Raw genomic sequence first — 115343 nt, 5'->3', positions numbered from 1 at the left:
ATGATACCAATCTAAAAGTAACGATTGATGGCGCACGTCAAGAAGGCGCGTTGTTCTACCATATGGGTGACGTCACTATTGATCCAGATCTGCTAAAACAAGCAGAAGTCGCTGTTGGTAATAACTCGGTGACGCTAGGTAATGATGCTCTTGGCGGTGCGGTTGCTTTTGAGACAGTCGACGCGGCAGATTTGCTTAAACCTAACCAAAAAATCGGTGCTAAAGTCAATGTGGGTTATGGTAGTAATAATGACGAACTATTGACTTCAGCTACAGTATTCGCTGCCCCAACTGATAATATTGATCTACTTGCTTACTATGGTAAGCGTGATACTAGTTCGGGTGAAGATGGTAAAGGTCGTGAGCTTTTCGAAGATAGCGAAAGCGAAAATATTCTATTGAAAGCAGGTGCTAATATTGCTGATGCTCATCGCATTGGCGCAAGCTTTAGTCGTACTGAAAAAGATGGTATTTTTCCATTCCGCCCAGACTTTCCTAGCCTGTCCGATGAGCGAATACCGCAAAACATAAGCAGAGATACTTATACACTCGATCATACTTATAATCCTGTAAATCAGCTGATAGATGTTGATACCACCATCTATCAAACAGAGACACAAATATTACGTGATTCTGACAATGTGGGTAATTTTGACTTTGATGCTCAAGTAAAGACTACAGGCGGTAAAGTACAAAACACTAGTATCATCGATAGCAGTATCATCAATGGTGTACCAGGGGTTCATAAGTTAATCGCTGGTGTGGAACATTATAAGAAAGAATCAGAAATGATTCGTGACGGCGCTGCGGCAAACAGTGATGAGGCAACTAATACTTCAGTGTATCTAGAAGACCAATGGCAAATGGGTAAGCTTAGCTTAACGCCAGGCGTCCGTTATGACCGTTATGAGTCTCCAGAGTTTGTCTCTGGTGGAAAAACGTATGACAATGTCGTAGGTGCACTAGCTGCTAGTTATGAGATCGCACCGCGCACCCAAATATTCGCGAGCTATACTCAGTTATTTAACGGTCCAGACTTAAGCCAAACTGTTTTTAATGATGATGGAGCAGGGACTTATATTAATAATGATCTAAAAGCAGAAGAAGGTTCTAATGCTGAAATTGGTATTGCGACGACATTGCGTGGTTTAACGCTTGCTGATGATGCTCTGCAATTGAGTGGTAAGTATTTCGTAACTGATATTGAAAACTATCAGCAATTTATTAGAACAGGGAATCGAGAAGGTCGATATGGTCTAAACTGTACTACTGGTGAACGTGGCTCTGAAGGTAACCTACAAGACTGCCAAGGTACAATTAACAGCGATGAAGACTACGAAATCAAAGGGGTCGAACTAGCAGCCAATTATACGACTCGTGACTTTGGTATGGGGCTAAGTTATTCGCGTGCTCGTAGCGAAGGTGATAAGACAGGCGATAGTATTCCATCAGTCAGCGGCGGTAGTGCGGACTCGGGTGATCGTTACATGGTAAACTTAAATTATGCACCAACTGATATCGTTGATCTAGGTTGGCGCAGTACTTATGTGTCATCAATTACAGATAATAATCAAGATACTAAGCCAAGCTACGATGTTCACGATATTTTTATGACTTATACGCCAACTCAGATCGAAGGTATTAAAGCGACTTTAGGTGTATACAATATCTTTGATGAAACTTATGCTAACCACTCATCTCGATTAAGCTCAACCAGTGATGCTGCTACTGATTTCGACATGGGACGTAATATCAAAACGTCTTTGACTTATCAGTTCTAATCTAGCTTATCGAACTTAAGTCTAATCGTACTTATAAAGTCAGCTGTCTTACATGGTAGCTGGCTTTTTATTGCCTATTAGCTTTTACATTGGCTACAACAGCAATGATGTACTAGCTGATAAGTACCTACCAAAACAACATATGACAAAGAACCAACACTAATGATTTCACTCAATCCTCGTCAAGCCTGTCTTTGGATTCACCGTTATACTGGGCTTGCCATGGCAGCTTTTTTAATTATCACTGGTATTACTGGCACATTATTGGCATTTCATGACGAGCTAGACGATATCTTCAACCATAAACTGGCTCAAGTTGAGAAGCAAAACGCATCACATCTGCCTATTGCAGAGCTTCATGACAAGGTCATCAGTGCGTATCCTCAATATGCTTTTTCCAGCATGCCAACTTCGATAACAGCAGAGAGATCGGCTGTATTTTCGGTAGATAGAGCGCGAGGAAAAGCAGCCCAAAACCAACCAAAAGCACCGTTTCAACAAGTTTATGTCCATCCTTATACTGGCAATATCATTGGTACTCGTGATAGAGATGAGTGGGCATGGCACAACACCATGTGGAAAGTGTTTTGGTTACATCGCGATTTATTACTGGGTGATATTGGAAAATTGCTACTAGGGATTGTCGCGCTCGTGTGGACGATTAATTGCTTTATTGGCTTTTACTTAACATTTCCCAGAGCGCTCAAGAAAAAAGCACAGAATCAAACCTCGCCTAAAAAACGTGCCTCCTTTTTTAAACGTTGGTTACCAGCGTGGAAAATCCGTACCAAAAGTAATATGTTCAAATTGAATTATGATTTACACCATGCCTTTGGGCTATGGTTATGGATCATGCTGTTTGTCATCGCGTGGTCGAGTGTTGGTTTTAATTTAAGAGAGGTCTATCAACCTGTGATGCATGCTGTCGTAGGGCTTGAAGGCAGAGAGGAAAGACAGGAGAACTCAAGAAAACCATCAGAAAAAGCTGAGCAGGCGTCTGGTACAGAAACAGCGGCTAGAGTTGAGGTTGTAAACAATGAAGCTGTCGATGTCGAAGCTGTTGATGTGGTCAACAAAGCCAATAGCATTGCTTATTTAAGTGAGCAGGCAAACATCGCTGCTCAAAGCAAGGGTATGCTAGTACGGGAGTTTTTAGGCATACGTTGGATTGAGGATGAGGGTCAATGGCAGCTGCGCTTTAAAACAGATAAGGACATTGGTAAAAAAGGCGGTGCATCATCCATCACGGTCAATGCAAAAACAGGTAGCGTTGAACAGATGAACTTTGGCTACCAAAACTCATCATTTGGCAGTAAAACCAACAATTGGTTGATGACTTTACATATGGGTCATATTAGCCATGGCATCGGCCACTTACTGTATCAAATATTTTTAGCACTGGTAGGTTTGGCTGTGACAGTGTTGTCCATTACGGGCGTCTATCTGTGGTGGAAAGGTCGACAGCAACGACTTAAAGCATCGCAAAAAGGTAGGTAATATAGTGATATTTCTAGGGTATATTCTTATTTAGATAGCTATCTGTTGAATCAAAGGTATGCCCTAGTTATAAATTTAATTGCAAGAATATTGTGTATGCTATCGAGACAGTAAAAATGAAGAAAGCAAACGTTTCACCTATCATGACCCATCTATGCCAACTATTATTTTCATCATAGTTCTTTGTGTAATCTACTGAAGAGATATCTTGAGTAAAATCCATAGGAATAACCACTAATCTTAGACCATATAAGGTCATTCCTAACCAAAAAAAGGTATTTGATATCTCCTTATTTAGAGCATAATAAATAAACAGGCAAAGGCTAATCGCTAAAATTAATAGAGATAGGTTCTTGTAGTTTATCCATCGATTATTTAATAGCGCTCTATGCATCTATAACTTCTTTTATTATTTGCGAAGTTCTTTATTTAAACCGTATCAACAATCACTGGACGACCCTGATGACTTAGGACAGTGACATCGACGTTGTATAAATCTTTCATCGTCTCTTTAGTAATAACATTAGCAGGGCGCCCTACAGCGGTCACTTGTCCTGCTTTCATCGTAACCACTGTATCCGCAAACTGTGCCGCTTGGTTGATATCATGCAGGACGATTACCACAGTTTTTTGCTGACCGTGACTAAGCTGACGTAGCTCACGCATCAGCCGACCAGCATGATACATATCTAGGTTGTTTAGTGGCTCATCGAGCAATAGATAGGGTGTATCTTGGCAGACAATCATAGCGATCAGCACGCGTTGACGCTGTCCACCTGATAGCGTTGACAAGAAACGCTCGGCAAGTGGCTCAAGCTCAAAGCGTTCGAGGATTTCCTGTACTTTTTGTTGGTCGTCAGCGGTTGGTTGTCCTTGATGATAAGGGTAACGACCAAACATCAGTAGCTCATGTACGCGTAGGCGTCCTTGCACATGATTGTCTTGCCCAAGCATCGCAACCGTCTTGGCCAGTGTCCGCGCCTGACAGCTGACAATATCACGTTCCTCATTATCTACAGCGAAGCTCACCTGCCCAGATTGTAGCGGCTGCAAGCGAGCCATGACAGAAAACAACGTAGACTTCCCAGCACCATTAGGCCCAATCAAAGCAATCACCTGCGCCGCTGGTAGGGACAACGTAATGTCATGCAAGATTTGTTGTTTGCCAATATGGTGAGAGATATTATTCAGTTTAATCATAGTCAGTCTTATTTAAAAAAGTCTTAGGTTTTTCTTGATGAACAGCATCGGTTAAATAAACAATATCAGCTAAGTAATCATACTGAACGGCGCTGGGACATAAATATCAATGCTAAGAACATTAAGCCGCCTGCTAGCTCTATCACCACTGACAATACGCCTGCCATATCTAGTACTTGCTCAAAGATAGTCTGACCCAGCACCAAGCAAATCATAGCGACCAAGCTGACCAATATCAGCCGCTCGGTGTGATACATATGTCGAGCGATACGATTGGTCAATGCGCAAACCAATAGACCAAAGAAAGTCACTGGACCGACCAGAGCGGTAGCCGTGGCAACCAGTACAGCGATGACAGTTAATAGACCAAATGCCAGACGTTGATAGTTGATACCAAGGTTGAGGGCTTGTGCTTGTCCGAGCATCAACACATCGCACTGATAACGCCAGCGCCATACAAATATCGCAGTGATGACACAGATAAATAAGCTGATACCCAGCAGCTGAGGGTTGACCGTATTGAACTGCGCGTAGCTGGCAGACTGTACGACCACAAAATCATCAGGGTTAATCAGCCGTGCAATGAGTGCTGATAAACTGCGAAATAACACGCCAAAGATAACGCCCACCAATATTAGCCGTGTCAGATCCTGACTGCTTTTAGAAAATAATAACTTAAACAATAATAAAGATGCCCCAAACATCAGGACAATCTCTAGCGTGAACTTGGCAATAGGATCGAGACTGGTAAAGCTAATCGCACCTAAAAAGAAAACCAGTAAGCTCTGCAACAGAACATAGAGTGAGTCAAACCCAAGTAGGGAGGGCGTTAGAATTGGATTGTGAGTCAACGTCTGAAACAGTAGCGTCGACACGCCAATCGCATAGCCAACCACCATCAGTGCCAACAGTTTTTTGCCGCGTAATGGTAGTGCAAAGTCCCAATAGCCATTGACATTGAGCGTCATAAACAAGGTCATCGAGATAAGTAGAATAATAGCTGCTATGGATTTTGGATGGGCAGCTATCCATGCCCAAAGCTTTGCCAAATGACCTTGTGCAGCGGCTGAATACTGACCATCTGCTGAAGATGAATTATTTACCGCTGTGCTGGTTCTGGTAGCATCAGTCTTGGTGGAAGTAAGCTTAGTTGATGAGAACATACAAAAATCCTATGGTGCCAAGCTTATCTAATAAGGCAAAAAATGAACGACAATAAGTGAGCACAGTTAGTAAACATGGTGCTACTGCTCAGCTGGTGCACGTAATAACAGCCATAAAAATAGCACTGTACCAACCACACCAAAAATAGTGGCGACCGGCACTTCAAATGGATAGCGAATAGAGCGCCCGATAATATCGCATAGCAACACCGCTGAAGCACCAAGTAAGGCCACTGCTGGCAAGCTGCGACGCAACTTATCTCCCATTAGACGGCTCACAATGTTTGGCACGACCAGCCCAATAAAAGGAATCATGCCCACAGTCATAACCACGACAGCGCTCATCATGGCTACCATACCCACGCCAATCCAAGTGACCTGACGCTTACTAATACCTAAGTTCAAGGCGATATTGTCACCTAATCCGACGATGGTCAGCTTGTCAGCAATGATATAGGCCAATACGCACAGCGCACCCGTCAGCCACAACAGCTCATATCGTCCTGCCAATACGCCCGAGAAATCCCCAAACTGCCAAACACTTAGCATCTGTAGTGATTCGGTTCGATAGGCGATAAAGGTAGTGACTGCTTCGATAATGCCACCGAAGACAATGCCAATCAGTGGAATCATCAAAAAATCAGTAGGCGGAATGCGGTGAATGAGCAGCATAAATAGCATCATGCCAAAAACGGCAGCGATAGTTGCCACGCCCATTTTGACAATGAGCGCACTTGCAGGAAACAGTAAACTGACCACCAGCAAACCAAGTGCAGCGCTCTGAGTCGCACCAACCATAGATGGCTCTACAAAGCGGTTTTTGAGCACTACTTGGATAATCATCCCAGCCACAGCCATTGCAATGCCAGTCAAAATAATGGCGATGGTACGCGGTATACGGCTAACCAATAGCAATGAGCTATCAGAATTAGCACTCTGCGTCAGAAGACTCTGCAAGATACCTGACCACGAAAAGTCAGCCACCCCAATAGATAAGCTCAATAACACCAAAAGCCCCATAAGAATGAGGCTTGCTGTATTGATGAACCACGGTGGTATGACAGTACGTCGATGTAACGCATTGCCAGTACCACTCTGCCAACTTGATGCTGATGGAGCAGTACTGGATTTGAGCCTAGCATGAGTACGGTGTGAAAATAACGACATAATCTCTACTGGCTTAAAAATGAGCAGGGTTAACGGTAATAATTGTCTATTTGAGCAACAGTCGTTTGTCTAGAAAACGACGTTATTTAGCGTTAGTAAAAGCATCTTTAATTGTCGTTAGATCCTGCATCCACTGGTAGTAGCCGCCAAATGCTAAGTAAGAATCTGGGCTCAAATAAACCACTTGCTGCTTGCTCCATGCATTGCTCTGGGCAACCAATGGATTGTCTAATACGGCCTTGGCACCAATACCGTCTTCACCAATTGCAGCACTACGGTCGATGACAAATAACCAATCTGGATTGGCTTTTTGGATATATTCAAACGATATCGGCTGACCATGAGGCGCATCGGCAATTTTGTCATCTGCCATTGGTACGCCCAGCACAGTATGGATAAAACCATAGCGAGACTTATCACCATAGGCTGACATTTTGTTGCCATTGACCATGACGACTAGACCAGTGCCTTTATTTTCTTTTGTTAGACTTTTGGTCTCAGTGATGAGTCCATCGATATTCTGTTGTAGCTTAGCGGCTTGATCGCTTTTACCGAACAATGCACCTAGGTCATGTAGGCGCTGCTTGCTTGATGCGTAAATGTTAGCTGTATCAATACTCATGTCTAACGTTGGGGCGATACTTGATAGCTCGTCGTATTTTTCTGCCATGCGTGAACCAACCAAAATAGCTTGCGGCTGCATTGCATTCAACGCTTCAAGATCCGGCTCAAATACAGTACCTACCGATTTTGGATCAGGCTGTGTTTCTGAGTGTAGATTCTTTAGTAGTAGACCACCAGGCATACCATCGACTGCTACATCTAGCGCCGCCAAATCTTGCATCAACGTCATGTCATAAACGACAAGTGGCGATGGGTTCATAGCCAGCTCAACATCACCTTTTACGGTATTGACCATGATTTTCTCAGCAGATACAGCGTCATTACTGGCGACGTTCTGTGATTCATCAGCCGTTGGGTTTTCAGTTTTGGCGTCTGCTGGCTCAGAGTCATTTGATTCAGGCGAGCTACATCCTGCCACTACCGTAGCCAACAACGCTGTCATGGCAGCAGTCAGTAATGGACGTTTGAAAAAAGAGACGGTAGATCTGCTAGATAATAAGGGTGTCGGCATAATGAACTCGGTCTATCAAAAAATGTTTAAGCAATTGTCTAAAATAATTGCAAATGAATGACTCTAAAAATATTAAGTCTAAAAGATGCTTGAGATAAAAAGCATAAAATAAATAGTCTACTCAGTACCAATTACTCACTTTTTATACGAATAATTTTTATAAAAATAGTTTGGGTAGACAACACAGCCGTTATAATAAAGTAGTTGAGACTCATTATCAATATAAATGATAATGGTTTTTATTAACAGTACTTATTATATTAAACGCAACGTATCATTTGATGAAAAGATAAGGTTCATAGTAGTGAGGTATAAAGGTAGGTAACGTTCATGAAAATGAGCGTTCTGATAGGTAAAACCACTAAGCAATGCCATGTGTCAGAGATGTATTAAATAGCGAAAATATTGTAAATTATTATTGATAATAATTATCGTTTGCATTATTATCTACGCCATTCTACTCTGAGTAATAAACATTAGGCTGTTATGAGTTCAACGGATTTAGACGCGCCACCACTTAAGTCGTTATTGCTAGCTATTGTTGCAGTCGTAGGACTCCATGTGCTTGCCGCAATTGCACTAGTGGCAATAAAAACGCCTGAACTCGAACCTGAGCCAAAAAAAGAGATATCACCGCTTGAGATAAAGTTTGTTTCATTACCGGCAAAAACGGTCTCAACTGAAGTAGAAAAACAAACAGTCACAGCCAAAAAAGAAGTACAGCCTGAGGTACAAGTTCAGCCAGCACCGCAACCTGAACCAAGGCCTAAAGAGCCGGTGAAACAACCAGCAAAGATCCCAGTAAAACCAAAAGAGCCTGTTGTAAAAAATGTAGAGCCGAAAGTGACGCCTGTGATAGCGTCAGAAAAGCCTCGTCCTGATACCAGTCAAAAAGTAGCCCCAAAAGAGCCGCTACCGAAACCAAAGGTTGATAACTCAGCAGCTGAAGCACAGCGCAAAGCAGCTGCCCAAGCTGAATCAGAGCGACAAGCCAGAAAAGCTGAGCAAGAGGCGCAAGCTAGGGCAGAGCAAGAAGCCAAAAGAGTCGCTGATGCCAAAGCTGCCGCTCAAGCGAAGGCTGCCGCAGAGGCCGCCGCTGCACAAGCAAGAGCTGAGGCGGAAGCAGCAGCTGCTTTAGCACAGAGTAATGAGCCTGTGAGCTTTACTGCTAGCTCAGCCAACTGGGCATCTGAGCCAAACTTTAGTTTCCCTGAGCGCGCCGCACGTAGGGCCCGTTCTGGTGATACGCTCAACGTTGTATTGGCATTACGAGTCAATAAGCAAGGCGGCATCGACAACGTGCGAGTTGCTCAATCATCAGGTAATCCGCTAGTAGACAAAGAAGCCCGACGTCAAGTGCGATCTGGCAAGTTCAAACCCTTTACTAAGAATGGCGTACCCGTGGTAGGTGATGTGACCCTACCGATCAGTTACGCGGTTCCTTGATAGTTCATACTTTATAACAACGTATTTATTGATCATTTTTCATTATAAAACTAAACATGATATTTACCTCAGTATCATGTAATGGCATTACACATTAAGGAGTCTGACATGGACTTTATGCAATACTGGCAGATCAGCGACATGGTGACGAAAACGTTGTTCTTTTTGTTGCTTGCGTTATCTATTCTCTCTTGGGTGACAGGTATCGTCCGCGTATTGCAAAGCCGCAAACTGGCGACCAATGTAGCAGATGATTTGAGTCAGCAATTGCAAGCTAGACAGTCTGATTTGGTTGGTACTGATGCTGCCACACGCCGTTTGGTGACTGAGCAAACTTTACTCAAGCACATCGGTCGCTATCGTTTTGCTAGTGAGCGCGGTCTGCCAATTCTTGGCACGACGGCAGCGATTGCACCGTTCATTGGCTTGTTTGGTACGGTATGGGGTATTTTCCATGCCTTGCACAACATCGGTATGAGTGGTCAGGCAGGATTGGGGCAGGTTGCAGGACCAGTCGGTGAAGCATTGATTATGACAGGTCTTGGTATTGCAGTAGCGATTCCAGCCGTGGTGTTTTACAACCTTGCAGTACGTATCAATCGACGCATAATGTATCAAGCCAACGACAGAGCGCATGATTTATTGGCGCAATCAACGGGTCTTGTGGATACTACCAAGGTAACTGCGAGCCATGCTACTAGCGTCTCTCAAGTGCATGCTGCACCAAGCAGTCGTTCAACGACGAGTGAGACGCAGCATACCAATAACTACAGTAATTCTGTGCCAAAGCAGCTATAGATAGTACTAGTTCTACAGATACTGATTTTGTAAACGTTAGGTCCGTAAACATTAAGGCTGCAAGCGCTAGGTCTGTAAAGGCTCAAACGACAAGTCGAAAAACCGTCAAAAAACGGCTTGGCTGTGTGAAAATAACTAAAAGCATTGAGAGTAACTATGGCATTTCAATTGGGTGATGATGACGTACGAAGCATGGATGAGATGAACCTCATTCCGCTGATCGATATCATGCTGGTATTGATGATTATATTTTTATTGACAGCGACCGTGCTGAATCCGACGGTGCCTTTAGATTTGCCAGAGACTAGTGCCGCGCTCAATGAAACGCCGCCAGAAGCGATTCAAGTCAGTATTGATAAAGATGCAGGAATATTCTGGGATAGTGATCCAATCAGTATGGAAGAGTTGGAGACACGCTTACAGCAGCAAGGCGCGACTGGTAAGAATCCAGCGGTACAGTTACGTGCAGATAAAGAAGGCAAGTACGATACAGTCGCTCAAGTCTTGGCAGCGGCAAGTAATGCTGGATTGACTAAAATCGCATTTGTGAATGAGTAGCTTAGTAGCTAGATATTGAATAACTTAAGCACTGTGAGTCAGTGCTAGTAGGTTTAGCCCTATAGTAGAAAACTGGCTAGATAAACCAATAGCCCAACCAGCAAGACAACCAGCACCGCTATAATAAAAACAATTAAAATAATAAAATTTTCTCCAACCTCATTAACTACTTAAACCTCAAATTAAGTCGTTAGTGAGGTTTTCTTTTTTTACCAGCCATAGCCAAATGGCCGATAGCCATAACCGAAGCCTGCATGTCTGTAGCCAAATGGGTAAGGTGAGCGTAAGTAGTCGAGATCGCGCTGACGGATATAGTAGTAGCGCCCTTGGGAGTAGGCTTCTTCTAACTTCTCAATACCTTCTAACGGACAGACAGGTTGCCAGTCATAGCCTTCGCGACCGAGCTTATAAGCGTTAAGTTCGGTACAGTAGTTTTTGAGACCTTGTTGACGGCCTTGTTCCCATTGGATACGGTTAGGACTAGCTCCGCCAACACTGGCGCAGCTATTGGCATAGTGACCGAAGTAAGCACCTGAACGACCTTGTGAGCCATCAGCATAGCCAACTTCTTGCCAGTTACTGCTTTGACATTGCTGCGGGGTTAGGCTCTGAGTCGTGGCACAGCCTGATAATGTTAGTATGACCGCGCCAAGTAGCGATAGGCTCATGCCTGTTTTGCTCATGACTTTATTCATCAGCTTGCGAGCGTGATAAGCGCCTGATGAGTTTGACTCAATAAGATAATTCATAATAAACCTGCGCGCGTTTAAAATTATGGTTTATCATAGCACTTTTTTGCGCTGACCACTTTTCGTATCTGGTTTTTATAGTGTACTGTACTCGGTAAGTTTGTATACGCTAAATAGCTGATTTAATAGCGTAACTTGCTAAATTGTCATATGTTTCAAAAGCACCTGTTGCACCGCGATTGGATGACAACGCTTGATTTTTAATGGTTCGTGCTCATTATAAGCCCTTATATATCGTTGTTTGTTATCGTACTAACCGCAAATCTGTACGTACTATTTTATAAGCATCGGTTTATTAGCGATATTTACCTCTATATCTTTTAGTATCTTTTTCATTTAGTCAAAAGGCCAGACCATCATGGGAACATTGATTGGCGTTATCATTGTACTATTCGTATTAGGGAGTATGATGGCGCTCAAACCGAACGGTATCGATCAGCGTTTGGATAAGCTGCGTATGACCGCACGTCGTTTACAGCTCAATCCAAAACTCGTTTCGTGCCCTGATTGGATCAAAGGCCGTGACAATGAGTATGGCCGAGGTATGCTTGGACAATACTGCCTGATATTTGAAGACACTAAACTGCCGCATACCCGTTATCAAGTGATTGATGGGCAGTGGCGACCAGACAGCAGTTTTGTCGATACCAGTACAGATGATAAGACGCTTACTATTCCCAGTGCGATTCGATCTAGTCAAATCAGCAATAATCCAGTAGTCAAAAAGACTGATTTTAGCTTGGATCAAGTGCCGTTAGATTTGCCAGTAAGTATCGAGCCGTTTGTTAAAGGTCTATTGACCAAGGCCAATAGCATTATTATTTATTGGGAAGATATTGCTTATGTACGTCCAGCATCTAATCCTACGTACCATCAAAAACGGATCGAAGCGGACTTATTAGTGCTCAAAGAAAACCTTGAGAAGTGGGCGCTACAGATGCAAAAAAAAGCATAAACCTAGTAAAGCGTTTTTTCGTCTCCATTAAAGGGCAATATGCAAGCGGTTTGTCATATTCAAATTATTTAAAGTTGACAGTTTAACGCTTAGCAGTGTAACGTCTTTATAACTATATCTTTATTTTATGGTTATTATTTGTTTTATAACCTTTTTTATCAGCAGCGATTATTACTATAAATAGCTGAGCCATGGCCAAACCATGAGTATCCGCTTCCATAAATTGCCGTGCTGTTGAATTTAACCTTACTTTTAATTTACTTATATTATGGTGTCGTCAAACATGGCAAAAACCACAACCAAAAAAAGTCCAGCACCAGCTGCTGACAGCCCAAAGGGTAAGTCTTTGGTGATCGTAGAATCACCAGCCAAGGCAAAAACGATTAATAAATACCTTGGTGATGACTTTATCGTACGCTCAAGTATCGGTCACGTCCGTGATTTGCCGGTCAGTGCGAGCAAAAGCGCAAAGAAAGCAACGACCGCTAAAAAAGATGACAGTCTGACCAAAGAAGAGAAAGCGCAACAAGCACTGGTACGCCGCATGGGTGTAGATCCAGAGCATGATTGGGCGGCAGTCTATGAAGTACTACCAAACAAAACCAAAGTCATCAAAGAGCTTAAAGCATTGGCCAAAGACGCTGACAAAATCTATCTAGCAACGGATATGGATAGAGAAGGGGAAGCGATTGCTTGGCACCTAAAAGAAGTCATCGGTGGCCCTGATAGCAAGTATCAACGTGTGGTCTTTAACGAGATTACCAAGTCAGCTATCCAGAGTGCGTTTAAACAGCCTTCAAAATTAGACATTGACCGCGTGAACGCACAGCAAGCGCGTCGCTTCTTGGACCGTGTTGTTGGTTTTATGGTATCGCCACTATTATGGCAAAAGATTGCTCGCGGGCTATCTGCAGGCCGTGTACAGTCAGTTGCCATGCGCTTGGTCGTCGAACGTGAGCATGAAATTCGAGCGTTCATTCCAGAAGAGTACTGGCAGATTCATGCTGATACGCATATCGCTGATGGCAAAGCCAAAAAAACCTCAGACGCTGAGCAAATCGGTATCCGCTTAGAGGCGACCAAACAAGGTGGCAAAACCCTAAAGCTTGGTAATAAAGAGCAGACCGATAAAGTCTTAGAAATACTCAAAGCAAGCGATTTTATCGTCAAAGAGCGTGAAGAGAAACCAACGCAATCACGTCCTAGTGCGCCATTTATTACTTCGACCTTGCAACAGGCTGCTAGCACACGCTTAGGATTTTCTGTTAAGAAAACAATGATTTTAGCGCAGCGTCTATACGAAGCGGGTCATATTACTTATATGCGTACCGACTCGACGTTCTTGTCTGGTGACGCGCTTGCTGCTGTCCGTGGTCATATCGAAGACAGCTATGGCGCAAAATACGTACCAGAAAAACCAAATTTCTATGGTAACAAGCAAGGCGCACAAGAAGCGCATGAAGCGATTCGTCCTTCTAATGTCAATATGAAATCAACACAGCTCAAAGGTGTTGAGCGTGATGCGATACGTCTATACGAGCTAATCTGGCGTCAGTTTGTGGCGTGTCAGATGTTACCTGCCAAATATCTATCAGTGAACCTGTTTGTAGGTGCAGATGATATCGAGCTAAAAGCCCGTGGTCGTACCATGATATTTGATGGCTACACAAGAGTCATGCCACCAGCCAAGACTGACGACACTTTACTGCCTGATGTCAAAAAAGGCGATAAGCTAAATCTAGATAAGCTCGATCCGAGTCAGCACTTCACTAAGCCTGCGCCTCGCTATACTGAAGCCAGTCTAGTAAAAGAGCTTGAGAAAAAAGGCATTGGTCGTCCATCGACGTATGCCTCAATTATCTCAACCATTCAAGATCGCGGCTATGTGAAGTTAGAGAACAAGCGTTTATTTGCTGAAAAAATGGGTGATATCGTCACTGATAGATTGACAGCTAGCTTCCCAGACTTAATGGATTATACCTTTACCGCCGCGTTAGAGGACAAGCTCGATCACGTGGCAGAAGGTGAGCAAGACTGGAAAGATGTGCTTGATAGTTTCTATGGCGAGTTCAAAACCACTCTAGAGCGTGCCAAAGAAAAAGATGGTATGCGTCCAAACGATCCAACTGACGTGCCAGATGTCCATTGTGATATCTGTGATCGTCCGATGCAATTGCGTACAGGGTCAACAGGTGTATTCTTAGGCTGTACTGGCTACAATTTACCGCCAAAAGAGCGTTGTAAAGGCACCAAAAATCTAATGCCAGTTGAAGCATTCGCTAATCTAGATGATGCGGAAGGTGATGACGAAGCGGCAGAAGTTAAAGATTTGATGGAGAAAAAACGCTGTCCGAAATGTGGCACGGCGATGAATGGTTACATCGTGGACGGTGGCCTCAAACTACACATTTGCGGTAACAACCCTGATTGCGATGGTTATATCCTAGAAGAAGGCAAGTTTGAAGTTCCTGGCTCAGATGCACCAACTATTGACTGTAACAAGTGCGATGGGCAGATGGAGCTTAAAACAGGACGCTTTGGTCCGTACTTTGCTTGTCAGAACTGTGATAATACGCGCAAGGTACTAAAAACAGGCGAAGCAGCTCCGCCACGTATGGATCCAATCCATCTGCCAGAGCTAAAGTCGACCAAGCATGATGATTACTTCATCTTGCGTGAAGGCGCAGCTGGTATGTTCTTAGCAGCGTCTAAGTTCCCGAAAGTGCGTGAGACACGTCCGCCAAAGCTGGCTGAGCTACGAGAAATTAAAGACAAAATGGAAGATAAGTTCCAGTATCTGTTTGCAGGGCCAGATGAAGATCCTGAAGGTAACCCAACCATCTTGCGCTGGTCACGTAAGAAGAAAGAGCAGTATATCGGCTCTGAGAAAAACGGCAAGGCCACACGTTGGGGTGTTTACTGGCGTAAAGGTGAATGGGTAGAGGAGTAAATATTGTTACAGCCAATATAGTGCTTTTATAGCGTCAGACTCATTTAATGTACTACAGGTACAATTTGCATTGGTCTTTCTTGTATTAGCTTTATATTGGCTTCAACGAACCTAATAGTTAGTTCCAATAAAAAACCCTCTTAAATTATAAGAGGGTTTTTTATTGGAACTATAATATTTCTTTTAAGCCATTTCTACGTTTGCAGACTTAGCCTAAGTCCATAGGTTTGGACAGTATTAGCTTTTTACGATGATACCGCAACCAATACGATCGCCTGCATTACCTGAAGGCTGACTGGTATAGTCGTCAACGCCAGCATGTACGATAAAGGCCAAACGATTTACGCTGTATTTACCTGCTTCAGTCGCTGCGATTTTCTTGTTCACATAGTTAATAGTAGCAACACCGTCTTCATTAGCAGTTAAGTTTGGCAAGTCACCAGCATGACCATTCATATCATCTGGATTAGAGTGTGGCTTGTTGTCTGGGTTGAAGTGACCGCCTGCTGCTTTACCCATAACGTCACAGCTGCCTGTTTCGTGGATATGTAATGAGACAGTTCTACCTGGCTGTAGGTTAGTAAGTTTACCGTAAACTTGTACGCCGCCATCGACTGGACGTAAGAAAACTTGACCAACTTCTTTCTTCTCGCCATCTACTGTCTGTATGGTTGATTTTAGCGTCGGTTGTGCTAAAGGATTGCCTGTTTGCATTTGACTTTCTACGGTTTGGCAACCAGTCATTGCTAACGCTGAACCACATAATAGAGTACTTGCAAGTAATGTCTTATTCATTATTATCTCCAATTGTTTGAGTTGTTATTTTTAATCTTTATGAAAGCCACGAATATCTATCGTTATTGTTCTATGTAAATCGGTGTCAATATTCGTTAACATCGGAGTCAGTATAGCCAAGCTAACTCTATAGTTATTCATCAAATGCGCAACAATCAGTTAATAAATGTAAGTAACGTATGGGTTTGAAAAACGAGACAATATAAATAGCCCTTGAAATTAAATGGCTTTAAATGCGTGAGAAACCTACTAAGAAGGCTATGAACTGCAAGCAAATGAATAACAAACAGGTATAAAAAAGCCGCCCATCATTGTGATAAGCGGCTTCTTAATCTATAGGACGAGTTTAATAAAGGTTCAATTAATTGTGCAGTGCTTTGCCAGAGGTTTTATCAACCGTAACTTTTGCAGGTTTGATTGGTGTTGGCATACTCACCAAAGCAACCTTTAAGATTTCCTCAATCGTGGCAACTGGCTGAATGGTTAAGCCTTCTTTCACGTTATCAGGGATATCAGCCAGATCACGCTCATTGGTCGCTGGGATCAAGACGTGCTTGATACCACCGCGATGTGCCGCAAGCAACTTCTCTTTGAGACCGCCGATACGTAATATCTTACCGCGTAAGGTAATCTCACCTGTCATCGCAATATCTGGACGGATAGCGATACCTGTCAACGCAGAGACTAGCGCTGTCGTCAGTGCACCACCAGCAGATGGGCCATCTTTTGGCGTGGCACCTTCTGGCATATGTACATGGACGTCTGTTGTTTTAAACGTCTCGTAGTCGATACCTAAGCTGTCACCGCGAGCACGAACCACGCTCATGGCTGCGCGAATCGACTCTTTCATCACATCGCCTAGTGAACCGGTAAAGCTAAGCTCGCCTTTACCTTTCATGCCGACCGCTTCGATGGTCAATAGCTCACCGCCGACCTGAGTCCATGCAAGACCAGTAATACGACCAATCTCAGGCTCTTCTTCAGCCAGACCGTAGTCATACTGATGCACACCTAGATAGTCATCGATATTTTTGTCATCGACTGTCACTAGCTGACGCTCTGCTTTTTTCGGAGCACGCGCGCCATGAGTTTCAACCGAACCGCGAACCACTTTGCGGCAGATTTTGTTCACTTCACGCTCAAGGTTACGCACACCTGCTTCACGCGTATAGCTACGCACGATGCTGTGCAATGCGGCTTCAACAATCTCAATTTCACCTTCTTTAAGACCGTTTTGCTTAATCGCTTTTGGCACTAGGTATTTCTGTGCGATATTAACTTTTTCTTCTTCGGTATAACCAGGTAAGCGAATAACTTCCATGCGGTCAAGCAGTGCAGGTGGAATATCCATACTGTTGGCAGTACAGATAAACATCACTTGCGACAAATCTAAGTCCATATCTAAATAATGGTCGTTAAATGTATCGTTCTGTGATGGGTCCAATACTTCAAGCAACGCTGATGCTGGATCACCGCGGAAGTCTTGCGCCATCTTATCAATTTCATCTAATAAGAATAGCGGGTTTTTGACTTCTACTTTTGCAAGTGACTGAACAATTTTACCCGGCATCGCACCGATATAAGTACGGCGATGACCACGAATCTCTGCTTCATCACGTACGCCACCAAGCGCCATACGCACAAACTTACGACCCGTGGCACGGGCAATTGATTCACCCAATGAGGTTTTACCCACACCTGGAGGACCGACGAGACATAGAATCGGGCCACGAAGCTTTTTCACGCGTGATTGTACGGCGAGATATTCTAAAATGCGGTCTTTTACATCTTGTAGACCGTAATGGTCTTCGTCTAATACCGTCTTAGCTTTGTCTAGATTGATAGATACTTTGGTCGTCGCATTCCACGGCGTGTCCAAAATCCATTCAATATAGTTGCGTACGACTGATGATTCACTTGATGCAGGTGGCATCATTTTGAGCTTTTTGAATTCTTGCTCAGCTTTTTTGCGCACATCTTCTGGCAGGTCAGCATCTTCTAAACGCTGCTCTAGCTCAGCCACATCATCTTCACCATCGAACGCGCCGTCATTCATATCTGACAGCTCATTTTTGATGGCTTTCATCTTCTCGTTCAAGAAGTATTCGCGCTGATTGTCTTCCATTTGCTGACGGACAGCATCTTGAATATCTTGCTCGATATTTTGCTCAGCACTTTGCTTGACCAAATATTCAGTCAAGGTATTGATATGCGTTTTGATATCGTCTTCTTCTAGGAAAGACTGTTTGATATCAAGGTCCATCGACACACGAGTTGAGATGAAATAAACCAACTCAAGCAAGTCGTCAATACGTTTGGCCACACGAGTCAGCTCACGTGCATTGCGAAGTCGCGCATCTGCATAGCTTTCAAATAATGTAGTTAATGCTTGAATCGTATTTTTCTGTTGACTCTCATCCATGCTGACATCAAGGTCGGCACGCTCAAATCTCGCCATCAATAAATCGTCATGGCCTTCTATGTTATCGACACGAGCACGGTATTGACCTTCGATCAATACTTTAATGCAGTTCTCATCGCTATCGTGTGGCATAGTGCTGACGATGCGGCACACCGTACCGTACTGATACAAGTTGTCTTGATCAATATCTTCGGTCAGTGAGTCTTTTTGCGCGACTACCAATACTTTATTGCCATACTCAGCCTGTGCCAGCTCAACCGCTTTCACCGATGGCGCACGTCCCACAAACAATGCAATCTGCATATGTGGATAGACGACGACGTCACGTAACGCCAACAGTGGCAGATAGCTTTCATCTTCATTGTCTTTGACAGTGTTGGATGAGGCATTTAACGCATCCGTAGATGAGCTTTCTGTCTCATTATTCGCGTCAGCACTGATGTTAGCGTCAGTGTCAGTATTTGCATCAGACGTCGTGTCAGTGTTCAGGGCAGATGATACATCGATGTCGATGTTGTCTTTATCAATATTATGTTCACTCATATGTTTTTCCTCGTTCCCCAGACTTGTAAAGTCAAGTTCGTGGTTCATGTTTAGATAAATGGTGCTCAGGAAAAAAATTGCAAGGCTGAATGGTGAAGTCGTCTGCTTATCTTTGTTAAATAGTTGTCTGAGCGTCCAGTTATTAATGCAATTAATGTGGGTAATGATGTGTTGTCATTAGTGTGACTAGTCTATGAATGATAAAGACAGTTAGAAATTATAGAAGAGGGTTTAGATGTATAGGTGATATTTAGCTACCTATGTTGATGCCTAATCGGTTCTATGCGTAGGCTTTATACCCAAAATAAGGTAAACTGGCGCGCGTCTAAAACAGGCTCTCACATTGAGACGTTTTAGACAACAGGGCGATATTCATTAGTTTCAATATTCATAGGTCTCAATAAGACCAAAGTATAAAGAACAAGGGGCAACACATGGCCATCAATGCAGTATTGCTAGCAGTTATTATCATGCTAGGACTGTCACTTTCGCGAGTGCACGTGGTGCTCAGTTTATTAATCGGGGCGCTGGCAGGTGGACTGCTAGCAGGGCTTGGTATTACTGATACGCTCAATGCTTTTCAAGAAGGCATCCGTAATGGCGCAGAGATTGCGCTGTCGTATGCACTGCTGGGGGCGTTTGCGGTAGCGATTGCTCATTCAGGCTTGCCGCAATCGTTGGCAAGTGCGGTCATCAAGCGTATTGATGCGGCTGGTACGAGTGGCATGATTAAGTACATGCTGTTTGCCGGCCTCATTACCATGAGCTGCTTTAGCCAAAATTTAATCCCTATTCATATTGCCTTTATTCCATTACTGGTACCGCCACTATTATTAGCATTCAATCGTATGCAGATTGATAGACGCCTGATTGCTTGTCTGATTACGTTTGGACTGGTCACCACCTATATGTTTATTCCTTATGGCTTTGGTGATATCTACCTCAATCAGATTATGCTAAAAAACGTGGGTGAAGCGGGTATTGATGTTGCCAATATTTCTGTAGTGCAAGCCATGGCGATTCCTGCGTTGGGCATGCTGATTGGTTTGCTGGTTGCCGTATTTATCAGCTACCGTAAGCCACGTGTGTATCAGCAGATTGCGATAGATCAGCAAGCGCATGATGCCGTCGTAGAAGGTGATGCCTTAAGTAAAACTGCCGCTGGTGCACAGTCGCAAAGTAAGTTAAAAACGCTGGTTGCATTGGCTGCTATCGTGACTGCTTTTGTGGTGCAGCTATATACTGACTCGCTACTTCTCGGCTCGATGTTTGGCTTCGGTGTATTTATGGCGACTGGCGTAGTGAAGTGGCGTGATGCTGATGGCGTCTTTAATGATGGTATCAAACTGATGGCGATGATTGGCTTTATTATGATTACCGCGCAAGGCTTTGCTGAAGTAATGAAAGCCACTGAGCAGATTCAACCATTGGTCGATGGCGCAGCGTCACTGTTCGCTGGTAACAAAGCGATGGCTGCCTTTATTATGCTATTGATTGGTTTGATTGTGACTATGGGTATCGGTTCTTCATTTTCGACCATTCCTATTTTGGCCGCGATTTATGTGCCGCTATGCATTTCTTTAGGGTTTTCGCCATTGGCTACTGTAGCGATTATCGGTACGGCTGGCGCGCTGGGTGATGCGGGTTCGCCTGCGTCAGATTCGACATTGGGGCCAACCTCTGGTCTAAACATCGATGGCCAGCATGATCATATCAAAGACAGTGTGATACCGACATTCTTACATTACAACATTCCGCTACTGGCCTTTGGTTGGATTGCAGCGATGGTGCTGTAGTAAGTGATTTGAATGATTGGGTTTGATATAAAGGGCGAGTATAGCTATAAGCTATAAGCTATGCTCGCCTTTTTCATTTTTCTTTATTACTTAATCCATATGCTTTTTAATACTCATCATCAAAATCTTTTATCTCACCGCTTAAACTACTCAAAAACGCATCGCTTTGCACCAGCAGTTTATTTAGACGCTCTTCATTGACTAGCCTTGTCATCTCCTCAGCGCTAAAAGGTTGCTCTTGACTGTAGTAACGTATCTCTCTAGCGTCCTCATTGCCTAATGTCTGCAAATACTCATCCACATTGTCTGCACTGGAATCAGCAGCGCTAGAGTCTTTTTCAGACGTTTTATTATCTTTCATTAAAACCACCTTATGCCGCTTGGCGTAATTAAGCCATCTAATGGCACATCCCACGGTTGACGCGCTAATTGCTCAACCACTTGAAAATCATAGCACCAGCCAATTTTTAACGGCCTTGAAGCACCTGATCGATAGCTGTTACCAAGCGTCGTATCATAGAACCCGCCACCCATACCCATACGGTTACCGTTTAGGTCTACCGCCACAAGTGGACAAATAATCACGTCTAGTTCTGACGCCCATAGCAGAGCGCGGCTGTGATTTTGCTTCATGCCCAATTGATGAATGCGAGTGGGGACATTGACCAGTTTTGAATGATAGACAGGTACGAAGCGCAGGCGTTTATCATCATTACCATTGCTAGTACGACCAAGTGAACCGACAACAGGTAAATAAGGTAAATAGCCTAAGCGTTGACACCAGTCTAATATTGGCTGAGTGGGTAGTTCACCAAAGCCATCGTAATATAGTCCAATACGCGCACGCTTTGGCAAACATTGCTGTAGCTTAGATAGATGAAAGCTTGCAGACTGAGCATATTGTCTGCGCGCACCAGCACTCAACTGGCGACGCTGGCGAGTAAAGTGCCGTCTGGGTGGGTTGCTAATTACAGGTTCGGATGATTCAGCGTTTTTTGAGTCCAAATTATTTGGATCAAGGTTGTTTGAATCAAAGTTATTTGGCTCAGGTCGTATTGGTTTGGGGTGCATAGTTTCAGAGTGCATAGTTTTAGAGTGCATAGGTATCTTATCCAATGAAGTATCAGATTGGTGATGACAGGCGTTTTTAGACATTCATTTTTAGGCATCGCTCAAGGCTATTTGTGAATATTCAACACGCCTTAGTCATGCTATCATAACGCCACTTTACATCGTATTTCCGTTTATGTGCAGCAGCTGTTGCACTTTTTATCGTTCAGTTATTTAACAACAAACCAGTAAAGAGGGTAGTTATGTCGACACAGAATCAGGCAACTCGTACCGAAAAAGACACCATGGGCAACGTAGAAGTCCCAGCTGATGCTTATTGGGGTGCGCAAACTCAGCGTAGCCGCGAAAACTTCAAAATCGGTGGCGAGACTTTGCCGCGTCCAATGATTGAAGCGATGGCACTGGTCAAAAAAGCCGCTGCGATTACCAATGCAAGCCTAGAGCGTATCGAAGGCGACAAGCGTGATCTCATCGTACAAGCCGCTGACGAAATCATCAATGGCGGTCTGGTCGATCAGTTCCCATTGGTCGTATGGCAGACAGGTTCTGGCACTCAGTCAAACATGAACATGAACGAAGTATTGGCCAACCGTGCCAACGAAATCGCTGGTTCTGAGCGTGGCAGCTATACGCCAATTCACCCAAATGACCATGTGAACCATGCACAGTCTACCAACGATAGCTTCCCAACGGCGATTCGTGTGGCTGCTGCTCGTCAAATCAACAGCTTACTGATTCCAGCGGTAAAAGCACTACGCGATACGCTAGCGGCAAAAGCCAAAGAATTCGATAGCATCGTAAAAATCGGTCGTACCCATTTACAAGACGCGACGCCTTTGACTTTAGGCCAAGAGTTCAGCGGCTATGTCAGCCAACTTGACCATTCATTGACTCGTATCGACAACGCGCTACAAGGCTTATATGAATTGCCACTAGGCGGTACTGCGGTTGGTACTGGTCTAAATGCCCATCCTGACTATGCAGTAAAATCAGCTGAGCAACTAGCGACTTTGACTGGCTTGCCATTCGTCACATCACCAAACAAATTTGAAGCACTAGCCGCTCGTGATGCAGAAGTATTCGCTTCAGGCGCACTAAAAACACTAGCAGGTAGCCTAAACAAAATCGCTAACGACGTACGTTGGTTGGCATCTGGCCCTCGTTGTGGTCTTGGCGAGTTGACGATTCCTGAAAATGAGCCAGGCTCTTCTATTATGCCAGGCAAAGTAAACCCAACTCAGTCAGAAGCAATGACTATGGTTGTCGCTCAGGTCATGGGTAACGACACAACCATCAGCATGGCTGGCGCATCAGGTAACTTTGAGCTAAACGTGTATAAGCCAGTTATCGCGTTTAACTTGTTACAGTCTATCAAACTGCTTGGCGATGCTTGCAACAGCTTCAACGAAAACTGTGCCGTTGGTATTGAGCCAGTAAAAGACAAAATTGATGATTTCTTGCACAACTCATTGATGCTAGTAACGTCATTGAACCGTCATGTTGGTTATGAAAATGCAGCAAAAATCGCTAAGACAGCTTATAAAGAAAACAAAACTTTGAAGCAAGTGGCAGTTGAGCTAGAGCTATTAACTGAAGCTCAGTTTGATGAGTGGGTAATTCCTGCTGATATGGTACATCCTAAGTAAGCAGTAGACCAAATAATGACCTGCTACGGCGTCAGATTCGCTTAATGTACGATAAGTACTATTTGCACTCGTCTTTCTGGTAGCAGCATCATATTTGTGCCACTGAGAAGTTAGAAATAAAAAGACCTTGTCACGTTATGTGGCAAGGTCTTTTTTTGTTCACATTTCAGTAGCTAGTTCTAGCTTTGCACTTTTATCCATTAATATATATGAGACGATAGTTATATCGTACAACCCGATTAATGTTTATAAGTGTATGATATAAATGCTAGTATCCTAGAGAGACTGATTATTACACCAATAAGGAGTTAAGATGACTAAAACTGATCATATAGAAATACAATGTCCTCAATGTGGGCATAATGAGTTTGAGCATCCAGAGAATTTACAAGACAATGATTTTGTTAAGTGCAATAGTTGCCATTTTGAAATCATGTTAGCTGATTTAAAAGAGGTAGGTTTCGAGCAGGCGAAAGGTGTAGCCATAACTGAAGCGAAGGCAGAAGCAGAGAAAATATTCAAAAATTTATTTAAGGGCTTCAAATGAGCAAATTTGAAGTTTTAAGTCTGACAATTTCTATTATCGCAGCAATAATTTCAACCATCTCCTTAGTTCGTACAAGAGAGCTAGCTAAGGAACAATTAGAGCTTGAAAAAGTAACAGCAGAGTTATCTCGGCTTCAAATAGAAAGTATCACTGAGCAAAAAACAGATAAGACTAAGCCTAAATTTAATGTGAGCCTGACTAAACTAGGGAAGGCGTATAATTTTTATATTACTAACACAGGACAAGGTAGTGCATACAATGTTAATTTTGAGTTGATTGACTGTGAAGATAGTCCTCTATTTGATTCTGAATTATCAGAAATATTCCCCTATCAAGAAATGAAACCAAGTTCAAGAATTAAGCTCTTAGCATCTTTGCATATGGATAGTCCTAGCAAATATCAATCTAGAATAATTTGGGAAGACGAAAGTGGCAATAAACATGAAGAGATATTTTGGACTACACTTTAGTATTTATAGTTTTTCTTGCTTTAGGAATTTTATGTAATTCTTAGCTTTACTCAAAATACTACGTCTTTTTCGATCAATATTAATATGGAAATAAATTATGACTGAGTTCCCTAGACCCAAAAATTATCTTTATAAGGAAGTATTTTATTTTGATGGCGAAATCGCATTGATTAAAGGTAAGTACAAAGACTCAGAAAACTATTCTATTGGAATGAGGTGGATGGTTGGTGAAAGCGATCTTGGCTATCCATCAACTTTTGGGAACCCAATGTGGATGGTAGTTCCAACGAAATTAGCAAGTTTTATATTAGAAGGTATATTTAACGACTTAGAGGTTTTGCGTAAAAATATTTTAAACTTTCAAGAGTTTATGGATGCTCTTGAGATTGTTAGGGCTCGTTCTATCGCTATATAGTTAAATATTTTTATTAGTATAGAATTCTGCTAGTGGTTTAAATACACTTTGTAATCGACAATATAAATTAGTGATTTTATGAACAAGGAAAAGGCTGTGTATTTCCCTAGCCTTTTCATATCAAACATCTAATCTCAATTAAAACTTATAAAGCAAACCAAGCGTAGTTGCCGCTTCAGTACGTGAATCGACCATTGGGCTATCATATTGCTCATTGGGTACATAGCTCACGCTTTGATTGGCAAATCCTGCCCAGCGCTCATTAAAGTCATAGTTAGCACTGATGTTGATATACGGATTCAAGCTTGAGTTAGATTTATACTCATCAACACCCGTCTTAGCGGCCTCTTTTTCACTGACACCATAGTAGTATTCATTGTAGTCAGCATCATGATATTCAAAGCCAATACTTGGATAAACTGTTAGCTTGCCTTTAGTGATTCTAGAAAGGTAGGTCAAGCGAGCCGTGTTACCACCACTACGATCTAATACATCAGCACCTATCTGCGCGCGGATGCCACCGATAGCGGTACGACGCTGGTAGCTTAGACCTGCTTCTGCTGATGATTTACGCTCATCCAAGCCTTGAAGTGCGCCATTGGCATCATCAGGCTCAAACTCAGAACCCGCAAGCTTGGCATAGGCAGACAGCTGATTGACACCATCGTTGATCAGATATGCACCAGCTTGTGCACCGCGTACATAGACTTTGTTATTGTCATAAAATGCACCTGGTAACACGCGCACTTCAGTACTGTCTTCGAGATCATAGGCTGATTTGACCGCCATGACATTGACCCCAACGCTAAGCTCAGCATCTTTGTCAGTCGGCAAGTTGTCATTAAAAAGTGCGGCGTTAGACAGGCTAGCCACACTAAATAGTGCAGTAGCGGTGAACGCGCTAAACATAGTACGTGTAGAGATATTAGGTAGCGCTACAAGTTTTAACATAATTGGATCTCGTAAGTGAGTATAAATAGCTGAGTGATGCGATTAGGCAAAACGTGTTCAAAAGAGTAAGCAATAAAACGAATCAGTAATGTTGGTCAGTATGCTGTTTTTGGAGTCTATATAGCAATGATAGATAAGTATGAGCATTTACTCAATGGCTTTTAGTACTTGTAGTAATTGCTGGTGAATATCTTGCCACCACCAGACAAAACCAATACTGATAAGTAACATCGCAAGCCATGGTAAGAGCTGCCAAATAATGGAGGGTTTTTTAAGTGCTTCGGGTTCAATACTATTATGAACAGTGCCATTGTTTAACGGTGAATTGATAGTATTAATGCTATCGGCATATATATCTGCTGTATTCATTTCATTGTTGGCAAACGCAGTATCTTGCTCAGTAGAATCAGAATTAAGATGAGGCGATTGGCCGATAGTAATAGCATCATAATAATTTTGATTATCGTGTTGTTCACGATATTGGCCACTATACTGACTGTTATATGATGAGTTGTCGTGAACGCTGTATGAGTAGTTGGTTTGATAAGCGTTGAACGTGCGCTGTTGTTGAATCGCTGCGTTTTGAAGCGCGACTGCTAGACGCTGATGGTAGCCAATGGCAAAAGCTAATGCAATCACTAGTCCTGTGATTGCGCCACCGATATGACCAGCATTATCAATACCCGGTACAGCAAACCCATAGACGAGATTGATGCCCATAATAAATATCAGGCTTTTAAGATTGAGCACCATGCCATTGACCGATATTTTAAACAGTGCCGCGATTAATAATGCCGCGCCAATACCCATGATACCGCCTGACGCGCCAGCTGATAGTCCGGGCTGTCCCGTACCATACAAGATACTTTGCCATGTCACATAGCTGTTGAGTAAGTTACCGCCAATTGCCGCCAATAAAAATAATGCCAAAAACTTGGCTGAGCCAAACATCGGCTCGGCAATCTGCCCGAAGAAATACATGGCGAACCCATTAAACAATAAATGCATTAGACCAATGTGCAAAAATGCACTGCTGACCAGTCGCCAAGGATCATCACCCATAGTAAAAGGTAATGCATTGGCACCCCATTTGAGCAGTGCCTCAGTTGAAGGGTTATTGGCATCGACGCCCGTTAGTATCTGCATAATAAATAGCCCGATAAAGCTGGCTAGAAGCAAGGTGGTGACGGGCGCTGTTTTTAATAGTTGTTGAATGGTCATAAAAGCGAGATATCATCAAAATGTTGTATATATAGTATAAAGGGTATGGCCAGATAATGTTATTTATCCGCAGGTCATCATGGTACAAGTTTTCATAGTCTTGTTGGCTGATAGCTTTCAAAAATAGATAGTTCTTAGAAGTCCAAAATTCTTAAAAACGGATAGTACTAAAAAATGAATAGCTCTAAAAGTGACCAACTTTAAGATTCTCATAAGTACCTTTTACCAAGATGTCATCCGTGACTTTATTGATATCGGTATGACCGCAGAATGCCATTGAGATATCACATTCTTTATAGATGATTTCGAGCGCACGGCGTACACCATCTTCACCATAAGCGCCCAATCCATAGAGGAAAGCGCGACCAATCATTGTACCCTTTGCACCTAGTGATATCGCTTTCAGCACATCTTGACCAGAGCGAATGCCACTGTCTAACCATACCTCGATATCACTATCTTCAGCATGGACAGCTTGTACGATGTCAGAAAGCGCAGAAATAGAAGACAGTGCACCATCTAATTGACGGCCTCCATGGTTTGAGACGACCAGTGCATCAGCACCGCTACGGGCCGCCATGATGGCATCTTCAGGTTCCATGATACCTTTGATAATGAGCTTGCCACCCCACATTTCTTTGATACGCGCCACATCATCCCAGCTCAAACGTGGATCAAACTGCTCTTCTGTCCATGAGCTCAATGATGACAAGTCTTCAACGCCTTTGGCATGACCGACGATATTGCCAAAGCTACGACGTTTGGTTCCTAGCATATTCATACACCATTGCGGCTTAGTCATTAGGTTGATGATGTTGGTAAGTGTCGGTTTAGGCGGTGCAGACAAGCCGTTTTTAATATCTTTATGGCGTTGACCCATGACCTGCAAGTCGGCAGTTAATATTAGGGCTGAACAATTGGCATCTTTGGCTCGTTGAATCAGATTGGCCATATAGTCTTGATCGCGCATGACATACAACTGAAACCAAAACGGCTTGCTGGTATGAGTGGCGATATCTTCGATAGAGCAGATGCTCATGGTCGAGAGCGAGAAGGGCACGCCAAATTTTTCAGCGGCACGCGCGGCATGAATTTCGCCATCTGCCCACATCATGCCAGTGAATCCAGTTGGAGCGATAGCGACGGGCATATTGACGGACTCACCAATCATTTGTGTCGCTAGGCTGCGATTGTCCATATCGACCAATACTCGCTGGCGCAGTTTGATACGGTCAAAGTCCGTTTCATTACTACGATACGTGGTCTCAGTCCATGAGCCTGAATCGACATAGTCATAAAACATACGCGGCACTTTGCGCTCAGCGACACGGCGCAAGTCTTCAATCTCTGTTACTTTCTTTAAGACAGGTTTTAAATCTTTCATGATTTCTCACCACTTTATCATCGTAATAGGACGTCTTTGTTATAGGTCTAATGCTATTAAGCGAGCAGCTGCTGCAAATCCATCACTGAAAACGGATAGTTTAATCGTTTGGATGGTGTCAAAATCACAGGAATAGCTGTGGCAAATTCCATCATCAGCGCCTCACCAAAGTCTGCAATATCGACATGTTGGTAACTAATCGGTTGTACCGCCTGAAACTGAGTGATTATTTGCTCAGCAATATCACATAAATGGCAGCCCGAGGTGCCCAGTAGCCACCATTGATTGTTATTTTCAGTGCTGTTTAGGCTTGGGTTTGCTGCAATAACACGCGCTCGTAATACTTCTATATTATCATCGTGCATGGGTAGTCTCTTATCTTCATACTGATTGCAAAGCGCTGATGCTCAGCACGCGCTTATTTAAAACATAAAATACTTTAACGGTCATTACATCATAAAGAAGTGGGGTAAATAATGACAGCGATTGTGAGATTAGGTAAGATGACCTGCTATTGATCGTTATTAATGACTAATGCTCAACAGTTAATGATTGGCTATAAATAGCCCGTTTACAATCATTGATTCTTAGTTGATGTCTCATAGTCATTAATAGAGTATCTATCTTATCTTATTACTTTTTTAACCACTCGGATATCGCGCATGGCAAGTTTTGGCACATTTATCAAACGTCTGTTATTGGCAATTATGCTATTGGTTGTCGCATTCCATATATTGGTCGTCGGGCTACTATTAATTTGGAAAACACAGCCAATTAACAACAGTATGTTTATGTTGACGCATCGCCTAACGGGCGGCACAGTCACTCAGACATGGGCTGAATATGATGCGATTGCCAAATCTGCCAAGCAAGCGGCGATTGTGAGTGAAGACTCGACGTTTAGTCAGCACAGTGGTTTTGACTTTAAAGGTATCAAAGCGGCGCAAAAGAAAAATGAAGAGACAGGTAAGATGTCTGCCGGTGGCTCAACGATTACTCAGCAATTGGCAAAGAACTTGTTCCTCACCTCGCATCGCTCTTATGTGCGTAAAGCTGAAGAGGCTGTCATCACTGTGATGATTGAGACGCTATGGGACAAGCAGCGCATTATGACCGCTTACCTAAATGTGGCGGAGTTTGGGAATGGTATCTATGGTATCGATGCAGCAGCGCATCATTATTTCGATAAGTCTGCGGCTAATCTAAACCGAGATGAGTCAGCACTTCTGATTGCGATGCTTACCAATCCAAAGTACTACGAAGACAATCAAGGTGATAAGCGTTTACGTAACAAGCAACGAATTATCAAAAAACGTATGAAAAATGCTGTATTACCGCAAGCGTCTTCATAAATATAAGGCACTAGGGCTGGGCTAGATTATAGGATTGGATGTTGTAAGCTAGGCTATTTCGAATAAGACTAGGACATGCCCTAGAAAAGACAGAACGATAAAAGATGATGGCGTATCGATAACGCAAAAGGAGTAGTGACGTGGTAGAGATGACTAGTAATCAGGGCAGTGGTGATGTTAACGATATGATTGACGTTGATAATGTTGAAGACGGCGCTAACGACAATATTGATAAAGACATTAGTGTAGATAATAGCCCAAATAATTTAGCAGAAGTCGAATGGCAACGCTCAGCAGATGGCAGCTATTCACCGAGCAGTTATATCAATCGTGATTTGTCTTTATTACAGTTTCATCTGCGAGTATTAGCGCAGGCATCTAGTTCACGTCACCCACTGCTTGAACGCTTATTTTTCTTGATTATTTTTTCATCCAATCTTGATGAATTTTTTGAGATTCGGGTCGCTGGTATCATGCAAAAGCTCAATATCGGTGATGTATCGACCAGTGCTCATGGCATGCGCCCTAGCGAAGTGCTAAACGAGATATCTATTATCACTCATGCCGCAATCAGTGAGCAGTATCGTATTCTCAATGAGGATATCCTGCCAGCACTTGCGCTCGAAGATATTCGTTACTTGAAACGTGATGAGCTAAACGCTGAGCAGTCTGCATGGATGAAGCGTTATTTTACGGAGCAAGTCGTACCCGTATTGACGCCGATTAGCATTGATCCGGCGCATCCATTTCCGCGTCTGGTAAATAAAAGCTTAAACTTTATCGCTACATTAGAAGGCAAAGACGCCTTTGGACGTGATATCAACTTGGCGATTGTGCCTGCGCCGCGCAGTCTACCGCGTGTGATTCGTCTGCCAGATGAGCTAACTGGTGGTAAAGAGCATCATGTGATGCTATCCGCTATTATTCATGAGCATATCGGTGAGCTATTCCCTGGGATGAGTGTGACAGGCTGTCATCAATTTAGGCTGACACGTAATGCCGATTTAGACTTGGCTGATGATGTTGAAGACATTGCCAAAGCACTAGAAGGCGAGCTTGAAAACCGTCGCTTTGGTGATAAGGTGCGCCTTGAGGTCACAACCGATTGCCCAACACATATCAGTGAGTATCTGCTTAATGAGTTTGAGTTGCATGACAATCAGCTATACCGTGTCAATGGCCCAGTCAATCTAACGCGCTTGCTATTTGACTTTAATATTCCTGCGCTACGCTACCAGCCATTTACTCATGTCGTGCCAAAGGCATTTCGCCGAGAAATGGATAAGTCAGATAAATCGACCAGTATGTTTGCTGCCATGCGTAAAAGCGATGTGTTGGTTCATCATCCTTTTCATGCGTTCTCACCGATTATTAATTTACTTTGGCAAGCAGCAAGCGATCCCAAAGTATTGGCGATTAAACAAACGCTATATCGCTCAGGTACCAATTCAGAAATTGTCAAAGCACTTGCGGCCGCTGCTCGTAATGGCAAAGAAGTCACGGCTGTTATCGAGCTGCGTGCGCGTTTTGATGAAGCGTCTAATATCGCAGTTGCCAACTATCTACAAGAAGCAGGCGCGGTCGTGGTCTACGGTATCGTCGGTTATAAAACTCATGCCAAGCTTATGTTAATCGTACGCCGCGAGGAAGACCGAATCCGTCGTTATGTTCATTTAGGCACTGGTAACTATCATGCGGCCAATGCCAAGGTCTATACGGACTATGGCTTATTCAGCGCTGATCCTGATATCTCAGAAGACGTTCACAAGATATTCCAAGAGCTAACCGGCATGGGTAAGCCTGCCAACCTCAAAAAACTGCTACATGCACCCTTTACTTTGCATGAAAAATTGATGAGCTTTATCGATGATGAAATCGCTCATGCCAAAGCGGGCAAACGTTCTCATATTATTATCAAAGCCAATGCGCTAACTGAGCGACGCCTCATTGATAAGTTATATGATGCCTCGCAGGCAGGTGTTAAAATTGAGCTTATCTTGCGGTCTATGTGTTGTCTACGTCCACAAGTAAAAGGACTCTCCGAAAACATTACTGTGCGCTCTGTTATCGGTCGGTTTTTAGAGCATACACGCGTTTATTATTTCTATAATGACGGCGATGAGCGCTTATACTGCGGTAGTGCAGACTGGATGGATCGTAACCTGTTCCATCGCGTAGAAGTGGCGTTCCCAATTGAGAACAAAAAACTGTTTAAGCAGATTTATCAAGATGGCTTAATTAACTACTTACAGGATAATACGCAAGCGTGGACACTTGATGGCACTGGCGTTTGGCAGCAGCTACAGCCAGCAGCAGGCGAGGAGCCACATGTCGCACAAGAGCATTTATTAAAAACGATTAATCGTGTCGAAGAGTCTAGCTAATTTGTAAAAGTACCTTTAGGCGATAATCAGCTATTCGATTATCTATCTGACCAAGCACTGGTAAATACTAGTGCTTGGTTTTTTTTGCTCACCAATTGCAAAAGTTACAAACTGACTTGCAACCTCACAATTATTCACATATTGATACGGCAGTACACTGGTGCATTACCCAAGGTCATACCTATAATTAATATCAATTCTGACGCTACTTGATAAGTATTGGTTATTCATTTGGGCGTTGGTGCAATCTCGAAACATATATCTATTTAATGTTTTAAAACCGTGTAATCAAATCACAATAATAGGAAGTAAGCCATGAGTACTACTAATGATGACAATTCAGATATCAAGCAAGCTGCAGAGCAGGTAAATACTCAGGAAGTCGAAAAAAAATTAGCAGAAAATAAAAAAGTCGATGCCCCTGAATCATTAAGCGAAGAAGAGCAAACACCTTTTATCGATGATGATCTACGTACTGATAAGTAATATACGACATCAAACACCGACCTAATATACGATAACAACAAATAATAAAGCGAGGGATATGCCATGACTATGCAAGAACCATTAGCAACAGATCCAGAAGAAAAAGTAATCGTGGATGACCCTGCTGCTAATCAATTAGAAAACCCTAAAAATAGCTATGCAGGGCGCAAGCACAAGCCTGAAATTGATGGCCCTGAGCAAGACTCACAAGAGACTGACGAAGTTTATGCTGATCCACGTAAAGAAGAGAATCTTCCAGCTGGTGGCAAGAATGCAGCAGAACTAAGTGCCTACGACTTAAGCCAAAAAGGTAATGAGTAAAGGACTATAGATAACAGCGGGCTAACTAAATCTACAAAATTATAAATATAAAAAAGAGGATATGATAATGCAAGCCAAAGACTCAGCAATAGACAAGAAAGAAGTACTAGGATCTGATGATCATAGTGCAATTGAAAGAAATACTACTGAGAACAAAGGGACTGATACTTTTGATGAATCTGTGGTCGACTCAGAACACGTAAATGATAATGACAACCCAGCACGCCAACCAGATCGCCGTGATCAAGAGGGCAGTACCGCATTTGACGATAATATTAATGAAGATACTGTCGGTAGTGCAGCACCAAAGAGTGAGGGTATTAATGATTTAAATCGTTATGCCAACATTGATAACGCACAAACCCGTATTTTAAATCCTGATGAAAAAGATTAGATAGGTTTAAATTTCGACAGATCTATAGTGTTTCTTGGGTTAGACGAGTAATTATCATAGTAGGGAGTATTAATGAATAACTCACATAACGAAAGCGTCAATAACGATCATAGCTTAAAAGATGCAGATGACAATAATGGTATTGTCCCTGATGATGCATTACAAAAAGCAAATCCAGCCGCAGCAGAAAAGGCTACGGAAGATCATGATCCGCATAATGTTGCCAAGAGCAACAAACAGTATGATAGTCCATTGATGGAAGATAAAAAGTAAGAATTCACTATATTAATAGCTATTAGTATTTGTACATAAATAGGCATTTGTATATAGATAAAAAGGCACTGTATTTGGTAAGAGTATATAACTCGTATCAAATACAGTGCCTTTTTTGCTTACTACATTTTTACTTTCTACATTATATAGGTAATAGGCTTAGGTAAGGCATGGGCTTTAAGCAGGTGTACCACTATGAAAGCGTAGCTCAGTATCTGGGTTACTTATTAATTCAGCCTCTACTTCCTTAAAAAAAGCGACTCGCTCATCGATATTCTCGTCCGATAATGATTGAGCGAGTGCAAGATAGTCTTCAAAATGACGACTCTCTGACTTGAGTAGATAACGATAATACTTCGCTAGGCGTTCATCATCGATGACCTCGGCCAACGCTGCAAAACGCTCACAAGAGCGCGCCTCAATAAATGCCCCAATTATCAATACATCGACCATCGCTGCTGGCTCGTAAGTGCGTTTGTGCTTCAACATACCTTTAGCATAGCGTCCAGCACTCAGATATTTCCACTCTTGACCGCGCTCATTCATGATGCCCAGTACTTGCTCGTAGTGCAGCATCTCTTCACGTATCAGCTGTGCGAGTTTACGTTGCAAGTCATAAGAGAACTCATAACGAAATATCAAATTCATCGCAGTACCAGCGGCCTTTTTTTCGCAGTTGGCATGGTCTTGAATGATCATAGGTAGGTTGTCAATCGCGGAATTTACCCAAGCTTGCGTAGTTCGAGCACCCAAGAAGTTATAAACAGGAGATAAGTCTACGTTTATGGGAGTGCGCAGATGCGTAATATCGACACTGTCTTCTTCAGGCAGTTTTTCTTCGATTAGATCTGATTCAGCACTACTATTTACAGTTTGAGAGATATTTTCTTCGACAGATTTTTTTTCGATACTCTCGTTATCTATAGCATTTACTGTTGATGGTAATGTCGTGAGGTCTTGTTGATTGATAGTCATAGTCTAAGAAAGCTTTATTTATGAATGGTAATACGAGTAATTATATCGTTAGTCTGACCTAGATACGATGCTAAATAACTGACAGTCATCAATAGGTGTTTATTAATAGATAACGGTTAAGCATAATTAAAGGTATCAATGATTACTTACTGTTTATATTAACATTGCTGCATCTATTTCCCAGATGATGATTATAGCCTCTAGAGTAGGCTACTTATAGACTATCATTATTAAACAGCCTAAGTATTTACTTAGTGAATGGTGTTTCCTTGTTAATTTTATTATTTGATAGTAGGATGAGATTTTGCTATTTAAGCATTTCGTCTTACTTTTATGATTCGCTCTTAGTAAAGAGTAAGTCTAATATTAATAGGTTACCTTTTACTAGAACATAAACTTTGTAGATATATCTTCTCAGAAAAATTAGAGAATCAAAGATTCCACAATGAATGAGATATGAACGTTTAAAACCTCACAAGATTAAAAAATCTTAAACAGTTACTGTCACAACTCAGTATTAGTACCCCTCACGAACAGATAAGGATAACAATATGAGCCAGTCTTCTAACACCAATCGTATTCAAAAAGGCAGTCTTGCCATCGATCAGCAGTTATATGACTTTATTGAAAACGAAGTATTACCGAAAGTCGGTGTGGATTCAGACGATTATTGGTCAGGTTTCGAAAAGGTTATTAAAGAGTTTACCCCGCGCAATAAAGCGCTATTAGAAACTCGTGACAAGATTCAAGCACAGATTGACCAGTGGCACCTAGATAATCCTGCAAAAGATGGCGAAATAGACTATCCAGCTTATAAGACATTCCTACAAGAAATTGGTTATTTGCTACCTGAAGGCGAAGCATTTACGGTTGATACCAAAAACGTCGATGATGAAATTGCGCACATTGCAGGGCCGCAGCTAGTCGTACCAGTTCGTAATGCTCGTTATGCGCTTAATGCGACCAACGCACGTTGGGGTAGCTTATACGATGCTTTGTATGGCACCGATGTTATCAGTAGTGAAAATGGTCAAGAAGCGGGTGGTAGCTATAATCCTACTCGCGGTGCTGCTGTTGTGGCTTACGCTAAAGCATTTTTAGATGAGCATTTCACACTAGCATCAGGCTCTTACAATGATGTGACTGGCTTTAAAGTAGTCGATGGCAAGCTTGAGGTCGTACAAGGTGATAGCAGTACCGAGCTAAAAGATACGGCTAAGTTTGTCGGTTTTGTCGGTGACGCTGAAGCTCCTACAGGTGTACTATTAAAGAACAACGGCTTGCATGCTGAGATTCAAATCGACAGTAGTCATCCAGTGGGTAAAGATGATCCAGCAAACATCAAGGACGTACTCCTTGAGTCAGCCATGACAGCCATTCAGGATTGTGAAGATTCAGTCGCTGCTGTAGATGCAGAAGAAAAAGTTGAAGTTTATCGTAATTGGCTTGGCTTAATGAATAGCGACCTACAAGAAACCTTTGAAAAAGGTGGCAAAACGCGTACACGTAAGCAAAACCCAGATCGTGAATATAACACACCAGATGGTGGCAAGCTGATCTTACCAGGTCGTTCGCTATTGTTGATTCGTAACGTCGGTCACTTAATGCAGAACCCTGCAATCTTAGTCGATTTGGGCGAGGGCCAAGAGCAAATATTTGAAGGCTTAATGGATGGCCTAATCACGCCACTATTATCACTTAATGATATCAAAGGCAAAAACGAGCTATCAAACTCACGTCAAGGCTCAATGTATATCGTGAAGCCAAAAATGCATGGTCCTGAAGAAGTTAAAATGGCCAATGACTTATTTAATGCGTCAGAAGACCTATTAGGTCTAGAGCGCAATACGCTTAAAATCGGCATCATGGATGAAGAGCGCCGTATGACGGTAAACTTAAAAGAAGCAATCCGCCAAGCCAAAGAGCGTGTTATCTTTATTAACACAGGTTTCTTAGACCGTACTGGTGATGAGATGCATACCAGCATGAATGCAGGTCCATTTGTACCAAAAGGCGAGATGAAATCGCAAGCATGGCAGCCTGCTTACGAGCAGTGGAACGTCGATATCGGTCTAGAGACAGGCTTACAAGGTCGCGCGCAAATCGGTAAGGGCATGTGGGCTAAGCCTGATGAAATGAAAGAGATGATGGATACTAAGGCTGCTCATCCTAAGTCTGGTGCTAGCACTGCGTGGGTACCATCACCAACGGGCGCTACCTTGCATAGCATACACTATCATCAAGTGAGCGTAGCTGATGTACAGGACACGCTAAAGTCACGCGAGCGCGCTAGCTTGGACGACATCTTGACCATCCCATTAGCAAAAAATACCGACTGGACTGACGAAGAAAAGCAGCAAGAGCTTGAAAACAATGCTCAAGGTATTTTGGGTTATGTCGTACGCTGGGTAAATCAAGGCGTTGGTTGCTCCAAGGTGCCTGATATCAATGATGTCGGTCTCATGGAAGATCGTGCTACTTTACGTATCTCAAGCCAACATATTGCTAACTGGTTGCATCATGGCGTGGTTAGTGAGCAGCAAGTGATGGATACGATGAAACGCATGGCCAAGGTCGTCGATGAGCAAAATGCAGGCGATGATGACTATCAATCAATGGCAGATAACTTCGATAGCTCTTATGCATTCAAAGCCGCCTGTGATTTAGTCTTTAAAGGACGTGAGCAGCCTAGTGGTTATACTGAGCCATTGTTGCATCAAGCACGTTTGGATCTTAAAGCCAACGCTTAGAACAATAGACTAAATATGACAGGTATTTGAGCATACTTGATGAGCAAGTATGCCAGTCAGTCTTGCTCGTTTGTAACTGATAAATTTGCTCAAATAGATTATTAACTTCTTAATTAGCGCTATTTATTTTCTAGTAAATAGCGCTTTATTTTGGACTATTATTCGATGTTTATTATAAAAATTTAAGAATATTAGTAATCATATTAACCAATATTATTCGTATCTAATTGAGTAAGTGGAAGTTTTTTAACAATCGTTCAAATAAAGTAAAGTATCTGTTATTTGATAATAGATGTATCGAAAAGGCAAAAAAATATGTTGCAAATTATGTCAAAGTTGTTATGCTTGTACTCGAAGTATGAGTTTGGTAACGGATGTTACGCAATGGAAGGATAAAAACTAAAGATTACATGGCAGTTACTTTTTTAATCCCAGTTATGTAAATCATGGTTTTTTTCATCTTACTGTAATAGAACTTCGCCACACTTGTTTCTGACTAATCTCGGTAGCCAGTTACACATTATATCTTTGAGGATTTGTGACGATACCATTATGGGCGCCAGCTAATAATAGCTTGCTCATTACTACAATTGTAAAGTGGAGATACCCCATGAAAAAACTACTTTTAGCTACAGCAATCGCAGCCCTATCTGTATCTGCAGCCAATGCAGCACCAACCGTTTATGGTAAAGCATTTGTCGGTATGGACTACGTTAATTTAGATGATGAGACTCGTACTGATGACGATATGGACGCCGTCCAAATCAACTCATATTCTTCACGTCTTGGTTTCAAAGGTTCTGAAGCAATTACTGCTAATACTGATGTAATCTATCAGTACGAAGTGGGTATCAATATTGATGGTAATGCAGGTGATGATAACAATATTGCATTCAAAAGCCGTGATACTTTCTTAGGCTTGAATAATGATAACTATGGTGAAATCCGCGTTGGCCGTAATACATCAGTTGTTGATTACGTAAATAACGTTGTGACTTCTGGTAGTGGTTTTTGGGATAACCTAGGCTCAAATCAGCTTGAAGAAAATGAAAACGGCTATAATATGACTGATAGCGGTCGTATTAACAATTCAGTTATCTGGAAAGCTCCTAAATATAATAACCTACCATTAGATGTTGCACTTATGTATAGCGCTGATGAGTCTTTTGTCTCTGATAGTGGTGATCGTAATAATGGCTTTGCTGCTGCAGCAATGTATGATGCCGGTACTGGTGTTACATTTGGTGTTGCTTATGATAAAGATGTTAACCTTTCTGGCGATTTAATTCGTGGTACGGCTACTGTTGATCTAGGCAAGTATATGGCAGCTCCTGTAGTACTTGGCGCTCTATATCAAGTAGCTGATTTTGATAGTGATGCAGCTAACAGAGGCGATGATAAAGAAAAAGGTCTAGTTGTTAGTGCTAAGATGGGCCTAAATAACTTCGCTAAGCCAGCTGCTGTTTATATTCAATACAATAACACTGACAACTTGCTTGGCTTTGATGAAGCTGATTCTGATCAAATCGTAGTTGGTGGTGAATATGCTTATAAGCCTAATATGATTGCTCATGCTTATGTTGGTCAAAACTCAGCTGACCTTGGTGGTGCTGACTACGATCTACTCGCTATCGGTGGCGGTTTAGAATACAAATTCTAAATTAGATTGTCTTATAAGTTATTTATAAAGACTCATCCTTCGGGGTGAGTTTTTTGTTGCGTAGCGTTTTAATAATAGAAAAATGTTTGCTACCAACACGAAAATATAAGAGTTTCAGACAGTTTGCATTTTTGCCCTATATTTTGTGGCGTATTTTTAGTAAAATCCTTCTTTACCAATTACCGACAGAGTACTATGACCAAGTTTATATTCGTGACCGGTGGGGTAGTGTCCTCACTAGGAAAAGGTATCACCGCAGCTTCTCTTGCAGCGGTCTTAGAAGCACGTGGCGTGACTGTCACGATGACCAAAATGGATCCGTATATTAACGTTGATCCAGGTACAATGAGCCCGTTTCAGCATGGTGAAGTATTCGTTACTGAAGATGGCGCAGAGACCGATTTGGATTTGGGTTATTACGAGCGCTTCTTGCGTCACTCAAAAATGAGTAAGAGTAATAACTTTACCAGTGGCCGTATTTATCAGAACGTGTTGAATAAAGAACGCCGTGGTGAATATCTAGGCGGTACTGTACAGGTTATTCCACATATTACTGATGAAATCAAAAACAAAATCCTTGCCAGTGGCGAAGGGTATGATATCGCTATTATCGAAATTGGCGGTACCGTTGGTGATATCGAATCACTTCCGTTTATGGAAGCCGTACGTCAGATGCAAGTAGAGCTTGGCCGTAATAGAGCCATGCTAATGCATCTTACTTTAGTACCGTATATTGCTAGTGCTGGTGAGACCAAAACCAAGCCGACACAGCATTCAGTGAAAGAGCTACGCTCTATTGGCCTACAGCCTGATATCCTAATCTGCCGCTCTGACCATCATATCTCACAAGACAACCGTCGCAAGATTGCGCTATTTACCAACGTTGAAGAGCGTGCGGTCATCATGTGTGAAGATGCACAGAGTATCTATCAGATACCGCGCACATTACACGAGCAAGATCTTGATGATTTAATCTGTGAGCGTTTCGGTCTTGATGTGCCTGAAGCTGATTTGAGCGATTGGGACAAAGTAGTTGAAGCACAGTTGAATCCAGAAGGAACAGTGACTGTTGCGATGGTCGGCAAATATGTCGAGCTTCCAGATGCTTATAAGTCTATCAACGAAGCATTGCTACATGCAGGTATCACGCATAAAGTAGACGTGAAGATTGACTATATCGATGCTGAACGTCTAGAAGGTGATGATACTTTGCTTGCGCAGCTAAACGATGCTGATGCTATCTTAGTGCCAGGCGGTTTCGGTGAGCGCGGTACGATGGGCAAGATAAAAGCCATCACTTATGCTCGTGAAAACAACGTTCCATACTTAGGTATTTGCCTTGGTATGCAGTTGGCAGTAATCGAGTATGCACGTAACGTACTTAACATTAACGCCAACTCTTCTGAGTTTGATCGTAAAACAGCTGAGCCTATCATTGGTCTGATCACTGAGTGGTTAGATGAGCGCGGCGAGCTACAGATTCGTAGCGACGATTCAGACCTTGGTGGCACGATGCGTCTAGGCGCACAGCAAGCAGAGCTAGTTTCTGGTAGTAAGCTAAGCCAAATTTATGGTGCAAGCAATATCACTGAGCGTCATCGCCATCGCTATGAGATGAACAATCGTTATATTGAGCCGCTAGAGCAAGCAGGTATGACCATCTCTGGTTATTCTGCCAAGCAGCATTTGGTAGAGTCAGTTGAGATTTCTGAGCATCCATGGTTTGTTGCTGTACAGTTCCATCCAGAGTTCACTAGCTCACCACGTGGTGGTCATCCATTGTTTAATAGTTTTGTAAAAGCTGCTAAGAACCACAGCGAAGTAAAATAGCTCTCAAAATGTAATGTATATTGAAAGCATTTATTATAAAAAAGACTGATCTTCGGATTGGTCTTTTTTTTGCTTACTCTAAACTGCTAGTAGTTATTAGCCAAAATCATTTTTACTAATGACGTCTAATTACGCTTGCATACTTTTTTTAATCAGCCTATCGGTTACAATATGGGATAGAGATATTAATAACAAAATAAGAGGTAATGGCTTCATGGAAAACTTATTGACCGCACAATCACATATTACGCTCAACACTCCTAATAACGATACGATTAACATTGGTAACGACCAGCCTTTTGTATTGTTCGGCGGTATGAATGTTTTAGAATCTAAAGAATTGGCATTTGAGATTGCTGAACAATATATTGATATCTGCAAGCGCTTGGGTATCAGCTATGTTTTTAAAGCGAGCTTTGATAAAGCCAACCGCTCAAGTTTGCATTCGTATCGTGGGCCTGGTTTAGAGCAGGGTATCGATTGGCTAGGTCAGATCAAAGAAAAATTCCAAGTACCGATTATCACTGATGTGCATGAGCCACATCAAGCAGCACCAGTCGCTGAAGTGGCTGATATTATTCAGCTACCTGCATTTTTGTCGCGTCAGACAGATTTAGTGCATGCGATGGCAAAAACAGATGCCATTATTAATATCAAAAAGGCACAGTTTTTGGCCCCTCACGAGATGCGTCATATCGTCAATAAGTGCCTAGAAGGTGGTAATGATAAGCTCATACTTTGTGAGCGTGGTAGTGCCTTTGGCTATAATAATTTAGTCGTGGATATGCTTGGTTTTGATACCATGAAGCAGATGGATATCCCCGTATTCTTTGACGTGACGCATAGCTTACAACAGCCAGGTGCACGTAGTGATAGTGCTGGTGGACGTCGTGAGCAGATTACAACGCTTGCCCGTGCAGGTATGGCTACAGGGTTGGCAGGGTTGTTTTTAGAAGCGCATCCAAACCCAGAAACTGCAAAGTGTGATGGTCCATGTGCGCTGCGTATGAGCCAACTAGAGCCGTTCTTACGTCAGCTTAAGCAAATTGATGATTTGGTCAAAGGTTTTGAAGTATTGGATACTCATTGATACGATACGTTATAAGAGGGCTATACAATGGCAATTCAGATGGCGCAAGTAAGCATCGAAAATATCGATGATGCAGAGGGCTTAGATAGCGTAATGACTGTGCTTAAGAATATCTCAGGCGTGACGGCTATTAATTTGGATCCCAAGCATAATGTCGCAACGGTAAGCTATGATGATACAGATACTAGTATCCATGCCTTGACGGCGGCGATTAGTATGGTGGACTATGTGACTCAGCCATTTCCGATTGATTCACCACAGAACCCGCACCATAACGATTTATAATCACAAATAGCTATTGTTATAAACTTGTCGATGCGCTCTTTTACGTTTTTATTAATAAGTTCCTGTCTCGTTAATAGCATCTCGTTAATAAAGCAACAACCAAACGGTCTTGTTGTCGAGGATAATAGGGCTTATGCTTATTTAATGTAGCTTTGATAGTTGCTCTTACTTTGATAACTTAAAAAATATCAAAGTAAGCATTAACAGAATCACTATTAGAGTTGCTCATTACTAATAAAAATAAGGAGCCCAATATGGCAGATCAAACACGTATTATTAAAATTGACGGTATGACTTGTGGCGGATGCGTAGCAAGCGTACATACGGCAACAGCCGATATTGATGGATTAGAGACTATTACTGTTGACCTCGCTGACAACTTAGCGACGATAACCTTTGATGATAGTAAAACCAGTGCAGAGGCTATTGCTTCAGTTATCGACGATGCGGGATTTGAGGCGACAGTTGCTAACTCATAAATCTCATCTTCTATGTAAAAAACCAGCTAACATGTTATTACACGCATGATAGCTGGTTTTTTTAATGATTAACGATTATGAGCATTCAGTCTCAATACTTTGATACATTGCTACTTTGTCTAAAATACTCATACTGAATACGATATAACCTAATTGCTTTATTTGAATTTTTTGCCCACCCACTGATATTTTATCGTGGTTCCTACAAATTTATAGGCACCATGACGAGTTTTATTTATGAACGATACCACCCGTACTACCAAAGATGAGTCTTATGATGTCGAAACTGATGTTGAGTCCAACATGCCACTGGCACCGCAACGCGCGCATTTGCAATTGGCGATTGACGGTATGACTTGTCAGGCTTGCGCCTCAAGAATCGAGAAGGTGCTTAACAAAAAGCCTTCGGTGTACGAGGTAAGTGTAAGTTTTGCTGGCGAGACTGCCAATGTTGATTATGATCCGACCCAGACGACGCCTGAACAGATCACAGAGTGGGTGAATAAAACAGGCTTTGTGGCTAATGTGCAGGCAGCCGATAGCTTATTTGCTCAGACTGACAAAGATACTGCCACTCAATATCCATGGCGTTTGATTGGATTATGGGTTTGTTTGGTGCCATTTTTGGTGGGTATGGCGGGTATGTTGGCGGGTTTTGGTATGGCGTGGATGCCGCCAGTCTGGGTGCAATTTATTTTAGCGACTGTAGTACAGTTTGGCTTAGCGTTACCGTTTTATAAGAGTGCATGGGCATCTATAAAAGGTGGCCTTGCCAATATGGATGTGCTGGTGGTCATTGGTACAGTGACGATATGGGCGTATTCGACTTATCTTTGGCTCACGCATGGCGATGGTACTTTAAACAGTCTTTTGCAAAGTGGGCATCTGGGCGGACACGGTGCTGGTAACAGCCCAGCCGTATATTTTGAAGCAGGGGTGATGGTCATTGCCTTTGTACGTACAGGTAAATATCTTGAGGAACGTACCAAGAAGCACAGCCTAAACAGTATTGATTTATTATTGTCATTGACACCTGATGAAGTAGAGCAGCAGCAGCCAAATGGTGAATTTCATAATATTGCGTTATCTGATGTGCAAGTAGATGACGTCCTACGTGCAAAGCAAGGCAGCCGCGTCGCTACAGATGGTACCATCATAGAAGGCAGCGGTTGGTGCGTGGAGAGTCATTTAACTGGTGAGTCGGTAGCCCTCAAAAAAGAGCAAGGCGATGGATTGCTGGCAGGTGCCTTGGTAGAGAATGGCAGTCTGCTGTATCGTGTCAGTGCGAAGGGCAGCGACACGAAACTCGGCGATATGGTACAAGCGTTGAGTGATGCACAAGGCTCAAAAGCCAATCTAGCGCGTCTCGCGGATCGAGTAACGGCTATTTTTGTCCCCGTAGTAGTAACGATTGCGTTGGTTACTTTTGGGGTCACATGGTGGCTGACAGGTATGGTTGATACTGCTTTAATGCATGCAGTATCAGTCTTGGTTATTGCTTGTCCTTGTGCACTTGGTTTGGCCACGCCAGCAGCGATCATGGCTGGTATGGGCGTTGCCGCGCGTCATGGTGTGTGGTTCAAGGATGCGCAAAGTCTTGAGGCAGCAGGTAATATAGATACGGTAGTACTCGATAAAACAGGTACATTGACTATTGGCAAACCTACTATCGTCGATCATGTCATGGTGGATAAGTCGCTTGCTGTTGATGATGTATTGCAGATTGCGGCCAGTGTCGAGGCGCATGCCAGTCATCCACTAGCAACTGCCCTCGTCAATACGGCTAAAGACCGTCAACTGTCTCTATTTAATGTGACTGACATCAGTGTGATAAAAGGCGCTGGTATACAAGCAAATATCGAAGGTCTTGGGCTGATAAAAGTGGGTACGGCAGAGTTTGCTAACTTGACGTTACCAAGATTCATGCCAAAAGTATGGCAAATTGCCAGTACCGTTGCGATTAGTATCAATGATGAGCCACTAGGTGCGTTTGCACTAGCCGATGACTTAAAGGCAGATACGCCGCAAGCAATCGCTGCACTACAAGATGCGGGTATCAATGTCATTTTGATGAGTGGTGATAAGCAGTCCGTCGTCGATCATGTAGCAGGGCAGTTGGGTATTGATAAGGCTTATGGCAAGATGAGCCCGCGTGACAAGGCCAGTCAAATTGCACTATTGCAAACTGCTGGTCATAAGGTAGCGATGGCAGGAGACGGCGTCAACGATGCGCCAGCGATGGCTACTGCCGATGCCAGCTTTGCGATGTTTGAGGGAACTGATGTCGCTCAGCATAGTGCCTCTGCACGGCTAATGGGTGAGTCGCTCATGCATATCGATGCGGCACAAAAAATCGCTCAAGCAACGCTACGCAATATTAAACAAAATCTGTTTTTTGCCTTCATTTATAACTGTCTCGGTATTCCGCTTGCTGCATTTGGGTTTTTGAATCCGATGATTGCAGCCGCTGCTATGGCGCTTAGCTCCATCTCAGTACTCATGAATGCACTACGATTAACACGGTTTAAGACAGAGGTTGAGTTAGATAATACGGTATCAACCTCTCATACGGATAAAGAACGCATAGCGAAATAGTAGCTATCATATTTGCTTAGGTATTCTACAAATATAAAAGAGGCAACCATCGCATATATGTATCTCTAAGATTGTTTTTATGACGGCAAGTCGGTGTAAGATAAGGGAAGTTTGGTAAAATATATGCTATGATGCCAAGCACTATAGCCGACTATTAATATGCTTTATATCCCTCTAATTGCTAGGTAACGATAGCCACAAGATAGAAAGGTGTAAAGGGTTTTTAAGACTATGCGCTATATGATATTTTGCTTTATCTTTTTTGTATGCTAGCTGCCGTTATTTATCTCACAAACTTGGCATGACCAAAGGAATTAACAGACATTATGTACGCTGAAGAAACCAACAACGTCACCGCAATTAAAGACATTCGCGCTCGTGAAATTTTAGACTCGCGCGGCAACCCAACTATCGAAGCTGATGTTATTTTAGCTGACGGTACTGTCGGCCGTGCTGCTGCTCCAAGTGGCGCATCAACAGGCTCACGTGAAGCGCTTGAGCTACGTGATGGCGACAAGACCCGCTTTATGGGTAAAGGCGTCAAAAAAGCCGTTTCTAATGTCAACAGTCAAATCCGCAGCGCCTTGATTGACAAAGATGTGACTGAGCAACAGGCCATTGATGATGCCATGATTGCACTAGATGGTACAGAAAACAAAGAAAGCTTGGGCGCCAATGCCATGCTAGCTGTGTCACTTGCGACTGCAAAAGCGGCAGCCAAGTCACAGAATCTGCCATTACATCAATACATCGCCAATCTTCGTAATCAAACGTCGTTGACCATGCCTGTACCGATGATGAACATCTTGAACGGTGGCGAGCATGCGGACAATACGGTTGATATCCAAGAGTTTATGATTGAGCCTGTAGGCTTCACAAGCTTCTCAGAAGCGCTACGTGCTGGTACAGAGATTTTCCATAGCTTAAAGTCTGTGTTGAAATCACAAGGTCTTAACACTGCCGTTGGTGATGAAGGTGGTTTTGCGCCGAACCTACGTAGTAACGAAGAAGCCATTACGGTTATCATGCAAGCGATTGAACAAGTCGGCTATAAAGCTGGTGAAGATATTCATCTTGCGCTAGATTGTGCGGCTAGTGAATTTTACAAAAATGGTCAATACGTTTTGGCAGGCGAAGGTAATAAGGCCTTTGATAGCCAAGGGTTCTCAGACTACCTAGTTGGGCTGGCACGTCAATATCCTATTATCTCTATCGAAGATGGTCTTGACGAGTCGGATTGGGATGGCTGGAAATATCTGACCGAGCAGATTGGCGATAAAGTTCAATTGGTTGGTGATGATTTGTTTGTGACCAATCCTACAATCTTGCAAGAAGGTATTGATAAGCATATTGCCAATGCTATTTTGATTAAATTTAACCAAATTGGCACTTTATCAGAAACGCTAGATGCGATTTATATGGCTAAGAAAAATGGCTATGCAACCATCATTTCACATCGTTCAGGTGAAACGGAAGACAGCACCATTGCGGACTTGGCAGTTGGTACCGCTGCTGGCCAGATCAAGACTGGTTCACTATGCCGTTCAGACCGCGTAGCGAAGTACAACCAATTGCTACGTATCGAGCAGCAAGTACGTGCAAGCTATCGTGGCCGTGAAGAATTTATCGGTCTACGTGGCTAAGAGTCTGACTGGCTGTTTAGCGCGTAATATACGTTAAGTAATGTACGCTAAAAAGCCTAGACTCATCAGCTGAAGTCAATATTTAGGCGATATATAACCGTTTGTATATCGCCTAATCAGCTTAAATTTTACTATCCTCTTTTATACCGTTTGGCGTTATCACCTTATGAAATATTTTAGCCAATTTATACTACTTGCTTTAGCCGTTGCAGTGCTTTTAGGATTGCAATATCAGTATTGGTTAGGTGAAAATGGCCGCTTTGAGCATAATAAGTTGACAGCTCAAATCGAAAAGCAACAACGTTTGAATGACAATCAAGTTGCAGCAAACAACTTACTACGCACCGATGTCCAAGATTTAAAAACGGGACTTGAGGCCGTAGAAGAGCATGCTCGCTTAGATTTAGGTTTAATCAAACCTAATGAGACTTTTGTCCAAGTATCTACTGCACCAACCACGCACAGCAACTATTAGCTTTATAGATACACTAGCTTTCACGAATACACTAATTTTTACGACATGAATTAATTTTCATGATGCAGCATCATAATGTTGTTATCTGACACCATTCATCACACTTAGCACCTGCTTTATTCCTCTTTACATATACTGTCATGGGCTTAAACCATGAGTACACTACTATGAATACAACCCCTAATATACATGCCATGATCGTCGCAGCTGGTCGCGGCAGCCGTTTTGGTGCGTCTATTGCCAAGCAATATACAATGCTAGAAGGTCAGACACTATTGCAGCATAGCGTGGCACGACTTGCTTATAGCGATTACATTGATAAGTGTCTATTGGTCATATCAGCCGATGACAGCACGGCTCAACAATTAGAGTTTGCACTTCCTGTACGCTATGCAGTCGGCGGAGCAGAGCGTTGGCAGTCAGTACAAGCAGGCGTTGAAGCGATTAGTCAGACAAGTGCTGATGATTCGGATTTGGTGCTTATCCATGATGCAGCACGTCCCGCTGTACCAAGTTCAGATATCGATCAAGTGATTGAAGCAGCGATGTTGGAGCCTTACGGCGCTATTCTAGCGACACCAGTGGCCGATACGTTAAAAGCTTCCTATCAGCTAGCTACCTCCGTAGAAGAGAGTCGTCCACATTCTTATACCAAATCTACTATTGACCGTAGCAATATGTGGCAAGCACAAACCCCGCAAGTATTCCGTTTAGGTCAATTAAAAAAAGTCCTAAATCATGTGTTTGAACATCAGCTAAGCATCACAGATGAGGCCAGTGCTTTTGAACAACTAGGTTTACCAATACGCTTAGTCTCTGGTAGTCGCCAGAATATAAAACTGACCTATCCTGATGATGCGGTACTGTTAACAGCGATTATGGCGCTTCAGTCTTAGTTTCAATTCTACTTCCGCTAACGAGCATCAATTTTACTCCTTTTATACTTAATGGTGGCCATAATAAGTATTAGGGCTTCAGTAGCCACTATATCCTCGTTAGACTTTTCTGTACTATTCTTAAAGATTAATTCAAAAATGAACTATTACTAAAGCCTATACCAAGAATATATATAATCTACTTTGGGATATAATATGGTTATTACATATGTTTTTTGTGTCTGAGCGGGCCTATGTCCAGTAATAGGTTGCTTTAATGACCAAACTAACCTATGATGTAACTAACTTAATACAATTAATATAAAAACTTATAAAATCAATAATATATCAGACCGATTCATTACGCTTAGTTATGTTGTCTCTATATTTTTTCTGAAGTTAGTATGATTGTTTTAGCGACATTTACCTGATAATAGGGAGAAGCTGATTGTCAACAATCAACGATTCAACAAATCCAGTAACGATAGATCTCTGCCAGCTTGTATATATAAGCCGGATTACCTCTACTGGTCTTTCAAGTCCTAGCACGCTTAATGATATCTCAGAGACCGCGGTTGAACGCAATCAAATAGATAATGTCACGGGTATTCTTTGCTATGGCAATGGCTACTTTTTGCAGTGTGTCGAAGGCTCAGAGCAGGCACTAACCAATCTAAAAAATCGTTTGTTGGTGGATGATCGACATAAAGAATTAAAGATTTTAGATTTTTCTGAGATTACCGAACGTCGCTTTGCCAGTTGGTCATTACGTTCAATTACCCTTGAGCGTTGGATGACTAAAGAGCCTGAGCTTAAAAAGTTAATGCCATTTAAGCCTTATGAGTGGGATTCTAATGAGTGGCAGAAGTTCTTGGACGTGCTGCAGGGCTACTATGAAGAGCAAACGAGAACAGGTAACGTTGATACGCCTCCTGTCAAATATAGTACGCTAGGGGTGACTCTAAGTAAGGTTGTAGGGCAGCATCAGGCGTTCTTTTTAATCCAGACGATATTGGGATTGATGATAGTGGCTACGTTGCTATGGTTGCTGCTGTAATCGATAGATATGAAAAAAGTTCCCATTGAGCCAAGCTATATTTATAATCAATAAGACAACCAAATAAAAAAGCCAGCATTTAATTGATGCTGGCTTTTTTATTTAAAAGAATAAGTTAGCTCTTAATGACAGACATAAAAAAACCCAGTTCATAATAAATTATGAACTGGGTTTTTGGTGGTACGCTTGTTAGTCTAATCTAATGCTAAGCAATAGTGCTAACAAGTGACGCCAAATAGTGGCGTCCCCAGGGGGATTCGAACCCCCGTTACCGCCGTGAAAGGGCGGTGTCCTAGGCCTCTAGACGATGGGGACTAGTAACAACACTTCAACTGCTTTCACCATTTATGCTGAAGTGGTGCGTATTTTAATAGCGTCGGCGCTTCCTGTCAAGCCTTTTTCTACGTCTTTTTAAAATTAAATATCTTTTTTTAATTGCGCGACGAGGATGTAGGTCATTTCGCTTTAAATGATAGCGAATCCATAAAGAAGTACAGGCGCTAATCGTCAATGCAAGCAGCATATAACCGAGAATGGTGCCCCATAACTTGAGCTGTGGATCCATAATAAAGTCCCTCCTATTAATCTTGATAATACCTACTATCAAGACAGTGTGAGCAACTTGAACCATCTATAGGATATAACTACATCGTTTAAGAGTGATATTTTATCATCAGACCGTTATTTATATCGAATAAAACAACTACGTCTGTCATCACTAAAATAGTTCCGTCTATTTATTATGATATCAATCATATCCCTATTGATTGCCAAATCAAGATGTCAAAGTCATCAAGTATTACAAATAGCACTATTATGTATGATTGGCAATATAGGATATGTGACTTATTGACTGTCGCTATCAGATGACTCTTCTTTCGCGTCTTCATTATGCAGCGCATTGGCTAACATAGGGTAGTTATTCAGTATATGACAGAATAGTTCAGCAGTCTTTTGAGTGTCATACAGAGCTGAGTGAGCATTCTTACCATCAAACTCTAACCCTGCTGCTTTACAAGCACGTGCTAAGACAGTTTGACCAAATGCCAATGCTGATAAGGTGACGGTATCAAATACTGAAAAGTTATGAAATGGATTGTGATTTTTGCTATTGGTTCGTAGCACAGCTGCATTTAAAAAAGCCAAGTCAAAATGGGCATTGTGCCCAATCAACACGCACTGACGGCACTCTTCGTCACGGCGTACGTCTTTTAACCCTTTGAAGATCCGGCGCAATGCTGTCTTTTCATCTTCAGCAATGGCTTTGCGCATTGGGTTTTTAGGGTCAATACCCGTAAAGGCAAGCGCACTTGGCTCTAAGTTTGCGCCTTCAAAAGGCTCGATATGAGCGTTAAAAGCTTCACCTGGATAAAATACACCTTGCTCATTCAGTAAGACAGGAATACAGGCAATTTCTAACAGTGCATCGGTCTGGGCGTTGAAACCTGCTGTTTCCACGTCGACGACGACAGGCAAGAACTTGCGAAAGCGGTCTTTTAAGGCCATAGGCGCTTGCTCATCTGTCACTGAAGCTGCATCTTCAGCGGAAGTGCTTAGAGTAGCATCAGGACTAGCAGATTTAGGGTTTGATAAGTCTTGGTCAGGCAAGGTCGCTATGTTTTGATTGGTCATATAAAGTTAAATCACTTTTATCAGTCGTACTAATATATTGAATAAGAAATAAGCATCCTATGATACTAACTGCACCTTTAGTACAAAGAAATCTACTACAAAGGTATCATTAGTATCATAGGATAAAATAATAGGTCATTTATTGAATGCTAAGCTTTGCGGGCATTAAGCCTTGACTGACCAAGGTAGCGTCTCACCTGCCATTAAGGGCGTCAATGATGCACCATCAAAATAAGGATAGTCAGCCGGTACTTGCATAGGCGTGTTGACAAGTGTGATCGTACTTTCATTTAGAGGTAAGCCGTAGAACTGAGCGCCAAAACGACTGGCAAAACCCTCCAGCTTGTCTATTTTTCCAACACTATCAAAGGCGGTCGCATACAAAGGCAGCGCCGTGGCTGCGCTATAGCAACCGGCACAGCCACAAGCGGCTTCTTTTTTGTCTGTCGCATGTGGCGCAGAGTCAGTACCTAAGAAGAACTTTGGATTACCACTAGTGGCTACATCTAATAGCACTTTTTGATGGCTTTCACGCTTTAAGATAGGCAGGCAATAGAAATGCGGTTTGATACCACCAACCAAGAGATGATTGCGGTTAAACATCAAGTGCTGCGGCGTGATAGTCGCAGCAACATGGTTACCTTGTGACAATACAAAATCTGCCGCATCGCTAGTAGTGATGTGCTCTACTACTATTTTCAATGTAGGGAACTTTATGATAATTTGTGCCAACACTTCATCTAAGAAACGCTTTTCGCGATCAAAGATATCTATATGGTCTTGAGTAACTTCACCATGGATTAGCAATGGTAGGTTGTACTTTTCTAGTGCTTCAAAGACATCGACGCAGGCATTAATATTGGTGACGCCATCTGCGGAGTTGGTAGTTGCCCCAGCAGGGTAGAGTTTGACAGCTTGTACGATACCTGACTGCGCTGCCAACTCAATATCTTGGGCAGTGGTATTATCCGTTAAGTATAGAGTCATACGTGGATCAAAAGCTGACTTGCGCTCAAGACTTAAATCACTTGCTGCTAATTGCTCCATGATACGTGCGCGGTAAGCAATCGCATCCTGCGCGTTTTTGACTGGAGGTACGAGGTTAGGCATACAGATGACACGGTTAAAGCTGCTTGCTGCATGAGGTACGGTCGTGCTCAAAGCGAGATCGTCACGCAAATGAATATGCCAGTCATCTGGCTGAAGGATGGTCAATTCTCTAATCGAATCAGTCATAGTGTCAAAGCGCTCTATATCGTCAAATAAAGGAAACAAAAGGGAGTAATACTGTGGGTCTATCATAACAGATTTGCCCACTTGACTAAATATAAGGCTAGATATCTGTACATAATTCATCGGGCTAAGATTAATATCTTATCTTTAAACGATGTTTAAATTCTGGTGGCAAAAATGAGGTTGACTAGAATTTAAGTCAAAAGCGCACGCCTTATGGCAGTTAGACTTTTGCCCATAGTAAATATGATGTACACTGAGCAGGTAATTATCGTTCGACTTGCTTTTGATTTGATCGTCGCCTTTTCTAAAACTATATTTCATAATGGGAGTTATTCATGGCTCAACTTGATCCAAAAAATATCAATAAAATCGTCTTGGCTTATTCAGGTGGTCTTGATACCTCAATTATCGCTAAATGGCTACAAGAAACTTATGATGCGGAAGTAATCACCTTTACCGCTGATATCGGCCAAGGCGAAGAAGTTGAGCCAGCACGAGCCAAAGCTCAAGCAATGGGTATCAAGCATATCCATATCGAAGATCTGCGCGAAGAGTTCGCTCGTGATTATGTATTCCCTATGTTCCGTGCTAACGCCATTTACGAAGGTGAGTACTTGCTAGGTACGTCTATTGCTCGTCCATTGATTGCCAAGCGCTTGGTTGAGATTGCTAAAGAACATAACGCCGATGCTATCAGTCATGGTGCGACTGGTAAAGGCAATGACCAAGTTCGTTTTGAGCTAGGTGCTGTTGCTTTGTCACCAGACGTAGTAACTATTGCTCCTTGGCGCGAGTGGGATTTATCAAGCCGTGAAAGCCTGATGAAATATGCTGAAGAGCATGACATCGCCATTGATTATGCGGGCAACAAGAAAAAATCTCCTTACTCAATGGATGCTAACTTACTGCATATCTCTTATGAAGGCGGTGTCCTAGAAGAACCGTATACTGAAGCAGAAGATGATATGTGGCGCTGGTCTGTCAGCCCAGAAGAAGCACCTGATGAAGCACAGTATCTAGAACTAGAATACGAAAAAGGCGACATCGTTGCTATCGATGGTGAAGCACTTAAGCCTTATGAAGTCATGATTAAGCTAAATGAAATCGGTGGCAAACATGGTATCGGCCGTTTAGATATCGTTGAAAACCGTTACGTCGGTATGAAATCACGTGGTTGCTACGAGACGCCAGCTGGTACTATTATGTTAAAAGCGCATCGCGGTATTGAGTCGTTGACACTTGATCGTGAAGCTGCCCATCTAAAAGATGAGCTAATGCCACGCTATGCAAAAATCATCTACAATGGCTATTGGTTCAGCCCTGAGCGTATGATGCTACAAGCATTGATTGACAAGTCACAAGAATACGTCAACGGTACTGTACGTGTAAAACTGTATAAAGGTAGCGTTAGTGTCGTCGGCCGTAAATCTGACGATTCATTATTTGATGAAAAAATCGCTACTTTCGAAGATGATGCGGGCGCTTATGATCAAAAAGACGCAGAAGGCTTTATCCGTCTAAATGGCTTACGTCTAGCTATCGAAGCTAGCCGTGGTCGTGATTTATCTAAGTAAGTTTTTGGGCTACTGATAGCCAATTCGTAACCTAGATCGCACAACAAAAAAGAGACTCTATGTTGATAGGGTCTCTTTTTTTATGGCTAATAAATGATTGCCAAACGGTTGCTTTGAAAATATTTGTTTCAAAAGTAAAACGCTTTACTCAGCTTTTTCTGTCTCTGCAACGTCAGATTCATCTTCGTCTACCATTACGATGGCCACATCTTGCTGTTGGCGCTTGTCAATAGCATCTTGTTCTAATACTTCTTCAGTTGCCAGGATAGCACCGTCAGATTTTTGCGATTGGTATTTCAAGGTAGCGAGCGCACCAAGGACACCAACGACAAGTATGATGATAAGAATGACAGGATTTTTCCATAGCGGTGTAGAAGCCTCATATTCGATGGGCTTTTCACTAGTAGTGGTCGGTGTATTATCGTTATTGCCGCCGATTAGTCCCAAACTTACTAAAGGCGGTTTAGGCGGATTGGCTGGTTCAGAGTTAACGCGCAGTCGATTTCGGCTAAGATAGATATCTGAGATTTTGGCCAACTGCAATAACCAACGTTGATGTGGTAAGGCAACGGCATGCATCTCCGTAAATACCAGCATATCATTGTGACGACCCTGCTGTAGATTGTCAGGTGAGCGTCCAATGGCTTTTAAGTAATTGCCTGTCGCCATTTGCATGTCTTGCACAGGTTCATAGTTTTCAGGTTTGAATCCGGACAGTTCATACCAGTAAAGATCAAAAGGAGGTGGAGTGCTTGATAACTGCTCAGCATTTAGTAACGTACGCTCCGCATTATTCTCTTGGTCGTTCTCTATAGCTTCAGTAGTTGATTGGGGCAGGTCACTATTGCTTTCTATCTCAGCAGATGAGGTATGCGCATGCTCTGGGTTAAATCGGGCCGCTGATAAAAACTGTGGTTGTAGTGCAAACCATTTATTAATCTCATCACTGTCTAGTTGACTGTATTCTGTCAAAATAGCCAATTCACGCAGCACAATCACGCACAATGAGGTGAGTAGAGTTTGAGCTTGCTGCGTCGTTGCATCAATCTTCTCAGCGATATGTTCGCTTGCCTTTATGACACGGGCGTTATCACTAAATACAGCATCTGCTGCATCGTGACGATGATAGAGTGTGGCACTGATGGTGGCAAAGTTCATTGAGTTATACTGTCGTAACTCTTTGACAGCACTACGACCAAACAGCTTTTTGCTGACTGCTTGTCCCTGATGACGCTGCTGATAGGCGAGCAGCGCACTTATGATGGCTTGTAGACTGGCATCCATCCCTAAGCGAGCTTGCGGTAGAGAGAGCTGTGCCGCATCGGCCAAAAGTGACAGCATAGGCTGGGTATCATGATATAAAAAATCATACATCGACACACGTGTCGGTGAAATAGTCGTCATAATCTGCTAGCATCAAAAAGTGTGCCCCTATATTACGGTGCCAAATGTCTTGATACAATCCCTTGATAATAGAAATTTTCAATCATTTTACTAATAACCTTAATAGTAATCTGATGAATGACTAATAGTCGGAAGCATTTATGACCAATAATAAGACGCTTGATAAACAACTCGTGATTAATATCGCTGAGCAAACATTAACGATGTACCAGCAGCAAACTGAGGTTAGATACGTAGTCTCCACTGCAAAGAATGGTATTGGTAGTCAGCAGGATAGTGGTTGCACACCGCTCGGTAGGCATGTCATTGAACAAAAAATAGGTGGTAGTGAGCCTATGAATGCGGTATTTGTTGGGCGCGTGCCGACAGGTGAGATATACGATGCAAATCTTGGTGAGCTACATCCCAAGCGTGACTGGATATTAAGCCGTATTCTTTGGTTAAGCGGTCTTGAAGAAGGGTTAAACAAAGGTAGTAATAGCAAAGGTGGTTGCGATACTTATGAGCGCTATATCTATATTCACGGTACACCAGATACTGAACCAATGAGTATTCCGCTATCACATGGCTGTATCCGTATGCGTAATGAGGATATTGTAGCGTTGTTTGAGCAAGTAGAAGCGGGTATGCCTGTTACGATTGTGGCTAATTAGGACATGTTGCACATTTAGCCATGACGCTGACAGAAACTATTTAAACACAATAAAAAAGACAGCTGGTTATATAACAAGCTGTCTTTTTTATGGAGCAGTATTACTTTATGAAAGTAGTATCCGTCATAAAAATAATATTACTACTTCTACCAAAACGTTGAGCTATCTGCAAATTTTGCTAAACGTGCATCAATATGACTCTGGTCATCAGTCAGTATGGCAGCGAACCAACCCGCACCATATAAAGCATTAGTATCTGTCTTTGATTTCAACTCATAAAACTGCTGATATTGATTATCATCATTCAGTTGTTCTAACGATTTTTGCGCTTTTATCAGCCGTTTTAGCCAACGTTTGGTTTTCTTTTTAGCTTTTTTCTTACTTAGTAAGGGCGTAGAAAATTCACTGATGTAACGTAAATCTCGTAACTGATCCAGCAGCTCGATTTCAGGTTGGTCATTATCTGCAATGTCTGTGTTTACCTCTATGTCATCGCTCACAAGCTCAGCAACACTTACTTCGTCACTTACTTCATTACTTATTTCGTCAGCTTTTTTATTGGTTTTAAGGCATTTTTTATATTGTTTAGAAAGGACTTTCGTTAGCTTATCGCGGGCAAGCTGATCAGTCTGAGGTTCAATGCTTGAGTCGCTCATAGTAAAGGCAATCAGCTCTAGCAAGGTTATCTGAAAGTCATTGGCTTGCAGCGTATTGATGGGCGTGATTTTGATACTTTCAATATCTGTTGTCCAGTCAACGGCAGGCGCGCCACATGCTTGTAGCTCAGGTTCGATCTGTGTATTGATATAAGCAAATTGATAATAGTCGCTAAGCAAGGTTGCAGTTTGCTTTAGTATCGGCAGCCATTCAGGATTAATCTCATCAGAGAAGTCGGTAAATGCTTTCAACGCAGTACGCAAGCGATCAATACCAATCCGCAACTGTAGAATATGATCGTCATCTATACTGCCAGCGACGATAGCACTGCTGTTTGGTAATATCTGTAATAAACAATTATGTACGACCGCACGTATAAAGGCAGATGCACTGCTGTCTTTGTCTATTTGCAATTGACTTAGGTTTGCGTTGACTGCTGGACTGTGTTTTTGTCCGTTAATAAGTAAGCCACCGTTTTCAGCTTTGGTAACGGTAGATAGACACAGCTTATAGCGCTTGCACCATGTTTTGGCAGTCGTAAATAGAAAATCTAAATCTCCTGACACCAGCTCAAACTCTATCTCTTGAATGGCCCTGCGTAGCGAGTCATCAGTACCATGGATGATTTCTCCCTGATCGTAAGCCATTTCGATACAGTTATCGGTTTCATCCTCATTACTTTCTGTTAGCAACCGCGTAGTGCGCTCGACATCAGTCACATAAAGTCGTGTCAGATTTTTCGCTAACTTTTTGAGCTTAAAATTAGCCAATGCTGCAGCGATTGGAGTGTCTTCATATATCGCTAAATCAGGCATCAGCTCATTATTATCGAGCATCGCTTGTACTTGCTTATTATCGAGTACGGCATTGTGCTCCAAGCGTGCCGCGATACCATCACCACCAGCTTTAATGGTTTGGACCCATGTATCGCCTTCTTTGCGAATACGCAGGCCGATACCTGCCTGTGCAAGCTGTTGGTCAGGCGTATCGTAATAGTGTGCAGCCAGTTGTGTCACTTGTGAGGATTTAACGTGCGTTTGACGCATTAATCCCTTTAGTCGCGACTCTGGTACCAAAAACTTCAGCTCTATCTCTTGCATATTAGCTCCTAATAATTCTGACTGATGGCTCTGATCGATAGTTGTGATAAACAATTATTAGTCTACCATTCTATGATTATTTAAACCGCAATAAAAAACCGCCCTACATGATGTAGGGCGGTTTTTTGATAAATACTGCTAGTCTGTCGGTTATTAGAACTGGTTCATCGTGTTCTTGCCGCCGCCAGCTTTCAGAGCGTTATCGCCTGAGAAGATTTCTTTGTGGTCATCGCCAAGGTCAGAACCAGCCATTGCTTGGTGCTTAACACAAGAGATGCCTTCGCGGATTTCTTTACGCTGTACGCCAGCTGCATAAGCAAGCATGCCTTCTTCACCGAAGTAGCCTTTAGCAAGTTCATGCACGCTAAGTGCAGTCGTGTGGTAAGTCGGTAGCGTGATTAAGTGATGGAATACACCAGCTTCACGTGACGCATCACGTTGGAAGTTCTTAGCGGCTACGTCAGCTGCTGCATCAAGCTCAGTACCGTCATAATCAGCACTCATCAAGTCATCTTTATTGTATGCAGAGATGTCTTTGCCTTCTTCTTCCCACTGAGCGATAACTTGCTTACGGAAGTTAAGTGTCCAGTTGAATGATGGGCTGTTGTTGTATACAAGCTTGGCTTTAGGCTGCTGTTCTTTAATACGGTCAACCATCATTTTGATGTGTTCTACGTCTGGAGTTGGTGTTTCGATCCATAGTAGGTCAGCGCCGTTTTCTAGAGCAGTTACACAGTCAAGTACAACACGGTCAATGTTAGTCTCTTCACGGAATTGATATAGACCGTTAGGTAGACGAACTGGGCGTACTAGCTTGCCGTTGTGCTTAAGTAGGCTGTCATTTTCTTGAGCATTTTCTAGCGTTACTTCTTCCATTTCGATGAAATCGATATATTTAGAAGCAAGATCGCCTGGCTCATTTGATACTGGAATTTTTTGCGTTAGTGATGCGCCTTCAGAGTCAGTACGAGCAACGATAACGCCGTCTTCAACACCAAGCTCTAGGAATGCATAACGAATAGCGTTTAGTTTAGAGATGAAGTCTTCATGCGGTACAGTTACTTTACCAGCCTGGTGACCACATTGCTTAGCATCAGATACTTGGTTTTCAACCTGAATGGCACAAGCACCAGCTTCGATCATTTGCTTAGTCAATAGGTAAGTAGCTTCTTCGTTACCGAAACCTGCATCGATATCAGCGATGATTGGCACAACATGTGAATCAAAGTTTTCGATTTTTTCTAGGATAGCTGAAGTGTCTTGGCCAGCTTCTTCAGCAGCGTTTAGCTCACGGAAGTAATCGTTCAATACTTTAGCATCTGCTTGACGTAAGAAGGTGTAGATTTCTTCGATTAGCTTAGGTACTGAGGTTTTTTCGTGCATAGATTGGTCAGGTAGTGGACCAAACTCAGAGCGTAGAGCAGCTACCATCCAACCTGAAAGATAGATATAAGTTTTAGAAGTCGTACCGAAATATTTTTTCTTAGCGTACATAGTTTGCTGTGCAACAAAACCATGCCATGCACCTAAAGACTGCGTGTACTGAGACGTATCATTGTCATAATCTTCCATGTCTTGACGCATGATTTTTGCAGTATATTTTGCGATATCCAAACCCGTTTTAAAACGGTTTTGTGACATCATACGTGCAGCATCAACTTCGCTAATGTTCTGCCAGTTGCCGTGCTTTTGCTTTAATTCACGTACTAAGTCGATCGCTGATTTATATGCAGTTGACATCTATAGTCTCCTTGGTGGGGTGTAAAAACAAATAAATTAATTGTTAAAATAATGGGTCTGTCGTTTTACTAAAATCCGCTTTACTAAAACCTTTGTACTAAAAAATAATATTCAAAATTTGGTCTATCGTTTATCTGTCGAAGTTCTATTTACCCTAAACAAACCGTTAGGCTATTACAAGAAATTTGCTGAACTCAACAGTTGAAACTAATTGCTGGTTTATAAATATTTATCGATTCTCACTATATGTTTAAAAGGTATCTGAATACTTAATAGGCAGTGATGTCATAATTGGTAGCAAGAGATGTTACAATAATGAGGTCAATTAACCGTATTTAACGACTGATAAAAACCATTAATATATTACTTAGCGACAATATTTAATTGGATGAAAACAGCTTATGAACCTAAAGTTCGTCGTCTATGCTGCAAATCCTTTATAGAACTCACTATAACCACCTTACCAAGATTTATCTAATTTATGATAGTTATCTTTGGTATTTCTGTATGATATAATGTTTATATAACAGGGCCTTACGATAGGTTGAATGAGTTATAGTGCAGCTCTATCAGAAAAAACTAGAACCAAATTAGTAAAAAATAATGAAATTATGCTGTTATAACGCACAAATCATTGTAGCAGCACTACAAATGCCAGCCTTAATATGGCGTTTACTCAAAAGCCAAGAGAACCAAATATGAATTTGCAGCGGGTTGATTTAAATTTATTAGTCCATCTAGATGTGTTGCTACGAGAAAAAAACGTCACTCGCGCAGCCGAGCAGCTTGGGATTACTCAGCCTGCTATGAGTAATATCTTGCGCCGTTTGCGTAAGCTGTTTAATGATCCATTATTGGTACGCTCATCTGAGGGTATGACGCCGACTGAACGCGCTCTTGAGCTACAGCCACGTATCCGTGAGATACTCGCTGACTTGACTCAAGTGTTGGAGCCACGTACCGAATTCCGCCCTTATAGTACCTCTCGTGTGTTCCGTATCATGACATCGGATTATGCCGAAGCGACCCTAGTACCTAAGCTGGTAAAAGCACTACGTTCTGAAGCGCCTAATGTGATTTTGGACTTTTTGACTCCATCAGACGTCTCTTATCGAGATATGGAGCAGGGACGAGTTGATTTAGCGATTAACCGTTTTAATGAAATACCTCAAAGTTTCCATCAGGTTCTAGTGTGGCGTGATACTTTTAGTTGCTTATTATCTTCTGACAGTCCTTATGCCAATCGTTTTAATTTGAAAAACTACCTTAAAGCACAGCACGTTTGGGTATCTAAAACAGGGATGGGTGTTGGTTTTGGGGTTAATCCAGAGAAATCTGGTGGACTTGGCTCTATCGATCAGGCCTTGCAGCGCCTTGGTCAAAAACGCCAAATCAGTGTCTTTACTCGACATTATCAAATGCCTGCCATGCTTGCAGCAAATAAAGATTTGATAGCGACCTTGCCAACACGTGTGGCAAGAATGCAGGCAAATAATGATAGCATTATGATGGAAGATCCGCCGTTTTTTATTCCTGAGTTTGAGCTTACGATGGCATGGTCTCCTTTGTTGCAGCATCACCCAGCCCATCGCTGGTTACGTCAGCTAATTATGCATGTGGCACGACAAGTCGTTGCTGAAGAAGAAAATCCACCACAAGAGATACCGGTTATTAATCATTTGTTTTGATTGGTTTGTGTGAGTTGAATCTATCTTTTATTAAAGTGACATATTTCCTATTATTTAATTTTTTAATAAACATATTCTCCTATATCTCCCACTCTATATAGTTATTAGACCAGCCGTTAGGCTGGTTTTTTTATGTTCTAGGGATTAATAATTGATATTTTACATTTAGATAGACTTAATAATTCAGTCACACTATTAACATCTTCAACACACTTCACAATATATTGTAAAACTCTTAATCAAATAGCTTGTTAAGATAACGGCAGATAGAAAACGAGCTACCAATAGACTGTGCTATCGACGTAAATTTAATAATTAAAACTGTCACAGCAAAATAACTACAAGTGGCAATAAACCCGATTATACATCCCAAATATAAATTCGAATAATAAGGACAGTAACTATGTCAAACATTACTACTATTAACCCAACCACGGGCGAAGAAATTAGTAACTACAATTATATGAGCAATGACGAAGTCAACAAAATTGTCGATGCTTCACATAATGCATTTTTAGAATGGCGTACAGTAAGCCATGAGGAACGAGGTCGTGTCATTAAATCTATCGGTGATAAGCTGATGGAGTACAAAGAAGAGCTGGCTAAGCTGATGACTGAAGAGCGCGGTAAGCTATATAGTCAGAGCATGCAAGAGATTGATCTCTGTAAAGCCATCTGTGATTACACTGCTGAAAATGGTGTTGCTTCTTTAGCTGATGATGTACGTGATATCGAAAGCATGAAGAAAGGGTTAGTGACGTACCAGCCTATCGGTATTATCTATGGCATGCAGCCTTGGAACTTCCCAGCGTATCAGGTATTCCGTTATACCATCGCAAACTTGATGGCAGGTAACAGCGTCCTGTTAAAACACGCATCAAACGTAACAGGCTCTGGTCTACTAATTGAAAAAATTCTTCACGAGTCTGAATTACCAAGTGATTTGTTCCGTACGATTATCATCGATCATGATCAATCAGAAGCATTGATTAGTAATGACAAAGTACGCGGCGTGACATTGACAGGTAGTGACAAAGCAGGCGTGATCGTTGGACAGCAAGCAGCGAAAGCAATTAAAAAAGCGGTATTAGAGCTAGGTTCAAATGATGCATTTATCGTATTAGAAGATGCAGATATCGAAACTGCAGTAGAAACTTGTACTCAAGCACGTTTAATCAATAACGGTGAAACTTGTGTAGCAGCCAAACGCTTTATCGTAGTCGATAGCGTATATGACGAATTCCGTAAGCGTATCGTTGAGAGGTTTGAAGGTACCAAAGCGGGTGATCCAACGGATGACAGTTCAGATATCGGTCCATTAGCACGTGCAGATTTGCGTGAGCAGCTACATGAGCAAGTAGAGCAAAGTGTGGCTAAAGGTGCAACGATTGCTGTTGGTGGTAAAGTACCTGAAGGTAAAGGTAGCTTCTATCCAGCAACTATCCTAGAGAATGTTGAGAAAGGTCAACCTGCATACGATGACGAACTATTTGGCCCTGTCGCTTCATTGATTCGTGCCAAAGATGAAGATGACGCAATGCGCATCGCTAACGACAGTCGTTATGGTCTAGGTGGCGCGATTTTCTCGAAAGATGAAGAGAAAGCTGTTCGTCTAGCACGTGAGCAATTTGATACAGGTATGGTCTATATCAATGGTTATGGTCTTGCCAATCCTGCACTGCCATTTGGTGGCGTGAAAAACTCAGGCTATGGCCGTGAGCATGGCGGTTTTGGTATCAAAGAGTTTGTCAACATCAAAGCGGTTCATGTATTCTAAGAATGAACTAACTAGACAAATTAGCTAAATAGATAACTATTTACGATTTTAAATGATTTTAAATAATAAATGGTTATCAAATAAAAAAGCCCAGTTGCTCGTAATGAGTAATTGGGCTTTTTATTGAGCTATATAAAGTGGTATTAAAATCAACTTAATAAGCTGAGATTTTTATCCGTCTATAAGCAATTGCAAAGGCAACTTAGGCAAATAAGTTTCCGTTTGCGATGATGTATTATTTGCTTCAAGTGATAATACATTTTTTGCTAGTAGTAAAATCGTCCAAGGTAGTAGCTGATGCTCAAGCTTCTGCACCCGTGACTGTAAACTCTCTGCGGTGTCGTTGATATCGACATCTAATACAGCTTGAGTCAATACCTGACCTGCATCAAGCTCCGCGGTCACTTTATGAATACTACAACCGTGACGACGTTCACCCGCTTGTATGACCCGTTTATGAGTATCTAAACCCTTATAAACCGGAAGTAGAGAAGGGTGAAGGTTAATCATGGGCGCTGGTACATTATCGATAAATGAGCCACTTAGTACGCGCATAAACCCAGCTAAGACGATCAAGTCAGGTTGCCACGCTATTAGCTGTTCGTTGGCGTGGGTTTCAAATGTCTTGATACCCATACGTTTACCACTAGCAACGTGTGACAATACCGCAACTGGAATATTGGCATCTTTAGCACGAGTCAATGCATAAGCATCTTCACGGTTACTGATAACACCAACGATTTCAATCGGTAGCGCACCTGCTTGCATTGCATTGATTAACACTTGCAGGTTGCTACCACTTCCTGAGACTAGAACAGCAATACGCAATGGTTTGATAGGCTGGCTTGCGTTATCAATTGACATTAACGGTACACCACTGCATCCGCCTGGCCATCAGTGCTGCGTTTGATCATTTCACCTATTTGCCAAGCTGTCTCGCCTGCATCAGTCAAGGTTTGGATAGCAGCTTCTGCTTTGTCTTTTGGCATAACGATGACAAAACCAACGCCGCAGTTAAAGGTACGGTACATTTCGCTCTGTGCGATATTACCTTGGGTCTGTAGCCAAGTGAATAGTTCTGAGAACTGCCAGCTATTAGTATCGATGCTAGCCGCTAAGTTATCAGGTAGTACACGTGGCAAGTTATCCGTTAGACCACCGCCTGTGATGTGTGACATCGCATGCAAAGCTGAGCTACCAAGTGTATCTTGTAATGCTTTGATTGCTTTTACATAGATACGGGTAGGAGCCATTAGAGCGTCTTGAATAGGCTGACCGTCTAGTTGCTCGTCGCTACTCGTAACATCCACACCGCTAACTTCGATGACTTTACGAACTAATGAGTAGCCGTTTGAGTGCGCGCCACTTGAGGCAAGGGCAATCAGTACATCGCCTTCTGCGACATTTTCACCAGTGACAACTTCTGCTTCTTCAACCACGCCTACACAAAATCCAGCTAGATCGTAATCGTCATCTTGATACATGCCTGGCATTTCAGCAGTTTCACCACCGATAAGCGCACAGTTAGCTAGTTTACAACCATCACCAATACCAGTCACGACAGTCGCCGCTACATCGACATCCAGCTTACCAGTTGCATAGTAGTCTAAGAAGAACAATGGCTCTGCGCCGCAAACTAATAGATCGTTGACGCACATCGCGACCAAATCAATACCAATCGTGTCATGACGGTTCAACTGTAGGGCTAATTTTAGTTTGGTGCCGACGCCATCAGTGCCAGAAACCAATAATGGTGAGGTATAACCTGTCGGGATACGGCATAACGCACCAAAACCGCCAAGTCCACCCACGACTTCAGGACGAGTAGTGGCTTTTGCAACGGACTTGATTCGCTGAACCAAAGCATCGCCTGCATCGATATCAACACCGGCATCTTTGTAGCTTAAAGAAGGCTTGTCACTCATAGTCATCTCACAGTTGGGGATAGATAATTGGGATTAGAAGGTAAAGTAATTGAGCACGCAAAAATCAGCGTTATAAAGTTCAAAAGCAAAGTTTAAAGACAGTGCGCGCATTATACCCAAAAACAGACCGTACTCGCAAAGCAACTTGCCAATATTTGACTAAGATTTGCATTAAGTTGCAAATAAGCGGTTAAGAAACAAAAAATGACTGATTTTTTGTTGTACTCTGCGATAATAGAACGCTAAATTTATTGTCGATAATGGCTTTAATACAAGTCCAAATGTGATTGACAGAATAAAAACTAATAAACATAAATTTATTAAAAATTAGACTTTTTAGGAACTTTAAGACGTCTCAGTTTAGCTAGCTAAAACTAATGAGAAAAGAAAGCAATTTGCCTAGTGACACATCGTGATGACTATAGTTATATCATTTAGAAATCGCTATCACTGACTGACTCCCTGTCAATTTTTCAAACCTGTCAATTTTTTAACCTCGTCCAACTATAGGATTACTTGCCATGATGAACCAACCAATAGATCCTTTTTTTCGGCGTTTATTTATTGTCGTGGCATTAGTTGTTGCTGTGTTTCTCTTGTATTTAATGATGCCAGTCATCGTACCCTTCGTTTTTGCCTTTATGTTGGCTTATCTATTTAATCCTCTAGTCAAGCGCCTATCAAAATACATCAAGCGCTGGGTCGCGATTATTATCGTCTACTCGACGATTACTCTAGGGATGGCGTTATTATTATGGTGGTTGGTACCGACATTGTGGCATCAGCTGCAAGCGGCGTGGGATTATTTGCCAAAGATATTTAATTGGTACAATCAAGTCGTACGAGAGTGGTTCAATAGTAATACTCGTATCAAATTGCCCCAATTAGAGTCCAAAGAGTTTTCCGATACTCTCGTCGATTATATGCAAACGAATTATAAGTTCGCTGATGCTAGCACCATGATGAGCCAAATACTGACCTCAAGTATGAACTTCATCAATAATGCAGGTCTTATTGTATTAGTGCCTATCTTAACCTTTTACTTCCTATTTAATTGGGATCAGCGTTTGCATAACTGGAAGATGGCGATACCAGGTGCTTACTGTCAAAAAGTGACTGAAATAGCCAAAGAGTGTGATCTGGCATTGATGGCGTTTATCAAAGGTCAATTACTGGTGATGGTGTTGCTAGGCGCTATTTATGCCGTACAGTTACAGCTCATTGGATTGGAGCTTGGGCTTATCATTGGTATGGTAGCAGGCATTGCCAGTTTTGTACCGTACTTAGGGTTTGGTATTGGTTTTATCGCGGCTATTATCGCCTGTCTATTTCAGTTCGGATTGGACTGGACGTATTTGTCATTGGTCGTAGGTGCGTTCTTGATTGGACAAGCTGCAGAAGGTTATATCCTACAACCATTGCTGTTAGGTGATAAGATTGGTCTATCACCATTGTGGGTCATATTTGCTGTATTGGCAGGTGCCAGTCTACTAGGTTTTGTCGGTATGCTTATTGCCTTACCAGTGTCCGCTGTCTTAAATGTGTTGTTCCGCCATTTATACAGCTATTATCGAACGACTGACTTTTATAAAGGTCGTAAACAACTGGCATTGTTTGAAAAAAGATAATTATCTTATTATTGAATACACTAGATAAAGATTGATATGTAATATCAAGATAGGCACGCAATGATTGATAAGGCTTAATGGGTAAAAGACTTGTCAGTCATTTTGTAAATATGTTATATATAGGCGCAGTGTTGATAGTATCAACCGTTTTGGTACCAGCTTTCCTAAATTTGTTTTCAACAAAGTGACTGACTTATTTTTGCAAAGGCTATAGGGCCATTAACTACAGTTGTATCGGCTAGTATTGATATTAATGAATACAGCTCAACGTAACCTGTCCCTTTTATTGTATTTTTCCATTGCACTACGCAACACGAGTTGATGATTCATGGCAGAAGCACAGCTAAGTCTCAATCTGGACATTAAGCATGATGCAAGTCTCAGCGACTTTGCCGGTCCCGGTTGGATGTCGATTATTGATGCAGTACGGCAGTTACATGTCGGCCTGATCGGTCAACTATATCTGTTTGGTAGCCCTGCTACAGGTAAGTCCCATTTGCTGTCTGCTATTTGCGAGTCATTTATCGAGATGGACAAATCGGCTATCTGTTTGTCCCTTAATGAGCTGATTCATACAGATGTCCACGTACTATCATCTTTAGAAAACTTTGATCTTATTGCCATTGATGATTTGGAAGTGCTTGAACAAAGCAGTCAGTGGCAAGAAGCTTTATTTCACCTGATCAATCGTAGCCGAGAAGGGCAACGCCAGTTGTTGTTTGCCGCTAATAAACCCGCTGATGATTTACCGTTTCAGTTAAGGGATTTAATGACGCGTTTGGCACAGGCACCGACCTTTAAAGTGCCTACTGGTCATGATTTAGCAGACAGACAAGCACTATTACAGTCTATTTTGCGTCGACGTGGATGGCAGTTTGACGATCGAATTATTGATCACTTACTAACTGATGGACCGCATCGTATCGGTGCGATGATGGAAGTACTTAATTATATTCAACCAATGTTCTCTAACCTTGGTCGTAGTAATATCTCAAAAGCAGTCATAAGTGATGCTTTGCGTACCATCGATGAGCAGACGCTTGCCGCGGAGCTGGCGGATATCGCTCAAGAGACGCAAGTAGATAACGACACGCCTGATCAAGACCAACATACGATGCCACTTGATTTTTAGCAGCAAGACTTCTAGCAGTAAGGCTTTTAGCAGTAAAAAATGAATAACCGTTAGAATACGAATATTTTGTCCAACTCGCTTTTACTATTAATGGAATAACTTATGAAATCGAATACTTTTTTGCTAAAGAAATTAACGATAAGCACGTTGTTGGTGGGGGCTGCCTCGGTTTCTATGTTGTCACAGGCAGCGGTTACTCTACAGGTTGATGACCATATCAAAGTAACTGCTATTAATGGGCAGGAAATTCAGCAGAGTGCTTTTCAGCCGCTGCAAAAAACCTTTACGTTACAGCCTGGACAACACGCTATTACTGCTAAGTATGACCGACTATATAACTTGCGTCGTGATGAGCATGATTATTTGCGTTCAGGTAATGTCAGTGTGACGGCACAATTAGCCGACAATCAAACATATCGTTTGACTATGCCTAATCAACCAGAAGATTATGAAGCTGCTAGAGAATATGCCAAGCAGCCTACGCTCGCTGTGCAACAGAACAATACTGTCATTGCTAGCCAGCAAAGTATGGCCGGTAACCAAGGCGGTCTATTTTCAGGCCTTGGTAAAGCGCTAGGCGGCGTATTCGGCGGTGCAGGTGATGCAGAGCTACAGAATCAACGTGCTATTGCCTCTTTAGATCAACCAGCAGTAAATACTACTAGCAACGTCAATACTAGTACGACCACTGTTAAGCAAGCTACTAGCGTAAGCACTTCTACTAGTACACTAGATACGTTTATGCAAGTATGGCTACAGGCCACACCTGCTGAACGTGAAAAAATGCGTCAATGGATCCAAAAATAAAACAGCCTTCTCTAAAAGATAGACAATAAAAAAGCACCTAATTAGGTGCTTTTTTATTTTTTAGAATTTGATGATCATTAGGCTTATTAAAATTTAGCCTAGTAAAATCTAACGACTATTAACCCAAAAACGCGTTGTACATCCATACCAGTTTTTCTTGCTCTTGTACGTAAGCATCAACTAGGTCAGCTGAACCTTGGTCTTCGCTCTCTTCTGCTAGGGCTGATACTTGGCGCTGCTCTGCAATTAACGCTTGCAAGCCAGTGACCACACCTTTGACACAGCTTGTGCCATCTTTGACGTTTTTGTCTTCACTAATACTAGTATGCTGCGTAAAATCGCTATAAGCGTGAAGTGGTGTACCACCCAACGTTAAGATACGCTCAGCGATTTCATCAATTTGGAGTTGTAGTGATGTATATAGCTCTTCAAATTGTGGATGCAAAGTAAAGAAATGCTCACCTTTTACATTCCAGTGATAGCCACGTACGTTTAAATAAAACACGTGATATGTTGATAGTAGATTGTTTAACTTGGCGATGACTTCGCTCATGTCTGCTTTTTCTAGACCGATCTGGTTAGTAGCATTATTAGAATTACTCATAGTATTGTCCTTATAGTGTGAGTGTAGTTATATGATAATAAATAAAGAAGAATAAAGACTCTAATAAATTGAAATACAGCGAAAAATACTTTAGTTTTCATCTGTACCTATCAATATAGACTCTATCTCTTCCTTTGATGCTTATAATAATAGCAAACTATCATTAATAAGTTAAATTTAATAAATACAATTTTACGATTGGTTTTATAAAAATTAAATCAAGTCTCTCTATTGTTTTTCTAAACGATAGAGAGACCTCATTACATTTACGCTGGTGGCTGCAAGTTTTCAGGATTTAAGCCTTTAACGGGAACCACTTCTTGTAAGTGTTGACGTATCGTATCGATAGGAAACTTCTGTGCTTGCAAGCGTTTCGGTACGATTTGGCTACCTTGTTGACCTTTTAGCTCAAACATCATAAAGATATAGTCGTCAGTCTCGTCCCAGCTCTTGATAGAGGTCCAAGGAATAACTGCTTGCTGAGTCGCACCTGCACGCATTTGCATACCGCGCATTTGCGAGTTTTTCATCATATCAGGCTGGTTGCTTGGCATCGCCATGACTAGACCATGCTTTTGCACACCTAACTTCATCTGGCGCATTTCATCTGGCATCTCTTGGTCAGCCACTTGTTTGTCAAACTCTCTTTTTACGTACCATTTAAAACCTAAAGTACGTGCCAATAGATAAATCACCACACCAACCAGCATTAACCAAAAGATAATGGTTGAATAGCCTGTCACAAAGATAAGTCCTGCAATAGCGAGTACCACAACCACTGCCATGATGATCCACTCTTTGGTCTTAAAGCTTGATAAACCAAAAGAAGGGCTGGCACTGGCAAACAGTTCATACTGTGCTTGGTGAAATTCAGCCTCAGTTAGGTTTAAGGCGACAGGTTGGAGCGTGTAGGGGTACAGGGCCATAAAGGTTTCTCAAATACTTATATTAAAAGCGTTGGATTAAAACTGCCAAAGCGAAGCAGCGATGCTGTACTTGGCTAGAAGTGAATAAAGGTATGCGCTTATCTTACCGAAAAGTACTCCTAAATGAAACATATAAGCAAGACTGTTCACGGATAGATGTCATATTAATGACGTAGTTCAAGCTCTATACTCAGCTTATTAAGACCAGACGAAAGCAAAAGTGAGTAATTAAAAACAGAACAACTTGTGATAAGCGATTAGCATAATGAACAAAACCTAGAGAAAGTCAGTTAAAAATAGCGAAAAGTAGTCAAAGATATCCAAAACATGGTCAAATCTGCCGTGTCTTGGTATTATAGCGTCTACAAGATATGTTGATATAAAACATAACGTCATAGCCAGTTGTCACAAAGACTGTGATAGCGATGTGCTAGGCAATTACTCTATTAATAATACTTTTAAACCTTTTACTCACCTTTAGTGTTACAGGCAACTACTATGATTGATCCGAAACTCTTACGCGGCGATTTAAGCGACCTACAGCAGCAGCTAGCCACCCGTGGTTATGAGCTTGATATGGAGTTCTGGCAGACGATTGAAAACGAGCGTAAGTCTCTACAAGTTAAAACCGAAGAGTTGCAATCGCGCCGTAATGCTGGTGCAAAGCAAGTAGGTGCCCTAAAAAAATCAGGCGAAGATGCCAGTGAGCTACTGGCTGAGATGCAAAGCGTTAGCGGTGAGATTAAAGCTGCTGAAGACGAGCTACGTACGCTACAAGAGCGCATCACTCAAGCAGCTTTGCAAATTCCGAATATTCCCGCGACAGATGTACCAGTCGGTACGTCAGAAGACGATAACGTAGAAGTGCGTAAGTGGGGCACGCCGCGTACGTTTGATTTTGAAATTCAAGATCATACGCATATCGGTGAGACGCTTGGTATGCTGGACTTTGAGGCAGCGACCAAATTGACTGGTAGCCGTTTTAACGTGCTCAAAGGACAGCTGGCGCAATTGCATCGCGCACTAATTCAGTTTATGTTGAATACGCATACTATGAAGTACGGCTATCTTGAGACTTATGTGCCTTATATCGTCAATAGCGATAGCTTAAAAGGTACGGGTCAGCTGCCTAAGTTTGAAGATGATTTGTTTAAATTGAGCAATCATACGAATAACGATGAGATGGATTTTTATTTGATCCCAACTGCTGAAGTACCAATGACCAACTTGGTACGCGGCGAGCGTTTAGATATTAAAGAGCTCCCATTAAAATTCACGGCGCATACACCATGTTTTCGTAGTGAGGCAGGTTCACATGGGCGTGATACCCGTGGCTTGATTCGTCAGCATCAGTTTGAAAAAGTTGAAATGGTCAATGTCGGTACCGCTGAGCAATCTGATGACCTATTAGAAGCGATGACAGGACAGGCTGAATATATCTTGCAGCAGCTTGAATTGCCATACCGCACGGTACAGCTGTGTACTGGCGATATGGGTTTTGCTGCACAAAAAACCTATGATATTGAAGTATGGTTGCCAAGCCAAGATACCTATCGTGAAATCTCTAGCTGCTCTAACTGTGGTGATTTCCAAGCGCGCCGTATGGGTACCCGTGTCAAAGATGGCAAGCAAACCAGCTTAGCTCATACTTTAAATGGTTCAGGTTTGGCGGTTGGTCGTACGCTACTGGCAGTGATGGAAAATCATCAAAACGCTGATGGCAGCATTACGATTCCAGAAGTATTACGTCCGTTTATGGGCGGTGCTGATCGCATTGAAATCTGAGAGTAATGACATCATGAATACTTTGTCTATAATTGATGAGCTAAATTACTCACAATTTCTCATCTATGGTCAAAGTATAGGCGACGATTTGTTAGGATTTGAAATAGATGCCAATGTATCTTTCTGTTATATGGAAAATAATGTTGGTTGTGATTTTCTTTATCAAAAACGCCATGATGAGACGAATTGCATGCTTACGTTACGCTGCAAATTTGCAAATAACGTAAGCTATCAGCAAATGGCAGATTATTTAGAGGAAAGATGGCTTGAGCATGTTTGCTATCAAGAATTTGAGAAGCATTATATTGAAGTCGTTAATGATCAATTGATTTTTTATTATGTGACCCGATCAAGTTGTGGACTAGGAGTAACAGGGAAAATTGTTGCTACTTAGTTTATAATGAGCCACCTATTTAGATATCTAAGCAAATTCAGTTCAACAACCTTTTTTAATCCAATAAACTTTCCTTCAATCTTAGGACACGCTATGCCCACCCCAATTAACGAACGTAAACTAGCCAATGCCATCCGTGTACTGTCGTTTGACGCGGTTCAAAAAGCCAACTCTGGACATCCGGGTGCGCCAATGGGTATGGCTGATATTGCCGAAGTTTTGTGGCGCAAATTTTTGAAGCACAATCCAGCAGATCCTAATTGGCACAACCGTGATCGCTTTGTACTGTCAAACGGTCATGGCTCGATGCTTATTTATTCATTGCTACATTTATCAGGTTATGATGTGAGCGTTGATGACCTTAAAGGTTTCCGTCAGCTGCATTCAAAAACCCCAGGCCATCCTGAACTTGGTTACACGCCTGGTGTAGAAACGACTACTGGTCCACTAGGACAAGGCATTGCTAATGCGGTTGGTTTTGCGATCGCAGAAAAAACCCTAGCCGCACAGTTCAATCGTGACGGTCATAACGTCGTCGATCATCATACTTATGCGTTCTTGGGCGATGGTTGCTTGATGGAAGGTATCAGTCATGAAGTTTGCTCACTGGCTGGCACGTTGGCGCTTGGTAAGTTGGTATTCTTCTATGATGATAACGGTATCTCAATCGATGGTAATGTCGAAGGCTGGTTCACTGATGATACCGAAGCGCGCTTTGAGTCGTACGGCTGGCAAGTGATCAAAGTCGATGGCCATGATACTGATGCAATCACGCAAGCAACTGAGCAAGCGATTGCAGAGACTACTAAGCCAAGTCTAATTATTTGTAAAACCACGATCGGTGCTGGTAGCCCGAACAAACAAGGTCTAGCCGCCAGTCATGGTGCACCACTAGGTGATGATGAAATCGCCTTGACCCGTGATGCGCTATCTTGGAAACATGCCCCATTTGAATTAGATGACGAAATCTATGAAGCGTGGGACGCCAAAGCCAAAGGCGATGTACAGCAAAAGAACTGGGATGCGGACTTTGAAGCATACAAAAAAGCCTATCCAGAGCTTGCAGCAGAACTATCACGCCGTCTAAATGGCGAGTTGCCTGCTGACTTTGCTAGCCAAGCGCAAGCCTATATTCAGCAAACGCAAGAAGCGGGCGGCGATGTCGCTAGTCGTAAAGCCAGCCAAAATGCTATCAACAGCTTGCAGCCATTATTGCCAGAACTATTGGGCGGTTCAGCCGACCTAGCTGGTTCAAACCTGACGCTATTCAAAGGCGCTAAAGGCATCGAAAAAGACAGCGATGGCAACTATATCTATTACGGCGTGCGCGAGTTCGGTATGACTGCGATTGCCAATGGTATCGCATTGCATGGTGGCTTTATCCCTTACGTAGCGACGTTCCTAATGTTTATGGAATATGCACGTAACGCAGTACGCATGGGCGCATTGATGAAGCAGCGTGTCATCCATGTCTATACGCATGACTCTATCGGTCTTGGTGAAGATGGCCCAACGCATCAGCCAGTTGAGCAATTGACTAGCCTACGTACCACGCCAAACCTACGTACATGGCGTCCGTGTGATGCTACCGAATCTGCAAGTGCTTGGGTAGAAGCAATCAAGTCTGAAAACAACCCATCAGCATTGATCTTTAGCCGTCAGAGTCTGCCACATCAAGCACGTGATAGTGAGCAAGTAGCGAACATCACCAAAGGTGGTTATGTACTGGCAAAAGAACAAGGCGAGCTACAAGCTATCATCATCGCCACTGGTTCAGAAGTTGGCCTAGCGATGGAAGCGTATGAAGCGTTGAGCGCAAATGGTGTTGGCGTCCGTGTGGTCTCTATGCCATGTGCAGAAATTTTCGTAGAGCAAGATGCTAGCTATCGTGAAGCCGTATTGCCAGCCAATATTCGTGCTCGCGTCGCAGTAGAAGCCGCGCATGTAGATTACTGGTATAAGTTCGTTGGTCTAGATGGCAAAGTCATCGGTATGACCACTTATGGCGAATCTGCTCCTGCAAGTGACTTGTATAAAGAGTTTGGTATCACGACTGACGCTGTGGTTGAGGCGGTAAATAGTTTGGTGTAATAAACCTGACTTAGTTGTTGTTAAAAAAAGAGCTACTAGAGAAATCTAGTGGCTTTTTTTATGGTTTAATCTTTGGCTTTTCTTTTGGTCTGCTTTCATCAATATGGCTATCGGTAAAATAACTGCTTCAATCAGTACTAAATTCTGTGCCTCAATATAATGATTTAGTGGTAAATTAGAATGGACTGATTGCTCACAAAGTTAAGTTTTATTCCTTGTGCAGCTCTCATATAAAAATAAACTATATGACTATAGAACTGGAAAAATTAGATGGATAGTATCGAACTGGCAAATGCTATTACATGGCTAAAACAGATTGAACTAAGTGAAGGCTTGATAGCAGCCTGCATAATCGGAATGTTTGGACTATGCGGTATTCTCATTACTCAGAGATCTGAACGCAAAAAGGAGTATGAAGCCTTTTTGAGAATAAAGTTTGAGGAAGTAGTTTTTAGACTGGTTGATTTTGCAGCCATTATTCAGGAAGTTCAATCCAAAAGTTTTTCAGGCAATTGCGATGAAGCTTTAGATGTTGATGAATTTTACAGAGAAGGTGGCAAGATAGAAATATTGATAGCTCTATATTTTCCAGAGCTTGAGAAAAAATATGAGTTGTTTTTAAATGCAGGGGGAAACTTGATAAATGCACAGCATGAACATGAAACTAATCCTAACGATAGTACTTTAGATGTACTTAAACAGCTTGATGAAGAGTATGATCGGGTTTATAAGAGTTTTTATAAACATATCAAATCATGTTCTTCTGCTTATGCCAAGCCTTTAAAGCATCGTAAGAGAGTGCTGATTAATTAAATTTAAAGAGTTTTGGTATTACGCTTAGCACACTCTATAACCTTTCTAAAGATCGCTACCATGTCTCTAAAATCCAGCTTTAAAGGCTTCCTAGGTGAAACCGTCATCAATGTTGCCATGTGGCTTAAGCTTGAAAAAGATGTTTATCACCGTTTAAACGGTATTACCTTACCAAGAGCCAGTGGCGGCAGTACCCAAATTGACCATATCATCGTTTCTGTGTACGGCATTTTTGTGATTGAGACCAAAAACTATAAAGGCTGGATATATGGTAGCGAGAACCAAAGACAGTGGACGCAATCTTTCCCAAATGGAAGTAAATTTAAATTCCAAAATCCATTGCGCCAAAACTACTTGCACATTAAGACGCTCGCAGATTTATTAGGCTTGGAGCTGAGCTACTTCCATTCGATGATTGCTTTCATCGGTGAGTGCGAATTAAAAACTCGTGATGAGCTACCCGAACACGTATTGACGAGTGGTATGGTGTCTTATGTGAAGAAGAAGCAGGATGAAATACTGACTGAAGACGAGGTTAAGTCCATCGTTGAGCAGATTAATAGTAATAGATTTAGTAAGTCTTGGCGTACCAATAGAGAGCATAAAGCCTATCTAAAAGAGAAGCATAGCAATCCAAGCCAGAATACAAACAAACAGCCTAGCGGTAACCCTAATGATAAACCAGTTGCTGTTGCTAAAGTGGCTAATAAGCTTACACCAGAGCCGATAATAAAAGAGACCGCGAAACGAGCTAGTCTAAAAAGTAGGGAAGTGCATCGATGGTCTGGGCAGACTGAAATTGAATCTAGCGATTTACTAATTGATAGTATGGACAATCAGCAGGCAGTCACTCAGCATACAATTACATCGCACGATATTGCTGATAAGGTTTTCCTTACGCCATTTGAGATTGTAGAGCCTGAACTAGCGATGATCTCCTCTGCGACAATTGAGGTGATAGACCATACAGCTGATTTGATTCAAACAGCAACCTGCCCGAGATGTAACGGTGAGATGATCAAGCGCGTGGCAAAAAAGGCCTGAATCAAGGTCAGACCTTTTTTGGTTGTAGCCAATTTCCTAAATGTCGCGGTGTGGTGAGTATTGATTAGTCATTAATCATCTTAACCTTAATCATTTTAACCTTAGTCACCTTAACCATATATCTCTTCTAAACGTAAACAAGCCACCAATCGACCGTCCCATTCGCGCAGTTGCGGCTCTATTTCGCTGCATTGCTGCTTGGCATAGGGGCAGCGTTTATGTAGGGCGCAGCCACTTGGTGGATTTAATGGACTTGGTAGCTCACCTTGTAGGGTTAAATCATTTTTATGACCGTTTACCGTTGGTGCCGCAGCCAGTAGCGCGATGGTATAGGGGTGTTTTGGCGCATTATAAATCGCTTCTTTAGGACCGTGTTCAACAGCTTGACCCAAGTACATTACCATTACATCATCAGCGACGTGGCGCACGACGGATAGATTGTGCGAGATAAAGACGTAAGCGGTGCGATACTCATCCTGCAAATCCATAAATAGATTTAAGACTTGCGCTTGAATTGATACATCGAGTGCGGAAGTTGGCTCATCAGCGACGACGATTTTAGGATTGAGCATCATCGCGCGGGCGAGGGCAATACGTTGACGCTGACCACCCGAAAACATATGTGGGTAACGACCAGCGTGTTCGGGACGTAGACCCACATGTCTCATCATCTCGTTGATTTTGTCACGCTTTTCTTCTTTAGATAGTTTGGTATGGATATCTAATGGTTCTGTTAATTGATAGCCAATGGTATGACGCGGATTTAAGCTACCATAAGGGTTTTGAAAGACCATTTGAATTTCGGTACGCAACTCTTTTAGCGCTTTTCTACTATAGCCAGTGGTGCCTTCATCATTGATAAATAGCTCACCATGTGTGGGCGCTTCGATCAGTGTCAACTGGCGAGCAAGGGTAGATTTTCCGCAGCCTGATTCGCCAACGACGGCCAATGTCTTGCCAGCTTCAAGTTCGAAAGAGACTCCATTGAGCGCTTTCACGTACGCTTTTGCTTTGCCTAGACCTTGTGATACTGGGTAGTGCTTGTGTAGATTGTCTGCTTTTAGGACCACTTTATTACTCATACTTGTGACTCCAAGGTAGCAGCGTGAGAGGGGCGAGAAGTAATATTAGAATCAATACAACGCACCTTGCCATTGGGCGTATCTAAAATAGGTGGCGGAACTTCGCAAGCGGGCTCCTTATACGGGCAACGCGGAGATAACAAGCAACCAGCAGGTCTGTCATATTGACTTGGGACAACCCCTGGTAAACTGTTCAATCTATCTTGACCGATAGCCAACTCAGGGATGGCTTGTAGCAATGCTTCCGTATAAGGATGTGCAGGATTTTGGAAAATCTCTGGCACGGTACTGGTTTCGACCACTTGTCCAGCATACATAACCGCGACATCACGCGAGTTTTGTGCAACCAGACCCAAATCGTGGGTAATTAATACCATGGCCATTTGTTTTTCGCGTTGTAGTCGGCTGAGCAAATCCATAATTTGCGCCTGTACGGTGACATCCAAAGCCGTGGTTGGTTCATCTGCGATCAGTAGTTTTGGCTCGCAAGCAATGGCCATCGCAATCATAACCCGTTGACTCATACCACCTGATAGTTGATGCGGATAGACCTTGAGACGATTCTTTGCATCGGGCATTTCGACCAACTCTAGCAGCTCTAAGATGCGTGTTTGTACTGCTGCGCCTCGTAAACCAAGATGCTTGCGTAGTACTTCACCCAATTGCATTTCAACCGTAAAGCTTGGATTTAGGCAAGACATCGCATTCTGAAAAATCATAGAGATGTCTTTGCCAATGATGCCGCGTCTCTCTTTGGCTGACATACTGAGCATATCTTTATTATCAAACACCACTCGTTGTGCGCGTACGGTTGCGGAAGGTGGCAATAGTCCCATCAGCGCCATCATGGTGACTGATTTACCTGAGCCGGATTCACCCACGACAGCGATGACCTCCCCTTGGGTAATCTTTAACGATACATCATCCACTGCGCGAAAGGCACGCACCCCTTGTCCGAAGGTAACTGACAGGTTTTCGATATCTAACAGCAATGGTGAGTCTTTTGTTGATGCGCCATTCATAGACGTGTGAGTGATAGGCGTATTAATTAATGGTTCAGTCATCTTAGGTCACCTGCTTTAATTTAGGATCTAGCGCATCGCGTAAGCCATCACCAGTCAGGTTAATCGATAGTGCAGCCAAGAAAATAGCGACACCCGGCCAAATTGCTAGCCAAACATTACTTTGAATATATTGACGCGCCGTACCTAGCATCGCACCCCATTCGGCATCAGGTGGCTGTACGCCAAAGCCTAGGAAACCAATCGCACCTGCTTCTAAAATAGCAGACGAGAAAATCATCGTCGCCTGTACGATAAGCGGTGCCATACAGTTGGGCAGAATGGTGATAAACAATAATCTGAGCACGCCAGCACCCATCACTTGTGAAGCAATGAAGTATTCTCGCTGCAGCTCTACCATCGCAGTCGCACGAGTCAGCCGAATAAATGGCGGCGTACAGACCAGTGCGATCGTAATAATCGTATTGGTCATAGAAGGCCCTAAGATAGCGGCAATGATAATCGCCAATAGCAAGCTCGGATATGACATCAAGATATCATTGACCAACATGACGGCTTTGCCCCAGACCTTTGGCCAAAACGCCGCACTTAGACCTAATGAGATACCAACCAACATCGCCAGAGTCGTTGCGCTTAGACCGATAAACAACGAATAACGTGCGCCATACATCACTCGAGATAAGGTATCTCGGCCCGCATCATCAGTACCTAGCCAAAACATCGCATTGCCACCATCAAGAAAGGCAGGCGGTAATTGCTCTTGACCGGTGAACAGCTCGTAAGGATCATGAGGCGCAATAGCAGGCGCAAGTATGGCAACTAGAACCATTAATGCCAGTACGATAAAACCAAGCACTGCGCCTTTGTTTCGGCAGAACGTCGATAAAAATAGCTGCCAAGATGACGGCGGTGTGGCTGCCATCAGATTGACATCAGAGGGGAGAACAGAAGGCTTCATGAGCATTTCCTATAGTGGCTAGCGCATTGGGTTCGTTTGGGCTTCATTTCCTAACAATTATTAGAAATTTGCCAAAAAGCTTTATAACCATGTAAGCGCTAATCATCACTATTTATAATGTGAGTATTTATCAATGTTGAATTAAGAAGTATGGCGAATACGTGGATTGATCAGACCATACAAAATATCAATAAATAAACTAACCAAAATCAGAGCGGTGGCGACCAATAAAATACCGTTTTGTACAATAGGGTAGTCACGAGTGAAAAACCCATCGAGTAGCCAATTACCAACGCCTGGCCAACTAAAGATAGTCTCGGTAATAATGGCACCTGCAAGCAATGTTGCCATCTGTAAGCCAACGACCGTAACCACAGTAATCAAGGCATTACGCATTACGTGGACCAGTATCACTCGGCGTGGAGATAAGCCTTTGGCTCGTGCTGTACGCACATAATCCTCGTCTAATACCTCTAGCATCGCAGAGCGTGTCATCCGTGCAATCATCGCTAACGGAATGGTCGATAAGGCAATAGAGGGCAATATAAAGTGTTTGACCACGTTCCAAAACGCGCCAGGTTCTCCTGAGCTTAGTGAGCCAAGTAACCATGACCCATACAGTGGTTGCACGTCTAAAAACTGTGCGACAGATATCACCCCAGCGACGGGCAGGAGACCTAAATAATGAGCGAAGATACCAGTCAGGATGGGGCCCAATAAATAGATGGGCATAGAGTAACCTGCCAACGCGCCTGACATTAGGGTGTAATCAATCCATGTACCACGGCGCAGGGCAGCAAAGATGCCTAAGCTGACACCAATGACACTAGCGATAACAATAGCGCATAATGCCAATTCTAGAGTAGGAACAAAGTGGGCAAAGAAATCTTGCAATACGGGCGTACGAGTACGAAAAGACTGACCGAAATCACCTGTTAGAATGCCAGTCAAATAATCCCAATACTGGGCAACGAGTGGTTTGTCTAATCCTAGCCTTTCTAAGGCACGAGCATGTAGCTCGGGATCGACCATACGCTCGCCCATCATAATCTCGACCGCATCTCCAGGTACGAGACGAATCAGAGTAAAAGTGGATAGCGTTAGGCCAAGATAGACGGGTATTAAAATGGCAATACGACGCAGAATATAAAGTAGCATGGGCTGCTCAATAGTTGTGGTTCAATGATTAGAGTATTAGCGATGATGAAGAGATCCGTGACAAAGGGCTTAATTCATATTGTTCATATCATTCATATAAATTCGGCTGGAGCAGAGTATCTGACCCAGCCGCACTTATATGAATGAATAAAATGAATAAATTGCTTACGTCGTAACCGAATTAATCAGTCAAGGTTATTCAACTTTTACACCATCGAAGCGTATTGAGCCAAGCGGGCTAATTTTATAATCGACCACGTTTGGTGCGGTGAATACGGTCACTACCGAGTGTGCCATTGTTGTCCAAGGAAGCTGTTCTTTGAATATCTGCTGAGCTTGCTCATATTCACTGACACGCTCATCTTGATTGTTAATCTGACGGGCATTGGTCACCAAATTATCGAAGTCTTTATTACACCAGCGCGAGTAATTGTTACCACCGACCGCGTCACAAGACAATAACGACCCAAGCCAGTTGTCTGGATCACCATTATCGCCAGTCCAACCTGCTAGAATGACATCAGGCTCACCTTTAGCAGCGCGTTTTAGGTACTCGCCCCACTCATAAGTCACAAGCTTGGTATCGACGCCAATCTTCGCCCAATCTGCTTGCAGCATCTCAGCCATTAGCTTGGCATTTGGGTTGTATGGACGCTGAACTGGCATATACCATAGATTGATAGAAAGGTTATCCGCGCCAGCTTCTTTGATTAGTGATTTTGCTTTCTCAACATCGTAAGGCGCGTCTTTAAGTGACTCGTCATAGCCCCACTGCGTTGGCGGCATTGGGTTGGTCGCTTTGAGGCCTTCGCTCTGATAAACCGCGTTAATAATAGCGTCTTTGTTGATCGCCATATCTAATGCTTGACGCACTTTAAGATCGCTCAGTTGAGGTTTTTCTACGTTATAACCGACATAGCCGACGTTGAAGCCAGGCTGATCGAGAACGGTGGCTTTACCTGACTTTTTGACAGATTCGATTTCGGCAGGTTTTGGATAAGCGGACACGTGACATTCGCCAGCTTGCACTTTCTGTGCACGAACTGCCGAGTCTTTAGTGATAACAAACACTAGGTTGTCGATATAGATGTCGTCTTTATTCCAATAGTCTGGGTTTTTGGTATAACGAATTTGCGCGTCTTTTTGATAAGAAGTAAAGACGAAAGGTCCAGTACCGACGGGCTTAGTATTGATATCAGCAGCATTGCCAGAGGCTAGTAATTGATCTGCGTACTCAGCAGAACCAATATAAGCAAAAGGCATCGCTAGGTTCTGTAGGAACGGCGCATTGGTTTCGCTAAGGGTAATCTTTACCGTATAGTCGTCAACCTTTTCGATACTAGAGATAATATCAGGTAGCCCCATACCGACTGAATATGGGAATTCAGCAGGATAAGCTTTGTTAAATTCAAAGTCTGGGTCAGTGATACGTTCTAGCGTAAAGACAATATCATCCGCGTTGAAATCGCGAGTCGGAGTAAAGTAATCAGTTGTACCGAATTTAACCCCTTTGCGTAGATTAAAGGTATAAGTCTTGCCGTCTTCGCTAATATCCCAGCTTTCAGCAAGTCCTGGCTGAATCTCAGTCTCTGCTCTTTTGAATTCTACCAAGCCATTGTAAATAGGGAAGGCACTCGCATCAAAATCCGTACCTGAGGTATATTGCGCTGGATCGAATCCAGCAGGGCTACCTTCTGAGCAATAGAGCAATGTTTTGGCGGCTTTGGCATCTGAGCTAGCAGCAGAATCATCCGTAGTTTTGTTGTCTCCACTACAGGCGCTGATACCTAAGACAAACGTCGCCAACATTGTAAGTTTGAAGAGTGATTTTTGCATTATTACATCCTATGTAATGGTAGGTAGGTACTCATGTATCCATATGTTCGTACTCGATCATGAATACGATGAGAAAGCGTTTAGTGACCTCTAAAATATCTATTTATACAATGTTTGTTATATACAAAACAAAACATATTAAAGCTTGTTATAACTTTAAATTATATAGACAGAAACTAAAAATATAAATAAGTCGTTCGAATATACTCTCTTAATCTGTGATAATGCAAGCGATAAATAGACTAATTTTGATAAAAATTGCACGATTTTGCCGTATTTAGCATTAATAAGATATTAAATACTAAATTCTATGGCTTTATGTTTATTCACTCTAAGTAGCAAAGAGACACACTTTTAAATTTCTAACCAGTTACAATTTTACTAGGTGTAAACAATTAGAAATAATAAAGTTATGTCTCTTTGAAGTAGCCAACTATAAGCTGTTTGTCCAATGCAGCATTAAACAGGGCTATGATTTGTTTTAATTAAATCGGCTATTTTTTCGGCAATCATAATAGTTGGCGCATTGGTATTGGCGCTAATAAGCGTTGGCATCACTGAAGCGTCGATAACTCGCAATCCGCTCACACCTCGTACCTTCAATTCCAAATCCACCACAGAGCTGTCATCTGAGCCCATGCGGCAAGTGCCTACCGGATGATAGATGGTATCTGACTTATTACGGATATAGCCGAGCATGCCGTCTTTTTCGAGGTAAGGGGCGGGGTAATCTTCAGTGATGTACTTAGCGAGTGCGGACTCTTGCATAATGGCTCGAGTACGCTCGGCACCAGCTACCATGTACTCTACGTCTTTTGGATGCGACAGATAGTTTGGATCGATTAAGACGGCATCGGATGGATCGGCTGAGTCCAATCTGACAGTACCTCGACTTTCAGGCCGTAAGTAGCAACTGTGACAAGAGACAGCAAATCCGCGTCTGAGATCGCGACCGTGCTCTATCACGCGTGAGATGACAAAGTGCAGCTGGGTGTTTGGCCACTCTTTTGGGTCATCACCGACACTAAAGAACGCACCCGCCTCTGCATAGTTGGTAGACAGTAGCCCTGTACCGTCCTTTCTCCACTGCCGAATACTTTTGGTCAATGTCGAAATCGATGCCATGCCAATACCGATGACGTCAGTCGTATTGACCTCATAATCAAAGACAACGTCTAAATGATCCTGTAAATTGCCACCGACTTCGGGTGCATCTACCACCACATCGATACCATGAGACTGCAAATGCTCTGCAGGGCCGATACCTGAGAGCATCAGAACTTTGGGTGAACCAAACGCACCACCTGATAGTAGGACTTCATGACGCGCCGTGACAGTATGTTCGACGCCGTCTTTTTCGTAGACGACGCCTGTCGCTTGATTGTCTTCGATAATGACGCGGTTAGCCTGCGCATGAGTGATAACAGTTAGGTTGGGGCGGTTTTGTACAGGATGTAGATAGGCGGCCGCGGCAGAACAGCGTTGGCCTTGTTTTTCACCATGAAAATGAGTGACTTGATACAACCCTGTACCGTCTTGCTTTTCGCTATTAAAGTCGGTGTTATGATCTAGGCCGTTGGCAATCGCAGCTTCTACGAAGGCTTTGGAGATGTCTCGCGGACTGAGTAGGTCGCTAACATGCAGCGGCCCGCTATCGCCATGTAGGTCATCGCTACCACGAACGTTGTTTTCAGCTTTGATAAAGTAAGGAAGTACATCGTCAAACCCCCAGCCAGTACATCCTTGCTCCACCCAGCGCTCATAATCTAGCTTACTACCGCGCGTATAGATCATGGCATTGATCGCTGATGATCCGCCCAGACATTGTCCACGCGGCTGAAAACCTTTACGGTTATTAAGGTGCTCTTGAGGGGTGGTGTGAAAGCACCAATTGTTTAATTTAAGCGGTTTGCCAGGAACCATCAGAATCAGTCCAGCAGGCACGCGTACTGCTAGATCTTTGCCATCACCGCCATACTCTAATAAACAGACACTGATATCTGGGTTTTCAGTGAGACGGCTGGCGAGCACGCAACCTGCTGATCCACCACCGACAATGACATAGTCAAATGTTGTGTCAAATTCCATTTTATATTCCTTATAGCATCCATGCTAATTAAAATAGGGTACGCTTTACAGTAACTATTATTCTGCTGAAATAATAAAATAAAAATGACTCTGCGGTATCTGTTTGCGTCGATATCTTAGGACAAGCGAAGACTGTTATATTCGGTATGTTATATAAAATTAATGCTACTTAATTTTGCACTGAACAAGCTTATATCGAACAGATTTCTGAACGTACGATAAAGCGTTTGCCTTCAGGGATTTCTAACGAAAAGCTCGCACCGCGACCATTGACGACATCAATGGTGAGATCCGTATGCTGCCATAAATTGTACTGTGCCTTACCCATATAAAATGGACAGCCAGCAAGCTCACCAACCAACACATCCTGACCACCCACTTTGAACTCTCCTAAGGGATAGCACATAGGTGAGCTACCATCGCAGCAGCCACCTGATTGATGAAACATCAGCTCACCGTGCTTGGATTTCAATAGCTCAATTAACGCTTTACAAGACTCTGTTGCCGTAATTTTCATAATCAACTCCTATGCTATCAGGGTCGAAAAACCATATAACTCTAAAAAACTATTATTCAAAACATGGCTTTTTACGACTTCTTAAAGTGAAAATGCAACCTATCTTGCGACAGATTGCATTTGTTTTCTAAGTACTGTCATGCGTTCACAGATTAGATTAGAAGAAACCCATTTTTTTAGGGCTGTACGACACCAGCATGTTTTTGGTTTGCTGATAATGATCGAGCATCATCAGATGGTTTTCGCGGCCGATACCTGATTGCTTATAGCCACCGAATGCCGCATGTGATGGATATAGGTGATAGCAGTTGGTCCATACGCGGCCCGCTTGAATACCACGTCCAAAACGATAGGCTTTATGCACGCTACGTGTCCAAACGCCAGCGCCTAGACCATATAGGGTGTCGTTGGCAATTTGCATGGCTTCTTCGTCGTCTTTAAAAGTAGTGACAGCGAGCACAGGTCCAAAGATTTCTTCTTGGAACACGCGCATGTCATTGGTACCTTCAAAGATAGTTGGCTTAACATAGTAGCCGTCTGCTAGGTCGCCATCGTGTTTGGCTTGATCGCCACCGACTAGGACTTTTGCGCCTTCTTTTTTACCGATATCAAGATAAGATAGAATCTTCTCTAACTGATCTGAGCTGGCTTGCGCACCAATCATAGTTTCAGTATCTAGTGGATTGCCCATTTTGATCGCTTCGACACGAGCGATACAGCGTTTGATAAATTCGTCATAGATGCTTTCGTGTACGAGCGCACGTGATGGACAAGTACAGACCTCACCTTGGTTTAGGGCAAACATGACTAGGCCTTCGACCGCTTTGTCCAAGAAGTCATCGTCTTCGTCCATGACATCAGCAAAGAAGATATTTGGACTTTTGCCGCCAAGCTCTAGCGTCACTGGAATGATGTTTTCGCTAGCGTACTGCATGATGAGGCGACCTGTTGTGGTCTCACCAGTGAAGGCAACTTTGTTGATACGAGGGTTAGAGGCAAGTGGTTTACCAGCTTCGACACCAAAGCCATTGACAATGTTTAACACGCCTTTAGGCAAGATGTCAGCGATACCGATCGCTTCTAACATATATAGTATCGATGCAGGCGTTTGCTCAGCAGGTTTCATGACGATACAGTTACCAGCGGCTAAAGCCGGGGCGATTTTCCATACTGCCATTAGAATGGGGAAGTTCCATGGGATAATCTGCCCGACAACGCCAAGCGGCTCATGAAAATGATAAGCAACGGTGTCTTCATCAATTTGACTGATACCGCCTTCTTGGGCGCGAATGGCACTGGCGAAATAACGGAATTGATCGATGGCTAGCGGAATATCTGCCATTAAGGTTTCGCGCACAGGCTTACCATTTTCATAGCATTCAGCAATAGCGATCGCTTCTAAGTTAGCTTCCATGCTATCTGCGATTTTTAATAATAAATTGGCACGTTCAGCGACGCTGGTTTTGCCCCAAGCGTCTTTGGCAGCATGCGCGGCATCTAGGGCTTTCTCGATATCTGCTTCTTTTGAACGGGCGACTTGGCAAATGGTTTTACCATCGATAGGGCTTGGGTTGTCAAAGTACTCGCCATCGACAGGAGGGGTCCACTCACCATTAATAAAGTTATCGTATTTTTCGCGGAATTGGACGGGACTGTTTTCAGTATTGGGATAAGCGTATAACATTAACCACTCCTTGTTGTGTATTATGGTTATTTAAAATATGGTTACTTACGTATGACCATTTAAAAATACATTCTTGGTCTTCCTAACCAAGTTATCATCCTATCGTACTGAGCTTTTTAGCAGAACGATAATGACTTTTTATAATGATATATTTTGTATCGTATAACTTTAAGTTATGTGATATGAGTCGGTTAAAATGGTTCGCAAACGGTATGCAGCTGTTATAATTGTAAGCGTCTAATTTGGCTTGCTATGGTTACTTGATTAATCATGGGGGCTTTCTTTTTGTACTATTTCTTCTTCATAATATTGGTTGGTTTGGATCTATGCGTCAATCTTCTGCTCTTGATATCCTAAAAACAGGTCAAAACGTCTTTTTGACTGGCTCAGCAGGTTCAGGTAAGACTTATACTCTCAATCAATACATCGATTATCTACGCGCCCGCCGTGTTCCTGTTGCGGTGACAGCCAGTACGGGTATTGCCGCCACGCACATGAACGGCACGACGATTCATAGTTGGTCAGGCATCGGTATCAAAGATGAGCTGACTGATCGAGACTTGTCTACCTTGTCACGCAAGCAGTTCTTAGCAGACAGATTGAAAGATACTGCGGTCTTGGTCATTGACGAGATATCAATGCTACATGCCAAGCAGCTTAACTTGGTCAGCCAAGTGCTCAAGCATATTCGCAAAAATGACAAAGCATTTGGTGGTATTCAAGTCGTAGTCGCAGGAGACTTTTTTCAGTTACCACCGATTGGCAGTAAAAGTGAGACGAATCGTGAAAAGTTCGCCTTTATGTCTGAGGCGTGGCTCGATGCCAAGTTCCATATTTGCTACTTGTCTGAGCAGCATCGTCAAGTTAGCGATGCAGCCAATGGCGGTCTCGATTTAGACGATATTCTTAACCAAATTCGCCGTCAGGAAGTGACCTTTGAGGCGATTGCTGCTTTAGAAGCGACGTATGACCAAAGCGTCGATATCAAGCGTACGCGTCTATATACCCACAATCTCAACGTTAATAAAATCAATGACAAAGAACTGGCGTCTCTAGATGGCGAGATGATGCGTTTTGAAGCGACGGCGACAGGCGATAGTAAGCTAGTTGAGACACTAAAAAAGACCGTGCGTACCCAAGACGAGCTGATTCTCAAAGTCGGCGCCAAGGTAATGTTTATCAAAAACAATGCCGAGCTTGGTGTCTCTAACGGGACGATGGGCGAGTTGATTGGTTTTGCTGCTGTCAAAATAGACGATAAAGATAGTAATGATGCGTTAATCGAAGACGATAGCAGCGATGACGTTGATGAGGATACTGCTGGTGAGAAAACAACAAAAGGTAAAAAGTCCGCTGCTAAGAAAGACAAGGAAAAACCAAAGTCGAAGAAACCAACGACTCAAAAAATGCCTGTCGTGCGGCTTAATTCAGGACGAGAGGTCATCGCTGAGCCTGAAGAATGGATTATCGAAGATGAAACGGGTGATGTGCTAGCAAGTTACTTACAAGTTCCGCTCTGTCTGGCATGGGCGATTACCATTCATAAATCGCAGGGCATGACCCTCGATGCGGCTGAAATCGATTTGTCGCGTACTTTTGAATTGGGACAAGGCTATGTGGCATTATCACGCCTCAAGTCGCTATCTGGGCTACAGCTGCTCGGTATGAATGACATGAGTCTGCAACTTGATCCATTGGCACGCGGCGCAGACAAGCGGTTTTTGGTACTGTCTGAAGAAGCGGATGCCAACTATGCGATGCTAGATGAAGAAAGCATGCAGCAGGCACATGAAAAATTCGTCTTGAAGTCAGGTGGGACATTGAGCAAGTCGGTAATCGATGCTTACGCCACCCTACAAAAGAAGCGCCGCGAACAACAGCAAGCGAAAATCGATAAGAAACAGAAACTTGGCAATCAGGTCTCTGACAAATCAGACAGTACCCTACTTGCGACCAGAGTGTTGTTAGAAGAGAGTTTGACCATTGCAGAGATATCACAAGCCCGTCAGTTGTCACAATCGACTATCATGCGTCATATTGCTGACCTAAAGTCACAAGACCCAAGTCTTGCCTGCGATCATCTGCGGCCAGATGATGAGGTAATGACAGCCGTTGGCAATGCCTATGTCGCTATTAAAGTCGCCAATAATCCAAATGACTTCAATGATGACGGTAGCATCAAGCTGCGTCCGATATATGATCATCTCAAGCAAAGCATTGACTACAATACCATTCGCCTCGCATTGATTTTTATCACCCCATAGTTTTGCTGCTTATAATTTCATTGCCTATAACTTTGTTACCTTTATTTTTATAGGCTTTATCTTTGCTATTTCTTAGTATTTAGCAATCATTAGCGCACTCAACGTGATAACGCTCAGTTTTTACCCCCATTTATAGCGATACCCTTTATGTCCAATGTTATGCCTGATTTTTCGAGCGCTACTTATCAATTGACCTCTGACCCGATAGCGGCGACGTTCCGTACTACTGGTGAGCATACACAGCCACTGAGAGTCGCTATCAATGGCTTTGGTCGTATAGGGCGCAATGTACTTCGTGCTTTGCTAGAGCGCTTTGAAGTGTTAGGCCGTGCGATTCATGTGGTGGCAATTAATGATTTAGCGCCAGCGGATATCTTGTTGCATTTACTCAAGTTTGATAGCACCCATGGCCGCCTCAGTCGATTAGGGGTAAATGCTGAGATTGTAGAGAGTGAGTCAGGTGATACGAGCAAGACTGAGCTCTGTTTGACCAAAAACAATCTGACTTACTGCATCAATATGCTATCAGAGCCTGATCCTAAAAATTTACCTTGGCAGGCGCTGGGTGTCGATGTGGTTTTAGAATGTACTGGGCATTTTCGCTCGTATGAGCAAGCAACGCTACATATCGATGCTGGCGCGCAACAAGTGATCATCGGTGCCGCGCCGTTTGACGATGTGGATGCCTGTATCGTCATGGGTGTGAATACCGATGCGCTCACGCTTGAGCTACCGATTATCTCCAGTGTTTCTTGTACCACGCAGGCATTGGTACCGTTGATTGATACGCTAGATAAAGCGTTTGGTGTGCAGTCAGCCATGATGACAGAGATTCATGCAGTTACTGCCGATCAGACAGTTCTAGATCAAGCACATCGAGATCCAAGACGGGCGCGCGCTTCTGGCTATAACATTATCCCAACGACATCCAGTAGTATCGCTGCGACAGAACGAGTGCTACCAGCCATGGTCGGCAAGATAAATGGACATTCGATACGAGTGCCAACTATCGACGTTGCGGCGATTGATGTCACCTTTGTATTTGATACGCCAGATGTCGATGTCGAGACAGTGCGAGAGGTGCTCAAATCTGCCAGTCATGCGCATTTGCATGACATCATGGCTTATACCGATGAGCCATTGGTATCTAGTGATTTTATCCATCAGACTGAGTCGCTTATCATTGATGGTCAGCAGCTTATGCAAGTAGGTGGTCAATATAAGGTTTTTGCATGGTACGATAATGAATGGGGCTATGCCAATAGGCTGCTCGATATGTGCTTACATCTGGCCTCAAGCAAGCGATAATACACCAAATTACAAGTATTCGAAAATTAATTGAATTTTTTTAGATTAGGGGCTTGCATTATAAAATGATATCTATATAATGATGCACCAATGGAGACGTGGCAGAGCGGTTGAATGCACCGGTCTTGAAAACCGACAAGGGTTAATAGCCCTTCGAGAGTTCGAATCTCTCCGTCTCCGCCAAATTCGAGGTAGTAGCAGAAATTGCTGAAAGCCTTACTAAGCCTGCCTTGTGCAGGCTTTTTTAATGCCTGAAATTTGAAGTGAATTAATGACCGTGGGTCGGGTCGTGGGCTGAGTATTTGAGCAAGATTGTCACCGATACCTTACGAAGTCCCATAAATAAAGGCTTTCTAGCATTTTTGTGCTGGACAGCCTTTTTTTTTGTGTGGGCTAGAATGGGCTGTATCTGTAAGAAATGGTTAGAATATAGCGACCCTGAACCTGTAGAAGCTGATGCAGTTGTTGCTGAGGTAGGTCTCGCACTTGAAGATTATAAAGTCCATGAAAATGGTGCTATTGAGGTTTATTCTAAAGTAGACTACGCTGAAGAAGATGTTTTGTGATATCAAAATAATCTAAGTGAGCCTGTTGAAACGGTTGGTATGTCAGATGGTGATGCGATCATCGCCAGTGGAGGATTAGATCCAGCTACAGTGGAAGAATTAGCTGATCATGAAGGCGAACCAAAAAAAACTGTATACCATGCATGACGACAGCGCTGTATCCGCTTGGATGTCACACAGTCCTAATATTACCTCTCTGAACTGGTTCCAATTCTCCGATGAGCCAGAGGCTATAGAACGTAGCCAATAAAGCTTAAAAGAAGCGTACAAACTTGCTAGAGCGATGGCAGGTAAAGAGGGTGCTGATGCTGTGATGTATATCTCAAATGGCGGTAAATACCGCAGTAAGCCCATTGGTGGCCATCCTGCTACAGGTCAGCGTAATGATGGGATTTGTTTTATTCATATAGATTTGAATGATAACTAAGGTATATATTAAGGTAACGTCTATGTTTGAATTATTTCTCACTTTCATTGAAGAATCCTTTGGTACAACGGCAGGACTGGTATTATTATCGATTGTTTCCGTCTATTTGTTTTTTATAAAACTTCCCACACTTACAGACTCTCTAAGTTATACAAAATCGCGAAAAATATCTCGCATGAATGATGCTGCTAGCTCAGAAAATGTTAGTGAAGTACATAAAAAAATATTTAGAAGAGAGATATCTAGTTTCTATATGTCTAATACTTTAGGTATAAATGCTACTGAAAAAGAACTAAAGAACGCTTACATTCTGCAAGGGTTACTGAATAATTATTACAATATAAAAGAAGTATATTATGCAAGTAGATTTTTTCCCAAGAATAAATATATAGGGTCATTAACTTTAGAAGAATTAAAAGGTATAAAAGATAAAGTTTTTAAGATTAGGAATATCAGTGCATTTAATGTATTGCTTCTTTTTATTCTTGCCTTCTTAATTGGTTATTTTGGAATTTATCCAATATTAATGAGTTTTTATGCTGGAAAATATGATTTTAATACGTTTTTTGTAGGTATAGATTTTTCAGTTATATATATTGGTATGATTTATGCTGCAATATACTTTTTTATGGATTTAATAAGAAAAAATAAAATACTAAAAATAATTGACGAACGTATTTCTATGATTAGTTAGATTTATAAATAAAATTTTTGATAAATAGGACATATTGGAGAGTAAAGGTGACTGATAAAATTGAAGGTAAGCCTAAAGAAAATATAGCAAGTGATATCGCTAAAAAATGCGGAATTATAATGCCGATAGCGTCAATGGATGGCTATCCAGAATCTCACTGGACAGACGTCAAAAGAATATTAGCTTCTGCCATTGAAGATGCTGGTTTTATAGCTAGAATAGTTAGTGAGTCTGATGATATTGGTGTGATACACCAGCGAATTGTGCAAAACCTTTATGATAACCCAATGATAGTATGTGATATTAGTGGTAGGAATGCTAACGTCATGTTTGAACTTGGACTGCGTTTAGCGTTTGATAAACCTACTATTATTGTGAAAGATGATGAGACCAAATATTCTTTTGATACCTCTGTTATCGAACACTTAACGTACCCAAAAGACTTGCGATATCACAGTATAGAAAATTTTAAAATCGAGCTGAGAAAAAAGATAGAAAAGACATACGCAACATTTCTAGAAGACCCTAGTAAATACTCAACCTTTTTAAAAAACTTTGGAAGCTTCAAAGTGCCAGAAATCGATGAGAAAGTTTTACCAATGAACGAATATATTGTAGAAGAGTTAAGAAGTATAAGGGGGGATTTAGATCAACTTAACGTAAAAAATAGATTGAAAAGAGATTCTACCTTTCCCGAAGATGTACGCAAAGACCATATGCAAGCTTTACTTATTGATAAGATAGTTCTTCCTTTTTATGATGTTAAAAAAGCAAAGGTTGCGGAATTGAAATTCAGAAATACAAAAGATGTTGTTTTTACTTCTGTCTCTAGTAATGGAGAATTACAAGTTTCATTCGCTCATGGAATGAATATTTTTAGTATAAGTAGTTTACTTGTCAGTTTTAATATAGATATGGATTTTACTAAAGCAATTAATAATACAGCGTATTTTGATATCAACATACCCTTCTGATGATGATAAGAACTACCATTTTATAATAAAAAAAAGTCCTGCTAAATAGCAGGGCTTTTTTTGTTCAGTATTATGCAACTGTAAAGTCTAGACTTTTTCCTAATGCTTTGAATGCTTTAAAGCATATTCCATACTAGCTATATTTTTAACAATAACCGTGTCCCTTAGGACACTACGTTCCCTTGCTACGATTGTTTGATCGAGTGATACTAGACCCATCAAACAACGGCAGCCTCTGAAATGGCAGCCACTCAAGGAGAACACCACGATAGATAATATAATTAAACGCTTGAGCGAACTTGGCTATAACCTGACCACACTAGAGCAGCATGGTAATAAAATACATTTTATGCATCGCCAGCACCTTGTCAGTATTGAGCAATTAAAAGACGGATATCAGCTTGATATCAATCGCCCTGAGAGCAGGTTTGGAAAGGTATGTTCAAATGAGCATCGTTTGGTTGTTGGGATTGCTGATTATTTTTGTTAATGTGAAAAGATAGACCATAAAAAACCCCGCTATTTAGCGGGTTTTTATACATACTAATATTAGTAGGATTTTATCTAATTACTCTGACTTTTCATTCTTCCATTTAAGTGCTAAACGTTCTGTTTCGCAAAATAACTGATATCTTTTTTCTTGTTTACGCAGTTCTAATACAAATCCCTCTAATGCTTCCCAGTCTCTTATCAGTACGCTTTTTTTCATTCTTTTATATAAATCTTCGTCTAGTGAGTCTTCAAATATTGCAGCAGCTATAAATTCATACTGATTTAGTATAGTAATTAAAATTTCTTTACTTTCTTCTATTTTTTTCTTACGATCCTCACATGTAGGTTGCTCGCAAACTAGTATAGTGAAACCATTTTCTTGTACTCGCAAATTTGCATATTTTTCTTTCACATCACGGAATTTTTCATCTTGGTTTTCTGACAAAACTAAATTTATAGTTGCTTGTCGTCTTGCTCTCTTTTCATTTATTTCAAGTGTTTTAATTGCTGTATCAACAGTTGTTACAGCAGTATTAGCAGTTTTCATTGCTGAATAAGCAGTTATCAGTGCTCCAATACCAGTTGCAAGAATAACTAGAAATTGACACCAAAAACCCCAACTTTCTCCGAGGAAGGCTGGGGTCTGTATTTCGTTCTGTACAATACGAGCGGCTAATAGCATCATCGAAGATGTTTCTCCTTAATTAAAGCTCCCAGCCCTCTCTAGCTAAAGTGATAGATGACATGTTCATAGAATTCTCCTTAAGATAAATTTCTATTAATGTAGACTAGAATGAGTCTAGATCTACATGTGTATCCAATCTATAGAAGCAGTTTTAAAATATAGATATGTATTGGAGTATTATAATACTCGATATAGATATAATAGTATATCTATTATAGGTTGTTATATAGCACTATTTTTGTAAAGAATATAACTATTATAGATTGTTATATAGCACTATTTTTATGAAGAAATTAAATAATTATAGGATGCTTGGGGCTGAAATACACACCACGATATGTGTCCGCCTTATTCGTGCAATGCCTTATATTGGCGCTCCCAAGCAGGTGTTATTATAACTTATTTACCCAAAATATGTTTAACTCATGGAGAGAAAATATGGATCCATTTGCGTTTGCAACAATCGTAGGGTTACTTGCGACTTTTCAGTCTGGTAGAGAGGGGAAAAGAGACATTGAAGAGTTCAAGCATTGGTTGGAGGAGAACAATCATAGCAATATGGTTTCTATTATCGAAAACAATCAGAACATACAGCAACAGCTCACCGCTTTTATGAACCAAAACCATGATCAGGTAATGTCCCAGCTAGCTACTCTCAATGATCTTATGGTATCCATTGCAAGTCATATACAGGGTTTGGGAAATATTGCTTCAAGTTTTGCACCTAATAGTGGATTATCCGAACAGGCTGTTGATGTGTTAAGACAGTTTGTTGAGTCAGGCAGTGTTAGAATTCTTCATATACAAACACAGAGTTATGAAGGGGTTGATAATATATATTCTTTAGATAATGGCGGGATTGAGTATAGTGAACCAAGGTTTATAGAAACTGATATCGATAGTTTGGTTAATGCTGGTTTGATTACTATGACAAAAGGAAACAACGGAGGAGGTATCTATCGTATCACTCGTCAAGCAGTTAGTTTTATAGATGCTATTGATAGTAAAAATTAATTTAATGAAGCCAATGAATCCAGTTGAATAGACAGTAAATCAGACTTGCTATAATTATTTGCCCCCTTATGCACTGTCCATTTCAGAATATTGTTACTCTTTAGCAGCTAACCACTTAGGTTGAAACTCGTCAATTAAATCTCTTATTTGACCATAAGTCTAGGCTTCTTCAGCCTTCTCCACGTCTTGGTCAGTCAAGATTCCTTGGTGATTGTATATTTTGACAGCTGTAATAAATACAGCCAGTTCACTTATTGGCATCTCATCTTCTTTATAACCATTATAAAGTGCTTGATTAGCTATATCATGTTTACCAATAATGTTTTCAAATGCCATACCAATAAATGATTCGTCTTTAGTTCCTCTATGACTCATATTGTTTCTACCCGTGTTAGATTTAAAAGAAACATTAAATTTAGCATCTATATCGTTGGAATGGTAGTGCTGCTAATAAATCCAGCTGCGTTATCAATCCACCAGACTTGCTATAACTATGTACCGCCTTATCTACCGTCCATTTTAGTACATCAATCTCGGCTTTGTATCCTTGCAACGTGATAGGGTTCTCAGTCGTTACAGAAGGGTAGGCGTACGCTGGGCTAATACTGAACTTGGCTTGCTGGCTGTTCACCACTGTAGGTAGTACTATATACAAAAATTTCGAATCTCTCCGTCTCCGCCAAATTCGAAAAAAGCCCCAATCAGCAATGATTGGGGCTTTTTTTTATGGTATTGATAAAAGTATTAATTAGTACCTTCTATAAAATCCTCAATAGTAGGTTGTACAGCTACTTCACCAATGAGTTTTCAAATTCGATTGTTTGGTCATCTACTAAGGTAAGCGCGCCTTTGTTAATCTCGATAGTGATGCCACTAGCATTTTTGATAGCACGCATGACATTGATATCCTCAATGCTGCTTTCAATAATGATCTTGCCAGACTGCTCTGGTGCGATAGGTGGATCAAACGTTGTCAAAGGCACATTAAAGTTTTTGCCTTTTGTCAGGTTGGCATCCTTCATGGTCAGCGTCCCCTTAAAGCTTTTTATCGCGCTTTTGCCATGATTAGATAGCATAAACTGCATTTTGACTTGATTTAAGCTATCGCTATCACTGGTTTTTACAGGCAGTAGGGCGACAGGATACATCTGTGCAGTAGCGTGAGTCGCTTGACCTTTGACGATTGGGCTTTTCTTGCCCGTTGGGTTGTTTGGATGCAGACGCTCGTATTCACGCTGTTGTATCAGCGCTTGTTTGATAGTGTTGCGCGGCATGGCTCCTGATTCATAAGCGTCGCTCAATTTCATGCGTAGCATATATCGGCTGAGTACTTGTTGATCGGACTCAGACAATTGCTCAAAAGTTTGCCCTAGCTTCTTTTGCCATTGGTCTGAATCTGTCGGTATGGTTGTTTTACTTGGATCAGTCTGCGGTGATGAGCAGCCAGTCGCAATTACTAGCATTGCTACCGTCATGGTGGAAAACAAAGTTTTGTTGAAACGCTGATGTAAGCCCGTCATCGTACCCCTCCTTGCAGATCTTTATTATGTTGAAACCTTATAAATAGTCGCGACTATATGCTTAATATACCTTGTTTAAACATCTGTTGTGTTTAGTTATGGCTAACTAAAACCGCAAATATCGCAGAGTACTTAAAAACATATTTACTGTAGATGAGATGGAAGAAGGGCGTAACGAGAAGAGAGTTAGAGAAGAATCAGTAATGCTTTAACTTTTATAACAGCCACAAAAAAGACCAAGCTCGCGTTAGCAAACTTAGTCTTTTTTATTTTCATACTATTTAGCGGCGTTACTATTAATTCGCAACGATACTATTAATTGTTTAATCGTTGTCTTGTAACTCAGATAGCGGATGAGTGATGTTATTGTTATGCGTTACTACAATTGCTTCATCAATAATATGCTGGCTAACGCCGCGCTTACGTAGCGTTTCGATGAATACTTCATCATGGGCAAGCGTATAATCCTGATGGTCACGATCCAAGCCCTGACGAATATAAAGACGAATAAGCCCTTGAATACGTTTAAAGCCCAAGTCTGATGACGTCGTTTCTAATAGACCAATCATTTCTTCAGACAAACGAATACTAATCGGGCGCATGATCTTTTGCGGATGATCAGAAAACTTATTTTTTATACGTACAGGTATCATAATAAACCATTACTTTTAGTGAGTAAGAGCGAAGCACTCAAACAAAAACGAACCCAATCAAAACTAATCTTACCATACAACAAAAATGTCTAAAAGAACACCATAGCCGTGCTAATATTATTAGAAGTAAATATAAAAGACGCAGCAATAAAAAAACCTCCATCAAATTATGATGAAGGTTTTTAGTATATGGCTCTCCAACCTGGGCTCGAACCAGGGACACACGGATTAACAGTCCGTTGCTCTACCAACTGAGCTATTGGAGAATAGTTGGTCATAACAGCAAGTTATTGACGCTTTATATTAAAGCAGTTAATTAGCTTGTTTGCGTTATGTGGGGCACATTTTAGCCAAGTCACTACAGGCTGTCAACCTTATTATGCGTTTAATTATAAATATTATCGCAATTATTGAAAATTAACGCCAATCCCTTATCAGATAGGCTATTTCATGGCAGAACTCAGTAGAAAATGACGATAAATGTGCTTTAAAAATGAAATGTGCTTTAGAAATAAAAAATATTTTCAGAAAATTTTATATGGCACATAGGATAAACGATAAGAATATGGAACCAGACATCAATTCGGCAAAGTAAAACTGGATCTAATGCTCTATATTTTCGAATATTAAGGTGGTGCAACACCGTTTGACACAATAAAGTTGCAAGACAACCCTTCACATTGGCAGTAGAGTTCTATAAAATACCGACCATGTGGTTTCTTTGCTATTTTTTTTCATAGCATGCGTTGAACAAAAGCGGGTGTTCTAAAGATGAGTCCTACTACGATTGCTTACGGTTATTTGACTATTGCCATTATATGCGAAGTGGTGGGTACGACTTTTTTGGTAAAGTCAGAACAGTTCACCCGTTTGGTACCAACTTTGATGATGGGTGCGCTCTATGCGGTTTCATTTTATCTGTTGGCTCAGACGCTCAAAACCATACCGCTAGGCATTGCGTACGCACTGTGGGGCGGGCTTGGGATTGTACTAACTTCTCTCGTTGGTGTAGTGCTATTCAAGCAAAATCTTGATACAGCAGCAGTGGTTGGTATCGCGATGATCGTCGGCGGTGTTGTTGTGATGAACTTATTGTCTAATTCTGTGGTGCATTGATATGGAAAATGCTTATAAGCGTAAAAAACAGCCAGAAATCATTCGTCGTGCGTTGTTAGAACAGGCAGCACGTATCACATTGGAGCAAGGCTTATCTAAAGTGACGTTTCAGGCAGTCGCTGATGCGGTTGGGGTGACAAAGGGTGGGGTGATGCATCATTTTTCTACCAAAAATGCACTCGTGCTAGAAGTTTTCAATGATGCAATGGCTAAGTTTGAGGCAGAAGTAAATGCAGCAATGGCTGACGATCCTGTTAAGTACGGTTCATTTACCCGCGCTTATATAGATGCCACCATCAGCCTTGGCGAGCAAGGTCAGGAAGAGTATGACAATCAAGCGACCTTATATGTGCTGATGCTAGGTGATAGTGAGCTGCGTGAGTTATGGGCTAAGTGGGCGAATGAGCAACTCAAAAAACATGCAGCAACGGATAATACCGAGACATTATGTATGGTCCGCCTTGTCGCTGACGGCATTTGGCTCTCAGACTTTTCAGGTATCGATATCGCAGACAAACAATCATTACGTGATCGCTTGATAAAAATGACGCAACAAGACTTTGATTTATAAAACGATTCTGATTTATAAAACAACTTTTATTTCACTATTTAAAGACTAAATTTCTTAAAGACTAAATTTCGAAACTTAACTAACGACGACATTATTTGGCCTGAGTACTTTTATATAGCTACTTTTGCCAATCGTCCTAAGGAGAATTTATGACTGATTTTAATAATTTGACAGATATTATCGATTTAGACCAAGTACAAACAGCCTATATCAATGGTCGCTATTTAGCGGTTGATGAATCGCTGACGACTTTTGAAGATATCAATCCAGCCTCTGGTGAAGTATTGGCAACGATTCAGCAAACGAGCAATGAGCAGATTGATGAAGCCGTAAAAGCCGCACATAAAGGTCAAAAAATTTGGGCGGCGATGACAGCGGTCGAGCGTGGTCGCATCTTATCAAAGGCTGTTGAGATATTGCGCGATCGCAATGATGTATTGGCACTACTTGAGACCAAAGACACAGGTAAAGCCTACTCTGAGACGAAGTACGTCGATATCGTCACTGGTGCTGATGTCGTGGAATACTATGCAGGTCTGGCACCGATGATTGAAGGACGTCAGATTCCATTGCGTGATACTAGTTTTGTATACACTCGCCGTGAGCCACTTGGTGTGGTCGCAGGTATTGGCGCGTGGAACTATCCGATTCAAATCGCAATGTGGAAAGCAGCACCTGCATTGGCTGCTGGTAACGCGATGATTTTTAAGCCATCAGAAGTGACACCGTTGACGGCATTGAAACTGGCAGAAATATTGACAGAAGCTGGATTGCCAGACGGTGTGTTTAACGTCGTACAAGGTAACTATGAAGTGGGTCAGGCGCTAACTGAACACCCAGATATCGCAAAAGTATCGTTCACAGGTGGCGTACCAACTGGTAAAAAAGTCATGTCGAGCGCGGCAAGCTCATCTCTAAAAGATGTAACTTTAGAGCTTGGCGGTAAATCACCTTTAATTATATTTGATGACGCAGATATTGATACCGCTGCTGACATCGCTATGATGGCCAACTTCTACAGTACGGGTCAGGTATGTACCAATGGCACACGCGTATTCATCCCTAAAGCGTTACAAGCGAAGTTCGAGCAAGCTATCTTAACCCGTGTTGAGCGTATTAAGCTAGGCGATCCGATGGATGAGAACATCAATATGGGTCCACTGGTTAGCTTCCCGCATATGGAAAGAGTGCTTGGTTATATCGAGCAAGGTAAAAAAGGCGGCGCACGTCTGCTAACAGGTGGCGAGCGCGTTACAACGAATGAGCTTGCAAACGGCGCATTTGTCGCACCGACAGTATTCACTGATTGCACTGATGATATGACTATCGTACGCGAAGAAATCTTTGGCCCAGTAATGTCGATATTGACCTACGAGACCGAAGAAGAAGTTATTCGCCGTGCCAATGATACCGATTACGGTTTGGCAGCTGGGGTTGTGACTGCAGATCTAAAACGCGCGCATCGAGTCATCGCTCAGATCGAAGCTGGTATCTGCTGGTTGAATACATGGGGCGAGTCGGCAGCACAAATGCCAGTAGGCGGCTATAAGCATTCTGGAATCGGCCGTGAAAACGGTATCGAAGCGCTCGAACACTATACTCAGACCAAATCTATCCAAGTAGAGTTGGGTGCGTTTGAATCTGTCTTTTAATCAATCTTATTGAGAAAAACGAAGCCAGTAAGGTTTCTTATTAGCTTTAATTTAGCCTTTTAGGACACCTTGCTGACCCTAAACGATTTATGTTTTTTCAATATTATGGAGTATGTTATGACATCAACCACACCTGAGTATGACTATATTATTGTTGGAGCAGGCTCAGCAGGAAATGTGCTGGCTACGCGTCTGACCGAAGATGCCAGTATTAAAGTACTGCTATTAGAAGCAGGTCGTCCAGATTATCGTTTTGACTTCCGTACCCAAATGCCAGCTGCGCTCGCCATGCCGCTACAAGGGACGACTTATAACTGGGGTTATAAGACAGATCCTGAGCCATATATGAATAACCGTGTCATGGACTGTGGCCGTGGTAAAGGGCTAGGTGGTTCATCACTGATTAACGGTATGTGCTACATCCGTGGTAATGCGTTAGATTTTGATGACTGGTCTAAGATAAAAGGCCTATCAGACTGGACGTATTCGGATTGCCTGCCGTACTTCAAAAAGCTAGAAAACTGTGACGCTGGCGAAAACGACTATCATGGCGTGGGCGGTCCTGTTGAAATGACTACCTCAAAGCCAGGGGTCAATCCACTGTTCCAAGCTATGATTGAAGCGGGCGTACAAGCAGGCTATCCACGTACCGAAGATCTAAACGGCTATCAGCAAGAAGGTTTTGGTCCGATGGATCGATTCGTGACGCCTAACGGTCGCCGTGCATCAACAGCTCGCGGCTATCTTGATCGTGCCAAACCACGTAGCAATATCACGATTTTGACAGGTGCATTGACTGATGTAATTTTATTTGACGGCAAACGCGCCGTCGGTGTCAAAGTCGAACACGAAGGCCAGACCAAAAATTTCCATGCCGCTCGCGAAGTGATTGTCTCATCTGGTGCGATTGCCTCACCGCAACTACTGCAGCGTTCAGGTATCGGTCCTGGTCAATGGCTAAAAGATGCTGGCGTGACTGAAATATTGGATCTGCCAGGTGTCGGTAATAATTTACAAGACCATTTAGAGCTATATATGCAGTATGAATGTAAACTGCCAGTGTCAATCGCGCCTGCTAATAAATGGTGGAATAAGCCTGCGATTGGTGCGGAATGGTTATTCAATGGCACAGGTCTTGGTGCGTCGAATCAATTCGAAGGTGGCGGTTTCATCCGTACGGACGAGAAGTTTACCCATCCAAATATTCAGTACCACTTCTTGCCACTAGCTGTACGCTACGATGGCCGCAGTGCTGTGAAATCGCATAGCTTCCAAGCACACGTCGGCTCACTGCGCTCACCAAGCCGTGGTCGCGTCAAACTAAAATCACGTGATCCGAAAGCACATCCAAGCATCTTGTTTAACTATATGTCGCATGATCAAGACTGGCAAGAGTTCCGTGCTGCAATGCGTATCACGCGTGAGATCATGCATCAGCCAGCGCTTGATCCTTATCGTGGTCGTGCGATTGCACCGACCGATGATCTGGTCACCGACGCCCAGTTAGATGAATACGTACGCAATCATAGTGAGACGGCTTATCATCCATCTTGTACCTGTGCGATGGGCGAAGATAACGATTCGGTAGTAAACGGCGAAGGTCTGGTACATGGTATTGATGGCTTGCGAGTCGTCGATGCGTCTATCATGCCAAACATTATTAGTGGTAATCTCAATGCTACGACCATTATGTTGGCAGAAAAAATCGTCGACAAGATGAGAGGCGTACAGTTGCCACGTTCAACGGCAGATTATTATGTGGCCAATGGTGCACCGCTGCGCTCAGAGCCAATGCGTGATTATCTCTCGACGGTGTAGGCTGCAATATAAGCCTGCATGCAGGATACTGAATAAATAACGATATAAGAAAATTTTAACCAAAAGGCCTTTCCAAGTAGAGGCCTTTTCTATCAGCGCTAACGTATTAGAATAATGAATACCGTTCAGGTTGAATTTGTTTATAATTTTATTAGCTTTTTATTTATTGGTACTGCTTTGTCCGTCATGCGGTTGGTTCCACGTATACGGTTATAGATCATCAGTCTACTATTAGACGATGCCGGACAAAGCAATATCGGACCCTGTTTAATTTACCTATTGAGGTCTTTTATGTACAGTTCGCCATCACAAGATGTGACGAAACCTCTGACCCTAAACAAAACGGTGTTTATGGGCTCAGCTATTATTTCTATCTTATTGATAATCTGGACCATCGCTTTTCCAGATTATAGTGAGGCCTTGTTGAGCGCCAGCATGACTTGGGTATCAGACAAGTTTGGCTGGTATTATATGTTGGTGGTTGCCGCTTATAGTATCTTTGCGTTGTTTGTTGGTTTTTCTAAGTACGGCGATATAAAGCTTGGTCAAGACCACGAAAAAGCACAATTTCCGTTTTTAGCGTGGGCGGCCATGCTGTTTTCAGCGGGTATTGGTATTGACCTGTTATTCTTTGGTGCCTCTGAGCCTTTGATGCATTATTTGACACCGCATACAGGCCTAGAGCCTGCGAGTGCTGAGGCCATGCGCGAAGCACTTGCGCAAACTTTCTTGCACTGGGGTCTACACGGTTGGGGTATTTATGCGCTGATCGGTATGGCGCTGGCTTACTTTGCTTATCGCAAAAATATGCCACTCGCGCTACGCTCGCCGCTGACACCGATATTTGGTGAACGCTTAATCAAGGGTTGGTTAGGCGATGGTATTGATACCTTCGGTGTCGTCTGTACGTTGATGGGTATTGCGACCAGTTTGGGTATTGGAGTATTGCAGGCCAATGCTGGCTTGACCCATGTGTTCGGTATCGAATCTAGCAAAATGGTTCAGGCGCTCATCATTGTGGGTGTTGTCGCGGCGGCGGCTGTCTCTGCGATGACAGGTGTCGAAAAAGGCGTTCGTCGTCTATCTGAATTCAACATGTTGTCGTCAATACTGTTGTTGCTTGCCATATTGGTAATGGGCAATACGGTGTATCTATTAAATACCTTTACTCAAAATATCGGTCAATATTTCCAAACCATCATTTATAAAACCTTTGACGTTTATGCTTATGACGGTGCTGCTGGTGCCGAGTGGAAATCTTGGTGGACGATATTTTTCTGGGCATGGTGGGTTGCTTGGGCACCATTTGTAGGTCTATTTATTGCACGTATTAGCCGTGGCCGTACGTTGCGCGAGTTTGTATTTGGCGTAATGTTCATTCCGCTTGGGTTTATCTTCGCATGGTTCTCTATCTTTGGTAATTCAGCGATAGACTTGGTTGCCAATGGCGCAACAGAGCTGGGTGAAATCGCGGTCAATGATGCGGCAATGGGCATGTTTGCGCTGTTTGAGTATTTTCCTTACAGTGAAGTATTGTCATTTGCTGGTGTGGTTATTGGTCTTATTTTCTTTGTGACTTCTGCTGACTCAGGCGCGTTAGTACTAGCAAACTTGAGCTCAAGAGGTATGACCAATGATACCGATGCTCCTGTTTGGTTACGTCTGTTTTGGGCAGCAGCGACTGGTCTTATTACGTTAGGATTATTGTTTGCAGGTGGTTTTGCCTCATTGCAATCTGTCTCTGTCATTGCAGGTTTACCATTCTCTATTATTCTTGTGCTTTACATGATGTCTATGTGGAAGTCGCTAAAAGAAGAAGGCAACAAGCGTAAAGCCAGTACAATCGGCACGGCAAATGTGTTGGACAGTGGGAAGAGCTGGAAAGCGCGTTTGCAACGTATTGTGAGTTTCCCGGGACATGCACAGGTTGAAAAATTCTTGCATACGGTCGTCATGCCAGCGATGTCTGAGGTCGAAAAAGAGTTTAAAGCAGGTGGTCTCAAAACTTCGTTAGATACCAAAAACCTTGCTAGTATCGGCGAAGGTATCGATGCAGGCATGGATCAAGACAGTGGTCAGGTAGATGGTCTAAAACTGCGTGTCGGTCATGGCGATGAAGATGACTTTATTTATGAAGTCAATCTGATTAAAGCTCATCGTCCTAACTTTACATTGAGCACATCTACCAAGCACGCAGAGTACTACTACCGTGCGGAAGTGTTCTTAAGCGAAGGCTCGCAAGAGTATGACTTGGTTGGCTACTCAAAAGAGCAAGTATTGGTTGATATCTTAAATCAGTACGAGCGTCACTTGCAGTATCTGCATTTAGAGCGTTAATCAGGCACACTTTTTAAGTAAAATTATCAGTAAAAATGTCCCCATAAGTTGAACGCAGCTTATGGGATTTTTTATGGATAATTATTTATAAATAACTATTGTTTGGATTGAGGGTATATCCCAAATAAGTGGCAAACAAGCACCGCAAATATAAGGTAAAATTCATTAAAATTAAATTGATCGACTAATATGCTGCAACGTATTAGCAAAGGATACATTTGTGACCAAATTAAAGTACATAGCGCATTATTCAGAGCAGATTCAGACTCAAGCTGCTCAGCTTATCAGTGATGGTAGGTTGGGCGAGTATCTGGAAAAAAAGTACCCAACTCAGCATCAAATCCAAAGCGACAAAGCGCTCTATCAGTACATAAATGAGATAAAAACCCAATACATGCGTAAGATTGGTCAGCTATCAAATGTCAGCTATAGCAGTAAACTAAAAGTTTTAAAACATGCACTGGGTATCCATACGACGCAATCGCGCGTACAGGGCAGTAAGCTCAAATCGCACAATAGCATCACGGTAGCCAGTCTATTTAAGGATGCGCCGCCAGAATTTTTGCGCATGATAGTGGTGCATGAGCTTGCCCATTTCAAAGAGCATGAGCATAACAAAGCGTTTTATCAATTATGCTGCCATATGGAGCCTGAGTATCATCAATTTGAGTTGGATACGCGACTGTGGATGCACTGGCGCGAGTTGTAGCCCCAATATAGTCAAGTCTATATAAATCCGCTACATCGTCATCCTCGCTAAGCATACTAATATATAACTTGCACTCGGTTGCCTTGTACTACTTTTAAATTGAATTGACTATAGTATGAATAACAACCTTAACAAGGTTCATAATAATGTTAATAACAGCCACATAAATATCGTGTTCTTCTCTGTAGCAATCATCTGAGCCGCTAGGGCGTGTCCTCAATTCAATTGATCATATCTGAACGGGCTAAAAATGGCTAAATTTTGCCAAACATCGTTAAATAGCTGGTTAATATCCCGATATTATCTGCGCTACTTTCCTTATTTGACTGCAATTTATCTCATTTTTATCACCATTTTTAAAATGAGGACACGCCCTAGAATTACGTTATAATCCTAACCACACACGATATAGTCAATAAAAGGTTGTAAACAATGATTAATACCAAAATATATAAAGCCATTTACACCTTAGCCGAAGAATTGTTAGAAGCGGATCGCAGAGGCAATCAAGAAAAATTTGATTCGTTATATGCTGAACTAAACGCCATTTGTACCGATAATGAAGGCACTGACAAAGACCACCCAGAACAATGGGAAACGCTTGCTGATTTCACAGAAGATTTGGACGCAGCACTAGTGATTTATGACAAAGCATTGGCCAAGGCTACTGCCATTAACTCAAAAGACCATATGTCATCGATTGCTTTTTCTATGGCGGTGCTACAGCTTGAGACAGGTGAAAAAGAAGCCGCTATCCAAAGCCTACAAAATGCCAAAGTCACAGCCAATAAAATTGAAGACAAAGAGTTCAAGGTTGAGATTGATGAGATGCTTACTAAGCTATTGGCAGAGTAGTTTTGATTATAGTCAATCCTCTACAAATTAAGTACGGTGCCAGTCTCGCCTAGCTTACTACTTGTACTACTTTCACTCGGCTTCCTTGTATCCAAGTTATATTGAACCGTCTATAAATAGGGTAATCCGATATGCAAGACATACCTGTGGTAATCGTTGGTGGTGGGTTGAGTGGATTATATGCCGCCTTCTTATTAAAGCAAAAGGGTATAGCGTATAGACTACTAGAGGCGCGTGATACCTTAGGTGGCCGCATTGCAGTTGCTAAATATCCAGATACGCATGCTACTAATAACAGTACTGATATCGATCAAGCAGAATCAAGCGCGGCATTTGATTTAGGACCGTCTTGGTTTTGGCCTGATTATCAAACGCAGTTAAGCACGCTTATTGAATCGTTAAATTTATCACGTTTTGCGCAGTTCGAAGAAGGCGATATGATGGTTGAGCGCGCTGCCAACCAGCCACCTGTGCGTATGCAAGGTTACAAAAGCGCACCACCTTCTGTGCGGCTAGTCGGTGGTATGGCCGCTTTGACTAATGCGCTATATGCTCGCCTAGATGCTAGTTGTATCATGACCGGTCAAACGGTAAAGCAATTAAACAGGACGCCTCAACATATCGAAGTACAGAGTGAAGATAGCTCTGGACATGTGACCGGACATATGACGACGTTCCGAGCGCAGCATGTGCTACTTGCGTTACCACCTCGATTGGTAGAAGGTCGGATAGCATTTCAGCCAGCGCTACCGCAAGACTTAAGTGAACAATGGCGCGAGACAGCCACTTGGATGGCGCCCCATGCCAAATACGTCGCTGTTTATGAGTCACCATTTTGGCGTAATACTGGTCTCTCGGGTGCCGCGCGCAGTGCGATAGGGCCGCTCACTGAGATACATGATGCCTCTACGCTAAAGAGTGATGGGGCATTGTTTGGTTTCTTTGGTATTCCTGCTCAAGTACGACAGAGTGTCTCTGATACGGTGCTAAAAGAACATTGCCGTGCGCAGTTAGTGCGACTATTTGGTGCGCAGGCAAGTACTCCAAAAGCTGAATATCTTAAAGAATGGGCAAAAGACCCATTAACAGCGATGCCTGCTGATGCTAGCGGTAACGGTCAGCATGCAGTAGCACCGCCGTCCAAACCAAAAACAGGCGTGTGGCAAGACTGTCTAACAGGTTGTGGTAGTGAGTGGTCAGCGCAATTCCCTGGCTATGTCGCTGGAGCAATTGATGCAGCAACCGTCGCTGTACAAAGCCTACCTGCTACCATTTTGCGCCAGTAGCTATTATAAAAGCCATCTAACATGACTCAAAAATTCATCATCCAATAGGATAGTCGATGAATGACTCGCTCAAACAAACCAGTATTCACAAAACTACTACTTGGCTGGTGCCCTTCATTTGTCTGCTGGCAGGTGGGGCACTCACTGGTATCTCGACCAATGTGGCAAAGTACGCTATCGATGTCGGTCTGACCCCATTAGGGTTTTTGTTTTGGTCGATTACTGGCGCTGCTGTTATCTTACTGATGGTAGCGCTCATCAGAAAAGAACTCCCTCCTCTTAATGCGCGCAGCTTAGAGTATTACTTTGTCGCGGCGCTTGTCAGTGTCGCGGCCGCCAACTTGTTATTATTTTCTGCCATTCCTCATGTGGGCGCAGGTTTTGTCGCCTTAATCCTCTCATTGCCGCCACTGCTAACGTATCTTGGTGCGCTGATACTACGTATAGAGCAATTTTATATTGTCCGTGCGCTTGGGGTCATCGCAGCACTCATCGGGGCAGGAGCACTAGCCATACATAAATTCTCTGCGCCAGATTCTAGTGTGTTTTGGATTTTAATCGCGCTTTGTGGTCCAGTGCTACTCGCTATTGGCAATATATATCGGACATTACGCTGGCCTGATAATGCGTCTTCTGGCGCACTCGCTCCAGGTATGTTGATTGCGGCAGCGCTGCTGCTAGGCTTATTTAGTATGATGTCAGAATTTTCTATTGCTGTATCTTTAGAGAACTGGTTGCCGCTAAGCATGATAGCTACACAAGCATGCGTATTTGCTGGACAGTTTTTACTGTTATTTTTATTGCAAAAGACAGGTGGGCCCGTGTTACTGAGTTTGTTAGGTGCAGTAGGAGCCATTGTCGGCGTGCCCGTCGCTATTTTTTTGCAAGGGGAGAGTCCACCAGAAGGTTTATTTTTAGGTGCGACTTTAATTGCTATTGGCGTGGCATTGGTGACATGGGGCGGTGTAAAAATAGCAAAAGTAAAAGAAGAGGTTTAATAAATGTATATAGGCGATAGCATTAAACTATAGAGTTATTAAAACCGTTACTTCTTAGTGGGCACTTTTTATCTCGCTCTGGTTATCAGTATCTAGCTTATCAATAGCTGCGATGACTCAATAATTGGTTACGATTAACTTAAATCACTTTTTGTGGAGACGACAAAAAAGGAGTATAAGTATCGTGGTTATTGTTGTCATGGACTCAGGCTATGAATGCAGCCACGCGTTATCGATTATTAAACAATTTTACGATTCTCATTAGTGTCATCGGGGTAGCGATTGCCTTGTTAGATAGTGGTTTTACACTATCCACGTGGCTCCAGCAAGTATTTCATATTTTCTATTTGGTCATTATTTTCCTCAGTTTTATGGTGACCGCTGGTCGTTACATCTATACCAAAAAACCATTAACGCTTAATAAGGTCGCCGTCTTTGACGCGCTGACTAGCATTGCCATTATCATTTTATTGACCGCACATTTTACGGACTTAGTACGTTCGGGCCTATCTGCTGCCGTTGATGGCTTTGTCGCGATAAAGATAGCGGTGTTTGTCACCTTCGTCCGCGAACTCTCCGATCACAATTTCAATCTCAATCGTACCTTTCTACATCCTGCCCAGTTTTTTATTCTAAGCTTTTTAGTCGTGGTGCTGGTTGGTGCCTTGCTATTGATGATGCCCAATGCGACGACGCAGCCACTGTCTTTTGTTGATGCGCTTTTTACTGCGACTAGCGCGGTTTGTGTGACAGGGCTTATCGTAGTGGATACTGCTACATATTTTACGACTTTTGGCCAAGTCATTATTATGGGGCTGATACAAATTGGCGGCTTGGGTATTTTGACCTTTGTGACCTATTTTAGTTATTTTTTTAAGGGCGGTGTCAGCTATGAGACGCAAGCAAGTATCAGCGAGATGTCTTATATGCGCGGTATGGGTGATGTGGTGTCGACACTTAAGTCTATCTTATACGTCACGTTTGCTGTCGAGGCGGTAGCGGCTACGCTGATTTATATCAGTATTTATGACATACCCAATATGGACTGGTCTGAGCAGCTATTCTTTTCAGTCTTTCATGCGATTTCTGCTTTTTGTAATGCTGGATTCTCTACCTTTAGTGCTGGCTTGTACGATGATTCGCTACGTTTTAATTATTCGCTACAGCTGATTCTGGCGATGACATTTATTTTTGGTGGTATGGGTTTTACTATTGTGGTCAATGTGCTTAGGTATTTACGTTATCGTGCTCAGCGGCTGATCAATCGCCATGACCAACGCTATATTTATCAGCCTTGGTTACTCAATATCAATAGCCGCATTACTTTGATTACCACAGGTGCATTATTGCTGGTCGGTCTGATTGGCGTGATGATATTTGAATACAATAATGTGCTCGCTGAGCATACCAGCTTCTTTGGTAAGTTAGTGACAGGCTTCTTTACTGCTGCTACTCCGCGTACCGCAGGATTCAACGTCGTTGATATGGGTGATCTCACGTTTCCAACGGTGATGCTAACGATATTTCTGATGTGGATTGGTGCGTCACCAAACTCGACAGGTGGTGGTATCAAGACCAGTACCTTTGCGATTGCGCTATTGAATACATTAAGCCTAGCGCGTGGACAGACCAAGATAGAGGTATTTAAACGGGAAATTGCGGAGATTTCAGTTCGCCGCGCATTTTCTATTATGTGGTTGTCACTACTGGTCATCGGTACGGGCGTGACGCTCATTAGCTATGATCAGCCAGAGCTTGATTTGATTAAAGTGGTATTTGAGTGTTTCTCAGCTTATAGCACGGTGGGGCTAAGTTTAAACCTGACAGCAGACTTATCAGATTTTAGTAAAATAGTGGTTTCGGTCATTATGTTCGTTGGCCGCGTCAGTATGCTGACAATCTTTATTGCACTGCTAAAAAATATGCGTCAACGTAATTATCGCTATCCTACGGAAGAGATTACGATTAACTAATTCGTCGCGAACAGACTGTGTTGTTCTTAATAAATAGCAAAAAGTATTAAAAAAGGTTGTTTAAATTATGAAGTACATCATCGTAGGACTAGGGAATTTCGGTGCATCATTGGGCTCGGCATTGACCAGTCAAGGTCATGAAGTGATTGCTATTGATAGTAGTATGCAACGGGTTGAAGCGTATAAAGAAGTGATTTCTCATACGCTTTGTATGGATGCCACGGACGAGTATACGGTTAGTGGATTACCAATCGTTGATACCGATATTGTCATCGTGGCGATTGGTGAAGATCAAGGGGCCAATGTCATGGCAACGGCGTTATTTAAGACGTTAAAAGCCAAGCGTTTAATTAGCCGTAGTATCAATCCGCTACACGAAAAAGTCCTACAAGCCATCGGCGTGGATGATTTGATTCACCCTGAAAAAGAGGCGGCCAATCGTTGGGCCAAGCGTCTGTCACTACGTTATTTTGTCGATTCGTTTGAATTGAGCGATAACTTCAGCATGGTAGAGATTAAGATTCCAAATGTGTTGATCGGTAAGACTGTTGACGACTTACAGTTAGAGCAAAAGTTCAATATCCGATTGCTTAGTACGTTGCGCTATGAGTATTATGAAGACAGTTTTGGTCGTACGCAGAGCAAGCCTAGCATTCAAGGCTTGGCAACGCCTGAGCAAGTATTGCAAGAGCGCGATGTACTGGTGATTTATGGCGCCAACAAACATATCAATCAGTTCTTACGTAGTGTGGGTGTGAAAATAAAATAGCAGCTTGCCATTGCAGTAATACCAGAAGGTATAGGGAAATGATCATGAATAAGCGAAGTATCTCTGTCCTACTGATCGCCATAATGACACTACTGTCAGGTTGTGATCAATCAGCGCAAGACCCGAACGTTCTTTTGTCTGAGCATCAAAAAGACCCGATTAAAGAGTTGGCGATTACCTCAGATGTGGATCACAGTCAGTTTGGTTACAAGCAAACCTTTTATGTGCCGATTTATTCTGATATCTATACTGATAGAGACGCTCGCAAAGTGCTGCTATCAGCAACGTTGAGTGTACGTAACACCACGCTCAAAAAATCACTGTATATCAATAAAATTGATTATTACGATACAGATGGAGCATTGGTCAAATCATATCTAGATAAGCCTATCGAGCTACCAGCGATGGCCACGCTCAACTATATCGTCGAAAAAGAAGAGGACAAAGGCGGTTCTGGCGCTAATTTTATCATTGAAGTAGAAGGTGTGGATGAAACGGTTAAACCAGTTATAGAAGCAGTCATGATCGGTAACTTTAGCAATAAAGGATTTGCCTTTAGTACAGAAGGTACGCCCGTGATACATTGAGATATGTATAGTCGGTACGTAGTTCAGAGCATTAAAAGAGCACCGTAGCATAGGTAAAAATAGTTTCGATTTTGCTAACTAGCGATGATCGTATACATGTATTAAACGAATCAACATGGACAGTTCAATTCAAGGAAGAGTTATGTCTGCAACCAAAGAAGAAATCAGCGCCTTTATGGCATTGGAGTTTCCCCAAACCAAATGCGTCGTCGAGGCGGTCAACGAAAATGGCGCGACCTTATCGCACGAAATTGGCATAAACGAGCTGCGTCCCGGTGGCACAGTTTCGGGACCTGTCATGATGGCCGTTGCTGATGTCGCTATCTATGTGGCGATACTCGGAAGAATCGGTATTGTCCCATTAACGGTGACGACGAGTTTGACCATCAACTTCTTGCGTAAGCCCTCAGCAAATGCGCGTATTATCGCCGAATGTACCTTGATGAAAGTAGGACGCACGTTGATAGTAGGCGAGGTCTCTCTGTATTCAGAAGGATGTGATGATATGGTGGCTCATGTGGTCGGCACGTATTCAGTGCCGCCTAAAAACCCCTAGATATTGTATAACGTCGTTGAGTAAAAACGTTGCTAATACTATCTATATGTCATAGATACTTTTTTATATAGCTGAAAATTCAAAGGGCAGTCAATAATGAGCATGTTGTTTGTGATAGGGGGCTGCCGTATTGTCGCTATTAGATTTAATTGTTTTATGGCTTTATGAAACAAGATACTAGTCCAATACGAAAAATATAGCATATAAGTATTTCTTGAATATGGATATTAACTAATAAGATCAATAATTTGAGAATACTTTAGGAAAAAATAGATGAACGGTTGATAATATGGTTCCGTCTTACTAGTGTCCATGCTCAAAAACAGGTAGCATGAAGTATATGTAACATCATAGTTAATTTAGATGAGTGTTATTTAGCAAGCTAGTATGGCAATGCCAGAAACGAAAGCCATCAATATGTAAATAGCCTTTTATAGAATGGCTAAATCATCGAAGAATTTTGCTGATACTGACAGTAAATTATAAAAAAATACATTTCAGCTTTTTGAAAAAACACCATTAAATGTTATTACGGCATTAAATCAATGAAGTAAAAAAGTAGGCCAGCAATTTGAACGACAAGTTGTAGTAGCAAATCAAATACGACCATAATATTAATAAATGAGCACTATGCGGTTTTAATCTCTCTTCTCTTAAAAGGTACTCCATACATACATCGCTTTTTGGCATGTAAACCTGCCTAATACAAACATATCTAAATCTATACTATTCAAATTGAAAAATAGACGATAAGAAATAAAAGGTAAGAATATGAACACTATCATGGTTAAGACCAATAATGCGACTCAAACCGTAGCCGAAGTGGCAGTTGTCACTAAAGATGGAAAACCAACCATCATCCAAGCTATGGAGAAAGTCAATTACGAGTTCCATGATATGGTGATCGGTCGAGCGCCCAATCATATTATTACCAAACGCATCAAAAATGATCTGCACGTCTCATTTGAAGAAAACGGCAAAGACAGTGACTTAATTATAGAAGGTTTTTATGACAGCGCAGACAGTGCCTTAGTCGGTATTGCAGAAGATGGCGACTATTACTACTACATTCCAGATACGGGTGAAACCTACGATTATGTGACCCAACTGGAAGTCGGTGATGTAGAAGGACAGGCGTTAGGCGGTGAAGAATATGTGGCGGCGGCAATACCTTGGTGGGTACCTGTTGCTGCAGGACTTGGATTGGCAGGTTTGATTGCGGGTATCAGTAGTGGTGATAGTGATGATCGTCCTGAACCTGCGCCCATCGTCAGTCTCAGTGGTGTTAAAAGTTTAAGTGAAGCTACGGCAACGAATGACGCAAACACTGCGATATATAGCGTTACCCTAGATAAAGCCAGCGATGTTGATACCAGTGTGACAGTCACCATTACGCCTGGTTCTGCCAATGGCGGTGACTATACGGCACCAACGACGCAAACCATCACGATTCCAGCAGGGCAAACCTCTGTTAATTTTAGCATACCAATTGTAAATGATAACGTCTACGAAGGCGCTCAAAGCTTTATGGTTGCTATAACCAGCGTCAGTGCGGGTAAGGCCACTATCGACCCTGTTAAAAACGTTGTTACTACAACTGTTTATGATGATGGCACCATTGACGGAACAACACCAGTTGACCCTAATGACCCAACAGTGGGTGATGACACGCCAATTGTAAGCATCAAAGGTACAGTGAACCTAAGCGAAACAGCTGCTGATGGTAGTGTTAATAGCGCAACGTATACTGTGAGCTTAAGCAATCCAAGCGCAGTTGATACGACTATCAGCTATATTATTAGCGATGGCAGTACAGAAGGTAGCGATGACTACGTCGCACCAACTATAAAGACTGTCACGATTCCTGCTGGGCAGACCTCTGTTGATTTCAGCTTACCAATGGTAGATGACAGTATTTACGAAGGTGCCGAGGACTTTACGGTCACTATCACTGGTACCACTGCTGGTACAGCTAACATTAGTGCGGATAATGACAGTGTCACCACGACTATTTATGACAATGGAACCACTGATGGCACCACACCGGTTAATCCTGCTGACCCAACAGTAGGGAATGATATCCCCGTGGTCAGCATTGCGGCGACCGACGCGCAAGCGATTGAAGGCGTGGACAACAGCCTCATCTTTAGCGTGACTCAGACCAACCTAAGCAACCTTGATACTACTGTTAACGTGAGCTTAGGGGCGGCCAACACCGTCGAAGCCGCTGACATTGCTAGCATCAGCTATACCAATGCCGCAGGGGTGGTGGTCACGTTGGATAACCTGACTGACATCCAAGCCTTCTTGACAAATGGTGCCACGGTCAACATACCTGCAGGCAGCCTCAGTGCACCTGCGATTACGGTCACTGTGATTGATGATGTGGTGTATGAGCGCTCAGAAGACTTGGTTCTTAATATTGCCATACCGACAAGCAGCCCAACGGCCGCCACGATTGGCACAGGCAGTACCACCGGCGTCATCCTAGATGAAGACCAACGCGTCAACACCAATAACCCGAACAACCCAGATGATGTTACTGATGAAGTCGATGGTGACAAACCCGTCGTCAGCGTCTCTGATGCTCAAGCAGATGAAGGTGGCGATTTGATTCACACCGTGACCTTATCAAACCCAACTGAGGTACCTGTCAGCTATCCATTTGCCATCACCGATGGTAGTGCAACTGCAGGTGGCGACTATAGCAATGCCCCTGTCTTTAGTGACGGCGTTGTCCTAAACACGGATGGCAGTATCACTATCCCAGCAGGAGTGACCAGCTTTACCGTCAGCTATCCGGCCTCAAATGATGACTTAGATGAGCTGAATGAGACCACCACATTAACCATCGGTACCGGCGTCGGCACAGGTACGATTACAGACACGGATGATGCACCTATCATCAGCATCAGCGTCACTGATGGATCCGCGATTGAAGGCGCGGCAGATGACACCATCGTCTTTAGTATCGATCAGG

100 protein-coding genes and 3 tRNA genes (1 of these 103 running past the window's edge) are annotated in these 115343 nt (G+C 42.5%); 64 read left to right on the top strand and 39 right to left on the bottom strand.

Going from position 1 to position 115343, the window contains the following annotated elements; genetic code table 11:
* Both V6252_RS09110 and V6252_RS09105 read left to right on the top strand, forming a co-directional pair.
* Nucleotides 1-1781: the 3' portion of a TonB-dependent receptor domain-containing protein gene (locus tag V6252_RS09110; protein WP_341610166.1), read on the top strand. The gene continues 301 nt to the left of window position 1, outside the view; the window shows 1781 of its 2082 coding nt (coding positions 302-2082); the start codon falls outside the window, past its left edge; the stop codon is at nucleotides 1779-1781.
* A 162-nt stretch (nucleotides 1782-1943) separates the two neighbouring features.
* Nucleotides 1944-3278, top strand: coding sequence for a PepSY-associated TM helix domain-containing protein (locus V6252_RS09105; protein ID WP_341610165.1), 1335 nt, complete (start codon nucleotides 1944-1946; stop codon nucleotides 3276-3278).
* A gap of 429 nt (nucleotides 3279-3707) precedes the next feature.
* Here the strand turns inward: V6252_RS09105 and V6252_RS09100 are convergent, their stop codons facing one another.
* The 4 genes from V6252_RS09100 to V6252_RS09085 all read right to left on the bottom strand — a co-directional run bounded on the left by V6252_RS09100 (nucleotide 3708) and on the right by V6252_RS09085 (nucleotide 7943).
* Entirely contained in the window at nucleotides 3708-4478 is a 771-nt protein-coding gene (locus V6252_RS09100) for an ABC transporter ATP-binding protein (protein WP_341610164.1), read from the bottom strand.
* 77 nt (nucleotides 4479-4555) lie between these two features.
* Nucleotides 4556-5641, bottom strand: a complete 1086-nt coding sequence (locus tag V6252_RS09095; RefSeq protein ID WP_341610163.1) for an iron chelate uptake ABC transporter family permease subunit — start codon at nucleotides 5639-5641, stop codon at nucleotides 4556-4558.
* Between the two features lie 81 nt (nucleotides 5642-5722).
* On the bottom strand, nucleotides 5723-6808 hold the full coding sequence (locus V6252_RS09090) for an ABC transporter permease (RefSeq protein WP_425355872.1): 1086 nt from the start codon (nucleotides 6806-6808) through the stop codon (nucleotides 5723-5725).
* An 82-nt stretch (nucleotides 6809-6890) separates the two neighbouring features.
* Entirely contained in the window at nucleotides 6891-7943 is a 1053-nt protein-coding gene (locus V6252_RS09085) for a siderophore ABC transporter substrate-binding protein (protein ID WP_341610162.1), read from the bottom strand.
* Between the two features lie 486 nt (nucleotides 7944-8429).
* Between V6252_RS09085 and V6252_RS09080 the strand changes: the two genes are divergently transcribed.
* From V6252_RS09080 to V6252_RS09070, 3 genes are all read left to right on the top strand, one after another.
* A complete protein-coding gene (locus V6252_RS09080) occupies nucleotides 8430-9389 on the top strand; it encodes a TonB family protein (RefSeq protein ID WP_341610161.1) in 960 nt (319 codons plus the stop codon).
* A 108-nt stretch (nucleotides 9390-9497) separates the two neighbouring features.
* Nucleotides 9498-10187 carry a MotA/TolQ/ExbB proton channel family protein gene (locus V6252_RS09075; protein ID WP_296208443.1) on the top strand — a complete coding sequence of 230 codons (690 nt, stop codon included), beginning with the start codon at nucleotides 9498-9500 and terminating at the stop codon, nucleotides 10185-10187.
* Between the two features lie 156 nt (nucleotides 10188-10343).
* A complete protein-coding gene (locus V6252_RS09070) occupies nucleotides 10344-10745 on the top strand; it encodes an ExbD/TolR family protein (protein ID WP_025651314.1) in 402 nt (133 codons plus the stop codon).
* 209 nt (nucleotides 10746-10954) lie between these two features.
* Here the strand turns inward: V6252_RS09070 and V6252_RS09065 are convergent, their stop codons facing one another.
* A complete protein-coding gene (locus tag V6252_RS09065; RefSeq protein ID WP_341610160.1) occupies nucleotides 10955-11494 on the bottom strand; it encodes a DUF2799 domain-containing protein in 540 nt (179 codons plus the stop codon).
* Between the two features lie 358 nt (nucleotides 11495-11852).
* Here V6252_RS09065 and V6252_RS09060 point away from each other — a divergent pair, with 358 nt between their 5' ends.
* Together V6252_RS09060 and topA are read left to right on the top strand one after the other, a co-directional pair.
* The gene (locus V6252_RS09060) at nucleotides 11853-12449 is read left to right on the top strand and encodes a hypothetical protein (protein ID WP_341610159.1); all 597 of its coding nucleotides are present in this window, start codon (nucleotides 11853-11855) and stop codon (nucleotides 12447-12449) included.
* A 283-nt stretch (nucleotides 12450-12732) separates the two neighbouring features.
* On the top strand, nucleotides 12733-15399 hold the full coding sequence (gene topA, locus V6252_RS09055) for a type I DNA topoisomerase (RefSeq protein WP_341610158.1): 2667 nt from the start codon (nucleotides 12733-12735) through the stop codon (nucleotides 15397-15399).
* Between the two features lie 237 nt (nucleotides 15400-15636).
* Here topA and V6252_RS09050 read toward each other — a convergent pair whose 3' ends face one another.
* Together V6252_RS09050 and lon are read right to left on the bottom strand one after the other, a co-directional pair.
* A complete protein-coding gene (locus V6252_RS09050; protein WP_341610157.1) occupies nucleotides 15637-16194 on the bottom strand; it encodes a superoxide dismutase family protein in 558 nt (185 codons plus the stop codon).
* A gap of 361 nt (nucleotides 16195-16555) precedes the next feature.
* Nucleotides 16556-19159: an endopeptidase La gene (lon, locus tag V6252_RS09045; protein WP_341610156.1), complete on the bottom strand. Its 2604-nt coding sequence runs from the start codon at nucleotides 19157-19159 to the stop codon at nucleotides 16556-16558.
* 434 nt (nucleotides 19160-19593) lie between these two features.
* On the opposite strand from lon, the gene V6252_RS09040 reads away from it, so the two are divergent.
* Nucleotides 19594-20955, top strand: coding sequence for a Na+/H+ antiporter family protein (locus V6252_RS09040; protein ID WP_341610155.1), 1362 nt, complete (start codon nucleotides 19594-19596; stop codon nucleotides 20953-20955).
* A gap of 106 nt (nucleotides 20956-21061) precedes the next feature.
* Here V6252_RS09040 and V6252_RS09035 read toward each other — a convergent pair whose 3' ends face one another.
* The gene (locus V6252_RS09035; RefSeq protein ID WP_341610154.1) at nucleotides 21062-21316 is read right to left on the bottom strand and encodes a hypothetical protein; all 255 of its coding nucleotides are present in this window, start codon (nucleotides 21314-21316) and stop codon (nucleotides 21062-21064) included.
* Entirely contained in the window at nucleotides 21316-22056 is a 741-nt protein-coding gene (locus V6252_RS09030; protein ID WP_341610153.1) for a 5-formyltetrahydrofolate cyclo-ligase, read from the bottom strand. The genes V6252_RS09035 and V6252_RS09030 overlap by 1 nt, the downstream gene beginning before the upstream one ends.
* 212 nt (nucleotides 22057-22268) lie before the next feature.
* Between V6252_RS09030 and fumC the strand changes: the two genes are divergently transcribed.
* The 4 genes from fumC (at nucleotide 22269) to V6252_RS09010 (ending at nucleotide 25104) form a co-directional block, all read left to right on the top strand.
* A complete protein-coding gene (fumC, locus tag V6252_RS09025) occupies nucleotides 22269-23672 on the top strand; it encodes a class II fumarate hydratase (protein ID WP_102092240.1) in 1404 nt (467 codons plus the stop codon).
* Between the two features lie 313 nt (nucleotides 23673-23985).
* Nucleotides 23986-24219, top strand: a complete 234-nt coding sequence (locus V6252_RS09020; RefSeq protein ID WP_341610152.1) for a hypothetical protein — start codon at nucleotides 23986-23988, stop codon at nucleotides 24217-24219.
* A complete protein-coding gene (locus tag V6252_RS09015; protein WP_341610151.1) occupies nucleotides 24216-24689 on the top strand; it encodes a hypothetical protein in 474 nt (157 codons plus the stop codon). The genes V6252_RS09020 and V6252_RS09015 overlap by 4 nt, the downstream gene beginning before the upstream one ends.
* A 97-nt stretch (nucleotides 24690-24786) precedes the next feature.
* Nucleotides 24787-25104 carry a hypothetical protein gene (locus tag V6252_RS09010; protein ID WP_341610150.1) on the top strand — a complete coding sequence of 106 codons (318 nt, stop codon included), beginning with the start codon at nucleotides 24787-24789 and terminating at the stop codon, nucleotides 25102-25104.
* A gap of 138 nt (nucleotides 25105-25242) precedes the next feature.
* Here the strand turns inward: V6252_RS09010 and V6252_RS09005 are convergent, their stop codons facing one another.
* The 4 genes from V6252_RS09005 to V6252_RS08990 all read right to left on the bottom strand — a co-directional run bounded on the left by V6252_RS09005 (nucleotide 25243) and on the right by V6252_RS08990 (nucleotide 29025).
* Entirely contained in the window at nucleotides 25243-26055 is an 813-nt protein-coding gene (locus V6252_RS09005) for a MipA/OmpV family protein (protein ID WP_341610149.1), read from the bottom strand.
* A gap of 147 nt (nucleotides 26056-26202) precedes the next feature.
* The gene (locus tag V6252_RS09000) at nucleotides 26203-27276 is read right to left on the bottom strand and encodes a rhomboid family intramembrane serine protease (RefSeq protein WP_341610148.1); all 1074 of its coding nucleotides are present in this window, start codon (nucleotides 27274-27276) and stop codon (nucleotides 26203-26205) included.
* Nucleotides 27277-27460: 184 nt separating this feature from the next.
* Nucleotides 27461-28660, bottom strand: a complete 1200-nt coding sequence (locus V6252_RS08995; RefSeq protein WP_341610147.1) for an alpha-hydroxy acid oxidase — start codon at nucleotides 28658-28660, stop codon at nucleotides 27461-27463.
* A gap of 56 nt (nucleotides 28661-28716) precedes the next feature.
* The gene (locus tag V6252_RS08990) at nucleotides 28717-29025 is read right to left on the bottom strand and encodes a glutaredoxin family protein (protein WP_341610146.1); all 309 of its coding nucleotides are present in this window, start codon (nucleotides 29023-29025) and stop codon (nucleotides 28717-28719) included.
* 297 nt (nucleotides 29026-29322) lie between these two features.
* Here V6252_RS08990 and mtgA point away from each other — a divergent pair, with 297 nt between their 5' ends.
* From mtgA to V6252_RS08960, 6 genes are all read left to right on the top strand, one after another.
* Nucleotides 29323-30012 carry a monofunctional biosynthetic peptidoglycan transglycosylase gene (gene mtgA / locus V6252_RS08985; protein WP_201548202.1) on the top strand — a complete coding sequence of 230 codons (690 nt, stop codon included), beginning with the start codon at nucleotides 29323-29325 and terminating at the stop codon, nucleotides 30010-30012.
* A 149-nt stretch (nucleotides 30013-30161) separates the two neighbouring features.
* Nucleotides 30162-32396 (top strand): polyphosphate kinase 1, encoded by a 2235-nt coding sequence (gene ppk1 / locus V6252_RS08980; RefSeq protein ID WP_425355874.1) that lies wholly within the window; start codon nucleotides 30162-30164, stop codon nucleotides 32394-32396.
* 315 nt (nucleotides 32397-32711) lie between these two features.
* Complete coding sequence (locus V6252_RS08975; RefSeq protein WP_341610145.1) at nucleotides 32712-32882, top strand: hypothetical protein; 171 nt, start codon at nucleotides 32712-32714, stop codon at nucleotides 32880-32882.
* A 63-nt stretch (nucleotides 32883-32945) separates the two neighbouring features.
* Nucleotides 32946-33203, top strand: coding sequence for a hypothetical protein (locus V6252_RS08970; RefSeq protein WP_341610144.1), 258 nt, complete (start codon nucleotides 32946-32948; stop codon nucleotides 33201-33203).
* Between the two features lie 67 nt (nucleotides 33204-33270).
* Nucleotides 33271-33597, top strand: a complete 327-nt coding sequence (locus V6252_RS08965; protein ID WP_341610143.1) for a hypothetical protein — start codon at nucleotides 33271-33273, stop codon at nucleotides 33595-33597.
* Nucleotides 33598-33669: 72 nt separating this feature from the next.
* A complete protein-coding gene (locus V6252_RS08960; protein ID WP_201568855.1) occupies nucleotides 33670-33870 on the top strand; it encodes a hypothetical protein in 201 nt (66 codons plus the stop codon).
* Between the two features lie 177 nt (nucleotides 33871-34047).
* Here V6252_RS08960 and V6252_RS08955 read toward each other — a convergent pair whose 3' ends face one another.
* On the bottom strand, nucleotides 34048-34845 hold the full coding sequence (locus V6252_RS08955; RefSeq protein WP_341610142.1) for a tRNA-(ms[2]io[6]A)-hydroxylase: 798 nt from the start codon (nucleotides 34843-34845) through the stop codon (nucleotides 34048-34050).
* 551 nt (nucleotides 34846-35396) lie between these two features.
* Here V6252_RS08955 and V6252_RS08950 point away from each other — a divergent pair.
* From V6252_RS08950 to V6252_RS08900, 11 genes are all read left to right on the top strand, one after another.
* A complete protein-coding gene (locus tag V6252_RS08950; protein ID WP_341610141.1) occupies nucleotides 35397-37595 on the top strand; it encodes a malate synthase G in 2199 nt (732 codons plus the stop codon).
* 610 nt (nucleotides 37596-38205) lie between these two features.
* Complete coding sequence (locus tag V6252_RS08945; RefSeq protein ID WP_057761186.1) at nucleotides 38206-39255, top strand: porin; 1050 nt, start codon at nucleotides 38206-38208, stop codon at nucleotides 39253-39255.
* A gap of 195 nt (nucleotides 39256-39450) precedes the next feature.
* Entirely contained in the window at nucleotides 39451-41085 is a 1635-nt protein-coding gene (locus tag V6252_RS08940) for a CTP synthase (RefSeq protein ID WP_341610140.1), read from the top strand.
* Nucleotides 41086-41299: 214 nt separating this feature from the next.
* Nucleotides 41300-42175, top strand: coding sequence for a 3-deoxy-8-phosphooctulonate synthase (gene kdsA, locus V6252_RS08935; RefSeq protein ID WP_341610139.1), 876 nt, complete (start codon nucleotides 41300-41302; stop codon nucleotides 42173-42175).
* Between the two features lie 27 nt (nucleotides 42176-42202).
* Nucleotides 42203-42460, top strand: coding sequence for a heavy-metal-associated domain-containing protein (locus V6252_RS08930; protein ID WP_341610138.1), 258 nt, complete (start codon nucleotides 42203-42205; stop codon nucleotides 42458-42460).
* Between the two features lie 254 nt (nucleotides 42461-42714).
* On the top strand, nucleotides 42715-42939 hold the full coding sequence (locus V6252_RS08925; protein ID WP_201578727.1) for a heavy-metal-associated domain-containing protein: 225 nt from the start codon (nucleotides 42715-42717) through the stop codon (nucleotides 42937-42939).
* Between the two features lie 237 nt (nucleotides 42940-43176).
* The gene (locus V6252_RS08920; RefSeq protein WP_341610137.1) at nucleotides 43177-45534 is read left to right on the top strand and encodes a cation-translocating P-type ATPase; all 2358 of its coding nucleotides are present in this window, start codon (nucleotides 43177-43179) and stop codon (nucleotides 45532-45534) included.
* Between the two features lie 326 nt (nucleotides 45535-45860).
* The gene (gene eno / locus V6252_RS08915) at nucleotides 45861-47177 is read left to right on the top strand and encodes a phosphopyruvate hydratase (RefSeq protein WP_201548211.1); all 1317 of its coding nucleotides are present in this window, start codon (nucleotides 45861-45863) and stop codon (nucleotides 47175-47177) included.
* 166 nt (nucleotides 47178-47343) lie between these two features.
* Nucleotides 47344-47652 (top strand): FtsB family cell division protein, encoded by a 309-nt coding sequence (locus tag V6252_RS08910; protein WP_341610136.1) that lies wholly within the window; start codon nucleotides 47344-47346, stop codon nucleotides 47650-47652.
* A 167-nt stretch (nucleotides 47653-47819) separates the two neighbouring features.
* A complete protein-coding gene (gene ispD / locus V6252_RS08905) occupies nucleotides 47820-48548 on the top strand; it encodes a 2-C-methyl-D-erythritol 4-phosphate cytidylyltransferase (RefSeq protein WP_227677013.1) in 729 nt (242 codons plus the stop codon).
* 427 nt (nucleotides 48549-48975) lie between these two features.
* Nucleotides 48976-49584, top strand: a complete 609-nt coding sequence (locus tag V6252_RS08900; RefSeq protein ID WP_341610135.1) for a BLUF domain-containing protein — start codon at nucleotides 48976-48978, stop codon at nucleotides 49582-49584.
* Between the two features lie 239 nt (nucleotides 49585-49823).
* Here the strand turns inward: V6252_RS08900 and V6252_RS08895 are convergent.
* The 4 genes from V6252_RS08895 to pyrC form a co-directional block, all read right to left on the bottom strand.
* A tRNA-Glu gene (locus V6252_RS08895) sits at nucleotides 49824-49899 on the bottom strand.
* A gap of 52 nt (nucleotides 49900-49951) precedes the next feature.
* Complete coding sequence (locus V6252_RS08890) at nucleotides 49952-50149, bottom strand: hypothetical protein (RefSeq protein WP_134292217.1); 198 nt, start codon at nucleotides 50147-50149, stop codon at nucleotides 49952-49954.
* A 281-nt stretch (nucleotides 50150-50430) separates the two neighbouring features.
* Nucleotides 50431-51090: a ribonuclease T gene (gene rnt, locus V6252_RS08885; protein ID WP_341610272.1), complete on the bottom strand. Its 660-nt coding sequence runs from the start codon at nucleotides 51088-51090 to the stop codon at nucleotides 50431-50433.
* A gap of 291 nt (nucleotides 51091-51381) precedes the next feature.
* Nucleotides 51382-52452 carry a dihydroorotase gene (pyrC, locus tag V6252_RS08880; protein ID WP_341610134.1) on the bottom strand — a complete coding sequence of 357 codons (1071 nt, stop codon included), beginning with the start codon at nucleotides 52450-52452 and terminating at the stop codon, nucleotides 51382-51384.
* 335 nt (nucleotides 52453-52787) lie between these two features.
* Here pyrC and V6252_RS08875 point away from each other — a divergent pair, with 335 nt between their 5' ends.
* Entirely contained in the window at nucleotides 52788-54026 is a 1239-nt protein-coding gene (locus V6252_RS08875) for an argininosuccinate synthase (protein WP_057761167.1), read from the top strand.
* Nucleotides 54027-54170: 144 nt separating this feature from the next.
* Here the strand turns inward: V6252_RS08875 and V6252_RS08870 are convergent, their stop codons facing one another.
* The gene (locus V6252_RS08870) at nucleotides 54171-55430 is read right to left on the bottom strand and encodes a hypothetical protein (RefSeq protein WP_341610133.1); all 1260 of its coding nucleotides are present in this window, start codon (nucleotides 55428-55430) and stop codon (nucleotides 54171-54173) included.
* Between the two features lie 140 nt (nucleotides 55431-55570).
* Between V6252_RS08870 and V6252_RS08865 the strand changes: the two genes are divergently transcribed.
* A complete protein-coding gene (locus tag V6252_RS08865) occupies nucleotides 55571-56083 on the top strand; it encodes a L,D-transpeptidase (RefSeq protein WP_341610132.1) in 513 nt (170 codons plus the stop codon).
* A gap of 146 nt (nucleotides 56084-56229) precedes the next feature.
* Here the strand turns inward: V6252_RS08865 and V6252_RS08860 are convergent, their stop codons facing one another.
* Both V6252_RS08860 and V6252_RS08855 read right to left on the bottom strand, forming a co-directional pair.
* On the bottom strand, nucleotides 56230-57840 hold the full coding sequence (locus V6252_RS08860; RefSeq protein ID WP_341610131.1) for a CYTH and CHAD domain-containing protein: 1611 nt from the start codon (nucleotides 57838-57840) through the stop codon (nucleotides 56230-56232).
* Nucleotides 57841-57993: 153 nt separating this feature from the next.
* Entirely contained in the window at nucleotides 57994-59580 is a 1587-nt protein-coding gene (locus V6252_RS08855; RefSeq protein ID WP_101206309.1) for an isocitrate lyase, read from the bottom strand.
* A gap of 698 nt (nucleotides 59581-60278) precedes the next feature.
* On the opposite strand from V6252_RS08855, the gene V6252_RS08850 reads away from it, so the two are divergent.
* Nucleotides 60279-61268 carry a LysR family transcriptional regulator gene (locus tag V6252_RS08850; RefSeq protein WP_057761159.1) on the top strand — a complete coding sequence of 330 codons (990 nt, stop codon included), beginning with the start codon at nucleotides 60279-60281 and terminating at the stop codon, nucleotides 61266-61268.
* 403 nt (nucleotides 61269-61671) lie between these two features.
* Nucleotides 61672-63045, top strand: coding sequence for an NAD-dependent succinate-semialdehyde dehydrogenase (locus tag V6252_RS08845; protein ID WP_341610130.1), 1374 nt, complete (start codon nucleotides 61672-61674; stop codon nucleotides 63043-63045).
* 171 nt (nucleotides 63046-63216) lie between these two features.
* Here V6252_RS08845 and purN read toward each other — a convergent pair whose 3' ends face one another.
* Together purN and purM are read right to left on the bottom strand one after the other, a co-directional pair.
* Nucleotides 63217-63909, bottom strand: a complete 693-nt coding sequence (gene purN / locus V6252_RS08840) for a phosphoribosylglycinamide formyltransferase (RefSeq protein WP_341610129.1) — start codon at nucleotides 63907-63909, stop codon at nucleotides 63217-63219.
* Nucleotides 63909-64970 carry a phosphoribosylformylglycinamidine cyclo-ligase gene (gene purM / locus V6252_RS08835; protein WP_341610128.1) on the bottom strand — a complete coding sequence of 354 codons (1062 nt, stop codon included), beginning with the start codon at nucleotides 64968-64970 and terminating at the stop codon, nucleotides 63909-63911. The genes purN and purM overlap by 1 nt, the downstream gene beginning before the upstream one ends.
* 521 nt (nucleotides 64971-65491) lie before the next feature.
* On the opposite strand from purM, the gene V6252_RS08830 reads away from it, so the two are divergent.
* From V6252_RS08830 to V6252_RS08820, 3 genes are all read left to right on the top strand, one after another.
* On the top strand, nucleotides 65492-66598 hold the full coding sequence (locus V6252_RS08830) for an AI-2E family transporter (RefSeq protein ID WP_160022555.1): 1107 nt from the start codon (nucleotides 65492-65494) through the stop codon (nucleotides 66596-66598).
* Nucleotides 66599-66926: 328 nt separating this feature from the next.
* Entirely contained in the window at nucleotides 66927-67730 is an 804-nt protein-coding gene (gene hda, locus V6252_RS08825) for a DnaA regulatory inactivator Hda (RefSeq protein ID WP_102093670.1), read from the top strand.
* A 102-nt stretch (nucleotides 67731-67832) separates the two neighbouring features.
* The gene (locus tag V6252_RS08820) at nucleotides 67833-68537 is read left to right on the top strand and encodes a DUF2057 family protein (RefSeq protein WP_341610127.1); all 705 of its coding nucleotides are present in this window, start codon (nucleotides 67833-67835) and stop codon (nucleotides 68535-68537) included.
* Between the two features lie 118 nt (nucleotides 68538-68655).
* Here V6252_RS08820 and V6252_RS08815 read toward each other — a convergent pair whose 3' ends face one another.
* A complete protein-coding gene (locus V6252_RS08815; RefSeq protein WP_160022561.1) occupies nucleotides 68656-69141 on the bottom strand; it encodes a Dps family protein in 486 nt (161 codons plus the stop codon).
* Nucleotides 69142-69407: 266 nt separating this feature from the next.
* Nucleotides 69408-70067, bottom strand: coding sequence for a YcxB family protein (locus tag V6252_RS08810; protein WP_101206317.1), 660 nt, complete (start codon nucleotides 70065-70067; stop codon nucleotides 69408-69410).
* 498 nt (nucleotides 70068-70565) lie between these two features.
* Here V6252_RS08810 and serS point away from each other — a divergent pair, with 498 nt between their 5' ends.
* The 5 genes from serS to V6252_RS08785 all read left to right on the top strand — a co-directional run bounded on the left by serS (nucleotide 70566) and on the right by V6252_RS08785 (nucleotide 76194).
* The gene (gene serS, locus V6252_RS08805) at nucleotides 70566-71852 is read left to right on the top strand and encodes a serine--tRNA ligase (protein ID WP_341610126.1); all 1287 of its coding nucleotides are present in this window, start codon (nucleotides 70566-70568) and stop codon (nucleotides 71850-71852) included.
* 13 nt (nucleotides 71853-71865) lie between these two features.
* Nucleotides 71866-72246 (top strand): hypothetical protein, encoded by a 381-nt coding sequence (locus tag V6252_RS08800; RefSeq protein ID WP_341610125.1) that lies wholly within the window; start codon nucleotides 71866-71868, stop codon nucleotides 72244-72246.
* Between the two features lie 93 nt (nucleotides 72247-72339).
* Complete coding sequence (gene tkt, locus V6252_RS08795) at nucleotides 72340-74337, top strand: transketolase (protein ID WP_341610124.1); 1998 nt, start codon at nucleotides 72340-72342, stop codon at nucleotides 74335-74337.
* A 270-nt stretch (nucleotides 74338-74607) separates the two neighbouring features.
* Entirely contained in the window at nucleotides 74608-75150 is a 543-nt protein-coding gene (locus V6252_RS08790) for a hypothetical protein (RefSeq protein ID WP_341610123.1), read from the top strand.
* A 60-nt stretch (nucleotides 75151-75210) separates the two neighbouring features.
* A complete protein-coding gene (locus tag V6252_RS08785) occupies nucleotides 75211-76194 on the top strand; it encodes a nuclease-related domain-containing protein (protein ID WP_341610122.1) in 984 nt (327 codons plus the stop codon).
* A gap of 110 nt (nucleotides 76195-76304) precedes the next feature.
* On the opposite strand, the gene V6252_RS08780 is transcribed toward V6252_RS08785, so the two are convergent.
* From V6252_RS08780 to exaC, 8 genes are all read right to left on the bottom strand, one after another.
* Nucleotides 76305-77276, bottom strand: coding sequence for a peptide ABC transporter ATP-binding protein (locus V6252_RS08780; RefSeq protein WP_201608111.1), 972 nt, complete (start codon nucleotides 77274-77276; stop codon nucleotides 76305-76307).
* Complete coding sequence (locus V6252_RS08775) at nucleotides 77273-78340, bottom strand: ABC transporter ATP-binding protein (RefSeq protein ID WP_238052082.1); 1068 nt, start codon at nucleotides 78338-78340, stop codon at nucleotides 77273-77275. The genes V6252_RS08780 and V6252_RS08775 overlap by 4 nt, the downstream gene beginning before the upstream one ends.
* A gap of 1 nt (nucleotide 78341) precedes the next feature.
* Complete coding sequence (locus V6252_RS08770) at nucleotides 78342-79256, bottom strand: ABC transporter permease (RefSeq protein ID WP_341610120.1); 915 nt, start codon at nucleotides 79254-79256, stop codon at nucleotides 78342-78344.
* A gap of 141 nt (nucleotides 79257-79397) precedes the next feature.
* Nucleotides 79398-80414 carry an ABC transporter permease gene (locus tag V6252_RS08765; RefSeq protein ID WP_057761126.1) on the bottom strand — a complete coding sequence of 339 codons (1017 nt, stop codon included), beginning with the start codon at nucleotides 80412-80414 and terminating at the stop codon, nucleotides 79398-79400.
* A gap of 195 nt (nucleotides 80415-80609) precedes the next feature.
* The gene (locus V6252_RS08760; RefSeq protein WP_201568879.1) at nucleotides 80610-82250 is read right to left on the bottom strand and encodes an ABC transporter substrate-binding protein; all 1641 of its coding nucleotides are present in this window, start codon (nucleotides 82248-82250) and stop codon (nucleotides 80610-80612) included.
* 459 nt (nucleotides 82251-82709) lie between these two features.
* Nucleotides 82710-84338 carry a GMC family oxidoreductase gene (locus V6252_RS08755; RefSeq protein ID WP_341610119.1) on the bottom strand — a complete coding sequence of 543 codons (1629 nt, stop codon included), beginning with the start codon at nucleotides 84336-84338 and terminating at the stop codon, nucleotides 82710-82712.
* A gap of 190 nt (nucleotides 84339-84528) precedes the next feature.
* Nucleotides 84529-84855, bottom strand: coding sequence for a DUF779 domain-containing protein (locus tag V6252_RS08750; RefSeq protein ID WP_296208320.1), 327 nt, complete (start codon nucleotides 84853-84855; stop codon nucleotides 84529-84531).
* Nucleotides 84856-85012: 157 nt separating this feature from the next.
* A complete protein-coding gene (exaC, locus tag V6252_RS08745; RefSeq protein WP_114700459.1) occupies nucleotides 85013-86539 on the bottom strand; it encodes an acetaldehyde dehydrogenase ExaC in 1527 nt (508 codons plus the stop codon).
* A gap of 326 nt (nucleotides 86540-86865) precedes the next feature.
* On the opposite strand from exaC, the gene V6252_RS08740 reads away from it, so the two are divergent.
* The 8 genes from V6252_RS08740 to V6252_RS08705 all read left to right on the top strand — a co-directional run bounded on the left by V6252_RS08740 (nucleotide 86866) and on the right by V6252_RS08705 (nucleotide 92772).
* The gene (locus tag V6252_RS08740) at nucleotides 86866-88803 is read left to right on the top strand and encodes an AAA family ATPase (RefSeq protein WP_341610118.1); all 1938 of its coding nucleotides are present in this window, start codon (nucleotides 86866-86868) and stop codon (nucleotides 88801-88803) included.
* A 159-nt stretch (nucleotides 88804-88962) separates the two neighbouring features.
* Nucleotides 88963-90111 (top strand): type I glyceraldehyde-3-phosphate dehydrogenase, encoded by a 1149-nt coding sequence (locus V6252_RS08735; RefSeq protein WP_341610271.1) that lies wholly within the window; start codon nucleotides 88963-88965, stop codon nucleotides 90109-90111.
* 92 nt (nucleotides 90112-90203) lie between these two features.
* Nucleotides 90204-90294, top strand: a tRNA-Ser gene (locus V6252_RS08730).
* Between the two features lie 119 nt (nucleotides 90295-90413).
* Entirely contained in the window at nucleotides 90414-90677 is a 264-nt protein-coding gene (locus tag V6252_RS08725) for a hypothetical protein (RefSeq protein ID WP_341610117.1), read from the top strand.
* Between the two features lie 109 nt (nucleotides 90678-90786).
* Complete coding sequence (locus V6252_RS08720) at nucleotides 90787-90927, top strand: hypothetical protein (protein WP_341610116.1); 141 nt, start codon at nucleotides 90787-90789, stop codon at nucleotides 90925-90927.
* 33 nt (nucleotides 90928-90960) lie between these two features.
* Complete coding sequence (locus V6252_RS08715) at nucleotides 90961-91104, top strand: hypothetical protein (protein ID WP_341610115.1); 144 nt, start codon at nucleotides 90961-90963, stop codon at nucleotides 91102-91104.
* A 22-nt stretch (nucleotides 91105-91126) separates the two neighbouring features.
* The gene (locus V6252_RS08710; RefSeq protein WP_341610114.1) at nucleotides 91127-91798 is read left to right on the top strand and encodes a hypothetical protein; all 672 of its coding nucleotides are present in this window, start codon (nucleotides 91127-91129) and stop codon (nucleotides 91796-91798) included.
* 47 nt (nucleotides 91799-91845) lie between these two features.
* Nucleotides 91846-92772 carry a hypothetical protein gene (locus V6252_RS08705; RefSeq protein ID WP_341610113.1) on the top strand — a complete coding sequence of 309 codons (927 nt, stop codon included), beginning with the start codon at nucleotides 91846-91848 and terminating at the stop codon, nucleotides 92770-92772.
* 568 nt (nucleotides 92773-93340) lie between these two features.
* On the opposite strand, the gene V6252_RS08700 is transcribed toward V6252_RS08705, so the two are convergent.
* Nucleotides 93341-93949 carry a DUF4760 domain-containing protein gene (locus tag V6252_RS08700; RefSeq protein ID WP_341610111.1) on the bottom strand — a complete coding sequence of 203 codons (609 nt, stop codon included), beginning with the start codon at nucleotides 93947-93949 and terminating at the stop codon, nucleotides 93341-93343.
* A 438-nt stretch (nucleotides 93950-94387) separates the two neighbouring features.
* Here V6252_RS08700 and V6252_RS08695 point away from each other — a divergent pair, with 438 nt between their 5' ends.
* The gene (locus V6252_RS08695; protein ID WP_341610110.1) at nucleotides 94388-94963 is read left to right on the top strand and encodes a hypothetical protein; all 576 of its coding nucleotides are present in this window, start codon (nucleotides 94388-94390) and stop codon (nucleotides 94961-94963) included.
* A gap of 159 nt (nucleotides 94964-95122) precedes the next feature.
* Here V6252_RS08695 and V6252_RS08690 read toward each other — a convergent pair whose 3' ends face one another.
* From V6252_RS08690 to V6252_RS08670, 5 genes are all read right to left on the bottom strand, one after another.
* Nucleotides 95123-95338: a hypothetical protein gene (locus tag V6252_RS08690; protein ID WP_341610109.1), complete on the bottom strand. Its 216-nt coding sequence runs from the start codon at nucleotides 95336-95338 to the stop codon at nucleotides 95123-95125.
* A gap of 40 nt (nucleotides 95339-95378) precedes the next feature.
* Complete coding sequence (locus V6252_RS08685; protein WP_341610108.1) at nucleotides 95379-95618, bottom strand: hypothetical protein; 240 nt, start codon at nucleotides 95616-95618, stop codon at nucleotides 95379-95381.
* A gap of 133 nt (nucleotides 95619-95751) precedes the next feature.
* Nucleotides 95752-96483 carry a hypothetical protein gene (locus tag V6252_RS08680; RefSeq protein ID WP_341610107.1) on the bottom strand — a complete coding sequence of 244 codons (732 nt, stop codon included), beginning with the start codon at nucleotides 96481-96483 and terminating at the stop codon, nucleotides 95752-95754.
* A gap of 323 nt (nucleotides 96484-96806) precedes the next feature.
* Entirely contained in the window at nucleotides 96807-97136 is a 330-nt protein-coding gene (locus V6252_RS08675) for a hypothetical protein (RefSeq protein ID WP_057761113.1), read from the bottom strand.
* A gap of 190 nt (nucleotides 97137-97326) precedes the next feature.
* Nucleotides 97327-97402 (bottom strand) — tRNA-Asn (locus V6252_RS08670).
* A 505-nt stretch (nucleotides 97403-97907) separates the two neighbouring features.
* On the opposite strand from V6252_RS08670, the gene V6252_RS08665 reads away from it, so the two are divergent.
* The 14 genes from V6252_RS08665 to V6252_RS08600 form a co-directional block, all read left to right on the top strand.
* Nucleotides 97908-98252, top strand: a complete 345-nt coding sequence (locus V6252_RS08665) for a DMT family transporter (protein WP_191114030.1) — start codon at nucleotides 97908-97910, stop codon at nucleotides 98250-98252.
* Between the two features lies 1 nt (nucleotide 98253).
* On the top strand, nucleotides 98254-98823 hold the full coding sequence (locus V6252_RS08660) for a TetR/AcrR family transcriptional regulator (RefSeq protein WP_341610106.1): 570 nt from the start codon (nucleotides 98254-98256) through the stop codon (nucleotides 98821-98823).
* Between the two features lie 149 nt (nucleotides 98824-98972).
* Nucleotides 98973-100475, top strand: a complete 1503-nt coding sequence (gene betB / locus V6252_RS08655; RefSeq protein WP_341610105.1) for a betaine-aldehyde dehydrogenase — start codon at nucleotides 98973-98975, stop codon at nucleotides 100473-100475.
* Nucleotides 100476-100592: 117 nt separating this feature from the next.
* Nucleotides 100593-102293 (top strand): choline dehydrogenase, encoded by a 1701-nt coding sequence (gene betA, locus V6252_RS08650; protein ID WP_102092282.1) that lies wholly within the window; start codon nucleotides 100593-100595, stop codon nucleotides 102291-102293.
* 291 nt (nucleotides 102294-102584) lie between these two features.
* A complete protein-coding gene (gene betT / locus V6252_RS08645) occupies nucleotides 102585-104630 on the top strand; it encodes a choline BCCT transporter BetT (protein ID WP_341610104.1) in 2046 nt (681 codons plus the stop codon).
* A 220-nt stretch (nucleotides 104631-104850) separates the two neighbouring features.
* Entirely contained in the window at nucleotides 104851-105339 is a 489-nt protein-coding gene (locus tag V6252_RS08640; protein WP_341610103.1) for a M48 family metallopeptidase, read from the top strand.
* A 432-nt stretch (nucleotides 105340-105771) separates the two neighbouring features.
* Nucleotides 105772-106194, top strand: a complete 423-nt coding sequence (locus tag V6252_RS08635; RefSeq protein ID WP_057761099.1) for a hypothetical protein — start codon at nucleotides 105772-105774, stop codon at nucleotides 106192-106194.
* Between the two features lie 131 nt (nucleotides 106195-106325).
* On the top strand, nucleotides 106326-107480 hold the full coding sequence (locus V6252_RS08630; protein ID WP_341610102.1) for a flavin monoamine oxidase family protein: 1155 nt from the start codon (nucleotides 106326-106328) through the stop codon (nucleotides 107478-107480).
* A gap of 56 nt (nucleotides 107481-107536) precedes the next feature.
* Nucleotides 107537-108478 carry a DMT family transporter gene (locus V6252_RS08625; RefSeq protein WP_341610101.1) on the top strand — a complete coding sequence of 314 codons (942 nt, stop codon included), beginning with the start codon at nucleotides 107537-107539 and terminating at the stop codon, nucleotides 108476-108478.
* Nucleotides 108479-108690: 212 nt separating this feature from the next.
* Nucleotides 108691-110451, top strand: a complete 1761-nt coding sequence (locus tag V6252_RS08620; RefSeq protein ID WP_341610100.1) for a TrkH family potassium uptake protein — start codon at nucleotides 108691-108693, stop codon at nucleotides 110449-110451.
* 67 nt (nucleotides 110452-110518) lie between these two features.
* Complete coding sequence (locus V6252_RS08615; protein WP_057761091.1) at nucleotides 110519-111220, top strand: potassium channel family protein; 702 nt, start codon at nucleotides 110519-110521, stop codon at nucleotides 111218-111220.
* A 44-nt stretch (nucleotides 111221-111264) separates the two neighbouring features.
* Nucleotides 111265-111807: a DUF3124 domain-containing protein gene (locus V6252_RS08610; RefSeq protein WP_296208285.1), complete on the top strand. Its 543-nt coding sequence runs from the start codon at nucleotides 111265-111267 to the stop codon at nucleotides 111805-111807.
* 142 nt (nucleotides 111808-111949) lie between these two features.
* The gene (locus V6252_RS08605; RefSeq protein WP_341610099.1) at nucleotides 111950-112363 is read left to right on the top strand and encodes a PaaI family thioesterase; all 414 of its coding nucleotides are present in this window, start codon (nucleotides 111950-111952) and stop codon (nucleotides 112361-112363) included.
* Nucleotides 112364-113134: 771 nt separating this feature from the next.
* Nucleotides 113135-115343: Calx-beta domain-containing protein (locus V6252_RS08600; RefSeq protein WP_341610098.1), on the top strand; the 2209-nt coding region annotated here is incomplete at its 3' end.

The organism is Psychrobacter proteolyticus, from assembly GCF_038155145.1.
In the GTDB taxonomy this organism is placed as follows: domain Bacteria; phylum Pseudomonadota; class Gammaproteobacteria; order Pseudomonadales; family Moraxellaceae; genus Psychrobacter; species Psychrobacter proteolyticus_B.
This window is presented reverse-complemented; position numbering and strand designations above follow the sequence as displayed.

What these genes read in the sequence shown, in the direction of transcription:
- kdsA (WP_341610139.1), top strand. Translation starts at nt 41,300, where the DNA reads ATGGAAAACTTATTGACCGCACAATCACATATTACGCTCAACACTCCT.
- V6252_RS08815 (WP_160022561.1), bottom strand. Translation starts at nt 69,141, where the DNA reads ATGAGTAATTCTAATAATGCTACTAACCAGATCGGTCTAGAAAAAGCA.
- V6252_RS08890 (WP_134292217.1), bottom strand. Translation starts at nt 50,149, where the DNA reads ATGGATCCACAGCTCAAGTTATGGGGCACCATTCTCGGTTATATGCTG.
- V6252_RS08695 (WP_341610110.1), top strand. Translation starts at nt 94,388, where the DNA reads ATGGATCCATTTGCGTTTGCAACAATCGTAGGGTTACTTGCGACTTTT.
- V6252_RS08920 (WP_341610137.1), top strand. Translation starts at nt 43,177, where the DNA reads ATGAACGATACCACCCGTACTACCAAAGATGAGTCTTATGATGTCGAA.
- V6252_RS09000 (WP_341610148.1), bottom strand. Translation starts at nt 27,276, where the DNA reads ATGACCATTCAACAACTATTAAAAACAGCGCCCGTCACCACCTTGCTT.
- V6252_RS09050 (WP_341610157.1), bottom strand. Translation starts at nt 16,194, where the DNA reads ATGAATAAGACATTACTTGCAAGTACTCTATTATGTGGTTCAGCGTTA.
- V6252_RS08675 (WP_057761113.1), bottom strand. Translation starts at nt 97,136, where the DNA reads ATGATACCTGTACGTATAAAAAATAAGTTTTCTGATCATCCGCAAAAG.
- V6252_RS08750 (WP_296208320.1), bottom strand. Translation starts at nt 84,855, where the DNA reads ATGAAAATTACGGCAACAGAGTCTTGTAAAGCGTTAATTGAGCTATTG.
- V6252_RS08810 (WP_101206317.1), bottom strand. Translation starts at nt 70,067, where the DNA reads ATGGCCCTGTACCCCTACACGCTCCAACCTGTCGCCTTAAACCTAACT.
- V6252_RS08605 (WP_341610099.1), top strand. Translation starts at nt 111,950, where the DNA reads ATGTCTGCAACCAAAGAAGAAATCAGCGCCTTTATGGCATTGGAGTTT.
- fumC (WP_102092240.1), top strand. Translation starts at nt 22,269, where the DNA reads ATGTCGACACAGAATCAGGCAACTCGTACCGAAAAAGACACCATGGGC.
- serS (WP_341610126.1), top strand. Translation starts at nt 70,566, where the DNA reads ATGATTGATCCGAAACTCTTACGCGGCGATTTAAGCGACCTACAGCAG.
- V6252_RS09030 (WP_341610153.1), bottom strand. Translation starts at nt 22,056, where the DNA reads ATGCACTCTAAAACTATGCACTCTGAAACTATGCACCCCAAACCAATA.
- V6252_RS08975 (WP_341610145.1), top strand. Translation starts at nt 32,712, where the DNA reads ATGAGTACTACTAATGATGACAATTCAGATATCAAGCAAGCTGCAGAG.
- V6252_RS08865 (WP_341610132.1), top strand. Translation starts at nt 55,571, where the DNA reads ATGACCAATAATAAGACGCTTGATAAACAACTCGTGATTAATATCGCT.
- V6252_RS08940 (WP_341610140.1), top strand. Translation starts at nt 39,451, where the DNA reads ATGACCAAGTTTATATTCGTGACCGGTGGGGTAGTGTCCTCACTAGGA.
- V6252_RS08700 (WP_341610111.1), bottom strand. Translation starts at nt 93,949, where the DNA reads ATGATGCTATTAGCCGCTCGTATTGTACAGAACGAAATACAGACCCCA.
- purM (WP_341610128.1), bottom strand. Translation starts at nt 64,970, where the DNA reads ATGAGTGACAAGCCTTCTTTAAGCTACAAAGATGCCGGTGTTGATATC.
- V6252_RS08870 (WP_341610133.1), bottom strand. Translation starts at nt 55,430, where the DNA reads ATGACGACTATTTCACCGACACGTGTGTCGATGTATGATTTTTTATAT.
- V6252_RS08820 (WP_341610127.1), top strand. Translation starts at nt 67,833, where the DNA reads ATGAAATCGAATACTTTTTTGCTAAAGAAATTAACGATAAGCACGTTG.
- V6252_RS09010 (WP_341610150.1), top strand. Translation starts at nt 24,787, where the DNA reads ATGACTGAGTTCCCTAGACCCAAAAATTATCTTTATAAGGAAGTATTT.
- V6252_RS09105 (WP_341610165.1), top strand. Translation starts at nt 1,944, where the DNA reads ATGATTTCACTCAATCCTCGTCAAGCCTGTCTTTGGATTCACCGTTAT.
- rnt (WP_341610272.1), bottom strand. Translation starts at nt 51,090, where the DNA reads ATGGCCTTAAAAGACCGCTTTCGCAAGTTCTTGCCTGTCGTCGTCGAC.
- V6252_RS08785 (WP_341610122.1), top strand. Translation starts at nt 75,211, where the DNA reads ATGTCTCTAAAATCCAGCTTTAAAGGCTTCCTAGGTGAAACCGTCATC.
- V6252_RS08875 (WP_057761167.1), top strand. Translation starts at nt 52,788, where the DNA reads ATGGCTCAACTTGATCCAAAAAATATCAATAAAATCGTCTTGGCTTAT.
- V6252_RS08760 (WP_201568879.1), bottom strand. Translation starts at nt 82,250, where the DNA reads ATGCAAAAATCACTCTTCAAACTTACAATGTTGGCGACGTTTGTCTTA.
- betA (WP_102092282.1), top strand. Translation starts at nt 100,593, where the DNA reads ATGACATCAACCACACCTGAGTATGACTATATTATTGTTGGAGCAGGC.
- V6252_RS08950 (WP_341610141.1), top strand. Translation starts at nt 35,397, where the DNA reads ATGAGCCAGTCTTCTAACACCAATCGTATTCAAAAAGGCAGTCTTGCC.
- topA (WP_341610158.1), top strand. Translation starts at nt 12,733, where the DNA reads ATGGCAAAAACCACAACCAAAAAAAGTCCAGCACCAGCTGCTGACAGC.
- V6252_RS09020 (WP_341610152.1), top strand. Translation starts at nt 23,986, where the DNA reads ATGACTAAAACTGATCATATAGAAATACAATGTCCTCAATGTGGGCAT.
- pyrC (WP_341610134.1), bottom strand. Translation starts at nt 52,452, where the DNA reads ATGACTGATTCGATTAGAGAATTGACCATCCTTCAGCCAGATGACTGG.
- V6252_RS08925 (WP_201578727.1), top strand. Translation starts at nt 42,715, where the DNA reads ATGGCAGATCAAACACGTATTATTAAAATTGACGGTATGACTTGTGGC.
- V6252_RS08910 (WP_341610136.1), top strand. Translation starts at nt 47,344, where the DNA reads ATGAAATATTTTAGCCAATTTATACTACTTGCTTTAGCCGTTGCAGTG.
- V6252_RS08770 (WP_341610120.1), bottom strand. Translation starts at nt 79,256, where the DNA reads ATGAAGCCTTCTGTTCTCCCCTCTGATGTCAATCTGATGGCAGCCACA.
- V6252_RS09085 (WP_341610162.1), bottom strand. Translation starts at nt 7,943, where the DNA reads ATGCCGACACCCTTATTATCTAGCAGATCTACCGTCTCTTTTTTCAAA.
- V6252_RS08635 (WP_057761099.1), top strand. Translation starts at nt 105,772, where the DNA reads ATGATTAATACCAAAATATATAAAGCCATTTACACCTTAGCCGAAGAA.
- V6252_RS09075 (WP_296208443.1), top strand. Translation starts at nt 9,498, where the DNA reads ATGGACTTTATGCAATACTGGCAGATCAGCGACATGGTGACGAAAACG.
- V6252_RS08620 (WP_341610100.1), top strand. Translation starts at nt 108,691, where the DNA reads ATGAATGCAGCCACGCGTTATCGATTATTAAACAATTTTACGATTCTC.
- V6252_RS08945 (WP_057761186.1), top strand. Translation starts at nt 38,206, where the DNA reads ATGAAAAAACTACTTTTAGCTACAGCAATCGCAGCCCTATCTGTATCT.
- betB (WP_341610105.1), top strand. Translation starts at nt 98,973, where the DNA reads ATGACTGATTTTAATAATTTGACAGATATTATCGATTTAGACCAAGTA.
- V6252_RS08690 (WP_341610109.1), bottom strand. Translation starts at nt 95,338, where the DNA reads ATGAGTCATAGAGGAACTAAAGACGAATCATTTATTGGTATGGCATTT.
- V6252_RS08665 (WP_191114030.1), top strand. Translation starts at nt 97,908, where the DNA reads ATGAGTCCTACTACGATTGCTTACGGTTATTTGACTATTGCCATTATA.
- V6252_RS09035 (WP_341610154.1), bottom strand. Translation starts at nt 21,316, where the DNA reads ATGAAAGATAATAAAACGTCTGAAAAAGACTCTAGCGCTGCTGATTCC.
- V6252_RS08790 (WP_341610123.1), top strand. Translation starts at nt 74,608, where the DNA reads ATGGATAGTATCGAACTGGCAAATGCTATTACATGGCTAAAACAGATT.
- V6252_RS08765 (WP_057761126.1), bottom strand. Translation starts at nt 80,414, where the DNA reads ATGCTACTTTATATTCTGCGTCGTATTGCCATTTTAATACCCGTCTAT.
- lon (WP_341610156.1), bottom strand. Translation starts at nt 19,159, where the DNA reads ATGAGTGAACATAATATTGATAAAGACAACATCGACATCGATGTATCA.
- V6252_RS08735 (WP_341610271.1), top strand. Translation starts at nt 88,963, where the DNA reads ATGCCTGATTTTTCGAGCGCTACTTATCAATTGACCTCTGACCCGATA.
- V6252_RS09095 (WP_341610163.1), bottom strand. Translation starts at nt 5,641, where the DNA reads ATGTTCTCATCAACTAAGCTTACTTCCACCAAGACTGATGCTACCAGA.
- hda (WP_102093670.1), top strand. Translation starts at nt 66,927, where the DNA reads ATGGCAGAAGCACAGCTAAGTCTCAATCTGGACATTAAGCATGATGCA.
- V6252_RS08955 (WP_341610142.1), bottom strand. Translation starts at nt 34,845, where the DNA reads ATGACTATCAATCAACAAGACCTCACGACATTACCATCAACAGTAAAT.
- V6252_RS09100 (WP_341610164.1), bottom strand. Translation starts at nt 4,478, where the DNA reads ATGATTAAACTGAATAATATCTCTCACCATATTGGCAAACAACAAATC.
- V6252_RS08680 (WP_341610107.1), bottom strand. Translation starts at nt 96,483, where the DNA reads ATGACGGGCTTACATCAGCGTTTCAACAAAACTTTGTTTTCCACCATG.
- V6252_RS08720 (WP_341610116.1), top strand. Translation starts at nt 90,787, where the DNA reads ATGAAGGCGAACCAAAAAAAACTGTATACCATGCATGACGACAGCGCT.
- ppk1 (WP_425355874.1), top strand. Translation starts at nt 30,162, where the DNA reads ATGACTAGTAATCAGGGCAGTGGTGATGTTAACGATATGATTGACGTT.
- V6252_RS08930 (WP_341610138.1), top strand. Translation starts at nt 42,203, where the DNA reads ATGGCAATTCAGATGGCGCAAGTAAGCATCGAAAATATCGATGATGCA.
- V6252_RS09040 (WP_341610155.1), top strand. Translation starts at nt 19,594, where the DNA reads ATGGCCATCAATGCAGTATTGCTAGCAGTTATTATCATGCTAGGACTG.
- V6252_RS08780 (WP_201608111.1), bottom strand. Translation starts at nt 77,276, where the DNA reads ATGAGTAATAAAGTGGTCCTAAAAGCAGACAATCTACACAAGCACTAC.
- V6252_RS09080 (WP_341610161.1), top strand. Translation starts at nt 8,430, where the DNA reads ATGAGTTCAACGGATTTAGACGCGCCACCACTTAAGTCGTTATTGCTA.
- V6252_RS08860 (WP_341610131.1), bottom strand. Translation starts at nt 57,840, where the DNA reads ATGCAAGAGATAGAGCTGAAGTTTTTGGTACCAGAGTCGCGACTAAAG.
- V6252_RS08850 (WP_057761159.1), top strand. Translation starts at nt 60,279, where the DNA reads ATGAATTTGCAGCGGGTTGATTTAAATTTATTAGTCCATCTAGATGTG.
- eno (WP_201548211.1), top strand. Translation starts at nt 45,861, where the DNA reads ATGTACGCTGAAGAAACCAACAACGTCACCGCAATTAAAGACATTCGC.
- V6252_RS08625 (WP_341610101.1), top strand. Translation starts at nt 107,537, where the DNA reads ATGAATGACTCGCTCAAACAAACCAGTATTCACAAAACTACTACTTGG.
- V6252_RS08965 (WP_341610143.1), top strand. Translation starts at nt 33,271, where the DNA reads ATGCAAGCCAAAGACTCAGCAATAGACAAGAAAGAAGTACTAGGATCT.
- V6252_RS08615 (WP_057761091.1), top strand. Translation starts at nt 110,519, where the DNA reads ATGAAGTACATCATCGTAGGACTAGGGAATTTCGGTGCATCATTGGGC.
- V6252_RS09065 (WP_341610160.1), bottom strand. Translation starts at nt 11,494, where the DNA reads ATGAATTATCTTATTGAGTCAAACTCATCAGGCGCTTATCACGCTCGC.
- mtgA (WP_201548202.1), top strand. Translation starts at nt 29,323, where the DNA reads ATGGCAAGTTTTGGCACATTTATCAAACGTCTGTTATTGGCAATTATG.
- V6252_RS08970 (WP_341610144.1), top strand. Translation starts at nt 32,946, where the DNA reads ATGACTATGCAAGAACCATTAGCAACAGATCCAGAAGAAAAAGTAATC.
- V6252_RS09090 (WP_425355872.1), bottom strand. Translation starts at nt 6,808, where the DNA reads ATGTCGTTATTTTCACACCGTACTCATGCTAGGCTCAAATCCAGTACT.
- V6252_RS08775 (WP_238052082.1), bottom strand. Translation starts at nt 78,340, where the DNA reads ATGACTGAACCATTAATTAATACGCCTATCACTCACACGTCTATGAAT.
- V6252_RS08660 (WP_341610106.1), top strand. Translation starts at nt 98,254, where the DNA reads ATGGAAAATGCTTATAAGCGTAAAAAACAGCCAGAAATCATTCGTCGT.
- V6252_RS08995 (WP_341610147.1), bottom strand. Translation starts at nt 28,660, where the DNA reads ATGAAAGATTTAAAACCTGTCTTAAAGAAAGTAACAGAGATTGAAGAC.
- ispD (WP_227677013.1), top strand. Translation starts at nt 47,820, where the DNA reads ATGAATACAACCCCTAATATACATGCCATGATCGTCGCAGCTGGTCGC.
- V6252_RS08740 (WP_341610118.1), top strand. Translation starts at nt 86,866, where the DNA reads ATGCGTCAATCTTCTGCTCTTGATATCCTAAAAACAGGTCAAAACGTC.
- V6252_RS08855 (WP_101206309.1), bottom strand. Translation starts at nt 59,580, where the DNA reads ATGTCAACTGCATATAAATCAGCGATCGACTTAGTACGTGAATTAAAG.
- exaC (WP_114700459.1), bottom strand. Translation starts at nt 86,539, where the DNA reads ATGTTATACGCTTATCCCAATACTGAAAACAGTCCCGTCCAATTCCGC.
- V6252_RS09060 (WP_341610159.1), top strand. Translation starts at nt 11,853, where the DNA reads ATGGGAACATTGATTGGCGTTATCATTGTACTATTCGTATTAGGGAGT.
- V6252_RS08630 (WP_341610102.1), top strand. Translation starts at nt 106,326, where the DNA reads ATGCAAGACATACCTGTGGTAATCGTTGGTGGTGGGTTGAGTGGATTA.
- V6252_RS09070 (WP_025651314.1), top strand. Translation starts at nt 10,344, where the DNA reads ATGGCATTTCAATTGGGTGATGATGACGTACGAAGCATGGATGAGATG.
- V6252_RS08610 (WP_296208285.1), top strand. Translation starts at nt 111,265, where the DNA reads ATGAATAAGCGAAGTATCTCTGTCCTACTGATCGCCATAATGACACTA.
- V6252_RS08715 (WP_341610115.1), top strand. Translation starts at nt 90,961, where the DNA reads ATGGCAGGTAAAGAGGGTGCTGATGCTGTGATGTATATCTCAAATGGC.
- V6252_RS08800 (WP_341610125.1), top strand. Translation starts at nt 71,866, where the DNA reads ATGAATACTTTGTCTATAATTGATGAGCTAAATTACTCACAATTTCTC.
- V6252_RS08710 (WP_341610114.1), top strand. Translation starts at nt 91,127, where the DNA reads ATGTTTGAATTATTTCTCACTTTCATTGAAGAATCCTTTGGTACAACG.
- V6252_RS08960 (WP_201568855.1), top strand. Translation starts at nt 33,670, where the DNA reads ATGAATAACTCACATAACGAAAGCGTCAATAACGATCATAGCTTAAAA.
- V6252_RS08755 (WP_341610119.1), bottom strand. Translation starts at nt 84,338, where the DNA reads ATGGAATTTGACACAACATTTGACTATGTCATTGTCGGTGGTGGATCA.
- V6252_RS08845 (WP_341610130.1), top strand. Translation starts at nt 61,672, where the DNA reads ATGTCAAACATTACTACTATTAACCCAACCACGGGCGAAGAAATTAGT.
- V6252_RS08990 (WP_341610146.1), bottom strand. Translation starts at nt 29,025, where the DNA reads ATGCACGATGATAATATAGAAGTATTACGAGCGCGTGTTATTGCAGCA.
- V6252_RS09005 (WP_341610149.1), bottom strand. Translation starts at nt 26,055, where the DNA reads ATGTTAAAACTTGTAGCGCTACCTAATATCTCTACACGTACTATGTTT.
- V6252_RS09015 (WP_341610151.1), top strand. Translation starts at nt 24,216, where the DNA reads ATGAGCAAATTTGAAGTTTTAAGTCTGACAATTTCTATTATCGCAGCA.
- V6252_RS08830 (WP_160022555.1), top strand. Translation starts at nt 65,492, where the DNA reads ATGATGAACCAACCAATAGATCCTTTTTTTCGGCGTTTATTTATTGTC.
- betT (WP_341610104.1), top strand. Translation starts at nt 102,585, where the DNA reads ATGTACAGTTCGCCATCACAAGATGTGACGAAACCTCTGACCCTAAAC.
- purN (WP_341610129.1), bottom strand. Translation starts at nt 63,909, where the DNA reads ATGTCAATTGATAACGCAAGCCAGCCTATCAAACCATTGCGTATTGCT.
- tkt (WP_341610124.1), top strand. Translation starts at nt 72,340, where the DNA reads ATGCCCACCCCAATTAACGAACGTAAACTAGCCAATGCCATCCGTGTA.